The organism is Rhizobium redzepovicii (assembly GCF_019793435.1).
In the GTDB taxonomy this organism is placed as follows: domain Bacteria; phylum Pseudomonadota; class Alphaproteobacteria; order Rhizobiales; family Rhizobiaceae; genus Rhizobium; species Rhizobium redzepovicii.
In genome coordinates, this window is sequence record NZ_JAILYH010000016.1 from 56,341 (window position 1) to 169,863 (window position 113,523).

106 protein-coding genes and 1 pseudogene (2 of these 107 cut by a window edge) are annotated in these 113,523 nt (G+C 61.7%); 46 read left to right on the plus strand and 61 right to left on the minus strand.

Features of this window, described 5'->3' with window-relative positions; translation table 11 throughout:
• From K6N12_RS24085 to K6N12_RS24105, 5 genes are all read left to right on the plus strand, one after another.
• A protein-coding gene (locus K6N12_RS24085; RefSeq protein WP_097629085.1) for a heme/hemin ABC transporter substrate-binding protein crosses the window boundary here: on the plus strand, positions 1–552 show its 3' portion. The gene continues 378 nt to the left of window position 1, outside the view; 552 of the gene's 930 nt are visible here — the last part of the coding sequence; its start codon lies off the left edge, out of view; its stop codon occupies positions 550–552.
• Between the two features lie 2 nt (positions 553–554).
• The gene (locus tag K6N12_RS24090) at positions 555–1,667 is read left to right on the plus strand and encodes a FecCD family ABC transporter permease (protein ID WP_097629086.1); all 1,113 of its coding nucleotides are present in this window, start codon (positions 555–557) and stop codon (positions 1,665–1,667) included.
• Between the two features lie 20 nt (positions 1,668–1,687).
• On the plus strand, positions 1,688–2,482 hold the full coding sequence (locus tag K6N12_RS24095; protein ID WP_097629087.1) for a heme ABC transporter ATP-binding protein: 795 nt from the start codon (positions 1,688–1,690) through the stop codon (positions 2,480–2,482).
• Between the two features lie 149 nt (positions 2,483–2,631).
• Positions 2,632–2,976 (plus strand): DUF883 family protein, encoded by a 345-nt coding sequence (locus K6N12_RS24100; RefSeq protein ID WP_003590628.1) that lies wholly within the window; start codon positions 2,632–2,634, stop codon positions 2,974–2,976.
• A 9-nt stretch (positions 2,977–2,985) separates the two neighbouring features.
• Positions 2,986–3,384 carry a hypothetical protein gene (locus tag K6N12_RS24105; RefSeq protein WP_097629088.1) on the plus strand — a complete coding sequence of 133 codons (399 nt, stop codon included), beginning with the start codon at positions 2,986–2,988 and terminating at the stop codon, positions 3,382–3,384.
• A 608-nt stretch (positions 3,385–3,992) separates the two neighbouring features.
• Here the strand turns inward: K6N12_RS24105 and K6N12_RS24110 are convergent.
• Complete coding sequence (locus K6N12_RS24110) at positions 3,993–4,550, minus strand: RNA polymerase sigma factor (protein ID WP_003565924.1); 558 nt, start codon at positions 4,548–4,550, stop codon at positions 3,993–3,995.
• 10 nt (positions 4,551–4,560) lie between these two features.
• Positions 4,561–4,767 carry a NepR family anti-sigma factor gene (locus K6N12_RS24115; RefSeq protein ID WP_097629193.1) on the minus strand — a complete coding sequence of 69 codons (207 nt, stop codon included), beginning with the start codon at positions 4,765–4,767 and terminating at the stop codon, positions 4,561–4,563.
• Between K6N12_RS24115 and K6N12_RS24120 the strand changes: the two genes are divergently transcribed.
• From K6N12_RS24120 to K6N12_RS34195, 6 genes are all read left to right on the plus strand, one after another.
• Positions 4,754–4,996 (plus strand): hypothetical protein, encoded by a 243-nt coding sequence (locus K6N12_RS24120; protein ID WP_131711332.1) that lies wholly within the window; start codon positions 4,754–4,756, stop codon positions 4,994–4,996. The genes K6N12_RS24115 and K6N12_RS24120 overlap by 14 nt on opposite strands.
• Positions 4,997–5,020: 24 nt before the next feature.
• Entirely contained in the window at positions 5,021–5,815 is a 795-nt protein-coding gene (locus K6N12_RS24125) for a response regulator (protein WP_003581798.1), read from the plus strand.
• Between the two features lie 191 nt (positions 5,816–6,006).
• On the plus strand, positions 6,007–7,002 hold the full coding sequence (locus K6N12_RS24130; protein ID WP_179867179.1) for a sensor histidine kinase: 996 nt from the start codon (positions 6,007–6,009) through the stop codon (positions 7,000–7,002).
• Positions 7,003–7,522: 520 nt separating this feature from the next.
• The gene (locus K6N12_RS24135) at positions 7,523–8,884 is read left to right on the plus strand and encodes an NAD(P)-dependent oxidoreductase (protein ID WP_097629089.1); all 1,362 of its coding nucleotides are present in this window, start codon (positions 7,523–7,525) and stop codon (positions 8,882–8,884) included.
• 15 nt (positions 8,885–8,899) lie between these two features.
• Positions 8,900–10,213, plus strand: coding sequence for an NAD-dependent dihydropyrimidine dehydrogenase subunit PreA (gene preA / locus K6N12_RS24140; protein ID WP_097629090.1), 1,314 nt, complete (start codon positions 8,900–8,902; stop codon positions 10,211–10,213).
• 233 nt (positions 10,214–10,446) lie between these two features.
• Positions 10,447–10,533 (plus strand): SEC-C metal-binding domain-containing protein, encoded by an 87-nt coding sequence (locus tag K6N12_RS34195; RefSeq protein ID WP_245426883.1) that lies wholly within the window; start codon positions 10,447–10,449, stop codon positions 10,531–10,533.
• 127 nt (positions 10,534–10,660) lie between these two features.
• Here K6N12_RS34195 and ftrA read toward each other — a convergent pair whose 3' ends face one another.
• Positions 10,661–11,662 carry a transcriptional regulator FtrA gene (gene ftrA, locus K6N12_RS24150; RefSeq protein WP_097629091.1) on the minus strand — a complete coding sequence of 334 codons (1,002 nt, stop codon included), beginning with the start codon at positions 11,660–11,662 and terminating at the stop codon, positions 10,661–10,663.
• A gap of 71 nt (positions 11,663–11,733) precedes the next feature.
• On the opposite strand from ftrA, the gene K6N12_RS24155 reads away from it, so the two are divergent.
• Complete coding sequence (locus K6N12_RS24155) at positions 11,734–12,144, plus strand: rhodanese-like domain-containing protein (protein ID WP_097629092.1); 411 nt, start codon at positions 11,734–11,736, stop codon at positions 12,142–12,144.
• A gap of 35 nt (positions 12,145–12,179) precedes the next feature.
• Here the strand turns inward: K6N12_RS24155 and K6N12_RS24160 are convergent, their stop codons facing one another.
• Positions 12,180–13,202: a zinc-dependent alcohol dehydrogenase family protein gene (locus K6N12_RS24160; RefSeq protein ID WP_097629093.1), complete on the minus strand. Its 1,023-nt coding sequence runs from the start codon at positions 13,200–13,202 to the stop codon at positions 12,180–12,182.
• Between the two features lie 103 nt (positions 13,203–13,305).
• Here K6N12_RS24160 and K6N12_RS24165 point away from each other — a divergent pair, with 103 nt between their 5' ends.
• From K6N12_RS24165 to K6N12_RS24175, 3 genes are all read left to right on the plus strand, one after another.
• On the plus strand, positions 13,306–14,205 hold the full coding sequence (locus K6N12_RS24165) for a LysR family transcriptional regulator (RefSeq protein ID WP_097629094.1): 900 nt from the start codon (positions 13,306–13,308) through the stop codon (positions 14,203–14,205).
• A gap of 176 nt (positions 14,206–14,381) precedes the next feature.
• Positions 14,382–14,918 carry a biliverdin-producing heme oxygenase gene (locus K6N12_RS24170; RefSeq protein WP_097629095.1) on the plus strand — a complete coding sequence of 179 codons (537 nt, stop codon included), beginning with the start codon at positions 14,382–14,384 and terminating at the stop codon, positions 14,916–14,918.
• Positions 14,915–17,485: an HWE histidine kinase domain-containing protein gene (locus K6N12_RS24175; RefSeq protein ID WP_097629096.1), complete on the plus strand. Its 2,571-nt coding sequence runs from the start codon at positions 14,915–14,917 to the stop codon at positions 17,483–17,485. The genes K6N12_RS24170 and K6N12_RS24175 overlap by 4 nt, the downstream gene beginning before the upstream one ends.
• Positions 17,486–17,488: 3 nt before the next feature.
• On the opposite strand, the gene K6N12_RS24180 is transcribed toward K6N12_RS24175, so the two are convergent.
• Positions 17,489–18,166, minus strand: a complete 678-nt coding sequence (locus tag K6N12_RS24180) for a TetR family transcriptional regulator C-terminal domain-containing protein (RefSeq protein ID WP_003590606.1) — start codon at positions 18,164–18,166, stop codon at positions 17,489–17,491.
• Between the two features lie 274 nt (positions 18,167–18,440).
• Here K6N12_RS24180 and K6N12_RS24185 point away from each other — a divergent pair, with 274 nt between their 5' ends.
• From K6N12_RS24185 to hydA, 3 genes are read left to right on the plus strand one after another with little or no spacing between them, the layout of a single operon-like run.
• Complete coding sequence (locus K6N12_RS24185) at positions 18,441–19,694, plus strand: Zn-dependent hydrolase (RefSeq protein WP_097629097.1); 1,254 nt, start codon at positions 18,441–18,443, stop codon at positions 19,692–19,694.
• The gene (locus tag K6N12_RS24190; RefSeq protein ID WP_097629098.1) at positions 19,694–20,272 is read left to right on the plus strand and encodes an endonuclease domain-containing protein; all 579 of its coding nucleotides are present in this window, start codon (positions 19,694–19,696) and stop codon (positions 20,270–20,272) included. Before K6N12_RS24185 ends, K6N12_RS24190 begins: the two co-directional genes overlap by 1 nt.
• Positions 20,273–20,281: 9 nt before the next feature.
• Positions 20,282–21,736, plus strand: coding sequence for a dihydropyrimidinase (gene hydA, locus K6N12_RS24195; RefSeq protein ID WP_097629099.1), 1,455 nt, complete (start codon positions 20,282–20,284; stop codon positions 21,734–21,736).
• Between the two features lie 58 nt (positions 21,737–21,794).
• On the opposite strand, the gene K6N12_RS24200 is transcribed toward hydA, so the two are convergent.
• The gene (locus K6N12_RS24200; RefSeq protein ID WP_012558715.1) at positions 21,795–22,208 is read right to left on the minus strand and encodes a cupin domain-containing protein; all 414 of its coding nucleotides are present in this window, start codon (positions 22,206–22,208) and stop codon (positions 21,795–21,797) included.
• Positions 22,209–22,302: 94 nt separating this feature from the next.
• On the opposite strand from K6N12_RS24200, the gene K6N12_RS24205 reads away from it, so the two are divergent.
• From K6N12_RS24205 to K6N12_RS24230, 6 genes are all read left to right on the plus strand, one after another.
• Positions 22,303–23,088, plus strand: coding sequence for an ABC transporter ATP-binding protein (locus tag K6N12_RS24205; protein WP_097629100.1), 786 nt, complete (start codon positions 22,303–22,305; stop codon positions 23,086–23,088).
• 231 nt (positions 23,089–23,319) lie between these two features.
• Positions 23,320–24,249, plus strand: coding sequence for an ABC transporter permease (locus K6N12_RS24210; RefSeq protein WP_097629102.1), 930 nt, complete (start codon positions 23,320–23,322; stop codon positions 24,247–24,249).
• Complete coding sequence (locus tag K6N12_RS24215) at positions 24,246–25,373, plus strand: ABC transporter permease (protein ID WP_097629103.1); 1,128 nt, start codon at positions 24,246–24,248, stop codon at positions 25,371–25,373. The genes K6N12_RS24210 and K6N12_RS24215 overlap by 4 nt, the downstream gene beginning before the upstream one ends.
• Positions 25,374–25,432: 59 nt before the next feature.
• On the plus strand, positions 25,433–26,404 hold the full coding sequence (locus K6N12_RS24220) for an ABC transporter substrate-binding protein (protein WP_097629104.1): 972 nt from the start codon (positions 25,433–25,435) through the stop codon (positions 26,402–26,404).
• Positions 26,405–26,794: 390 nt separating this feature from the next.
• Complete coding sequence (locus K6N12_RS24225; protein WP_097629105.1) at positions 26,795–27,985, plus strand: efflux RND transporter periplasmic adaptor subunit; 1,191 nt, start codon at positions 26,795–26,797, stop codon at positions 27,983–27,985.
• Positions 27,986–27,997: 12 nt separating this feature from the next.
• Positions 27,998–31,318, plus strand: a complete 3,321-nt coding sequence (locus K6N12_RS24230; RefSeq protein WP_097629106.1) for an efflux RND transporter permease subunit — start codon at positions 27,998–28,000, stop codon at positions 31,316–31,318.
• A 105-nt stretch (positions 31,319–31,423) separates the two neighbouring features.
• On the opposite strand, the gene ureG is transcribed toward K6N12_RS24230, so the two are convergent.
• The 19 genes from ureG to K6N12_RS24325 form a co-directional block, all read right to left on the minus strand.
• Positions 31,424–32,035, minus strand: a complete 612-nt coding sequence (ureG, locus tag K6N12_RS24235; protein ID WP_097629107.1) for an urease accessory protein UreG — start codon at positions 32,033–32,035, stop codon at positions 31,424–31,426.
• Between the two features lie 88 nt (positions 32,036–32,123).
• Entirely contained in the window at positions 32,124–32,795 is a 672-nt protein-coding gene (locus tag K6N12_RS24240; protein ID WP_097629108.1) for an urease accessory protein UreF, read from the minus strand.
• Between the two features lie 6 nt (positions 32,796–32,801).
• Positions 32,802–33,383, minus strand: coding sequence for an urease accessory protein UreE (locus tag K6N12_RS24245; RefSeq protein WP_097629109.1), 582 nt, complete (start codon positions 33,381–33,383; stop codon positions 32,802–32,804).
• 84 nt (positions 33,384–33,467) lie between these two features.
• A complete protein-coding gene (locus tag K6N12_RS24250; protein WP_097629110.1) occupies positions 33,468–34,331 on the minus strand; it encodes a GGDEF domain-containing protein in 864 nt (287 codons plus the stop codon).
• Between the two features lie 331 nt (positions 34,332–34,662).
• Positions 34,663–35,334, minus strand: coding sequence for a TIGR02117 family protein (locus K6N12_RS24255; RefSeq protein ID WP_097629195.1), 672 nt, complete (start codon positions 35,332–35,334; stop codon positions 34,663–34,665).
• A 33-nt stretch (positions 35,335–35,367) separates the two neighbouring features.
• Complete coding sequence (gene ureC, locus K6N12_RS24260) at positions 35,368–37,080, minus strand: urease subunit alpha (RefSeq protein WP_097629111.1); 1,713 nt, start codon at positions 37,078–37,080, stop codon at positions 35,368–35,370.
• 3 nt (positions 37,081–37,083) lie between these two features.
• Positions 37,084–37,722: a Urease operon accessory protein gene (locus K6N12_RS24265; RefSeq protein ID WP_097629112.1), complete on the minus strand. Its 639-nt coding sequence runs from the start codon at positions 37,720–37,722 to the stop codon at positions 37,084–37,086.
• 1 nt (position 37,723) lies between these two features.
• The gene (locus K6N12_RS24270; protein ID WP_097629113.1) at positions 37,724–38,131 is read right to left on the minus strand and encodes a lysozyme inhibitor LprI family protein; all 408 of its coding nucleotides are present in this window, start codon (positions 38,129–38,131) and stop codon (positions 37,724–37,726) included.
• A gap of 12 nt (positions 38,132–38,143) precedes the next feature.
• Positions 38,144–38,449 carry an urease subunit beta gene (locus K6N12_RS24275; protein ID WP_097629114.1) on the minus strand — a complete coding sequence of 102 codons (306 nt, stop codon included), beginning with the start codon at positions 38,447–38,449 and terminating at the stop codon, positions 38,144–38,146.
• Positions 38,450–38,458: 9 nt separating this feature from the next.
• Complete coding sequence (locus tag K6N12_RS24280) at positions 38,459–38,710, minus strand: DUF1272 domain-containing protein (RefSeq protein ID WP_097629115.1); 252 nt, start codon at positions 38,708–38,710, stop codon at positions 38,459–38,461.
• A gap of 10 nt (positions 38,711–38,720) precedes the next feature.
• Complete coding sequence (locus tag K6N12_RS24285) at positions 38,721–39,023, minus strand: urease subunit gamma (protein ID WP_003561955.1); 303 nt, start codon at positions 39,021–39,023, stop codon at positions 38,721–38,723.
• Positions 39,024–39,043: 20 nt separating this feature from the next.
• A complete protein-coding gene (locus K6N12_RS24290; protein ID WP_097629116.1) occupies positions 39,044–39,865 on the minus strand; it encodes an urease accessory protein UreD in 822 nt (273 codons plus the stop codon).
• 148 nt (positions 39,866–40,013) lie between these two features.
• Positions 40,014–40,709, minus strand: a complete 696-nt coding sequence (urtE, locus tag K6N12_RS24295) for an urea ABC transporter ATP-binding subunit UrtE (protein WP_097629196.1) — start codon at positions 40,707–40,709, stop codon at positions 40,014–40,016.
• Between the two features lie 18 nt (positions 40,710–40,727).
• Positions 40,728–41,246 (minus strand): hypothetical protein, encoded by a 519-nt coding sequence (locus tag K6N12_RS24300; protein WP_097629197.1) that lies wholly within the window; start codon positions 41,244–41,246, stop codon positions 40,728–40,730.
• A gap of 76 nt (positions 41,247–41,322) precedes the next feature.
• A complete protein-coding gene (urtD, locus tag K6N12_RS24305) occupies positions 41,323–42,078 on the minus strand; it encodes an urea ABC transporter ATP-binding protein UrtD (protein ID WP_097629198.1) in 756 nt (251 codons plus the stop codon).
• Positions 42,079–42,083: 5 nt separating this feature from the next.
• The gene (urtC, locus tag K6N12_RS24310) at positions 42,084–43,247 is read right to left on the minus strand and encodes an urea ABC transporter permease subunit UrtC (protein WP_097629117.1); all 1,164 of its coding nucleotides are present in this window, start codon (positions 43,245–43,247) and stop codon (positions 42,084–42,086) included.
• Positions 43,244–44,896: an urea ABC transporter permease subunit UrtB gene (urtB, locus tag K6N12_RS24315; protein WP_222148985.1), complete on the minus strand. Its 1,653-nt coding sequence runs from the start codon at positions 44,894–44,896 to the stop codon at positions 43,244–43,246. The genes urtC and urtB overlap by 4 nt, the downstream gene beginning before the upstream one ends.
• 114 nt (positions 44,897–45,010) lie before the next feature.
• Positions 45,011–46,303: an urea ABC transporter substrate-binding protein gene (gene urtA, locus K6N12_RS24320; protein WP_054182904.1), complete on the minus strand. Its 1,293-nt coding sequence runs from the start codon at positions 46,301–46,303 to the stop codon at positions 45,011–45,013.
• A 189-nt stretch (positions 46,304–46,492) separates the two neighbouring features.
• Positions 46,493–48,397, minus strand: a complete 1,905-nt coding sequence (locus K6N12_RS24325; RefSeq protein WP_097629120.1) for a phosphatase PAP2 family protein — start codon at positions 48,395–48,397, stop codon at positions 46,493–46,495.
• A gap of 177 nt (positions 48,398–48,574) precedes the next feature.
• On the opposite strand from K6N12_RS24325, the gene K6N12_RS24330 reads away from it, so the two are divergent.
• Positions 48,575–51,961, plus strand: a complete 3,387-nt coding sequence (locus K6N12_RS24330; protein WP_097629121.1) for a hybrid sensor histidine kinase/response regulator — start codon at positions 48,575–48,577, stop codon at positions 51,959–51,961.
• The gene (locus tag K6N12_RS24335; RefSeq protein ID WP_097629122.1) at positions 51,954–52,871 is read left to right on the plus strand and encodes a response regulator transcription factor; all 918 of its coding nucleotides are present in this window, start codon (positions 51,954–51,956) and stop codon (positions 52,869–52,871) included. Before K6N12_RS24330 ends, K6N12_RS24335 begins: the two co-directional genes overlap by 8 nt.
• A gap of 115 nt (positions 52,872–52,986) precedes the next feature.
• Here K6N12_RS24335 and K6N12_RS24340 read toward each other — a convergent pair whose 3' ends face one another.
• From K6N12_RS24340 to K6N12_RS24365, 6 genes are all read right to left on the minus strand, one after another.
• Positions 52,987–54,108 (minus strand): branched-chain amino acid ABC transporter substrate-binding protein, encoded by a 1,122-nt coding sequence (locus K6N12_RS24340; RefSeq protein WP_097629123.1) that lies wholly within the window; start codon positions 54,106–54,108, stop codon positions 52,987–52,989.
• A gap of 120 nt (positions 54,109–54,228) precedes the next feature.
• Complete coding sequence (locus K6N12_RS24345) at positions 54,229–54,582, minus strand: DUF6867 family protein (protein WP_097629124.1); 354 nt, start codon at positions 54,580–54,582, stop codon at positions 54,229–54,231.
• Positions 54,583–54,599: 17 nt separating this feature from the next.
• Entirely contained in the window at positions 54,600–55,343 is a 744-nt protein-coding gene (locus tag K6N12_RS24350; RefSeq protein WP_179867178.1) for an ABC transporter ATP-binding protein, read from the minus strand.
• Positions 55,343–56,218 carry an ABC transporter ATP-binding protein gene (locus tag K6N12_RS24355; RefSeq protein ID WP_003581862.1) on the minus strand — a complete coding sequence of 292 codons (876 nt, stop codon included), beginning with the start codon at positions 56,216–56,218 and terminating at the stop codon, positions 55,343–55,345. Before K6N12_RS24355 ends, K6N12_RS24350 begins: the two co-directional genes overlap by 1 nt.
• Positions 56,218–57,609, minus strand: coding sequence for a high-affinity branched-chain amino acid ABC transporter permease LivM (gene livM, locus K6N12_RS24360; RefSeq protein WP_097629125.1), 1,392 nt, complete (start codon positions 57,607–57,609; stop codon positions 56,218–56,220). Before livM ends, K6N12_RS24355 begins: the two co-directional genes overlap by 1 nt.
• Positions 57,610–57,613: 4 nt before the next feature.
• Complete coding sequence (locus K6N12_RS24365; protein WP_049731672.1) at positions 57,614–58,516, minus strand: branched-chain amino acid ABC transporter permease; 903 nt, start codon at positions 58,514–58,516, stop codon at positions 57,614–57,616.
• Positions 58,517–59,053: 537 nt separating this feature from the next.
• On the opposite strand from K6N12_RS24365, the gene cysQ reads away from it, so the two are divergent.
• Together cysQ and K6N12_RS24375 are read left to right on the plus strand one after the other, a co-directional pair.
• Positions 59,054–59,851: a 3'(2'),5'-bisphosphate nucleotidase CysQ gene (gene cysQ / locus K6N12_RS24370; protein ID WP_097629127.1), complete on the plus strand. Its 798-nt coding sequence runs from the start codon at positions 59,054–59,056 to the stop codon at positions 59,849–59,851.
• 530 nt (positions 59,852–60,381) lie between these two features.
• Positions 60,382–61,107, plus strand: coding sequence for a sugar transferase (locus K6N12_RS24375; protein ID WP_003590533.1), 726 nt, complete (start codon positions 60,382–60,384; stop codon positions 61,105–61,107).
• Positions 61,108–61,111: 4 nt separating this feature from the next.
• On the opposite strand, the pseudogene K6N12_RS35015 reads toward K6N12_RS24375, so the two are convergent.
• Together K6N12_RS35015 and K6N12_RS24380 are read right to left on the minus strand one after the other, a co-directional pair.
• Positions 61,112–61,301: pseudogene (locus K6N12_RS35015) on the minus strand (hypothetical protein); the annotation flags it as partial.
• Between the two features lie 267 nt (positions 61,302–61,568).
• Entirely contained in the window at positions 61,569–61,757 is a 189-nt protein-coding gene (locus K6N12_RS24380; RefSeq protein ID WP_131711333.1) for a hypothetical protein, read from the minus strand.
• Positions 61,758–62,165: 408 nt separating this feature from the next.
• On the opposite strand from K6N12_RS24380, the gene sciP reads away from it, so the two are divergent.
• Entirely contained in the window at positions 62,166–62,441 is a 276-nt protein-coding gene (sciP, locus tag K6N12_RS24385; protein ID WP_007533628.1) for a CtrA inhibitor SciP, read from the plus strand.
• Between the two features lie 20 nt (positions 62,442–62,461).
• Here the strand turns inward: sciP and K6N12_RS24390 are convergent, their stop codons facing one another.
• Positions 62,462–62,929 carry a paraquat-inducible protein A gene (locus K6N12_RS24390; protein WP_097629128.1) on the minus strand — a complete coding sequence of 156 codons (468 nt, stop codon included), beginning with the start codon at positions 62,927–62,929 and terminating at the stop codon, positions 62,462–62,464.
• Between the two features lie 140 nt (positions 62,930–63,069).
• Here K6N12_RS24390 and K6N12_RS24395 point away from each other — a divergent pair, with 140 nt between their 5' ends.
• Positions 63,070–63,348 carry a GNAT family N-acetyltransferase gene (locus tag K6N12_RS24395; RefSeq protein WP_097629129.1) on the plus strand — a complete coding sequence of 93 codons (279 nt, stop codon included), beginning with the start codon at positions 63,070–63,072 and terminating at the stop codon, positions 63,346–63,348.
• A gap of 152 nt (positions 63,349–63,500) precedes the next feature.
• Here K6N12_RS24395 and K6N12_RS24400 read toward each other — a convergent pair whose 3' ends face one another.
• Positions 63,501–63,851 (minus strand): hypothetical protein, encoded by a 351-nt coding sequence (locus K6N12_RS24400; RefSeq protein WP_003566024.1) that lies wholly within the window; start codon positions 63,849–63,851, stop codon positions 63,501–63,503.
• A gap of 435 nt (positions 63,852–64,286) precedes the next feature.
• Here K6N12_RS24400 and ctrA point away from each other — a divergent pair, with 435 nt between their 5' ends.
• Positions 64,287–64,988, plus strand: coding sequence for a response regulator transcription factor CtrA (gene ctrA, locus K6N12_RS24405; protein WP_003542362.1), 702 nt, complete (start codon positions 64,287–64,289; stop codon positions 64,986–64,988).
• A 208-nt stretch (positions 64,989–65,196) separates the two neighbouring features.
• Here the strand turns inward: ctrA and K6N12_RS24410 are convergent, their stop codons facing one another.
• Both K6N12_RS24410 and chpT read right to left on the minus strand, forming a co-directional pair.
• A complete protein-coding gene (locus tag K6N12_RS24410; protein WP_097629130.1) occupies positions 65,197–65,559 on the minus strand; it encodes a response regulator in 363 nt (120 codons plus the stop codon).
• A gap of 120 nt (positions 65,560–65,679) precedes the next feature.
• Positions 65,680–66,330, minus strand: coding sequence for a histidine phosphotransferase ChpT (gene chpT / locus K6N12_RS24415; RefSeq protein ID WP_097629200.1), 651 nt, complete (start codon positions 66,328–66,330; stop codon positions 65,680–65,682).
• A gap of 195 nt (positions 66,331–66,525) precedes the next feature.
• Here chpT and K6N12_RS24420 point away from each other — a divergent pair, with 195 nt between their 5' ends.
• Both K6N12_RS24420 and K6N12_RS24425 read left to right on the plus strand, forming a co-directional pair.
• Positions 66,526–67,113 (plus strand): DUF1134 domain-containing protein, encoded by a 588-nt coding sequence (locus tag K6N12_RS24420; RefSeq protein ID WP_131711334.1) that lies wholly within the window; start codon positions 66,526–66,528, stop codon positions 67,111–67,113.
• 117 nt (positions 67,114–67,230) lie between these two features.
• Positions 67,231–68,391: a coiled-coil domain-containing protein gene (locus K6N12_RS24425; protein WP_097629132.1), complete on the plus strand. Its 1,161-nt coding sequence runs from the start codon at positions 67,231–67,233 to the stop codon at positions 68,389–68,391.
• 104 nt (positions 68,392–68,495) lie between these two features.
• Here K6N12_RS24425 and K6N12_RS24430 read toward each other — a convergent pair whose 3' ends face one another.
• Positions 68,496–69,320, minus strand: coding sequence for a TrmH family RNA methyltransferase (locus K6N12_RS24430; protein WP_097629133.1), 825 nt, complete (start codon positions 69,318–69,320; stop codon positions 68,496–68,498).
• 7 nt (positions 69,321–69,327) lie between these two features.
• Complete coding sequence (locus K6N12_RS24435) at positions 69,328–69,714, minus strand: hypothetical protein (protein ID WP_097629134.1); 387 nt, start codon at positions 69,712–69,714, stop codon at positions 69,328–69,330.
• Between the two features lie 43 nt (positions 69,715–69,757).
• On the opposite strand from K6N12_RS24435, the gene K6N12_RS24440 reads away from it, so the two are divergent.
• Entirely contained in the window at positions 69,758–70,783 is a 1,026-nt protein-coding gene (locus K6N12_RS24440; protein ID WP_097629135.1) for an RluA family pseudouridine synthase, read from the plus strand.
• A gap of 181 nt (positions 70,784–70,964) precedes the next feature.
• On the plus strand, positions 70,965–71,873 hold the full coding sequence (gene rpoH, locus K6N12_RS24445; RefSeq protein WP_003566040.1) for an RNA polymerase sigma factor RpoH: 909 nt from the start codon (positions 70,965–70,967) through the stop codon (positions 71,871–71,873).
• A gap of 115 nt (positions 71,874–71,988) precedes the next feature.
• On the opposite strand, the gene K6N12_RS24450 is transcribed toward rpoH, so the two are convergent.
• Together K6N12_RS24450 and K6N12_RS24455 are read right to left on the minus strand one after the other, a co-directional pair.
• Positions 71,989–74,514 carry a hypothetical protein gene (locus K6N12_RS24450; RefSeq protein ID WP_097629136.1) on the minus strand — a complete coding sequence of 842 codons (2,526 nt, stop codon included), beginning with the start codon at positions 74,512–74,514 and terminating at the stop codon, positions 71,989–71,991.
• 60 nt (positions 74,515–74,574) lie between these two features.
• A complete protein-coding gene (locus K6N12_RS24455) occupies positions 74,575–75,873 on the minus strand; it encodes an adenylosuccinate synthase (RefSeq protein WP_003590514.1) in 1,299 nt (432 codons plus the stop codon).
• A gap of 191 nt (positions 75,874–76,064) precedes the next feature.
• Here K6N12_RS24455 and K6N12_RS24460 point away from each other — a divergent pair, with 191 nt between their 5' ends.
• A complete protein-coding gene (locus K6N12_RS24460; protein ID WP_097629137.1) occupies positions 76,065–76,982 on the plus strand; it encodes a DMT family transporter in 918 nt (305 codons plus the stop codon).
• Between the two features lie 350 nt (positions 76,983–77,332).
• Here K6N12_RS24460 and K6N12_RS24465 read toward each other — a convergent pair whose 3' ends face one another.
• The 7 genes from K6N12_RS24465 to K6N12_RS24495 all read right to left on the minus strand — a co-directional run bounded on the left by K6N12_RS24465 (position 77,333) and on the right by K6N12_RS24495 (position 88,608).
• A complete protein-coding gene (locus K6N12_RS24465; RefSeq protein ID WP_097629138.1) occupies positions 77,333–78,181 on the minus strand; it encodes a GNAT family N-acetyltransferase in 849 nt (282 codons plus the stop codon).
• 265 nt (positions 78,182–78,446) lie between these two features.
• Positions 78,447–80,273, minus strand: a complete 1,827-nt coding sequence (locus K6N12_RS24470) for a putative bifunctional diguanylate cyclase/phosphodiesterase (RefSeq protein ID WP_097629139.1) — start codon at positions 80,271–80,273, stop codon at positions 78,447–78,449.
• Positions 80,274–80,404: 131 nt separating this feature from the next.
• Positions 80,405–82,189, minus strand: a complete 1,785-nt coding sequence (locus K6N12_RS24475; RefSeq protein ID WP_097629140.1) for an IlvD/Edd family dehydratase — start codon at positions 82,187–82,189, stop codon at positions 80,405–80,407.
• A complete protein-coding gene (locus K6N12_RS24480) occupies positions 82,186–83,097 on the minus strand; it encodes an NAD(P)-dependent oxidoreductase (protein ID WP_097629141.1) in 912 nt (303 codons plus the stop codon). Before K6N12_RS24480 ends, K6N12_RS24475 begins: the two co-directional genes overlap by 4 nt.
• A 143-nt stretch (positions 83,098–83,240) precedes the next feature.
• Complete coding sequence (locus tag K6N12_RS24485) at positions 83,241–86,441, minus strand: efflux RND transporter permease subunit (RefSeq protein WP_097629142.1); 3,201 nt, start codon at positions 86,439–86,441, stop codon at positions 83,241–83,243.
• Positions 86,442–86,555: 114 nt separating this feature from the next.
• The gene (locus tag K6N12_RS24490; RefSeq protein WP_012558749.1) at positions 86,556–87,746 is read right to left on the minus strand and encodes an efflux RND transporter periplasmic adaptor subunit; all 1,191 of its coding nucleotides are present in this window, start codon (positions 87,744–87,746) and stop codon (positions 86,556–86,558) included.
• A 46-nt stretch (positions 87,747–87,792) separates the two neighbouring features.
• Positions 87,793–88,608: an alpha/beta hydrolase fold domain-containing protein gene (locus K6N12_RS24495; RefSeq protein WP_097629143.1), complete on the minus strand. Its 816-nt coding sequence runs from the start codon at positions 88,606–88,608 to the stop codon at positions 87,793–87,795.
• A 163-nt stretch (positions 88,609–88,771) separates the two neighbouring features.
• Between K6N12_RS24495 and K6N12_RS24500 the strand changes: the two genes are divergently transcribed.
• A complete protein-coding gene (locus K6N12_RS24500; RefSeq protein WP_097629144.1) occupies positions 88,772–89,683 on the plus strand; it encodes a LysR family transcriptional regulator in 912 nt (303 codons plus the stop codon).
• 265 nt (positions 89,684–89,948) lie between these two features.
• Here the strand turns inward: K6N12_RS24500 and K6N12_RS24505 are convergent, their stop codons facing one another.
• Both K6N12_RS24505 and K6N12_RS24510 read right to left on the minus strand, forming a co-directional pair.
• Positions 89,949–90,851, minus strand: a complete 903-nt coding sequence (locus K6N12_RS24505; protein WP_097629145.1) for an SDR family oxidoreductase — start codon at positions 90,849–90,851, stop codon at positions 89,949–89,951.
• Positions 90,852–90,935: 84 nt separating this feature from the next.
• Positions 90,936–91,679, minus strand: coding sequence for an SDR family oxidoreductase (locus K6N12_RS24510; RefSeq protein WP_018243332.1), 744 nt, complete (start codon positions 91,677–91,679; stop codon positions 90,936–90,938).
• A 119-nt stretch (positions 91,680–91,798) separates the two neighbouring features.
• Here K6N12_RS24510 and K6N12_RS24515 point away from each other — a divergent pair, with 119 nt between their 5' ends.
• From K6N12_RS24515 to K6N12_RS24525, 3 genes are read left to right on the plus strand one after another with little or no spacing between them, the layout of a single operon-like run.
• Positions 91,799–92,707 carry a LysR family transcriptional regulator gene (locus K6N12_RS24515; protein WP_097629146.1) on the plus strand — a complete coding sequence of 303 codons (909 nt, stop codon included), beginning with the start codon at positions 91,799–91,801 and terminating at the stop codon, positions 92,705–92,707.
• Between the two features lie 39 nt (positions 92,708–92,746).
• Positions 92,747–93,061, plus strand: coding sequence for a hypothetical protein (locus K6N12_RS24520; RefSeq protein WP_097629147.1), 315 nt, complete (start codon positions 92,747–92,749; stop codon positions 93,059–93,061).
• A 53-nt stretch (positions 93,062–93,114) separates the two neighbouring features.
• Positions 93,115–93,732, plus strand: coding sequence for a DNA-3-methyladenine glycosylase (locus tag K6N12_RS24525; RefSeq protein ID WP_097629148.1), 618 nt, complete (start codon positions 93,115–93,117; stop codon positions 93,730–93,732).
• A 60-nt stretch (positions 93,733–93,792) separates the two neighbouring features.
• Here K6N12_RS24525 and K6N12_RS24530 read toward each other — a convergent pair whose 3' ends face one another.
• The 3 genes from K6N12_RS24530 to K6N12_RS24540 are packed head-to-tail and all read right to left on the minus strand — an operon-like array spanning position 93,793 to position 97,007.
• Positions 93,793–95,334 carry a DHA2 family efflux MFS transporter permease subunit gene (locus tag K6N12_RS24530; protein ID WP_097629149.1) on the minus strand — a complete coding sequence of 514 codons (1,542 nt, stop codon included), beginning with the start codon at positions 95,332–95,334 and terminating at the stop codon, positions 93,793–93,795.
• A complete protein-coding gene (locus K6N12_RS24535; RefSeq protein ID WP_097629150.1) occupies positions 95,327–96,550 on the minus strand; it encodes an HlyD family secretion protein in 1,224 nt (407 codons plus the stop codon). The genes K6N12_RS24530 and K6N12_RS24535 overlap by 8 nt, the downstream gene beginning before the upstream one ends.
• The gene (locus tag K6N12_RS24540) at positions 96,543–97,007 is read right to left on the minus strand and encodes a MarR family winged helix-turn-helix transcriptional regulator (RefSeq protein ID WP_003590495.1); all 465 of its coding nucleotides are present in this window, start codon (positions 97,005–97,007) and stop codon (positions 96,543–96,545) included. The genes K6N12_RS24535 and K6N12_RS24540 overlap by 8 nt, the downstream gene beginning before the upstream one ends.
• 244 nt (positions 97,008–97,251) lie before the next feature.
• Between K6N12_RS24540 and K6N12_RS24545 the strand changes: the two genes are divergently transcribed.
• The 3 genes from K6N12_RS24545 (at position 97,252) to K6N12_RS24555 (ending at position 103,417) form a co-directional block, all read left to right on the plus strand.
• Complete coding sequence (locus K6N12_RS24545; RefSeq protein ID WP_097629151.1) at positions 97,252–98,796, plus strand: cation:proton antiporter; 1,545 nt, start codon at positions 97,252–97,254, stop codon at positions 98,794–98,796.
• Positions 98,797–99,056: 260 nt separating this feature from the next.
• On the plus strand, positions 99,057–100,235 hold the full coding sequence (locus tag K6N12_RS24550; RefSeq protein ID WP_097629152.1) for an efflux RND transporter periplasmic adaptor subunit: 1,179 nt from the start codon (positions 99,057–99,059) through the stop codon (positions 100,233–100,235).
• Positions 100,232–103,417, plus strand: a complete 3,186-nt coding sequence (locus K6N12_RS24555; RefSeq protein ID WP_097629153.1) for an efflux RND transporter permease subunit — start codon at positions 100,232–100,234, stop codon at positions 103,415–103,417. Before K6N12_RS24550 ends, K6N12_RS24555 begins: the two co-directional genes overlap by 4 nt.
• A 32-nt stretch (positions 103,418–103,449) precedes the next feature.
• Here the strand turns inward: K6N12_RS24555 and K6N12_RS24560 are convergent, their stop codons facing one another.
• Complete coding sequence (locus K6N12_RS24560; protein WP_172643269.1) at positions 103,450–104,226, minus strand: metallophosphoesterase family protein; 777 nt, start codon at positions 104,224–104,226, stop codon at positions 103,450–103,452.
• Between the two features lie 261 nt (positions 104,227–104,487).
• On the opposite strand from K6N12_RS24560, the gene K6N12_RS24565 reads away from it, so the two are divergent.
• Positions 104,488–105,615 (plus strand): monooxygenase, encoded by a 1,128-nt coding sequence (locus K6N12_RS24565; RefSeq protein ID WP_097629154.1) that lies wholly within the window; start codon positions 104,488–104,490, stop codon positions 105,613–105,615.
• A 68-nt stretch (positions 105,616–105,683) separates the two neighbouring features.
• Here K6N12_RS24565 and K6N12_RS24570 read toward each other — a convergent pair whose 3' ends face one another.
• Positions 105,684–106,148 carry an RrF2 family transcriptional regulator gene (locus K6N12_RS24570; RefSeq protein WP_003590486.1) on the minus strand — a complete coding sequence of 155 codons (465 nt, stop codon included), beginning with the start codon at positions 106,146–106,148 and terminating at the stop codon, positions 105,684–105,686.
• Between the two features lie 201 nt (positions 106,149–106,349).
• The gene (locus K6N12_RS24575; RefSeq protein WP_097629155.1) at positions 106,350–107,138 is read right to left on the minus strand and encodes an SDR family NAD(P)-dependent oxidoreductase; all 789 of its coding nucleotides are present in this window, start codon (positions 107,136–107,138) and stop codon (positions 106,350–106,352) included.
• Between the two features lie 143 nt (positions 107,139–107,281).
• Between K6N12_RS24575 and K6N12_RS24580 the strand changes: the two genes are divergently transcribed.
• Positions 107,282–108,052, plus strand: coding sequence for a TIM barrel protein (locus K6N12_RS24580; RefSeq protein WP_097629156.1), 771 nt, complete (start codon positions 107,282–107,284; stop codon positions 108,050–108,052).
• Here the strand turns inward: K6N12_RS24580 and K6N12_RS24585 are convergent.
• Positions 108,049–108,585: a carboxymuconolactone decarboxylase family protein gene (locus K6N12_RS24585; protein WP_097629157.1), complete on the minus strand. Its 537-nt coding sequence runs from the start codon at positions 108,583–108,585 to the stop codon at positions 108,049–108,051. The genes K6N12_RS24580 and K6N12_RS24585 overlap by 4 nt on opposite strands.
• Positions 108,586–108,675: 90 nt before the next feature.
• Between K6N12_RS24585 and K6N12_RS24590 the strand changes: the two genes are divergently transcribed.
• Positions 108,676–109,149 carry a cupin domain-containing protein gene (locus K6N12_RS24590; protein WP_097629158.1) on the plus strand — a complete coding sequence of 158 codons (474 nt, stop codon included), beginning with the start codon at positions 108,676–108,678 and terminating at the stop codon, positions 109,147–109,149.
• A 16-nt stretch (positions 109,150–109,165) separates the two neighbouring features.
• On the opposite strand, the gene K6N12_RS24595 is transcribed toward K6N12_RS24590, so the two are convergent.
• The 4 genes from K6N12_RS24595 to K6N12_RS24610 form a co-directional block, all read right to left on the minus strand.
• Complete coding sequence (locus K6N12_RS24595; RefSeq protein ID WP_097629159.1) at positions 109,166–110,275, minus strand: sn-glycerol-3-phosphate import ATP-binding protein UgpC; 1,110 nt, start codon at positions 110,273–110,275, stop codon at positions 109,166–109,168.
• A gap of 12 nt (positions 110,276–110,287) precedes the next feature.
• Positions 110,288–111,202 (minus strand): ABC transporter permease subunit, encoded by a 915-nt coding sequence (locus K6N12_RS24600; protein WP_097629160.1) that lies wholly within the window; start codon positions 111,200–111,202, stop codon positions 110,288–110,290.
• A 10-nt stretch (positions 111,203–111,212) separates the two neighbouring features.
• The gene (locus tag K6N12_RS24605) at positions 111,213–112,097 is read right to left on the minus strand and encodes a carbohydrate ABC transporter permease (protein ID WP_012485023.1); all 885 of its coding nucleotides are present in this window, start codon (positions 112,095–112,097) and stop codon (positions 111,213–111,215) included.
• Positions 112,098–112,225: 128 nt separating this feature from the next.
• Positions 112,226–113,523, minus strand: the 3' portion of a protein-coding gene (locus K6N12_RS24610; protein ID WP_097629161.1) for an extracellular solute-binding protein. 58 nt of this gene lie beyond the right edge of the window; 1,298 of the gene's 1,356 nt are visible here — the last part of the coding sequence; its start codon lies beyond the right edge, outside the window — the gene reads right to left on this strand; it ends in the stop codon at positions 112,226–112,228.

Sequence of the window (113,523 nt, forward strand, 5' to 3'; positions counted from 1 at the left end):
CTGAAAAATGCCAGCGTGCCCTTCGAGACCGTGCCGAGCCCTTTTACCCGCGATGGCATCATCGCCAAGATCGATCGCGTCGGCGCGCTGCTTAACGTGCCCGAAAAGGCGAAGACGCTTGAGGAAAATGTAGCGGCTGATCTCGATGCGGCGATCACTGAGGCCGAAAAGCGCCCGGAGGCCGAACGCAAGCGCGTTCTCTTCATCCTCAGCGCCCAGAACGGCCGGATCATGGCATCGGGCACCGGCACGGCGGCCGATGGCATCGTCAAGCTCGCCGGCGCCATCAACGCCATCGGCGCATTCCCAGGTTACAAGCCGCTGACGGACGAAGCGATCATCGAAGCCAAGCCCGACATCATCCTGATGATGAACCGCGGCGATGGCGCCGGCACCACGAACGAGGACTTGCTGGCTCAGCCGGCGATCGCGTTGACGCCGGCTGGCGAGAAGAAGGCGATCATCCGCATGGACGGCATCTACCTGCTCGGCTTCGGCCCGCGCACCGCAGCCGCCGCGCGTGAGCTCAACGCGGCGATCTACGGGGGCTGATCATGGCGCTGCCGCAAGCCATGATGGAACAAAGGCGACCACTGCCGATGGCGGAGGTCAGCGCAAACCGGCAGGCGGGCGACAGAACGAGGCTCTCCTCTTTGGTCATCGTGTTGCTCGTTATCGGCTCGGTCTTCTCGATGCTGTTTTCGGTAACGACGGGCGCCTCGGATGCCTCGATCCTCGACGTTGTCGGCAACATGGCCGGTTCCGAGGCAGCACTGAGCACACGTGACCGGATCATCATCTTCGACATCCGTCTGCCAAGAGCGATCCTCGGCTTCCTGATCGGCGCCTCGCTGGCCGTTTCCGGCACGGTGATGCAGGGGCTGTTCCGCAATCCGCTAGCCGATCCCGGCCTCGTCGGCGTCTCTTCAGGCGCAAGCCTCGGTGCGGTCACCATGATCGTGCTCGGCGGCAGCCTTGCAGCGCCGCTTCAGGCACTTCTCGGCATCTATGCCCTGCCGGCGGCCGCCTTTGGCGGCGGTCTCTTCACGACGCTGCTGCTCTACAGGATCGCTACACGTCACGGCCAGACCTCGGTGGCGACGATGCTGCTGGCCGGCATCGCGCTCGGCGCGCTCACGCTCGCCCTCACCGGCCTGCTGATCTACCTGGCCAACGACCAGCAGCTGCGCGACCTGACATTCTGGAGCATGGGATCGCTGGCCGGCGCCACATGGACGAAGATCGCCGCCGCCGTGCCGATCATCCTGTTGTCTTTCACCGCCCTGCCCTTCATGGCTCGCGGCCTCAATGCCATCACGCTCGGCGAGGCCGCCGCCTTTCATATGGGCGTGCCGGTGCAGCGGCTGAAGAATGTCGCTGTCGTCGGCGTCGCCGCAGCGACCGGTGCGTCCGTCGCCGCCAGCGGCGGCATCGGTTTCGTCGGCATCGTCGTGCCGCATATCCTGCGTATGGCGATCGGCCCGGACCATCGTTTCCTGCTGCCGGCCGCAGCTCTGCTCGGTGGCTCTCTGCTGATTTTCGCCGATGTCCTGGCGCGCACCTTGGTCGCCCCGGCCGAGCTGCCGATCGGCATCATCACCGCGGCAGTCGGCGGGCCGTTCTTCCTGTGGATTCTGCTGAGGCAGCGTTCGCGCCTTGCCCTGTGAGCGCTGTCGTGAGTGACGAGATGATCGAAGTGTCCGGCCTCTCCGTGCGCCTTTCCGGCAAGACCATCATCAGCGACGTCACTTTTACGGCCAAGGCCGGCGAGCTGACGGCGATCGCCGGGCCGAACGGGTCCGGCAAGACGACGACGATGAAAGCCATATCGGGCGAGCTTACCTATGGTGGCTCGGTGCGCATCGGCGGCGACGAGGTGAAGGAGCTGAAACCCTGGCAGCTTGCCGCCATTCGCGGTGTGCTGCCGCAGGCAAGCACCATCTCCTTTCCCTTCACCGTGCGCGAGATCGTCCGCATGGGCCTCACATCGGGCATCAACCTCAATCCCGACAAGGCCGAGCAGACGGCAGCCGCCGCACTTGCATCAGTCGACTTGACCGGCTTCGAAGGCCGTTTTTATCAAGAACTATCCGGCGGCGAGCAGCAGCGCGTTCAGCTTGCCCGCGTGCTCTGCCAGATCGCCGAGCCTGTCGTCGACGGCAAACCTTGCTGGCTGCTGCTCGACGAGCCGGTCTCAAGTCTCGACATCAGCCACCAGCTAACGATCATGACGCTTGCCCGCAATTTCTGCGAACGCGGCGGCGGCGTCATCGCCGTCATGCATGATCTCAACCTGACAGCGCTCTTCGCCGACCGCATCGTGCTGATGAAATCCGGCCGCCTCGCCGTTGCCGGCGGCATCGGTGACGTTTTGAGGGACGAGAACATGCTCTCGGTATTTGGCTGCGCGCTACGAATCAACCAGGTGCCGGCCGACGGCACGCCCTTCATACTCGCCCACAGCGCCGTTTCCCAGCGCTGACCGCCCGCGCGGCGGAACTTTTGCCCGCCCGGGACGTTTTTCGGCAGTGATTTGGGTCAATGCCGCGCGATATCTTTCATGCAACGGACGGTGGTGACCCCAGTGCGAAATAGGCGGGCTTGCGCGCGCCCCAGCCAATGGAGACAGCCATGAGCTATTCTATCTTCCAGTCCGGCCGCAGCCGCCGCAACGGCACCTTTCACAATCTGGAATCCGGCATCGAGGAGCAGGTCGAGGCGCTGCGCGACGAACTCGCGGAACTGACGCGCCTGGTCGGCAAGAATTCACGTCACCAGAGCGAGAAAATCCGCAGCCAGGCTGGCGCCGGTTATGAGGAACTGCTCAGCCGCAGCGAGGATCTCTTACGCGAATTGCAGCACGGCTATGAGCGCGGCACGACCGAAATGCGCGACACCGTGCGCAAACATCCGCTGGCAACCCTCGGTGCGGCAGCCGCTTTCGGCCTCGCCATCGCCTTCCTAGCCCGCCGCTGAGGAAGCGCAATGCTGTCGATCCTCAGTCTCGTGACGGGCGCAAGCGTGCACCGAACCGTTGCACGCGCCAAGCGCAATAGCATCATCGTCGCGCTCGCCGCGCTTTTTCTCCTCACCGCCTATGCGCTGGCTGTGACCGCCGGCGCCATCTGGCTCGCCGGCATCTACGGCGCGTTAGGCGCGGTTCTCTTTCTCGCCGCCTGCGCACTGCTGATCGCCATCATTGCGCTAGTGGTGATGGCGGTTATCAATACCCGGGAAAAGCGTCGCGCCCGCGAGCGCCGCGCCGCACTGGAATCGATGGCAGCAGTCGGCCTCGGCCTAATCCGCGCCCAGCCGCTCCTGACCGCCGGCGTACTGGCGGCCATCGTCGCGGCCAATCTGGTGGGGACGAAGCGGGAGGATTGACGGCTGGGACAAGGCGTCCACCCTGACCCCTTTGCCAAAACCAGGGAGAAGACCACTCAATTGGTATGGGATGGATGCTTTAACGGTTCATCCCATCTCTCCAGCCTTCAGTTTCCTGCTGTCCGGAGCGGCGCGCGAAGTCCACTCATGCGTCGGCCGTTGAGCATCAAGCCGGAGGAGTCTGGGGCAGGCCAGAGCCGGATAGCTGCTCTACACTCCGATTGCCAGCCCCTCGGGAGAGTTTTATCTCGAGTGGGTATTGGCTATGCCACGTTGTATGCGGTTTAACAGTTCGTGGAGAACTGCTCATGAACGCCGGTACTCCTCCTCGTGCGCCAGTGAAAAAATAGGCAAGGACGGTCAGCCCATCCTCCCTCATTCCTGTGCTCGTAACAGGGATCCAGCCACGGAGCGTCCGCGCCGTGAATGAATTGATCACCGAAAAAAGTCTTTCGCGCCCAAGGACTTGGGCGCGCTGGATTCCTGTGACGAGCACAGGAATTAGTTGGAGAGGGAGTGCCCTGATGGCGTCGGCCAAGCAGATGCTCGTTCTGCTCGGCAACCGACAACGCCAGAAAAGCCGGAGCCTAACAGGGCAACCGGCTTGCTCAAAACGCAAACGCCTTCGACGTCAGCGGTGCAGAGGTAGCATCCGGGCCGAAATCGGCTTCGCCTGAAATCTGCAGCAATTCCTGCAGCCGCTGGCGGGCGCGGTTGACGCGGCTCTTGATGGTGCCGACGGCGCAGCCGCAGATTTCGGCCGCTTCCTCGTAGGAAAAACCCGAGGCACCGACGAGGATGATCGCCTCGCGCTGATCCGGCGGCAGCTGGTCGAGCGCCTTCTTGAAGTCCTGCAGATCGAGGGCGCCGTATTGCGAGGGGTGCATCGCCATGGATTCCGTGAACAGCCCGTCGCTGTCTTGGATCTCGCGGCCGCTCTTGCGCATCTGGCTATAGAGTTCGTTACGCAGGATCGTGAAGAGCCAAGCCTTCATATTGGTGCCCATCTCGAAATGATCCTGCTTGGCCCAGGCCTTCATGATGGTGTCCTGGACGAGATCATCGGCACGATCATGCCGCCCGATCAGCGAAATGGCGAAGGCGCGGAGACTTGGGAGGGCCGCCAGCAGTTCCCGCTTGAAGCTGGGTTGCGCTTTATCTTCCATGCGCATGATCCTATTCGGCCATCTTGGCAGAAGCCATCATTTCGGCATGGTCAAGCTTTTCGAGAAGGTCGAGGAAACGATCGGGAATCGCCTCCTCCTGCGCGGAGGCATAGAGCGACCGTAGCCTGACGCCGATCTGATTGTTCGGGTCCAGGATATCGCTTGCCCGCAGCTCCAGCTTGCGCTGATCGGCTGCATCTTTCTTGCGTGTCGTCATCAATTCGTCTTCTCGCCGGTTGTCTGTTGGGGCGCGCACGGGGCTGATCGCGATTTCAACCATCGACACCGAGCCTTCGCTTGTCGATGTCGCTGGCATATTTTGCTGGATGGGTCAAAACGCTACGCCCTTTCTTCGTCGGCTTGATAATGCGGCGCGACAAAAAAAGTTCCTGCCGTTCCGGAACTTTTTTATCAAGGCGGCGTTAATCGGTCATTGGAGCCAATGACCGGCCTGCATACGGGAGCCCTTAATGACACTTTCCACTCGAATTGCGCCGCACCTGCCTTATCTGCGCCGCTATTCCCGCGCCCTTACCGGCACTCAGACTTCGGGCGACGCTTATGTCGCCGCCGTCCTCGAAGCTATCATCGCCGATCTCACCATTTTCCCGGATACGGCGAATGACCGGGTGGCACTCTACAAACTGTTTACACAATTGTTTGGTTCCACCGCCGTCCAGATTCCAGAGCCGACTTCGCCCTATGCCTGGGAACAGCGCGCCACCCTGAACCTATCCAAGGTTTCGCCGGGCGCCAGACAGGCCTTCCTGCTTGCCTCCGTGGAGAATTTCCGCGTCGCCGAGATCGGCGAAATCCTGGAACTCGACGAACAGGACGTCATGCGTCTGCTCGACATGGCCTCGCAGGAGATTTCCCGTCAGGTCGCGACCGACATCATGATCATCGAGGACGAACCGCTGATCGCCATGGATATCGAGCAAATGGTCGAAAGCCTCGGCCATCGCGTCACCGGCATTGCCCGCACCCATGCCGAGGCAGTGGCGCTCTACAACAAGACCAAACCGAGCATGGTGCTGGCCGACATCCAACTGGCCGACGGCAGCTCCGGCATCGACGCCGTCAACGACATTCTCAAGACCTCGAGCGTGCCGGTGATCTTCATTACCGCCTTCCCGGAAAGGCTTCTGACCGGCGAGCGCCCGGAACCGACTTTCCTTGTTACCAAGCCGTTCAACCCAGACATGGTCAAGGCGTTGATCAGCCAAGCTCTTTTCTTCAACGAATCGACCAGAGTGGCCGCCTGAGACGCAATTTTCCGGCCTTCGGAACCAAATCGCCAAAGCAGACGTTCCGGTGCTACCGGGACGCTCCGCTGCTTTAACGGTTTTTGCAGCGCTTTGTTCTAAAGTTGACGGGCGGCGTCTCTATGGGCGCTTCCTTCAGCAACGTTCAAGATGTCACAAGGAAAGGCGGCCGAGTGAGTACGACTGAACCATTGTCCGGCATGCCTTTTACCTTCGAGGGCAAAGCCGCAATGATGGAGCGCGCGCTCGGCAGCGCCGGGATTTCAATCCTCTGCCAGGATGCCCGGCTGGCAATCTTCTATGCCGAAAATCTGCCGCCTCATTTCGCTGCACTTTTCACGCCCGGCGACGGTGATGCTGCCCTGTTCGGCGACGCGCACGGCCGGTATCTGACGGCGCTGAAATACAAGGTGCTGGAAACCGGTATGCCCAACAATGCCGAGGTCGAAATCGACGTCGACGGCGAAATGCGCACCTATGAGTTGAAGATCCAGCGCACCGGCAAACGCGGCACCCATGGACTTCTGTCGGTGATGGCGGAAGTCACCGAAAGCCGGCATCGTGAAAAAGTCCTGAAATCGCTGTTGCGCGAACTTTCGCACCGCTCCAAGAACCTTCTCGCCATCATCCAGGGCATCGCCACGCAGACGGCGCGCAACACGCTCTCCCTCGACAGCTTCCTGCTCAAATTCCGCGGACGGCTGCAATCGCTGTCCAACTCGCAGGATCTGATCACCGATTCAAGCTGGCGCGGTGCCTATCTCTTCGAACTAGCCGAAAAGCAATTCGCTCCCTACTGGCCGGAAACGGCCGGCTCCATGCCGATCTACGGCATCAATGCCCATCTGACACCGAATGCCGCCGTGCATCTCGGGCTCGCCCTCCACGAACTCATCGTTAACTCCGCCTCCTATGGCGCGATATCCGGTGGCGCCGCCTCGATCACCTTGAATTGCCGCGACGCCATGATCGGCGACAGGAAGGCGATTGAAGTCACCTGGGCCGAGGTGCTGCAGAACCAGGCGGAAGTCCACGAATTCAGCGACAACAGCTTCGGCCGCACCGTGCTCGAGCGTGTCGTGCCCTCGTCGGTCAACGGCAAGGCGGAGCTCAATCTCGTTCCCGGCCGCATCGAATATCGTCTGACTATTCCGGAAACCGAATTCGAAATCTTCAAGCGCGTGTGAAAGCCTGACGCCTAAAGCGCGTCGCGTCAAATTTGATCATGCGACGCGCTTTAGCTCTTTGTTTTTACGCATCTCGTTGCCGCAAAACCGCTGCACACTTTTGCGCGACATGCTCCAGGAAACGGGACTGCCGAACGGAAAAACAGCCGGTGCGAGGGCGGCGCACCGGCTGTCTTCACTCACCGGGAGGGGACCGTGAGTACGTCCGGATAGTGGGTTGGGGGCGCGCATGTTGGGTCGATGCGATCACCATCCGGATATCGCAATAACGACGACCTCCGACATTGGTTCCCTCCACCGACAAAAATATTCGACTTTTTTGAATCTTTTTTCGGATGTGCTTCTGCCGCCGCCCGCGCAATCATTTTACCGATAGGCACGTGCATAAATTAAGGCGATAAAACAGATACTTGCCTCGATGCGTCGAAGGCAAGTCCGTCAAAATTTTACCGTTTGATAAATTTTTAAACCTGAGTTACGCTTCCCTCACAGGCCGTTTACCAATAATGAGGGAACTTCAATGGAACGACTGGAAACTGGGATTCATGCCGGCCGGCTTTCGCCCGCCGAGTATGAGGCTAATTTTTCCGATCTTCATCCGCGCCTCGACAATCACGAGGCGCTGGTCGCCGCCGACCGCTGTTATTTCTGTTATGACGCGCCGTGCATGACGGCCTGTCCCACCTCGATCGACATTCCGCTGTTCATCCGCCAGATTTCGACCGGCAATCCGATCGGCTCGGCCAAGACGATCTTCGACCAGAACATCCTCGGCGGCATGTGCGCCCGCGTCTGTCCCACCGAAGAGCTGTGCGAACAGGCCTGTGTGCGCAACACGGCCGAAGAACGCCCTGTCGAGATCGGCCGCCTGCAGCGTTATGCGACCGATACCGCCATGCAGGCCGGCAGGCAGTTCTACGCCAGGGCCGAAGCATCAGGCAAGACGATCGCCGTCGTCGGCGCCGGACCGGCCGGCCTTGCCGCCGCCCATCGACTGGCCGTGAAAGGCCATTCCGTCGTCATCTATGATGCCAGGGAAAAATCCGGCGGCCTCAATGAATACGGCATCGCCACCTATAAGACGGTCGACGATTTCGCCCAGGCGGAAGTCGACTATGTGCTTTCGATCGGCGGCATCGAGGTTCGCCACGGCGCCCTTCTCGGCCGCGATTTTTCGCTTGCCGATCTGCAGGCGCAATATGACGCCGTCTTCCTCGGCATCGGCCTTGCCGGCGTTAATGCGCTGCGCATCGACGGCGAGAACCTCGCCGGCGTCGACGACGCCGTCGATTTCATCGCCGCACTGCGCCAAGCCGAAGACAAGAGCCAGATCGCCATCGGTCGCCGTGTCGTCGTCCTCGGCGGCGGCATGACGGCGATCGACGCTGCCGTCCAGGCCAAGCTGCTCGGCGCCGAGGAGGTGACGATCTGTTACCGCCGTGGCAAGGAGCACATGAACGCGTCGGAATATGAGCAGGATCTGGCAAGCTCCAAGGGTGTCATCATCCGCCACTGGCTGGCGCCGAAATCGATCCTTTCGCAGGACGGCAAGGTCGCCGCCATCGAGGTGGAATATACCAGGATCCTCGAAGGTCGCCTCATCGGCACCGGCGAAACCGGCGTGATCGCCGCCGACCAGATCTTCAAGGCGATCGGCCAGAGCTTTGATGCCTCCGGCCTCGGTTCGCTGCGCATGGAATCCGGCCGCATCGCCGTCGATGCCGAAGGCCACACCTCGCTCGACGGTGTCTGGGCCGGCGGCGACTGCGTCTTCGGCGGCGACGATCTCACGGTTTCCGCCGTCGCTCACGGCCGCGACGCGGCTGAATCCATCCATCGCACCCTCACCGCAGCAGCCGCTCCGGCTGTCGCGGTTGCCTGAAGGGGAGAATGAAAAATGGCTGATCTCCGCAATAATTTCGTCGGCATCAAGTCGCCTAACCCGTTCTGGCTGGCCTCCGCGCCGCCGACCGACAAGGCTTATAACGTCGAGCGCGCCTTCAAGGCCGGCTGGGGCGGTGTGGTCTGGAAGACGCTCGGCGAGGAAGGCCCGCCCGTCGTCAACGTCAACGGCCCGCGCTACGGCGCGATCTGGGGCGCCGACCGCCGCCTGCTGGGCCTCAACAATATCGAGCTCATCACCGACCGCGACCTCTACACCAATCTCAGGGAAATGAAACAGGTCAAGATGAACTGGCCTGATCGGGCGCTGATCGCCTCGATCATGGTGCCCTGCGAGGAACAGGCCTGGAAATCGATCCTGCCGCTCGTCGAAGAGACCGGCGCCGACGGCGTCGAACTCAATTTCGGCTGTCCGCACGGCATGTCGGAGCGCGGCATGGGCTCCGCCGTCGGCCAGGTGCCGGAATATATCGAGATGGTCGTGCGCTGGTGCAAGCAGTACACCCGCATGCCCATCATCACCAAGCTGACGCCGAATATCACCGATGTCCGCCGCCCCGCCCGCGCCGCCAAGGCCGGCGGCACCGATGCCGTCTCGCTGATCAACACGATCAATTCGATCGTCTCGGTCGATCTCGACAACTTCGCCCCAAACCCGACAGTAGGCGGCAAGGGCAGCCATGGCGGCTATTGCGGCCCGGCGGTCAAGCCGATCGCGCTGAACATGGTGGCCGAGATCGCCCGCGATCCCGAAACCTACGGCCTGCCGATCTCCGGCATCGGCGGCATCACCACCTGGCGGGACGCCGCCGAATTCCTCGTTCTCGGCGCCGGCAACGTCCAGGTCTGCACCGCGGCGATGACCTACGGTTTCAAGATCGTGCAGGAGATGATTTCCGGTCTTTCCGACTGGATGGACGAAAAAGGCCATCGCAGCCTCGACGATATCACCGGCCGCGCCGTACCTAACGTCACCGACTGGCAGTATCTGAACCTCAACTATATCGCCAAGGCGAAGATCGACCAGGACGCCTGCATCAAATGCGGCCGCTGCCACATCGCCTGCGAGGACACCTCCCACCAGGCGATCACCAACGTCGTCAACGGCCTGCGCCATTTCGAAGTGATCGAGGAGGAATGCGTCGGCTGCAATCTCTGCGTCAACGTCTGTCCGGTCGAGAACTGCATCACCATGGAGCCGCTTGCCGCCGGCACCCTCGACAAACGCACCGGCCGTACTGTCGACCCGAACTACGCCAACTGGACGACACACCCGAACAACCCGATGGCCCGCCAGGCGGCGGAGTGATCGGTCTGACACGCCGCGGAGAAAACCACTCCGCGGCGTTGCCCGGAGCCGGTAATAGAGTTAGGGGGTTCATGCTGCACGATCGCAGCGTGTAACCGCAGAGGAGGCAGCCATGGCTCGCAAACACCTCACCGACTTCAGCTTTTGAGGTCACGTCGAAACGACGTAAATCCTTCCCGTCCGAAGCCCGGGTCAAGACCGGCTCGCAGATCATTCATGGCGACGTTGAACTGATCGAAAAACTCGGCCGCAACGATCCCTGCCCCTGCGGTTCCAGGAGGCGGCTTCAAGAACTGCTGCCTACGATCCGGCCGCTTTGACGGCATCGAAAGGGATCACTATTTTTAGAGACCGCGATTGAACGTGGACGGCGCCCTCCATCGAAGGGCGCCGTCTATTGCCGCGTTCAGGTCGCGAAGTGAGACAGAAATGCAAGCGTGAGGTGGGTCAAAGACCGAACGACCGCCTGTAAGCGCTCGGGCTCGTCCCGAGCCGCTTGCGAAAATGATGCCGCATCGTCGCCAGCGTGCCGAAGCCGCTTGATATCGCGATGTCGTCGAGCGACACCGCAAGCTCTTTCTCGAGAAGGTCACGGGCATGGCGCAGCCGCTCCTTCAGCAGCCATTCGCCGACACTGAGACCCGTCGTCGCCTCGAACCGGCGCTGGAAGGTGCGCATGCTCATGCCCGCTCTTTTCGCAAGCAGGCTGATCGGCTGCTCCTTAGAAAGATTTCCACGCATCCATTCGATCAGCGGTCCCAAGCGAATGCCCTCACGCTCTTCAGGAACCGGCGCGCTGATGAACTGCGCCTGTCCGCCTTCGCGGTGCGGCGGCACGACAAGGCGGCGGGCGACGCTGTTTGCCGCCTCCGCGCCGAAATCGCCACGCACCACATGCAGGCAGAGATCAATGCCGGCAGCACTGCCCGCGGCCGTCAGCAGGCTGCCTTCATCGATGTAGAGAACGCCGGCATCGAGCGCAATATCGGGATAACGCGCGGCGATCGGAGCGACGTAGCGCCAATGCGTCGTCGCTTTGCGGTTGGCAAGCAGTCCGCATCCGGCCAGAACCGCAATGCCGGAGCAGAGCGACATGATGCGCGCGCCGCGCTGATGCGCTGCCCTCAGCGCTGCGGCGAGCGGCTCGGGCACCGGCGCATCTATCGCCCGCCAGCCTGGCACGACGATCAGATCCGCCTCATCAAGCACCTCCAGGCCATTGTTGACCCCGACCGTCAGCCCTCCTGCAGCGCGAAGCGGCCCGGGCTCGATGCCGCAGACAAGAAAACGATACCAGCCTTCGCCCATCTCCGGGCGCGGCAGGCCGAAGACCTCGTAGGCGATGCCGAATTCGAAGGTGCAGAGCCCGTCATAGGCAAGGGCTGCGACCAACGGTCCTGTCGTCTGCTGTGGTGAAAAGTTTGGCATGATCTTTACGCTGTCGGTCATGATGGCCAATTTCGCAAAGCTCTAGCATCGGCGATACCAGGCGGCAACTCCAACATGGAAAGGAAAGACCGATGCCAAGCCCCGTCGCCGAAATCCCTGCCGCCGAGCCTGATCTCGCAGCATCCCACTATGCCGCCAAGCTCGCCTTCGAAACCGATTGCTCGGATGTCCACGCCGCCTTTGCCGGCGCCAAAGTCGATTTCATTCTCCTCGACGTGCGCTCGCCGGCACTGTTTGCGCAGTCCCACCTGCCGGGAGCGGTCAACCTGCCGCACGGCAAGATGACCGCGCACCGCATGTCGGAATGGGCAAAGGACACCCTCTTCGTCGTCTATTGCGCCGGTCCCCATTGCAACGGCGCCGACAAGGCCGCTTTCCGCCTCGCCAGGTTGGGCCTCAAGGCCAAGCTGATGATCGGCGGCATGACCGGCTGGGCCGACGAGGGTTTCGCCTTCGAAAGCCAAGCCGTTGCCGCCGAATAGAAAACCGCTCCCCTCTGAGGGAAGGGAGCGCATTCTCAGAACTCGATGACGACCTTGCCGAACGGGCCGCGATAGAGATGATCGAGCGCCTGCGGCAATTCCTCGAAAGAATAGCGCCTGTCGATCGCGGGCTTCAGCCCGGTCTGATCGACAGCCCGCACCATATCCTCCAGCGCCCGGCGATGGCCGACGGTAATTCCCTGCACGACAGGCGCTTTGAGAAGCAATGGCGCCACGGGAGCCGACACTTCGAAACCTTCGAACACGCCGATCACCGAAATGCGGCCGTTGACCGCCACAGCCTTCAGCGCCTGGCCGAGATGCGGCCCGCCTACGATTTCGAGCACATGGTCGGCGCCATAATCGCCGGTCAGTTGATAGAGCTGCTCCACCCAGTTGCCCTCGTGCCGGTTGATCAGATGATCGGCGCCGAGGGCCGATGCACGTTCGAGCTTTTCGCCGCTGCCTGATGTGATGAAGACTTCGGCGCCATGCGCCTTGGCAATCTGCAGACCGAAGAGCGCTACACCGCCGGTCCCTTGGACCACCACCTTGTCGCCAGCCTTGAGCTTGCCGCATTCGACGAGCGCAAACCAAGCCGTCAGTCCAGCGCACGGCAATGTGCTTGCTTCGGCCGCATCGAGCGTTTTCGGTGCAAGCGAAAACCATTCCTCGGAAAGCACCGTGTGCTCGGAAAGTACACCAGGATAAAAGCCCCCGCGCGTCTGGTAAGGCGGGTTGCGGGCAGTACCAGGCCCGCGTCCGTCGATCCAATCCGGGGAAAAGGTGGAGATCACCCGATCGCCGGGTTTGAAGCGGGTGACCTCAGGCCCGACGGCATCGACCACGCCTGCCATGTCCGAGGCCGGCACGAAGGGGAATTGCAATGGCAGACCCATGCCGCTCTCAAGCACCAGCCTGTCGCGGAAATTGAGGGAGACGGCCTGCGTGCGCACCCGGATCATCGCGCCTGACACCTCGGGAATTCTACCCTCGCCGATCTTCAGATTGGCCAGCGGGCCGATGGCATCGGTCTGCCATTGTCTTGTCTTCTGCATTTTTATGCTCCTTCTCGATGGGCGGAGCAGCAGATATATCGTTGAATATTCCTCTCTAGTTGCGATATTAAATCGTCAGAATGGTGCCGTTTGGGAAACAAAGATGGAGCAGTTGAAGGGAATTTCGATTTTTGTCGAGACTGTCGAGGCTGGCGGTTTCTCTGCCGCCGCCGACCGGCTCCATCTCACCCGCTCGGCGGTCAGCAAGACGATTGCAAGGCTGGAAGAACGGCTCGGCGTCCGGCTCTTCAACCGCACGACCCGTGCCCAGAACCTGACTGACGAAGGCCGATTCTTCTACGAGCGCTGTCTGAGAGCGGTCGAGGAAATCCGCATCGGCGAGGCCCAGCTTGAATCGGGCAAGCGCGAAGTCCGCGGCCGTCTGCGCGTATCGATGCCGATGCTGTTTGGCCGCCATTGCGCCGCCCCGATCCTGGCCCGCCTGCTCGAAGACCATCCGGATCTCGAACTTGACCTCTCCTTCAGCGATCGCGTCGTCGATCTTCTGGAAGACGGTTTCGACCTCGCCGTTCGCAACGGCCCGCTGAAAGACAATCCCGACCTGATGGCGCGGGCGATCGCCCGACAGCCCATGACCGTCTGCGCTTCGCCCGCTTATCTGGAAAAATACGGGGTGCCGCAAACATTGGACGATATCGCCCATCACCAGGGCATCGTCTATCGCCGGGGTGATAACGACAAAGCTTGGACCTTTCCAGCTGTCGCGGGGCCTGCACGCGAAATTCTGCCGAAATCGCGACTGCGGCTCGACGATCTCGCCTCGATAGCCGACGCCGCTGTCGCAGGCCGAGGGCTTGCCTGGCTGACTTGCTGGCTGGTGCGCGACAGGGTCTTGTCGGGCGAACTTGTGCGGGTTCTGACCGATAGGCCGCCAAGCATCTTCGACGCCTATGCCGTCTGGCCGAGATCGCCCGTCATGCTGCCGAAGGTGCGCCTAGCCATCGATATGCTGGCGGCCGATCTACCGCGCCTGATGGGCTGACGTCCGGCTGCGCCTTTTCAACATTCGAAGGAGGCGAACAACGAGCTGCGAAGAAGAGGGGAAGCCCATGTTTTTCTATGGGTTTGTCTGGAAATACAGCGATGCTGCAATATATCGCCAATTTGCCATCCGGCATGAACGGCATCCTATGCCATATTCCTTAGAACACGGTCCGCATGTCACTTCGCAGCGTACTCCGCGCACAAACAGCAGATTGCCACGCCGAGGTAGACAGGCTTTTCGGCACGTTCGATCTCTCCCATAGACAGCAATACAGGACATTCCTTCGCGCCCATGCCCGGATCGTGCCGGCCACCGAAGATGCCCTTGAGGATGCGGGGATCATCGGCCTGCTGCCCGACTGGCCGGAACGACGGCGCACGCAGCTGCTGTTGGCCGATATCCGGAAACTCGGCGATCCGTTGCCCCCGCTCCTTCCGCCGCCGGCATTGCACGGCGAGGCAGCGCTCTGGGGCGCCCTCTACGTGCTCGAAGGCTCCAAGCTCGGGGGCGCCCTGCTTGCCAAATCCGTGCCCGACCACCTGCCCGGCAGCTACCTCACACCGCAAGGTCCGAAGGGCGCCACGAGGATCTTCATGGATCGTCTCGATGCCAGCGGCATAGACGATCCCGCGGCCGCCATTTCCGCTGCCCGCGATGTTTTCGGCCTCTTTTTCAAAGCCGGGCAACTCGAACTGGAATCCGTCCCATGAGCGGCACGTTTGAACCGGTCGACCTCACCAACTGCGACCGCGAGCCGATCCATCAGCTCGGCGCGGTTCAGCCCTTCGGCTTTCTGCTGGCGATATCCTCGGACTGGATTGTCACGCGCGCCTCGGCAAATCTGGCGGAGTTCCTCGGAATTACCCAGGCCGACGCGCTCGGTCGTCCTGTCACCTCGCTGATCACGCCAGAGTCGCTCCACACAATCCGCAACAAGCTGACCACGCTGCGCGGTTCCGACGTCGTCGAGCGCATTTTCGGGATCGCCCTGACATCCGCTCATGACAGGTTCGATCTTGCCGTGCACATGAGTGACAGCGGGGTCATCATCGAAGGCGAGCGCTGTCAGGAAGACAGGCACGACGCCCCCTCCCTTTCCATGCGCAGCATGATGTCCCGTCTCGACCACACGGAAACGATGGAGGCTTTCTTTCGCGACGGGGCAAGACAGGCGCGCGCCCTGACCGGCTTCGATCGGGTCATGGTCTATCGCTTCGACGACAGCGGCTCCGGCGAAGTCGTGGCCGAAGCCGCCCGGGCCGGCATCGGTTCGTTCCTCGGACTGCACTATCCGGCATCCGACATTCCGGTGCAGGCGCGGGCGCTCTATCTGCGCAACCTGTTCCGCATCATTGCCGATGTCGACGCCGCTCCGGTCCCGATCCTGCCGCAACTCAACGAGAACGGACAGCCGCTCGATCTCTCTATGTCGGTATTGCGTTCGGTCTCGCCGATCCACATCGAATATTTGAAAAACATGGGCGTCGGCGCCTCGCTCTCCATATCGATCGTCGTTGACGGTAGGCTCTGGGGCCTGTTTGCCTGCCATCATTACGGTCCGCGCCTGCCCTCGGCCCAAAGCCGCTCGACCGCCGAACTGTTCGGCCAGATGTTTGCGTCGCGACTTGAAAGCCGCGAACGGCGGCTGGCGCTTGACTATGAGACCAAGGCACGCCGGATCGCCGACCGGCTTCTTACCTCCGTGGCCGACAATGCCAGCTTGCTCGACGATCCGGCCTGGCTGATCGAAGCGCTTGCCGACGCCATTCCTGCCGACGGCATCGGCGTCTGGATCAACGGCCGGCTGGCGCTTGCCGGCATCGGGCCGAATGAGAAAAGCTTCGCGGCCCTTGTCCGCCATCTCAACCGCAATGCCGCCGGCCGCATCTATTCCGTCGACAGGCTCGCCGAAACCTATCCAGATCTCGACCTCGACGAAGCGGTGGCAGGCATGCTCGCCATCCCGATCTCGCGCTCGCCGCGCGACTATGTCGTGCTTTTCCGCCAGGAGCTGGTGCGCACCGTCCGCTGGGGCGGCGACCCGCATAAGCCGGTGGAGTATGGTCCCAATGGCCCGCGCCTGACGCCGCGCAAGAGTTTCGAAGCCTGGTCGGAACTGGTGCGCGGCCGCTCCCTGCCTTTCACGGAGGCCGAGCGCCGGGTCGCCGAAACGATCCGCATCACGCTGATCGAAGTGGTGTTGCGCCTCACCGACGAGGCCAGCATGGCGCGCCAAGCCGCCAACGAGCGCCAGGAACTGCTGATCGCCGAACTGAACCATCGTGTCCGCAACATACTGAGCCTCATTACCGGCATCATTCGGCAATCGCAGGCGACGTCGGTCAGCGTTGGCGATTACATCCGCCAGATCGAGGGCCGCGTCCAGTCGCTCGCCCGCGCTCATGACCAGATCACCCGCGATCATTGGGCGCCGGCTTCGCTGCGGCAATTGCTGCTGGCCGAAACGGCCGCCTATCTCGGCAAGAACGCCCAACGTATTCAGTTGAGCGGAACGGACGTGCTGCTGGAACCGCAGGCCTTCTCCACTGCAGCCCTTGTTTTCCATGAACTGATGACCAACAGCGCCAAATATGGCAGCCTTTCCGGCACCGGCAGCGGCACCGTCCAACTCGGTTGGCACCGCGACGACGAAGGCAATCTGCACATTACCTGGCGGGAAAAGAACGGTCCGCCGGTCGTCGAACCCAAACGCCACGGTTTCGGTTCGACGATCATCCGCCGCTCGATTCCCTATGACCTCGGCGGCAAGGCGGAAGTTCGCTACAACAGAAATGGGGTCGAAGCAGATTTCTCTATTCCGGCCCGATATGTTGTCACAGCGACGAGCGAACGGTCAGATCCGGCTGCGACCGGCGCGGCCGATCATAAGACGATTGCCGGCGATCATCGACCGCTCTCCGGCCTGAACGTCCTGCTGGTGGAAAACAACCTGATCATTGCCATGGATGGAGAGGACATCCTGCGCCGCCTCGGCGCCGACGTGGCAACGGCGCCCAGTGTCGCCGAGGCGATGGAGATCCTGGCCGGCCAGTCCTTTGACCTGGCGCTTCTCGACGTCAATCTCGGCGATGAGACGAGTTTCGGAATAGCCGACCGACTGGCAGCTGAAGGCGTGCCCTTCGCTTTTGCCACAGGCTATGGGGAAGGCATTGCCCAGGCAAACAGCCACTCGGACGCGCCCGTGCTGCAGAAGCCCTATACGATGGACGGTGTGACAGACACCCTCGCCCGTCTGCCGCTTCTGAAAAAGCAATAAACGTCAACTCTCGGAGCGATCCGGGCGGAGCCCGCCGATGAAGAGCTGTTCCAGAAACCGCGCAGCATCCTCGAAGCGCCCCTCTCCGGAATGCTCCTGTCCGAGCACGGCACGCACCTGGACGTCGAAATCCGCGTAATGCTGCGTCGTCGACCAGATGGAGAAGATCAGGTGGTAGGGATCACATTTGGCGATCTTGCCTGATTTCGTCCAGGCGCGGATGACCTCCGCCTTCTCGTCGACCAGTTCCTTCAGCGGCCCCTTCAGCTCGTCCTCGATATGCGGAGCGCCCTGCAGCACCTCATTGGCGAAGAGCCGGCTTTCACGCGGAAAATCGCGGGCCATCTCCAGCTTGCGTCTGATATAGCTGCGGATTTCCTCTTCCGGATTGCCTTCGGCGTCGAAGGCGCGCAGCGGCTCCAGCCAGGTGTAGAGCACGCGATCGATCAGCGCCCGGTGCATCGCTTCCTTGGTGCGAAAATAATAGAGCAGGTTGGGTTTCGACATGCCGGCCACTTCGGCGATCTGGTCAATGGTCGAGCCGCGAAAGCCGCTTGCCGAAAACACGTCGAGCGCCGCCTCCAGGATCTGCTCTTCCTTCTCCTCCTGAATTCGCGTCCGCCTCAGGGTTTTCGCTGCTCTCGGTATGGTCACAGGCTGTCGTTTCCCCTTGAAATTCAACTTCTTCGCTCAAGTTTTAGCAGGAGGAACCCCTGCCGCTTTCTTGAGCAACTGCCCGTATTTTTATCGGCAATTTTCGTGATTTTCGTCTTGAGCCCGGCGGTGGAAGTTGTAATGTTTACCAATCGGTCAAATTATCCGCCAGATGAAAAACAAAGGCAACTGGCGATTTTCCGGCGCTCGACAAAACCAATAAGAGGCGTTGGAATAGACCACGGGAACAGGCGGGCATGCCACTTCACATGGCTGCCGCAAACAGGTGAGGGCTTGAAGAATGGTGGCAGCACCAGGCGAGAACATGCGCGTCAATGGCGACCGTCTCTGGGACAGTCTCATGGACATGGCGAAGATCGGCCCCGGCATTGCCGGCGGCAACAATCGTCAGACGCTGACGGATTCGGATGCCGAGGGCCGAAGCCTTTTCAAGACATGGTGCGACGACGCGGGCCTCGCCATGGGCATCGACCAGATGGGCACGATGTTCGCTACCCGCCCCGGCACTGATCCCGATGCCCTGCCCGTCTATGTCGGTTCGCATCTCGACACCCAGCCGACCGGCGGCAAATATGACGGCGTGCTCGGCGTGCTGGCTGCCCTCGAAGTCGTGCGCACCATGAACGATCTCGGCATCAAGACCAAACATCCCATTGTCGTCACCAACTGGACGAACGAGGAAGGCGCGCGTTTTGCCCCTGCCATGCTGGCCTCAGGCGTCTTCGCAGGCGTGCACAGCCTGGACTTTGCCTATAATCGCAAGGATCCCGAGGGCAATCTCTTCGGCGACGAACTGAAACGCATCGGCTGGCTCGGTGACGAAGAGGTCGGTGCCCGCAAGATGCACGCCTATTTCGAATATCACATCGAGCAAGGCCCGATCCTTGAGGCCGAAGACAAGCAGATAGGCGTCGTCACTCACTGTCAGGGCCTGTGGTGGCTGGAATTCACGCTAACCGGCAAGGAAGCCCATACCGGCTCGACGCCGATGAACATGCGCGTCAATGCCGGTCTTGCCATGTCGCGCATCCTGGAAATGGTTCAAGGCGTGGCGATGGGCGAGCAGCCGGGCGCCGTCGGCGGTGTCGGCCAGATGTTCTTTTCGCCGAACTCCCGCAACGTGCTGCCCGGCAAGGTCGTCTTCACCGTCGACATCCGCTCGCCCGACAAGGCCAAGCTCGACCGCATGCGGGCAAAGATCGAGGCCGAAGCGCCTGGCATCTGCGATGCGCTGGGTGTCGGCTGTTCCGTCGAGGCGATCGGCCATTTCGCGCCTGTTACCTTCGACGAAAAGCTCGTCACCGCAGTTCGCTCCGCCGCCGAACGCCTCGGCTACACCCACATGAACCTCATCTCCGGCGCCGGCCACGACGCCTGCTGGGCCGCCAAGGTCGCGCCTGCGACCATGGTCATGTGCCCCTGCGTCGGCGGCCTCTCGCACAATGAAGCGGAAGAGATTTCCAAGGAATGGGCGACGGCGGGCGCCGACGTGCTGTTCCATGCGGTCGTGGAGACGGCGGAGATCGTGGTGTGATGTCTAACGTCGCGCCCGGAGCCCCCTCATCCGCCCTTCGGGCACCTTCTCCCCGAGGGGAGAAGGGGGAAGCCGCAACGTCAGCCGCTCCCCTCTCCCCAGCGGGGAGACGGTGGCCCGAAGGGTCGGATGAGGGGGCTCCGGGCGCGACTAGAATTATCAAACAGGATATCCGTAAACATCGCCCAGCGAATACCGGACAAGCCCGCCAGCTTCGCCGCAACGAAACCGAAGAGGAATACCACCTCTGGGGTGACTTACGCGCACGACGCCTGAACCGCTACAAATTCGCGCGACAAGTTCCGGTCGGCCCCTTCATCGTCGATTTCCTCTGTCGCGAAGAGCGGATGATTGTAGAAGTCGATGGCTTCCAGGATGCCGAGAGCGCGACCGATCAACGCCGAACGGAATGGCTCAATACCAATGGTTATTCCGTGCTGCGCTTCTGGAATCAGGAAATCTCGCGTGAGCGGCGCTGGGTCCTGGAAACAATCCTGGCAGCACTGCAGGGCCGACTCGAACTCAGCTCCGAATTGCCGAACTTCTATTTCGCCAGCCGCTTCACAGATCAAGGATAGGGAACGATCATGACAACAGTCATCAAAAACGGCACCATCGTCACGGCCGACCTCACCTACAAGGCTGACGTCAAGATCGACGGTGGCAAGATCGTCGAGATCGGTCCGAACCTCTCGGGCGACGAGACGCTCGACGCCTCCGGCTGTTATGTCATGCCGGGTGGCATCGATCCGCACACCCATCTCGAAATGCCCTTCATGGGCACCTATTCCTCCGACGATTTCGAGAGCGGTACGCGCGCGGCGCTTTCCGGCGGCACGACCATGGTGGTCGATTTCGCCCTACCCGCTCCCGGCCAGTCGCTGCTGGAAGCGCTGACCATGTGGGACAACAAGTCGACGCGGGCCAATTGCGATTATTCCTTCCACATGGCGGTCACCTGGTGGAGCGAGCAGGTCTTCAAGGAGATGGAGACCATCGTCCGCGACAAGGGCATCAACACCTTCAAGCACTTCATGGCTTACAAGGGCGCGCTGATGGTCGACGACGACGAGATGTTCGCCTCGTTCCAGCGCTGCGCCGAACTCGGGGCGCTGCCGCTGGTGCATGCCGAAAACGGCGACGTCGTCGCCTCGATGTCGGCAAAGCTGCTTGCCGAGGGCAACAACGGCCCCGAAGCGCATGCCTATTCCCGCCCCGCCGAGGTGGAGGGCGAGGCCACCAACCGCGCCATCATGATCGCCGACATGGCCGGCTGCCCGGTCTATATCGTCCATACCTCCTGCGAGCAGGCGCATGAAGCGATCCGCCGTGCTCGCGCCAAGGGCATGCGTGTCTACGGCGAACCGCTGATCCAGCACCTGACGCTCGACGAGAGCGAATATTCCAATCCAGACTGGGACCACGCCGCCCGCCGCGTCATGTCGCCGCCCTTCCGCAACAAGCAGCACCAGGACTCACTCTGGGCCGGGCTTGCCTCCGGCTCGCTGCAGGTGGTCGCCACCGATCACTGCGCCTTCACCACGGCGCAGAAGCGTTTCGGCGTCGGTGATTTCACCAAGATCCCGAACGGCACTGGTGGCCTTGAAGACCGCATGCCGATGCTTTGGACCCGCGGCGTCAACACCGGCCGGCTGACGATGAACGAGTTCGTCGCCGTCACCTCGACCAACATCGCCAAGATCCTCAACATCTACCCGAAGAAAGGCGCGATCCTCGTCGGCGCCGATGCCGATATCGTCGTCTGGGATCCGAAGCGATCGAAGACCATCTCGTCCAAGAGCCAGCAGTCGGCGATCGACTACAACGTCTTCGAAGGCAAGGAAGTGACCGGCCTGCCGCGCTACACGCTGACGCGCGGCGTCGTCGCGATCGAGGAAAGCACCATCAAGACCCAGGAGGGCCATGGTGAATTCGTCCGGCGCGAACCGGTGACGGCCGTCAGCAAGGCACTCTCCACCTGGAAGGAGATCACCGCCCCCCGCAAGGTGACGCGCAGCGGCATTCCTGCGACCGGCGTGTGACGATGCTCCATGACCAAACCGCCATCAACCGGAGAACGGCGCCTTCATGTCGATGACCTCATGCCGGCACCAGCGCATCCAACTCCGGCAGCAGCACGACGCTTTCCTGCTCGTTCGGATCGGTGCGGGCGATGATCGCCGTGCACGGCGTGCTGCTGAGGTTTGCCGGCATATGCGGCACGCCGGCCGGGATGTAGAAGAGTTCGCCGGCATGGACGATAACGTGCTGCTCGAGCCGGTCTCCGTACCAGGTATGAGCCTCGCCGGAGAGCATGTAGATCGCCGTCTCATGCGCCTCGTGCAGATGCGCCTTGGCGCGCACGCCGGGCGGGATCGTCAGCAGGTGCATGCAGATGCCCTTGGCGCCCACCGTCTCGGCCGCGATCCCTTGGAAATAGCTGAGCCCCTGCTTGCCGTCATAGGCATGGTTGGGCCGAACGATGTGGCAGGTGGGTTTTGATGTCGCGTCCATTCTCTTCCTCCATAAAATGTGCCGCCGGCATGGCCTGCGGCGATGGTAACATGCAAACCGCCTCCCCGCGGCGAAAACAAGAACGGTCGCATTGATGCAAGCACCCTCCGTCGTATCCGCCAAGGATCTCTGTCTCACCTACCAGGCGAATGACGGCCCGGTGCGGGCTCTCAGCGATGTCAATCTCGATGTCCGCAAGGGCGATTTCGTCTCTTTCATCGGCCCCTCCGGCTGCGGCAAGACCACCTTCCTGCGTGTCATCGCCGATCTCGAAAAGAGCACTTCGGGCGAGATTTCGATCAACGGCATGACGCCGGAAGAAGCCCGCAAGGCCCGCGCCTACGGCTACGTCTTCCAGGCACCGGCGCTCTATCCCTGGCGCACCATCGAAAACAATATCGCCCTGCCGTTGGAGATCATGGGTTATTCCGGCGCCGACCGGACGAGGCGCATCGCTGAGGCGCTCGATCTTGTCAGCCTCACCGGCTTCGAGAAGAAATTTCCCTGGCAGCTTTCCGGCGGCATGCAGCAACGCGCCTCGATCGCCCGCGCGCTGGCCTTCGACGCCGACCTGTTGCTGATGGACGAGCCCTTCGGCGCGCTCGACGAGATCGTCCGCGACCATCTCAACGAAGAGCTCCTGAAACTCTGGGCCCGCACCAACAAGACCATCTGTTTCGTCACCCATTCCATCCCCGAGGCGGTCTACCTCTCGACCAAGATTGTGGTGATGTCGCCGCGCCCCGGCCGCGTGACCGACGTAATCGACTCGACGCTGCCGGCCGAGCGCCCGCTCGATATCCGTGACACCCCGGAATTCCTGGAGATCGCCCATCGTGTCCGCGAAGGGTTGAGGACGGGGCATAGCCATGAGGTTTAGGCGGTTGAGTTCGAGGCTTACCCTCCTCTGCCCTGCCGGGCATCTCCCTCACAAAGGGGGAGATCGGCAAGAGGATAGCACGTCGGTCGTCACTGATTCCACGCTGGATCAGGGGCCCTTCGTTGTTTGGAGAAGCCGTTTCCGCATATCGATCTCCCCCCTTGTGGGGGAGATGCCCGGCAGGGCAGAGGGAGGTGGCTACGCATTCGACCTCAAATGGGGGCAGTCGCTATGACACCCGACACCCTCAAAAACAAGATTGTCCCCGTCACCACCATCCTGCTTGCTCTTATCGCCATCTGGTATGTCGCAGCCGTTCTCATGAATGCGCCGTTCCAGCGCGATATGGACAGCCGCACCGGCGCCACACCGACGACGCTCGAATTCATCGGCAAGACGCTGGCGCAGCCGAAGCCGATCTTGCCGGCGCCGCATCAGGTGGCGCAGAACGTTTATGAGAACACCGTCCTGCGCAGCCTTTCGAGCAATCGCAGCCTCGTCTATCACAGCTGGGTGACGCTCTCCTCCACCCTGCTCGGCTTCGGCTTCGGCATGCTGCTCGGCATTCTTCTTGCGGTGCTGATCGTGCACAACCGCGCCATGGACCGCTCGCTGATGCCCTGGCTGGTGGCGAGCCAAACCATCCCGATCCTCGCCATCGCGCCGATGATCGTCATCATCTCCTACAATGTGCTGACCGGTGACAATGCGCTTGCGCATCTGTTAAACCTCGATTCCGACGCCTCCCGCCTCGTCTCCAAGGCGCTGATTTCCACCTACCTTTCATTCTTTCCCGTCGCCGTCGGCATGGTGAAGGGCTTGCGGTCACCTGAGATCATGCATCTCGACCTGATGCGCACCTATTATGCGAGCCCGATGCAGACCTTCTGGAAGTTGCGGGTTCCGGCCTCGATCCCCTTCCTCTTCACCTCGATGAAGGTCGCGATCGCCGCCAGCCTCGTTGGCGCCATCGTCGGCGAACTGCCGACAGGTGCGGTTGCCGGCATCGGCTCGAAGCTGCTGGCCGGCTCTTATTACAGCCAGACCATCGATATCTGGGCGGCTCTCGTCGCCGGGTCGCTGCTGGCAGGCATCCTGGTTGCGATCGTCGGCCTTGCGGCGAAGATCGTCGACCGTGCCATGGGCGGGAGGCCGGCATGAGACATCTGACCTTCTCTTGGCAGGGCGTGACCGCCCTCCTCTTCTGCATGGCAGCGCTTGTCACCCTGCCGCTTTTGGCCGAAGGCGCGGCGCAGCCCTTCACCGACGGCACGGCAAGCCTTGTCTTCACCATCGTCATGGCGGCTGCCCTGCTGTCCTTTGCACCGCAGCCGCCGGCCTATCGCGCCACCGTGCTGTTCATCGGCGCGCATGGCGCCGCCTGGATGCTGCTTTCCGCTCTCTCCGGCAATGAGGGCATGGCAACGCGGGCTTATTTCCTGCTGTTGTTTTCCTGCTGGCTGCTTGCCTGGCGATGCGTAACCGAGCTGTCGAAACTGCAGCCCGTCACTGCTTTGGGCAAATCGGCGCTCCAGTTGCTGATCCCGGCGATCTTCGGCGCCTGGATCCTCATCCTCTGGGAAGCCGCGACGCGCGGCGCCGGCATTCCCTTCATCATCCTGCCGCCGCCGAGCGCCATCGGCGCCCGTATCATGGCCTCTCTGCCGATCCTCGGTGCTGATGTCAGGCAGACGATCTTCAAGGCGGTGCTGATCGGTTATATCGTCGGCTGCCTCAGCGGCTTTGCCGTCGCGGTGCTGGCCGACCGCATCACCTTCCTGCGCCGTGGCCTGCTGCCGATCGGCAACATGGTGTCGGCCCTGCCGATCATCGGCGTGGCCCCGGTCATGGTCATGTGGTTCGGCTTCGACTGGCCGTCGAAAGCAGCCGTCGTCATCATCATGACTTTCTTCCCGATGCTGGTGAATACCGTCGCCGGCCTTGCCGCCTCCGGCAGCATGGAGCGCGACCTGATGCGCACTTATGCCTCGAGCGACTGGCAGACGCTGCTCAAGCTCAAGCTTCCGGCCGCCATGCCCTTCATTTTCAACGCACTGAAGATCAACTCGACGCTGGCGCTGATTGGTGCCATCGTTGCCGAATTCTTCGGAACGCCGATCGTCGGCATGGGCTTTCGCATCTCCACAGAGATCGGCCGCATGAATGTCGACATGGTTTGGGCGGAAATCGCTATCGCGGCGCTGGCCGGATCGATCTTTTATGGCATCATCGCCCTGACCGAACGGGCGGTGACGTTCTGGCATCCGTCTATCCGTGGTGGCTAGGCGCGCCCGGGCTTCGCAAATGGGGTACGGGCATAACTTCAGAGGGTAAGGATAAGAAAATGAAAAAGTTGATGGTTGCAATGATGGCGAGCGCGATGACGCTTGCCGCTGCCCAGGCGATGGCCGCCGACAAGGTGGTGCTGCAGCTGAAATGGGTCACGCAGAGCCAGTTCGGCGGTTATTACGTTGCCAAGGACAAGGGCTTCTACAAGGAAGAAGGCCTCGACGTCGATATCAAGCCGGGCGGCCCCGATATCGCCCCTGAGCAGGTGATCGCCGGCGGCGGCGCCGATGTCATCGTCGATTGGATGGGCGGCGCCCTGGTTGCCCGCGAAAAGGGCGTTCCGCTCGTCAACATCGCCCAGCCCTACCAGAAATCGGGCCTGGAGATGATTTGCCGCAAGGATGGCCCGGTCAAGACCGAAGCCGACTTCAAGGGCCACACGCTCGGCGTCTGGTTCTTCGGTAACGAATATCCTTTCTTCGCCTGGATGAACAAGCTGGGTCTGTCGACGGAAGGCGGCGCGAACGGCGTCACCGTGCTGAAGCAGAGCTTCGACGTGCAGCCGCTCGTCCAGAAGCAGGCTGACTGCATCTCTGTGATGACCTACAATGAATACTGGCAGGCGATCGATGCCGGCTTCAAGCCGGAGGAACTGACGGTCTTCAACTATACCGAGATGGGCAACGACCTGTTGGAAGACGGCCTCTATGCGATGGAAGACAAGCTGAAGGACCCGGCCTTCAAGGAGAAGATGGTCAAGTTCGTCCGCGCCTCAATGAAGGGCTGGAAATATGCGACCGAAAATCCGGACGAAGCCGCCGAGATCGTCATGGACAATGGCGGTCAGGACGACAATCACCAGAAGCGGATGATGGGCGAAGTCGCCAAGCTGGTCGGTGACGGCTCAGGCAAGCTGGACGAAGCGCTCTATGCCCGCACCACAAAGGCGCTGCTCGACCAGAAGATCATCAACAAGGAGCCCTCCGGCGCCTGGACGCACGACATTACCGACGCCGCAGCCAAGTAATCGCGGCAAACAATGCGAAAACGAAACGCGCGGGAGATCTCCGCGCGTTTCTTTTATCCACCTGATAAAAAACACCTTGCAACTGTCGCATTTGTCGGGCGTCAAACGTCATAGGGGAACAGGATCAATCATCGTCATGTTCACATAACCCTCCGGTGATTGATTCAGGTTTCGATGGTAATTATTATCGGCTCATGGGGAATTGTTTTCTGCCGGGCTTGCATATCGAGCAAATCGATACCAATTAAAAGCCGATTTGCCGGCGAGGGACGAAGACGGCAATGATGTGCGGATACCCCTGAGAATGCAGGAAAGGCAGTGGCCTGGTCGCGAGCTGAGTGGCAGACGCGCGAGTTCGGCTAAGCTTGTTACAAGATTGGACGAAGACGCATGGCACGCAAGCCGATTGAAATTCTAGGCGCCGCTACCTTTTTTGCAGCAGCTCTCGCTGCATCCACGGCATTTTCGCAGGAAAAGCCGGTCGAAAAACCGCAGCAGAATCTGCCGGCGATCGTCGTCACCAAGGCTGTGAATCGCACGCTCGTCGACCGTGTCATCGGCACGGGAACGATCAAGCCCGTCGAGGAAGTTTATATTCAACCGCAGGTCGAAGGCCTGTCGATCCGTACGTTGAAAGCCGATGTCGGCGACAAGGTTGAGGCGGAAAGCACGTTGGCGACGCTCAACGACGACGCGCTGGTGCTGGAGAAGAGCCAGATGATGGCGACGAAAGCCAAGGGTGAGGCAAGCCTCGCCCAGCTGCGCGCCCAGCTCATCGAGGCGCAGGCCAATGCCGAACAAGCAAGGCAGCAGCAGGCCCGCGCCCAGGAAATGGTCAAGAAGGGTACGGTTTCCACCGCTCAGGTCGAGCAGGCCGATGCGACGGCCGCCGCCGCCAATGCCCGCGTCGTCTCCGCCGAACAGGCGATCGAGGTTGCCGAGGCCGATCTCAAGGTCTTCGACAGCCAGATCGCCGATGCGGATCTGAAGCTGGCGCGCACCGATGTGAAGACGCCGGTGGCCGGCACGGTCTCGGCGAAGAACGCCAAGGTCGGCGCCATTGCCGCCGGCAACGGCGACCCGCTGTTCACCCTCATCCGCGACGGCGATGTCGAGCTTGTCGCAGAGGTCGCCGAAAGCGACATCGTCAGGGTCGTGGCCGGCCAGAAGGCAGCGATTTCGCTTTCCGGCAGCCGCGAGAAGCTATCTGGCGCCGTGCGCCTGGTATCGCCGACCGTCGATCCCACCACCCGCCTCGGTCTCGTCCACATCTCGATCGACGACGACAGCAAGGCGCGCTCCGGCATGTATGGCAGCGCCGAGGTCATCGTTCGCGAGACGGAGGGCGTATCGCTTCCGCTGACCGCCGTGCTCACCGGCAACGAAGGCTCGTCGGCCCGCAAGGTCGAGGATGGCGTGGTGAAATTCGCCAAGGTCGAGACCGGCATCCAGGACGGTGCCTATGTCGAGATCGTCGATGGATTGAAGAGCGGCGACGAGGTCGTGGCCAAGGCGGGCGCTTACGTCCGTGACGGCGACCACATCACGCCGGTGCGTGAACAGCCCCCGGCTTCCAACTAAAGAGACCATCCGATGAATTTTTCAGCCTGGTCCATTCGAAACCCGATCGCGCCGCTGCTGGCCTTCTGCCTGTTGATATTCATCGGCATGCAGTCCTTCAATAAGCTGCCGATCACGCGCTTCCCGAACATCGACGTTCCGCTTGTTTCGATCAGCGTCACGCAGAGCGGCGCTTCGCCGGCCGAACTCGAAATGCAGGTGACGAAGGAGATCGAAGACGCAATCGCCTCCATCACCGGCATCGACGAAATCCAGTCGACGGTGACCGACGGCAGCTCGCAGACCAACGTCATGTTCCGCATGGAAGTGCCGACGGAACAGGCCGTGCAGGACGTCAAGGATGCGATCGACCGCATTCGCAGCGATCTGCCGGCGACCGCCGAGGCACCGATCGTCACCAAGGTCGATGTCGAGGGCCAGGCGATCCAGACCTTCGCAGTGTCCTCTCCCGACATGTCACTGGAAGAACTCTCCTGGTTCGTCGACGATACTGTCAAGCGTGCGTTGCAGGGTCAGGCCGGCATCGGCCGCGTCGACCGTTACGGCGGCGCCGAGCGCGAAGTGCGCATCGAACTCACCCCCGGCAAGCTCGATGCACACGGCATCACCGCCGCCAGCGTCAACCAACAGCTGCGCGGCACCAACGTCGATCTCGGCTCCGGCCGCGGCCAGGTGGCCGGCAGCGAACAGGCAATCCGCGTTCTCGGCGACGCCCGCAACGTCGCCGAACTTGCCGATACGACCATTGCGCTGCCGAACGGCCGTTTCGTCAAGCTGTCCGATCTCGGCGTCATCAAGGACACCTACGAGGAGCCGAAATCCTTCTCGCGCTTCAACGATACGCCTGTTGTCACCTTCGGCGTCTTCCGCTCGAAGGGCGCCAGCGAAGTCAGCGTCGCCGAAACCGTCGCGCAGAGCCTCGACAAGGTCCGCAGCGAAAACCCGAACGTGAAGATCGAACTGATCGACGATTCGGTTTATTTCACCTACGGCAACTACGAAGCCGCCATCCACACGCTGCTCGAAGGCGCGCTGCTTGCGGTCATCGTCGTTCTGCTGTTCCTCCGGAACTGGCGCGCGACGCTGATTTCGGCCATCGCCCTGCCGCTGTCGGCGATCCCGACCTTCTGGGTCATGGACATGATGGGCTTCTCGCTGAACCTCGTCAGCTTCCTCGCCCTGACGCTGGCGACAGGTATTCTGGTGGACGACGCGATCGTCGAAATCGAGAACATTGCCCGCCATATCAAGATGGGCAAGACGCCCTACCGGGCGGCGATCGAGGCGGCCGATGAAATCGGCCTTGCCGTCATCGCCACCACCTTCACCATCATCGCCGTCTTCGTGCCGGTTTCATTCATGCCGGGCATTCCCGGCCAATACTTCATCCAGTTCGGCCTGACCGTCGCCTTCTCCGTCTTCTTCTCGCTGATGGTCGCACGCCTCATCACCCCGATGATGGCCGCCTATCTGATGCGTGCAGAAGATGGCGTCGACGACCATCATGACAATGACAGCCTGCTGATGCGTGGATACACCCGACTCATCCGCGGCACGACGGGGCGCTGGTACACGCGTTATGCGACCTTGCTTGTCGCGTTTGGCTTCCTGATCGGCTCGGTTTTGCTGCTGATGCAGGTTCCGGGCAGCTTCCTGCCGCCCGAAGACGCTTCACGAATCGTTCTCTCCGTCGAATTACCGCCCAATGCAAGGCTTGACGACACCGAGAAGACGACGGATGCGATCTATGACAGGGTCAAGGATATCAACGGCGTCGAAAGCGTCTTCGTCCTCGGCGGCGCATCTCCGAAGGGCGACCTCGAACTGCGTCGTGCAACCATCACGCTGGCACTCCATAAGCTCGACCAATCGCTGATCAAGAAGATGGTCAACGACGGGCTCGGCCACATCCCCCTCATCGGCCCGATGCTGCCGAAAGTGGAAGTCCACGGCCGCGAGCGTCCGCAATGGAATATTGAAAAGGAAGTCTTCGCCAAGCTGCGCGACATTCCCGACGTTCATATCCTGAAGCTTAACGACCGCGGCGAACGCGACCTCTCCTTCAACTTCCTTTCCAAGAACGAGAAGGACCTGAACGACGCCGTCGGCATCCTGGAATCCAAGCTCCGCGCCGATCCGCTGCTTGCCAATGTCAGCGCCGACGGCGCCCTGCCTCGTCCGGAACTGCAGGTATATCCACGCAAGGACGAAGCCGCACGCCTCGGCATCACGCCGCAGCAGATTTCCGAGACGATCCGTGTCGCCACCATCGGCGATGTCGATGCCGCCCTTGCCAAGATCTCGCTCGACGATCGCCAGATCCCGATTCGGGTGCAGGCGGCAGTTGACATGCGCCGCGATCTCTCAGCCATCCGCGCATTGAAGATCCAGACCGCCAGCGGCGGCACCGTTCCGCTCGCGAGCGTCGCCAATATCGACTACTCCGAGGGCGTAAGCTCGATCAAGCGCAACAACCGTTACCGCGTCGTCTCAATCGGCTCCGATCTGCCGCAGGGTGTAGCCCTCGACACGGCTTCGGCCCGTTTCCGCGAGATCGTCAAATCAGCCAACATCCCGGCCTCCGTGCACCTTGCCGAAAGCGGCGACACCAAGGTGCAGACCGAGATGCAGCAGAGCTTCGTCAACGCCATGTTGATGGGTCTGTTGCTGGTGTTGACGGTGCTGATCCTGCTTTTCAAGGACGTGATCCAGCCCTTCACCATCCTGTTCTCGCTGCCGCTTGCCATCGGCGGCGTCGCGGCGGCTCTGATCATCACCAGCAATCCGCTGTCGATGCCCGTCATGATCGGCATTCTGATGTTGATGGGTGTCGTCACCAAGAACGCCATCCTGCTCGTCGATTTTGCGATCGAGATGCGCCATCAGGGCATGGCTCGTGTCGAGGCCATGGTCGAAGCCGGCCGCAAGCGCGCCCGGCCGATCATCATGACCTCGATCGCCATGTCGGCGGGCATGCTGCCTTCGGCGCTCGGTGTCGGCGAAGGCGGCTCGTTCCGCGCGCCGATGGCAATCGCGGTGATCGGCGGCATCATCGTCTCGACGGTGCTCTCGCTGGTCGTCGTGCCTTCCTTCTTCCTGATCATGGACGATCTGTCCCGCCTGCTCGGTTGGATGTTCGGACGCTTGGTCGGCCGGAAAGACGAGGAGGAGCTGCCGCTGTCGCGCGAGGATCTCACCCGTGTTACCCGCGAAAACCGCGAAGACATCGACTCGCTGGAGGAGCGGCTGACCGCGATCGAAAAGCCGGAAAGCAAGCGCAAGAGCGCCAACGACACCAACGTGCTCCGCTTGCCGCCTTTCGCAGCAGAATGAGCAAAACTCAGAACATGAACGGGCCGGGAGTGATCTCCCGGCCCGTTTCATTTTGCCGTTCGCGCCGCCATCCGCAGCGTCGGTCGACAGCGGCAGGTCTTCTCGTCAGAGCCCGCCCTGCTCCCTGATAAAACTGACGATCGAGCTAACGCCGTCACCGCGTTTCATGTCGGAGAAGACGAAGGGGCGGCTTGCGCGCATGCGCGTCGCATCCCGGTCCATTACCTCGAGATCGGCACCGACATAGGGCGCCAGATCCTTCTTATTGATGACGAGAAGGTCCGACCGGGTGATGCCGGGCCCGCCCTTGCGCGGGATTTCCTCGCCCTGGCAGACGGAGATGACATAGATGGTGATATCGGCAAGATCGGGCGAAAAGGTCGCCGCCAGATTGTCGCCGCCGGATTCGATGAAGACCACGTCGAGATCCGGGATCCGCTGGTTGAGGCCGGCGATCGCCTGAAGATTAATCGTCGCATCCTCGCGAATGGCGGTGTGCGGGCAGCCGCCGGTCTCGACGCCGACGATCCGGTCCGAAGGCAGTGCCTGCATGCGCACCAGCGCCTCGGCATCCTCGGTCGTGTAGATGTCGTTGGTAACAACGGCGACGGAATAGTCGTCGCGCATCGCCTTGCAGAGCTTTTCGGTCAGCGCCGTCTTGCCCGAACCGACCGGTCCGCCGATGCCGACCCGCAGAGGTCCGTTTCTTGATTTCATATGCCTTACTCCAATCGAACCCGATGATAGCGACGCCGAGGCCACACGCCACCGTCAAATGACGCAGATGCTCGGATAATTTACGCCATCACGAACGGAACAGCCGCGTCGCCTGCGTCTCATGCCGCAGGCCGGCAATATCGGCCTGCACCGTCGCCGAGCCGAGATCGTCGAGCGACGAGACCGCTGCCCGCCGCGCGACCTCGGTGATGCTCTCTTCAAGACCGGCGAGCACGGCAACACCGTCCTTCTGACCGGTGACGCCGAGGCGGATGCCTGAGGAAACCGCCTGCGAGGCATAGGCATGCAGGAAGACGGCGAGCGCCTTCTCAGCCCCGATGCCGTGCGCGCCGGTGACAGCCCCGACCGCGACGGGATAGGCCGCCTTGTCAGGCAGCCTTTCGAACACACCATCCGGCCAGGCGCGTGCCGCCGCCAGGAAGGCCTCGCCGAGCAGCATAGTTTCCTGATGGCGCTCGCGCGATCCGGCCAGCGCCTCCGCGAGCGCAGCGATCTCGGCAAGGCGCTCTGGCTCTTCCTGCCACCTGTGGCTTTCGGCCAAAAGTACCGCATCGTTCCAAACCGAGCCATGGCCGATCAGCGTGCCGATCCAGGCCGCCAGCGAGGCGGCATCGGTGACCAGCCCGTCGGCCACCGCCCGCTCCAGCCCGCCCGAATAGGCAAAGCTGCCGACCGGAAAGGCCGGCGAAAGCCATGCCGTCAGGCGCAACAATGCCTGCAGCTCACAATCTCCAGTCATCGAGCCTCAGTCGTGTTTATGGTCGTGATGATGCCCGTGATCGTGGTCATGGTCGTGATCACATCCCGGCCCATGCACATGCTCGTGGCCGTGATCATCTTTGTGCTCATGCCCGTGGTCATGAGCCGCATGACCTTGATCGCGCGAATGCGCGTCATGGGAATGATAGGCGCCGCGCGCCGGCTGGAAGGGTTCGTCGATGTCGAGGACGGTAGCGCCGAGCCCCTGCAGCATGCTGCGGATGACGTGGTCGCGCAGGATGACGATACGGCCTTCCTCGATCTGCGCCGCGAGATGGCGGTTGCCGAGATGCCAGGCAAGCTCGACCAGATGTGTGCGATCGCGGCCGCGAATTTCGAAGAGCTTCTCATCGGCCGCGAGAATCTCGATCAGTTCACCGTCGTCGCGCACCAGCAGGTCGCCATTGGCGAAAAGCACCGGGGCCTTGAGATCGAGCATGACCATCTCGCCATTTTCCAGATGCAGCAGCTTGCGGCGCAGATGGCGCAGATCGTGCGGCAGCTTGACCTGGGCGATCGGATGGGAGGACGGGGTTCCGGCGGGAAGATAGGAGGTAACGCGCTGCATGATATGTCCGTTTTGCTGAGGCGACCATGCAAAATAGCCTTTCCAGATGCAAGCACCAATGGCCTTTGTGCCCGCTTCGGGCTTTTATATTCCGTAAGCCTGCATCACGTTGTCGCTCTCGGTTCCCCTGCCCTTGGCCTCGAGGCCACTATCGGCGAGCCCGTGCCAGGCATGATGCAGGCCTTCCCGCTCGTGTACGACGCGATTGCGCCCGAGCGCCTTGGCGAGATAGAGCGCGCGGTCTGCCGACGCATAGACCGCCTGCTTGTTGCGGCCGGCGGCGAGATCGGCAACACCGCCGGAAACGGTAATACGGATATCGTGCCCTTCGGCCGCGATGGCGCCGCTTGCGATCCGGGCCCGGACACCTTCGATGCGTTCCATCCGCGCCTCCAGCGGCTTGCCGGAGATGATGATGCCGAACTCCTCCCCGCCCAATCTTGCGACGACGGACATTTCATCGAAGGCGGATATGAGTATGGCCGAGACCGCGGTGATGACGGCATCGCCGCAGCCATGGCCGAAGCGATCGTTGATCGCCTTGAAGCGGTCGACATCGAAAATAACAAGCGAGGCGTCGCCTTCGGTGTACTCGAGCGCCTCTGTGAAAGCGCGCCGGTTCAAAAGTCCCGAAAGCGTGTCCGTTCGGCTGAGCTTTTCGAACTCCGCCCGCGACAGCGTCAGTTCGTGCAGGGCAAAACCGGCGGCCAGCGACAGCATGCCGGAAACCGTCCCGCCGACAAGCCAGGAAAAAATGACGCCGAAGCCGATCGCGTTCGAAAGCGTCACCGGCAGCAGCCCGAGAAAATCGAGCGGCGGGATCGTCACTGCCATGATGATGCCGGAGAGAAGGACTGTCAGAAAGCTCATCTTCAATGCAAAGACATAGACGTTCCCGCGATATTGGAAATTGCCGAAATCGGCCTGCAGCGACATCCAGTTTCTCATGAGAATCGACCTTCCTGCCCGGCGTTTCAAGGCATTGATAGGAGCCAAATTGCTGCGGGTGTCTTAATCGACTCGTTAAAATTCGAACGGTTTCGGACCTTTCGGTGGACAGATTTTTTCTAGCAGGAGATGCAGCCCTCCAATCCCTGAATCGGACAGGGCGACGAGACAGTTAGCCGTTTGATTTAAAACAGCTTTATTAACCAGGAAGATGGGGCTGTTCCAGAATGGCCTAACTGAGGAAAATACCGGCTTTTCCACCGATTTTTACAACCGATCGGAGAGTATGATACACAATTCACTTTAAAGAGGGGATCGCCTGGCGATTGGCTCAATTGTAGACACCGAGAGACAATCGCAATGATTGTGGAAGCGGATTCCATAAGCCGGTCCTAAGTCCCGCCGAGCGGAGCGCGGCAGCCGTCCACGTGTTGCAGCCGAAGAGCGCGTTGAAATATCCGTTGGCCTCGAAGAACCGGTCGATCTCGCCGTAACCCGCATCCGGAATGCCCGCCACCACGCCCCCATTTCGAACGAAGCTGTCCGCGATGAAATTCCGCAGCCGCGCCATTTGATCGTCGCCGATATCGAACGCCGCAACGGCCGGCTGCGGCTCAGCGATGCGACCGGCAAGATCGACATGCAACACCGAACGGTCGATCGTCAGCGCCCCCAGCACCGGCAGCGGCTTCAGCTCCGACCAGCTCGGGGTTTCCAGATAGAAGGCGCGGCCGCCCCAGCCGACGATGAGCCACTCCGCATCCGGATGGCCGAGCGGAAAACCGGTCTCGGCGAGAAAGGAAAAGGCAGCTCGCGTCTCCTCGTCGAGCGGAATGGCAATATCAGTATGGATCGGTCCGGACAGCAGCAGAATCCGATGCGTCGCCGCCGCAGACGACGCCTCGACGGTGGCAATCAGCGGCCGGGGAACGAAGGTCCCGCAGGCCGCCAGAAACACAAGCAGAAACACGGCCCGCAACAGCCAGCGGATGCCTGTTATCATCGGCGCCATCCGTCGCACAGAGGGCCGTGTGGCCTAAAACAGGAAATAGCGCTGCGCCATCGGCAACACCGTCGCCGGCTCACATGTGAGCAACTCGCCGTTCGCCCTGACCTCGTAGGTCTCCGGATCGACTTCGATTTCCGGCGTCAGGTCGTTGTGGATCATCGACGCCTTGGAGATGCCGCCGCGCGTATTCTTCACCGCGACAAGTTGCTTGGCGACGCCGAGCCGGCCCTTCAGGCCAGCATCGACTGAGGCCTGACTGACGAAAGTGACGGAGGAATTGGTGAGGCTCCGGCCGTAGGAGGCGAACATCGGCCGGTAATGCACCGGCTGCGGCGTCGGGATCGAGGCATTCGGATCGCCCATCAATGCTGCCGCGATCGAGCCGCCGAGCAGCACCATGTCGGGCTTCACGCCGAAGAAGGCCGGATTCCACAGCACAAGGTCGGCGCGCTTGCCGACTTCGACAGAGCCGATCTCGTGGCTGAGCCCATGGGCAATCGCAGGGTTGATCGTATATTTGGCGATATAGCGGCGGACGCGGAAATTGTCGTTATTGCCCTTTTCCTCCTTCAGCCGGCCGCGCTGGCGCTTCATCTTGTCGGCAGTCTGCCAGGTGCGGATCGCCACCTCGCCGACGCGGCCCATGGCCTGGCTGTCGGACGAAATGATCGAAAAGGCGCCGATATCATGCAATATGTCTTCGGCAGCGATCGTCTCCTTGCGGATGCGGCTTTCGGCGAAAGCGATATCCTCGGGGATCGACGGCGACAGGTGATGGCAGACCATCAGCATGTCGAGATGCTCGGCGATGGTGTTGACCGTATAGGGCCGCGTCGGATTGGTGGACGACGGGATGACGTTCGGCTGGCCGCAGATCTTGATGATGTCGGGCGCGTGCCCACCGCCCGCCCCTTCCGTGTGAAAGGCATGAATGGTGCGGCCCTTGATGGCGCCGATCGTATCCTCGACGAAGCCGCTTTCGTTCAGCGTATCGGTGTGGATCATCACCTGCACGTCATATTCGTCGGCGACCGACAGGCAGCAGTCGATGGCGCCTGGAGTCGTGCCCCAGTCCTCATGCAGCTTCAGCGAGGTGGCGCCGGCCAGCACCATCTCGGTCAGCGCCCCTGGCAGCGAGGCATTGCCCTTGCCGGCAAAGGCAAGGTTCATCGGGAAGGCGTCGGCCGCTTCGATCATCCGGGCGAGATGCCAGGGACCGGGCGTGCAGGTGGTGGCGAGCGTGCCGTGCGCCGGTCCCGTGCCACCGCCGAGCATGCAGGTCATGCCCGACATCAGCGCTTCCTCGATCTGCTGCGGCGCGATGAAGTGGATATGGCTGTCCATGCCGCCAGCGGTGACGATCTTGCCTTCGGCGGCGATCGCCTCCGTGCCCGGGCCGACGATGATATTGACGCCGGGCTGCATATCGGGATTGCCCGCCTTGCCGATGGCGACGATGCGCCCGTCCTTCAGCCCGATATCGGCCTTGTAGATGCCGGAGTGATCGACGATCACCGCATTGGTGATGACGGTATCGACCGCACCGTCCGCTCGCGTCACCTGACTCTGGCCCATGCCGTCGCGGATCACCTTGCCGCCGCCGAACTTCACCTCTTCGCCATAGGTGGTGAAATCCTTTTCGATCTCGATGAAGAGTTCCGTATCGGCAAGGCGCACTTTGTCGCCGGTGGTCGGTCCGAACATGCCGGCATAGGCGGCGCGCGAGATCTTGTAGGGCATCCATCAGGCTCCGTAGGAGGAAGAGACAAGCGTTTTTCCGCCGAGCCGCTTGAGGCGGCCCAGGGCAATATAACTATCGACGAGCTGTCGTTCGGCCGCAAACGGGTGCCACTCCCAGCCGACGTGACCGAAGCCGGCCAACATCACCTCGGCTTCGGGAAATTTGCTCAGCACTTCGGCAATAACGATCATGCCGCTGCTCGGCACGACATAGGGTGCCGGCGCGAAAGCCGAGAGCGCCGCATCGACCACCTCGTGGATCGATTTGTCGATGACGACGTGCGTCTTGCCAGTCTCTGTGCAGAAGGCGCCGAATGCCTCCGTATAGTCGTCGCAGAAATCGTCGAGATCAGGATGCGAGACGGCAAGCGGCGCCCGCATCGCGGCGAATTTTTCCGGGTCGCGCACGCTCCAGACTTCGCGGGCCGAAACCACGCCGGGATGGGTGCGCCATTGTAGGGAACCGAGCATCGCCTTTGCGGGCCGGCCGGTATTGCACACCGCGACGGCGTCCGTCCTGCTACCGCCGGTCCCATAGGAACGGCAATCGTTAAAGCGGACGACGAAATCAGCGGCATCGATCACGCCTGCTTCCGCCTCCGCGACCTCGCCATTGCCGACGATTACGATTTTCCTGATCACCTTAGTTGCTCATCGTGTCTTCGAGCTCTTTCAGCTCTTTCGTGCGTTTGTCGGTGATGTTGGCGAGGCACCCGGCGACCAGCATCGGCTCCATCGTGCCGCCGCGGGCCTGGAAACCGAAGGCGTCGCACTCGGCGTCTCGATAATCGATCCAGGCGCGCTGCGCCTTGACCAGCGCCTGCTCCGCGCCCTTCATGTCGCCGTCGAGATCCTTGTCGACCGCCGCCAAGGCGGCGCGGGTCTTCTTGTATTGCACATTCAAAGCCTTGTCAGCGGTCTCGTGGCGCGCCGCCTCGCAAGAGGTCATATCGGATTGCGTCTGGGGATTCTGGCAATCGACATCCTGAGCGGAAACGCTACCAGCCATCAGCAGCATCGCCGCCCCGATGAGGCAGATGTTCAAACGCATGCATCCCTCCCGTTAGAGCTTGCCCATCACCAGCTGACGGAAGCCATAGACCTCGCGCTTGCCGGAAAGCGGGATCAGCGTCACCGAGCGCGTCTGTCCCGGCTCGAAGCGCACCGCCGTTCCCGCCGGAATATCCAGTCGCTTGCCATGCGCCGCCGCCCGATCGAAGGAGAGTCCGGCATTGGTCTCGGCGAAATGATAGTGGCTGCCGACCTGCACCGGCCGATCACCGGTGTTGGAAACCTCCATCGTCACCGTCGGTGCGCCGGCATTCAGTTCGATGTCGCCGCTTGCGGCAATGATCTCACCCGGTATCATCTTATCTCCTTAAGCAGCCCTGGGCGCGCAGCCCTCGGCCTTCAGCACACGCTTCGTCGACGCCGGATGTTTGGCGAGCCTATCAGCCGGCCGGATGGGTCTGGCGACGAGATTGCCGCCGCAGTTGGGGCAGACGCCCTTCAGCACGCGATCAACGCAATCGGCGCAGAAGGTGCATTCATAGGTGCAGATCCGTGCCTCCGCGCTCTCCGGCGGCAAATCCTTGTCGCAGCATTCGCAATTGGGCCTGAGCTCGAGCATATCGGTCTCCCTACCGGATCGGTTCGTGTACGGTAACGAGCTTGGTTCCGTCCGGAAAGGTCGCCTCCACCTGCACGTCATGGATCATCTCGGCAATCCCCTCCATTACCTGATCACGGCCGATCACATGAGCGCCGGCCTCCATCAGCTCAGCGACCGGACGACCGTCACGGGCGCCTTCGACGACGAAGTCGCTGATCAGCGCAATCGCTTCCGGGTAGTTCAGCTTGACGCCGCGCTCCAGCCGCCGCCGGGCCACCATCGCTGCCATCGATATCAGCAGCTTGTCTTTTTCTCTCGGAGTGAGGTTCATCTTCTACCTGCTTATTGAACTCATAGATTCCAGACTTTCGGCACGGGCGCACCATTGCGCAAGGCGGAAATGACCGGGATCAGGATTTTTCTCAGCGAAAAGCCGTCGGCTGCCGCAAGACGGACGACGAGCTTGCCGTCCCAGGCGCTCGCACCGCCCATCGCGCCTTCGACGAGCGGCCGCACCTTGCCGAGATAGGCTTCCGCAAGCGGCCCGGCATAAAGCAGCGTCGCAAAAGCCACCTGTCCGCCGAGCACCGCCTGACGCGCCGCCAGAGCGGCTACCCCTTCGGAAAGCCTCAGTTCTTCCGCATGGATCAGCCGACCCGAGCGGCGGATGCGCCAGCGGTCCCGGAAAAGCCCGGTCGTCACCGTCTCGCCCATCGCCTTGCGGCCGAGCAGTATGGCCTCGACGGCCAAAAATTCTGCGCTCTTGTCGAGATCGACATCCAGCCGGCGAAAAAGTGCGGAACGATCAAAGAGGATCGTTTCCTGCGGCAGCCAGTCGACGCGGGCCTGGGCTCCGACATTGATATTGGTCGTCACCTCGGCTGTGCCGGCCGATGCCTTGTAGATCTTCTCGCAGGCCTGAGTGGTGACGTCGATGCGCGTGTCCGCTCCGGCCTCAACGCTCCAATCCATCCGATCGCCGCCGGTCAGTCCACCAGCGGTGTTAATGATGACGGCTTCCATCGAGGCATCGAAGGTATCGGGCAGGCGGATCTTCGCCGCGCCCTCCTGATAGAGCTCACGCAGACGCGTGCGGCCGTCGAGCAGCTTTGCCGCCAGATGCCCGCGTCCTTCCGCTCTTTGCGGTCGCGTGCCTGCCGCCGCAATCATCATAACGTCCCTTTCGGTCGCGCCACCGGTTCGTTCGATTGCGCAGGTGACGGAAAGCAAGCAATTCCCATGCCGTCCTAGGATACCCGCAACGGACCCGGCAAATTTGAAAGGCGCTGCGCCACCTGCCGAAAAATGCAGCAGTTGCCGATCAGACGGTCAGATGACGGCGGGCCTCCGGCGTATCCAGTGTTTCGGCGAGGCCTTGATGGACGATCTCGCCGCGGTCCATGATGTAGACGTAATCGGCAAGCTCCCGGCAGAAGTCGAGATATTGTTCGACGAGCAGGATCGCCATGCCGGTGGAATCGCGGAGATAACGGATCGCCCGGCCGATATCCTTGATGATCGACGGCTGAATGCCCTCGGTCGGCTCGTCGAGCACGAGAATCCGAGGCCGCGTCACCATAGCGCGGCCGATCGCCAGCTGCTGCTGCTGGCCGCCGGAAAGATCGCCGCCGCGGCGCGACAGCATCGACTTCAGCACCGGGAAGAGGCTGAAGATGTCATCGGGGATATTCCGGTCGCGACGGCCGAGCGGGGCGAAGCCGGTTTCGAGATTTTCCTTGACCGTCAGCAGCGGGAAAATCTCCCGCCCCTGCGGCACATAGCCGATGCCCTGCTTGGCGCGGGCAAAGGGCGGCAGGCCGTTCAGCCTGGTATCGTTGAAGGTGACGGTGCCGGCCGACAGCGGATGCTGGCCGGTCACGGCGCGCAGAAGCGAACTCTTGCCGACGCCGTTGCGCCCCAGCACGCAGGTGATCTTGCCCATCTCCGCCTTGATGGAGATGCCGCGCAGTGCCTGCGCCGCGCCATAATGCAGATTCGCGTTGTCGACTGTCAGCATCCGTTCACCCATTCCCCATCAGTTCATCAGCGTCCGCCTCAGCATCTGCAGGGCGTACTCCTGTTCCTTCGTTTTCTCGCCGCCGGCAACGGCCACGTCCTCGGCAATGCCGATCAACTGCTGACGCTCTTGCATATCGAGCGCCTTCATCCAGAGATCCCGGAACCGGCGGATCGGGTCTTCGGGGCTGGTGACGTTCTTGGACGCCCAATCGGCGAAAACCAGCACCTCCTCCATATCGCCCGGCCGAATGATGCCTTTCATGCGGCTGCGGACCACATCCTTCGCAGCGTCGAGATACATCGGCTTCTCCTTGGCGAGGCAGAAGAAGAAGGCCACTGCCGCAATCGCCGGATCGGCGATCGAGGCCAGCGGCGCTGCCTCCGCCTGCTTGCGCAATTTTCCACGCTTATAGGCGCCCCGCATCCGCTCGACGGAATCGATGATCTCGCTTCCCGCCTCACGCACCATCTTAAAACGCCAATACCAGATGACCGCGCCGCTGACCGCCGCGACCAGAATACCGAGAAAAGCCATGATGAAACCCCACAAAAAACCCCGCCCGTTTTAGAGCGTTTTCTTTTGTCAGGTTCAAGCCTCTAAGTTGCATGGATCACCGGCCCAAATAGTTCTCGATCACCTTCGGATCCGAGCTGACGAAATCGATCGATCCCTCAGCCAGCACCGAGCCTTCCGCAAGGCACGTCACCTTGACGCCGAGGTCGCGGATGAAGCCCATGTCGTGCTCGACGACGACCACCGAGCGGGTCCGGGCGATGTCCTTGAGCAGGATTGCCGTTTCCGCCGTTTCGGCATCTGTCATGCCAGCAACCGGTTCGTCGACCAGCAGCAGCTTCGGCTCCTGCGCCAACAGCATGCCGATCTCCAGCCATTGCTTCTGCCCATGCGAGAGGTTGGCGGCGAATTCGTCGCGCCGATGCGTCAGCCGCACCGTTTCGAGGATCTCTTCGATGCGTGCTTTGTCCTCGCCCGAAAGGCGATAGAACAGCGTCGAGAACACGCCGCGGCGGCGGTTCAGCGCCAGTTCCAGATTGTCCCATACCGTGTGGCTTTCGAAGACCGTCGGCTTCTGGAATTTGCGGCCGATGCCGAGCTCGGCAATATCCGCCTCGTCCTTTTTGGTGAGGTCGATCGTGCCGTTGAAAAACACCTCGCCCACATCGGGCCTGGTCTTGCCGGTGATGATATCCATCATCGTCGTCTTGCCGGCCCCGTTCGGGCCGATGATGGCGCGCAGTTCACCGGGCTCGATGACGATCGACAGCGAATTCAGCGCCTTGAAGCCGTCGAAGGAAACCGAGACGCCGTTGAGGTAAAGCACGCTGTTGGGTTTGACGTCGGGGATCATGGCGCTCACTCCGCGGCCTGGATTTTCGGTTCGATGACGTCTTCCTGCGCCACCGGTGGGGCAGCCTTGGAGACGGCTTTCCGCCTGCCGAGATATTGAGCGATCGTGCCGACGACACCTTTCGGCAGAAACAGCGTGACGGCGACGAAAAGACCACCGAGCGCAAACAGCCAGAACTCCGGGAAGAGGCCGGTGAAGATCGTCTTGCCGCCGTTGACGAGGATCGCGCCGATGATCGGTCCGATCAGCGTCGCCCGCCCGCCGACCGCCGTCCAGATGACCACTTCGATCGAGTTGGCGGGGGCGAATTCGCCGGGATTGATGATGCCGACCTGTGGCACATAGAGCGCGCCGGCAATGCCCGCCATCATCGCCGAGACGACGAAAGTGAAGAGCTTGAAGTGTTCGACGCGGTAACCGAGGAAGCGCGTGCGGCTTTCGGCATCGCGCACCCCGACCAGCACCTTGCCGAACTTCGAGCGCACGATCGCTGAGGCAAGCAGCAGCGACAGCGCCAGCAAGACCGCGGTTGCCGCAAAGAGGGCTGCACGCGTGCCGTCAGCCTGGACGTTGAAGCCGATAATATCCTTGAAATCGGTCAGGCCGTTATTGCCGCCGAAGCCCATGTCGTTGCGGAAAAAAGCCAGCAGCAGCGCGTAGGTCATCGCCTGGGTGATGATCGAGAGATAGACGCCATTGACGCGTGAGCGGAAGGCGAACCAGCCGAAGACAAAGGCGAGCAGGCCGGGCACGACGAGCACCATCAGCGCCGCAAACCAGAAATGGTTGAAGCCGTACCAGAACCAGGGCAGATCCTTCCAATTCAGGAACACCATGAAATCGGGCAGGATGGGGTCGCCGTAGCTGCCGCGCGTGCCGATCTGGCGCATCAGATACATGCCCATCGCATAACCGCCAAGCGCAAAGAAGGCGCCGTGGCCGAGCGAGAGAATGCCGCAGAAGCCCCAGACGAGATCGAGCGCCAGCGCCAGCAGCGCATAGGTCAGATACTTGCCGAACAGCGACATGATGTAGGTCGGCACATGCAGCGGATTGGTCGGCCCGGTCATCAGGTTGAGGACCGGCACGAGAGCGGCGACCAGAAGCAGCAGCGCGATGGCAATGACGATCTTGCGATCCAGTGACCGGAGAAGGAAGGCCGTTATCATGCTTCCACCGCCCTTCCTTTGAGTGCGAAGAGCCCGCGCGGACGCTTCTGGATGAAAAGAATGATGAGGACGAGCACCAGGATCTTGCCGAGCACGGCACCGGCGAAGGGCTCGAGGAACTTGTTGACGACGCCGAGCGAGAGCGCGCCGACGAGCGTGCCCCAGAGATTGCCGACACCGCCGAAGACGACGACCATGAAGCTGTCGATGATGTAGGATTGGCCGAGGTTCGGAGAGACGTTGTCGATCTGGCTGAGCGCCACGCCGGCGATACCGGCGATGCCCGAACCGAGAGCGAAGGTGAAGGCATCGACCCAGCCGGTGCGGATGCCCATCGAGGACGCCATGCGGCGGTTCTGCGTGACGGCGCGCATCTGCAGTCCGAAGGCTGACCGCTTGAGCAGCAGGAGCAGCGTCACGAAGACAACCATCGAAAAGACGATGATCCACAGTCGATTCCAGGTGATCGAGAGCCCGCCGAGATCGAAGACGCCGGACATCCAGGTTGGATTGCGGACCTCGCGGTTGGTCGGGCCGAAGATGCTGCGCACGGCCTGCTGCAGGATCAGCGACACGCCCCATGTGGCGAGCAGCGTTTCGAGCGGGCGGCCGTAGAGATAGCGGATGACGGCGCGCTCGATGACCAGGCCGACGAAGCCGGTAAAGACGAAGGCGGCGGGCACGGCAAAGGCAAGTGAATAATCCGCCACGCCCGGGAAGGCCGAGGTGATGTATTCCTGCACGACATAGGTCGTATAGGCCCCGATCATCACCATCTCGCCATGTGCCATGTTGATGACGCCCATGACGCCGAAGGTGATGGCAAGGCCGATCGCCGCAAGCAGCAGCACCGAGCCGAGCGACAAGCCGTACCAGACGTTCTGGGCGACATCCCACAACGCCAGGCTGCGATTGATGGTGCTGATATTGGCCTGGATCGCCGGCTTCAAATCGTCAGGCGCGGTTTCGAGCGTGGTCGTGAGGATGGTCAGCGCATCACGATTGCCGCGAGCCGCGATCGTATCGATCGCAGCCTTCTTGTCTTCGACGCTCGCATCGGTCTTCAGCAGCAGCACTGCGCGCGCCGCTTCCATCGTACTCTTGATCTCGGCGTCCTTTTCAGCCGCAAGCGCCGCGTTCAGCAGGTCGAGATTGGCGGGATCGGCATCTTTCAGCAGGCCCTGTGCCGCGGCGAGCCGCGCCGAGCGGTCCGGGCTCATCAGCGTCAGCTGGCTGGTGGCGGCGCCGATGACGCCGCGAAGCGCATTGTTGATCTTGACCTTGATCATCATGTCAGGGTCGACATCGGCAGCGGCTTCGCCGGTGATTGGATCGGAATAGGTCGGTTCGTCATCGGTGCCGCCCTGGAGGAGCACCGGGCCGCCGTCGGAATTGACGTAGAGAAGGCCCTCGCTCAACTGCTCCAGGATCTGACCGACATGCGGGTCCTTGGAGGCGACCAGCGTCTTGATGGCCGCTTCGCGCTCCGGAAAATCGCCGACGCCGAGCGCATCGATGAGCACGTGGATATCGTCCTCGGCGCGAACTTCGCTCGATGTTGGCAGGCCGGGAACCGCGAGGCCGATAAATGTCAGGCCCGAGAATGTCAGGCAGAGCGTGATGAGGAAAATCTTTATGGCGCGATACATCGGCTTTCTCGCCCTTGATAGTGTTGGCCTCGCGGCACAATCGCTGGGACGGAGCTTCCGCCCGGTGTTGAACCGGACGGAAGTCTTCAGGCAATCATCTGATCGGGGTCGTACTCAGGAACCCTTGCCGCCGCACTTGCCGGTGGCAACGTTGAAGTTGCCGCAGGACATCGGCTTGCGCCAATCGGAGATCAGGTCCTTGGAGTCGGGCAGGTAATCCGACCATTCGTCGCCAACAACGGCGGGGGTCTGCTGGACGATTTCGAACTGGCCGTTGGCCTGGATTTCACCGATCAGCACCGGCTTGGTGATGTGGTGGTTCGGCATGACGGTCGCATAACCACCCGAGAGGTTCGGAACGCTGACACCGATGATGGAGTCGAGAACCTTGTCGGTATCGGTCGTGCCGGCAGCCTGGACGGCCTTCACCCATGCGTTGAAGCCGATATAGGCAGCCTCCATCGGATCGTTCGTCACGCGCTTGTCGTTCTTGGTGTAAGCGTGCCAGTCCTTGATGAACTTCTTGTTGGCCGGGCTTTCCACAGACTCGAAATAGTTCCAGGCAGCGAGATGGCCGACGAGCGGCTTGGTGTCGAGACCGGCAAGCTCTTCTTCGCCGACGGAGAAGGCGACGACGGGAATGTCGGTTGCCTTGATACCCTTGTTGCCCAGTTCCTTGTAGAACGGAACGTTGGCGTCGCCGTTGATCGTCGAGACGACGGCGGTCTTCTTGCCGGCCGAACCGAATTCCTTGATCTTGGAAACTTCGGTCTGCCAGTCGGAAAAACCGAACGGCGTGTAGTTGGTCATGATGTCTTCTTTCGGAATACCCTTCGAAATCAGGTATGCCTCGAGAATCTTGTTGGTCGTGCGCGGATAAACGTAGTCGGTCCCTTCAAGAACGAAGCGCTTGACGCCTTCTTTTTCCATCAGGTAGTCGACGGCCGGAATGGCCTGCTGGTTCGGAGCAGCACCGGTGTAGAAGATGTTGCGCGAGGATTCTTCGCCCTCATACTGCACGGGGTAGAAGAGCAGCGAATTCAGCTCTTCGAAAACCGGCAGAACGGACTTGCGCGACGAGGACGTCCAGCAACCGAAGACAGCGGCAACCTTGTCCTTCTGGATCAGTTCGCGGGCTTTTTCGGCAAACAGCGGCCAGTCGGAAGCCGGATCGACAACAACCGCCTCGAGCTTCTTGCCAAGAAGGCCGCCCTTTTTGTTCTGCTCGTCGATGAGCATCAACATGGCGTCTTTCAGGGTGGTTTCGGAAATCGCCATGGTGCCGGAAAGCGAATGCAGCACGCCGACTTTAATCGTGTCGTCGGCGGCAAGTGCGCCCTGGAAGGCGGCCGATGCCGCCATGACGGCACCGAGCGCAGCGCCGGTGATCGTGGATCTGAGATTCATCTGGTTGAGCCCCTCTTCTTGTTCCGCAACAGGCCGGAAACGGAATTTAACTGTTGCCGAGGGGACTATCGGGTGCTGCATCACAAAAACACATACGCAAAATGACGTAGGTGCAGGGGGCAAACGAGCAGGCCGGAAAGCCAAGAGCATCCCCGCAGTTGGGAATGCCCTCTCGGTTCGCAAAGAAAATTATCCTTCGATCGTCAGTGTGACTGAGGTCGGACCGTAAGAGAGGCTCGCCTTATGGCCGGAGATGGTGAGCTTGCCGAAGGTGCCGGAAAGGGTGCCGGCCTTCAGGATCTCGATCTTCGTTCCGGTCGCCGGGACAAAACCATCGGCAAGCGTCACGTCGAGATCGCCGGCCAGCGCTGCTTTGCCCTCGATCGCCAGCGTGCCGGCGCCGTTTGCACCGAGCGCCAGTTTCGCCGTCGCATTGGCTGACTGCTGATAGTCCCCGCTTACGGCCAACGGCTTGTCGGCCGCCACGACGAGCGAACCGCCATCGACCATCAGTCCGCCGGAGCCGAAAGCCGAGGACGACCCGGCCACCAGCGCGCCCTCTTCGAGCACGGTGCCGCCGGCATAGCTGTTGGCGCCGGATAGTCCGAGAATGCCGCTGCCGCGCTTCACCAGCTTGCCCTTGCCGCCGATGTCGTTGCGCCAGCTATCGATCGCACTGAAGCCGCCCTTTGCAGCATCCATCGTCACGGTCACATCTTGATCGAAGGCGCCGTAACCGTCGGCGGCGGCAAACAGGTTGAGGCGGCCATAACCTTCCGCGTCGTCGAGGAGCGGATAGCCGGAGGCGATCTCCGTCGTCTTCAACACGTCGCGGCGCTGCTCGCCATCGAGATAGGGCAGACGCGTTTCGAGAAGCGCTTCGGCACCCTCCGGCACGCCGGGCGGCTGATCGGTCGGATGGATCGTCGGCAGGCCGTAGCTCAGGCGCTGCAGCACATAGGCGCGATTGGCGTCATGATCGGCAAAACGGTCTGCGGCGGTCGGCGCCGCATGCGCAGCAACTTCGAGCGCACCCGCGTCGGCAACGCCCGATTTGGCGATGAGCCAGGACTGTGTCTGGGCATAAGCATCGCTCTTCAACCCGGCATTGTCGGCCTTGTTCAGATTGTAGACGACCGTCGCGGTGCCAAGCATGCGGCCGCCCATCACGTCGAGAGGGGAATGCATGCCGGCAAGGATGCGATCCTCACCCAGCTCGCTGGCGCGCGTGATCATTTCCTGGAAGCGTTGCGGCGCGAGATAGGCCATGGCGAGCGCATCCCGCCAGGCTTCCGCCGTATGTCCGCTTGGGAAGCCGCCGTCCTCGACCGGCTTGCCGCTCTTGGCAGGCTCAAGCGTCGGGACGACCGAAACGTCCTGGCTCCAGCGGTAGGGACGGCCATATTTGAAGTAGCGCTTGGCGGGCTCCGTCGAGCCGTCACCGCTGGCGGCGTTGATGAAGTCGATTGCGAGGCCCATGTCCGGATTGGCATCGGTCTTGTTTTCGGTGTCCGGCTTGCTGCCGGCGCCGCGATTGTTGCCCTTGTCGTCATATTTGACGGTCGTCGCATCGGCGGCCACCGCGGTGATCGTGGTGGTCTGCTTGGAGCCGGCCTTCCAGGCGTCGGTCAGCGGACCAAGGCCATCGACGATGCTGGCATTCTTGCCCCGCCGGTCGTCGAGATAGGCGGCCACGGCCTGATCGGCCGTCCGCGCCTTGGTCACCTTGACGACATAGGCGATGTTCGCATCATGGACGAGTTTGTTGATGACCTGACCATCGGTCTTGCTGAGCGGAATGCCATCCCAATCCGTCTTGGCAACCGCCGGGCAATTGTCCTTGGCCGGCGCTTCGACGCCCGCATCAACGAAAGGCGTGCGCGGCGTCCAGACTTCGAGGAAACCGGAGAGAAGGTGAACGGCGGCATTGGTGTCCACCGTCGAGAAGCAGGCGTCACCGCGCTTGTTGGTGTTTCCGGTCTCGGCATAAGGCGCGTCTACCGCCGTGGCCTGCTCTGCGACGGCGAGCGACGGCACGATCGAAACGAGGCAGACGAGGGCGGTGCTCAGGCGGAAAAAGCTTGAAACAAACATAGGTGATACCTGAAATGGTTGAAGGAACGGCGGGAGAGTTAGAGGCTTGGTGTGACAGACCGGCTTCAAAAATATGGCGGTTCCGTGAATCTGCCAGTGCTCCGCCCTTGCCTTTCTCACCCATCCCGCCAAAACTGTTTCGAGACGATAGGCCAACCGGAATGCCGGAAGGAAGACATGGCAGCCCGCCAACGCATCATTCCGGTAAGACGCGAATATAATCGCTGGGTCGCCAACCAGACGCTGGAAGATTATGCGCTGCGCTTCACCGCAAAAAGCGCCCGTCATTTCTCCTCGCAGCGCATCGCCCAGACGGCGATCGGCGCGATCTCGTTCCTGGCGCTGGAAGCGATCGGCGGCGCCATCACCCTCTCCTACGGCACCACCAACGCCTTCTATGCCATCATCGTCGCTTCGATCGCCATGCTGGCGATCGGCCTGCCGATCAGCCGATACGCCATCCGCCATGGCGTCGACATCGATCTTCTGACGCGCGGCGCCGGCTTCGGCTACATCGGCTCGACCATCACCTCGCTGATCTATGCGAGCTTCACCTTCATGCTGTTTGCGATCGAGGCCTCGATTATGTCCGGGGCGCTGGAACTCACCCTCGGCATCCCACTCTGGATCGGCTACATCCTCAGCGCCGTCATGGTGATCCCGCTGGTGACGCACGGCGTGCGGCTGATCAGCAAGTTCCAGTTGATGACACAACCCTTCTGGATCGTGCTGAACATTCTGCCCTTCATCTTCATCGCCTTCATGGACTGGCAGAAATTCGATCTCTGGCGCGCCTTTGCCGGCATCCATCATGCCTCAGGGCCGCCCGGCACCGTCGCCGATTTCGATCTGGTGGAGTTCGGCGCCGCCTCCGCCGTCATCCTCGCCCTGATGTCACAGATCGGCGAACAGGCCGACTTCCTGCGCTTCCTGCCGCCGGAGCCGCGGCGCAAGTGGCGCCATCGCCTCGCTGTCTTTCTCGCCGGCCCCGGCTGGGTCGTCATCGGCGCGCCGAAGCTGCTTGCGGGATCGTTCCTGGTCGTGCTGACCCTGGCCTCGGGCGTGCCAGTCGATCGCGCCGCCGACCCGGCGCAGATGTATCTGACCGCTTTCGGCTACATGGTCCCCTGGCAGAATGCCGCGCTGTTGCTAATGGCCGCCTTCGTCGTCGTCTCGCAGCTGAAGATCAACGTGATGAATGCCTATGCCGGCTCGCTCGCCTGGTCGAACTTTTTCTCGCGGCTGACCCACAGCCATCCCGGCCGCGTCATCTGGCTGGTCTTCAACGTCGCGATTGCCCTGCTTTTGATGGAACTTGGCATCTACCGGCTGCTGGAGGAGACGCTCGGCATTTTCTCGATCATCGCCATGGCCTGGCTCTGCACGATCTCCGCCGATCTCTTCATCAACAAGCCGCTTGGCCTCGCGCCGCCCGGCATCGAGTTCAAACGCGCCCATCTCTACGACATCAACCCGGTCGGGCTCGGCGCCATGACGCTGTCGGCGACAGTATCGCTGATTGCCCATTTCGGCGCCTTCGGCGCGACGGCCGCCTCGCTCGCTCCCTATATCACCCTCGTCATCGCGCTCATCGCCTCTCCCGCGCTCGCCTGGGCGACGAAAGGCAGGTTCTACCTCGCCCGCAAGCCGCGCCACAGCTGGAAGAACCTGACGAGCATCACCTGCTCCGTCTGCGAGCATCCTTTCGAGCCGGAGGATATGGCCTGGTGCCCGGCCTATGCCGCGCCGATCTGTTCGCTCTGCTGCTCGCTCGACAGCCGCTGCCACGACATGTGCAAGCCTGCCGCCCGTCTCAACGCCCAGGTCGGCACCGTCGCCAAGGCGCTGCTGCCGGAAACCGTGCTTGGCAAGCTGACGACGCGCCTCGGCCGCTACGGCATCGCCGTCGTGCTGGCCTTGACCGCCATCGGCGCGATCCTGGCGATGATCGCTCATCAGGTCGCCGCCGCCTCGCCCGAGACGGCTGAGGTCGTCAACCGCACCATCCTGATCGTCTTCTTCGTCTTCTCGGTGATTTCAGGCGTCGTCTGCTGGTTCTATGTGCTCGCCCATGACAGCCGCGTCGTCGCCGAGGAGGAATCCTCGCGCCAAAACACGCTGCTGCTCAAGGAGATCGCCGCCCACAAGAAGACCGATACCGCCTTGCAGAGCGCCAAGGAGACAGCCGAGGCGGCCAACCGCGCCAAGAGCCGCTATGTCGTCGGGTTGAGCCACGAACTGCGCACGCCGTTGAACGCCGTGCTCGGCTATGCCCAGATCCTCGAGCGCGACGAAACCATCCCGGCGCCGCGCCAATCCTCGATCAAGGTCATCCGCCGCAGTGCCGAGCATCTCTCCGGCCTGATCGACGGGCTGCTCGATATTTCCAAGATCGAGGCGGGCCGGCTGCAGGTCTATTCCAACGAGATCAACATCCAGGATTTCCTCGACCAGATCGTCGACATGTTCCGCCCGCAGGCGCAGGCAAAAGGGCTTGCCTTCATCCACGACCGCGCGCCGGCCTTGCCGCAATTTGTCCGCACCGACGAAAAGCGGTTGCGCCAGATCCTCGTCAACCTGCTCTCCAATGCCATCAAATTTACCGACGAAGGCAGCGTCACCTTCGATGTCGCCTATCGCAACCAGGTTGCGACCTTCACCGTCACCGATACCGGCCGCGGCATCGCTGAAAAGGATCTGACGCGCATCTACGAACCCTTCCAGCGCGGCGAGGCCGAAAGCGTGCGGCCGATGCCGGGCCTCGGCCTCGGCCTCACCATCACCCGGCTTCTAACCAACACGCTCGGCGGCGAGATTGCGGTCTCGAGCATCAAGGACGAGGGCTCGACGTTCCGCGTCCGCCTCATGCTGTCGGCGGTCATGCGCGCCGTGGCCGCCGCGCCCCAGGAAAAGCGCATCGCCGGATATGATGGCCCGCGCCGCACGGTGGTTGTCGTCGACGATAACGAGGATCATCGCGAGATGATGCGCGAAATCCTGGCGCCTCTCGATTTCATCGTTCTGACGGCGGCGGGCGGCGCCGAATGCCTGACGCTGATCGAAGGCATCATGCCTGATCTTTTCCTCGTCGATATCCTGATGCCCGGCATGAACGGCTGGCAGCTCGTCTCGCGTCTGCGCGAGGCCGGCCAGACGGCACCGATGCTGATGCTTTCGGCCAATATCGGTGATGCCGCCGTGCTCAGCGACAGCGACGACAGCCACAATGATGCGATCGGCAAACCGGTCGACATCCGCCAGCTGCGCGACAAGCTGGCATTGCATCTTGGCCTGAAATGGGTCTATGCCGACGCAGCAGCAGCCGTTCCTGTTAAGACCGAAGCGCCGATGCTGAGCCCGGGTGCCGCCCATGTGCAGGAATTGCTGCGGCTCGGCGAAATCGGCTATATCAGAGGCATCGAGGCCAAGCTTTCGGATCTTGCCAAGGTGGAAGAAAATCAGCCATTCACCGAGAAACTCTACGCCTATGTCGCCGTCTTCGATCTCGCCGGCTTCATGACCTTCCTGCATGACTTCGACGAAAAGGTGGAACCCATTGGCTGAGCCGGCCCTGCCCCGCGACATCGTTCTGCTCGTCGACGACTCGCCCGAAGCGCTCGGCTTCCTGACCGACGCGCTCGAACAATCTGGCTTCTCCGTGCTGATCGCCACATCGGGCGCGGCGGCACTTGGCATCGTCGAGCGCATCACGCCCGATCTCATCCTGCTCGACGCCGTCATGCCCGCCATGGATGGCTTCGAGACCTGCCGCAGGCTGAAGGCGAATGCGGCGGTGGCGCAGGTGCCCGTCATTTTCATGACCGGCCTGACCGAGACCGAGCATGTCGTGCACGCGCTGGAATCCGGTGGTGTAGACTATCTTGCCAAGCCGATCAATATCGACGAGTTGCGCGCCCGCATCCGTGTGCATCTGCGCAATGCCCGCTCGGCGCAGAGCGCCCGGGTTGCACTCGACGCCGCCGGCCGCCATCTGCTGGCGGTCAAGGGCGACGGGGCAATCCATTGGTCGACGCCGCAGGCAACACGGCTGGTCAATGCCGCCATGGGCAGCGACGAGGGCATGGAAATCGTCGTCCGCCATATAGCCGGCTGGATGCGCGACCGCGCGGCCGCAGTGCGCGACGGCATCATCTCGATCGCCCATGCCGGCCAGGCGGCGCTGCAGCTTGCTTTTCTCGGCGCGATCGGCCCGGACGAATATCTTTTCCGCCTCACCGCCGCCAATCAGCGCAGCGACGACGAGATGCTGCGCCAGCGCTTCTCGCTCACCCAGCGCGAATCCGAAGTGCTGCTCTGGATCGCCAAGGGCAAGGCCAACCGCGACATCGGCGAAATATTGGGACTGTCGGCACGCACCGTCAACAAACACCTCGAACAGATCTACGTGAAACTCGGCGTCGAGAACCGGGCGTCAGCTGCGGTAAAAGCCACACACGTGCTGCACGAGATCTGAGCAAAGTCGGGCGGCACAGCGCCCTCGCCGCGGCAGCCCGAGATTGAAACCTCCGCAAAACAAAGAAGCCCGGTCGAAACCGGGCTTCAATCTCATGCAAAAAGGGAAGGCAAGCTTACATGCCCTGCGGCACGTAGGTGTACTTGCCGTCTGCGCCCTTCTTCCATTCGTACATGATGTACCCAGGAATCTTCGGGTCACCCTTTTCGTCGAACGAAATGTCGCCGAGAACCGTCGTGAACGGACCCTTTTCCTTCATGGCCGTGGCAACGGCTTCAGGATCGACCGAACCGGCAGCCTTGGCGGCACCGGCGATCGCCTGCATCGCAGCGTAGGAATAGAGCGTGTAGGCTTCCGGGTTGAAACCGGCAGCCTTGAACTTTTCGACGAGTTCCTTGTTGGCCGGGTTCAGTGTCGGATCAGGACCGAAGGTGTTCAGCGTACCGGCAACGGCGTCGCCAGCGATCGAGGCCAGTTCGTTCGAAACGATACCGTCGCCCGAAACCAGCGTTGCCTTCAGGCCCTGATCTGCGGCCTGACGAATGATAAGACCGGCTTCGGTGTGCAGACCGCCCCAATAGATGATCGAGACGCCGGCTTCCTTCATCTTGGCGATGAGGGCCGAGAAGTCCTTATCGCCGACGTTGATGCCTTCATACATGACTTCCGTCACACCGGCGGCATTCATCGCCTTCTTGGTTTCATCGGCAAGACCCTGACCGTAAGGTGTCTTGTCGTGAACGACCGCGATCTTGGCGTCCTTGAAGTGATCGGCAAGATACTTGCCGGCGATGGCGCCCTGCTGGTCGTCACGGCCGCAGGTACGGAAAGTGTTCCAGAGACCGCGTTCCGTAAACTTAGGGTTCGTAGCGGCCGGGGTGATTTCGAGGATGCCGTTTTCGGCATAGACTTCCGAAGCCGGGATCGAAACGCCCGAGTTGAAGTGGCCGATGACGAACTTGACACCGTCGGCAACGAATTTATTGGCGACCGAAATGCCCTGCTTCGGGTCGGAGACGTCGTCGCCGAGCTCGAGCTTGATCTGCTCGCCATTGATGCCGCCAGCAGCGTTGATATCGGCGGCCGCCTGCTCGGCGCCCTTCTGGAGCTGAGCACCGAACGCAGCGTTCGGGCCGGTCAGCGGACCAGCGACAGCGATGAGAACGTCGGCCCATGCGTTGCCGCTGAAGGCGACCATCGCCGTCAGAGCCACCGCCGACAGAAGAGACTTCTTCATATTGTTACTCCCAATTTTTGGGCGGGTTCCGGTCCAAGGCCCAGCGCACTACCCACCATTGACTGCGCCAGGAAAGCTGTTCCACTCTGAAGGCAATTCATGCCTAGTTTCAACGGACTGTCAATGTTTGTCCTTCCACGAAAACGCGGAAGTTTTTTCGTACAGCCAGTAATAGTTGTTGACCATCTGATTGGTGCGGCGAAAGCGGAAGCCGGCGGTCGAGAAGACCAGCAGCGTCACGAAATCGATGCCGTAGAAGAGAGCGCTGAGCATCGGCCCATCGAACAGGGCGTGGTGCAGGAACTGCATCGCCCAGGCGAGCAGGAAAGTGTAGACGACAGTCAGCGGGTAGTTGTTCCAGCCTTCGGCAACCGCCTTGCCGGCGCGCCAGGCCGTCCAGAAGCCGATCAGCACGACGATCGCGCGGATGATCAACCGGGCACCGGTATCGCTTTCGAAGAAAAGTCCCTGCATGTCAAACTCCCTTCGAGCTAGTGTCTTCCGCCTTCGAGATAGGCGGCACGGACTTCAGGATTGGCGAGCAGCTCCTTGCCGGAGCCGCTCATCGTCACCTTGCCGTTCACCATCACGTAAGCGCGGTGCGAAAGCCTCAGCGCAGCAAATGCGTTCTGCTCGACGAGGAAAACGGTGAGACCTTCCTGTTCATTAAGCTTGCGGATCGCCTCGAAGATGCCCTTGACGATCAGCGGCGCAAGACCAAGAGATGGTTCGTCGAGAAGCAGCAGCTTCGGGCGCGCCATCAGCGCGCGGCCGATCGACAGCATCTGCTGCTCGCCGCCCGAAAGCGTGCCGCCGCGCTGGGCGTGGCGTTCTTTCAGGCGCGGGAAGAGCGTGAAGATCTTCTCGACGTCCTCGGCGAAGTATTTGAGATTATCGAGGCCTGCGCCCATCTGAAGATTTTCCAGAACCGTCATCCGCGGGAAGATGCGGCGTCCCTCAGGCGACTGCGCGATGCGCAGGCGGGCGATTTCGTGGGTCGGCATGTGTGTGATGTCGCGACCCTCGAAGACGACCGAGCCGGTACGGGCCTGCGGGCTGCCGCAGATCGTCATCATCAGCGTCGACTTGCCGGCGCCGTTGGCACCGATCAGGCTGACGATCTCGCCCTTGTTGACGTGGACATCGATGCCGGCCAGCGCACGGATATTGCCATAATAGGTTTCGACGCCATTCACCTGAAGGAGCGGTTGACCCGTCATTACTTCATCGCCCATCAATTTGCGCCTCCTTCGAGCTGCTCGACGGTTGCGATCACCTCTTCCACTTCTTCATCTTCGACACCGAGATAGGCCGCGATGACCTTCGGATCGTTCTTCACGTGATCCGGTGTGCCATCGGAAATCTTCTGGCCGTATTCGAGGACGACGACGTGGTCGGAGATTTCCATGACCACCGACATGTCATGCTCGATGAGCAAGATAGATGTTCCGGTTTCGGCACGGATGCTCTGCAGCAGCGCATTGAGGGTTGCCGATTCCCGCGGATTCAGGCCGGCGGCTGGTTCGTCCAGGCAAAGCAGCTCGGGGCCAGTGCACATGGCACGGGCAATCTCGAGACGCCGCTGGGCTCCGTAGGGCAGATCACCTGCCGGATCGTCGGCCCGGTCGATCAAATCGGCCTTCTCCAGCCAATGGCGCGCAAGCTCGATCGATGCGGCCGCCTCCCGCTTGTAGGGACCGATGCCAATGAGGCCGAGGATCGTATAACCCGACGCCTTCATCAGCTTGTTGTGCTGGGCGACGAGCAAGTTTTCGAGAACCGTCAGGCCGGAGAACAGCCGGATGTTCTGGAAGGTGCGCGCCACCTTGGCTTCTTTGGTGATGCGAAAGTCCGGCAGACGCTCCAGCAGATACTGCTTGCCGCTCTTCTGGTTAAGCGTGATCATCCCCATCGTCGGCTTGTAAAAGCCGGTGATGCAGTTGAAGACCGTGGTCTTGCCGGCACCGTTCGGGCCGATCAGCGCAGTGATATCGCCGCGCTTGGCTTCGAAGGAGAAGTCGTTGATGGCCATCAGGCCGCCGAACTTCATCGACAGGTGTTCGACCTTGAGAAGCGTGTCGCTCGACATGGTGTTGGTGACGGGGCTCATCAACCATGGCCCTCCTTGATGAAGCTTCCGGAAATTGCCTTGCGCGCCTTGAGGAAGGCGGTCGGTTCACGCGAACCGACGAAACCGCGCGGCTTGAACAGCATAACCACGACCATGGCGAGGCCGAAGATCAGCATACGATACAATTCCGGCGTGAAGGTCGGCCCGAAAACTACTTTCAGGAAGTCCATTTCGCGCAGCAACTCGGTGCCGCCGACCATGACGATTGCGGCGATCGCAATCCCGGTCAGAGAACCCATGCCGCCGAGGACCACGATGGCGAGGATCACAGCCGATTCCAAGAACACGAAAGATTCCGGCGAAACGAAACCCTGACGGGCAGCAAAGAAGGAGCCGGCGAAACCGGCAAACATCGCTCCCGTCGCAAAGGCCGTGAGCTTGGTCGTCACCGTATTGATGCCGAGCGAGCGGCAGGCGATCTCGTCTTCGCGCAGCGCTTCCCAGGCGCGCCCAATCGGCATGCGGCGCAGCTGGATGGTCACGTAGGCGGTCAGCATGCAGAGCGCCAGGATGAGGTAAAAAAGGAAGATCTTGTAGTAAGCCGAGGACATCGACAGGTGAAAGAGCTTGGCGAAGCCGCCGGCCGTCGCGTCGAAGGGAATGCCGAACAGCGTCACCTTGGGAATGCTCGAGATACCGAAAGTCCCCTTGGTGACATCCGTCCAGTTGATAAGCACGAGGCGGATGATTTCGCCGAATGCGAGCGTCACGATGGCGAGGTAGTCGCCGCGCAGGCGCAGCACCGGAAAGCCGAGAATAACGCCCCAAAGTGCGGCGAAAATGCCGGAGAGCGGGAGGAGAACCCAGAAGGACAGGCCGAAATGGCTCGAAAGCAGCGCATAGGAATAGGCGCCGACCGCATAGAAAGCGACATAACCGAGATCGAGAAGACCGGCGAGGCCGACGACGATGTTCAGCCCCCAGGCAAGCATCACATAGATCAAGATCTGGATGCCGAAATTGTCGACATATGTCAGCGACCCCTGCGGACCTTTGATCGCTACCACCACCATGGGATAAAGCAGCAGCGCGATCAGCGCGATCTTCAGGAAATGACGGTGGAAGAAGCTCTTCTCGGTTGAGATGGCGAGTTCGCCCTGTCTCGCCTTTGCCAGCTTGCGGCTGTCGAGATGTGGCCGCAGGAAAACCACCGTGGCGAAGCGCCCGATCGCGGCGACAGCGACGAAGACCGCAAGCAGCCCCCAGCGCTGGACGATGATCAACTCATTATTGATGTTCTGGTCGGTCTTGAGGCCGACATAGAGAACGAACATGCCGAACGAAAGGACGGCGGCGAAAAGGGCTTCGGTAAGGCCTTTACGGACAAGTCCGGCATCGGGCTTGCCTGCAGAATTTTCAATGTTTGCCATGACGTTATACCTTCTCGACTTCCGGCCGTCCAAGAATGCCCGTCGGCTTGAAGATCAGCACGAAAGCGAGGATGGCGAAGGTCGCGACATCCTTGTACGCGATGGTGAAATAAGCCGACCACAGCGATTCGATCAGACCGATCATCAGCCCGCCGAGAACGGCACCCGGCAATGAGCCGATGCCGCCGAGAACGGCTGCGGTAAAAGCCTTCACACCCGGCGTGAAGCCGTCGGCGAACGAAGCGACGCCATAATACATCAGATACATCGTGCCGGCGACGGCAGCCAGCGCCGCACCCATGACGAAGGTGATGGAAATCGTCTGGTCGACATTGACGCCGAGCAGCGCCGCCATCTTGCGGTCCTGCTCCGTGGCGCGCTGGGCACGGCCGAGTGCGGTACGATTGACGATGTACCAAAAGACGGCGAGCAGCACGACCGTGATCACGATGATGACGATCTGCTTCAGCGACACCGAGATGTTGCCGAACTGATAGACCGAGCTGATCATCGGCGGGATCGGCTTGTTGCGCGGACCCTGCGTCACCTGGATGAAATTGGACAGTACGATCGACATGCCGATCGCCGTGATCAGCGGCGCCAGGCGGAAGGAACCGCGCAGCGGGCGGTATGCGATCCGCTCGATCGTCCAATTCCACAAACTCGTCATCAGCATCGCCACGACAAGCATCGCCAGCAGCAGAATTGCCACCGGGAGACCTGCAAAGATGGATGTGAGGACGAGAAAGACGATAAGAGCGGCGAAACCACCGAGCATGAAGATATCGCCATGGGCGAAATTGATCATGCCGATAATGCCGTAAACCATCGTATAGCCAATAGCCACAAGGCCATAGATGGATCCGAGCGTCAGCCCATTGAAGAGCTGCTGGACGAAATACTCCATATGTCGTTTTCCCCTGGATGCGAACCACACGGGCTGCATCTCTTTTTGGTTCTTCGGTTCCCCGTTTCAGAGAACCTCATAGGCCGAATGCATACCGGTTTCGGTGGAAATGTGAAGACAAAAAGGATTTACTCCGACAAATTCTTGTCCGAACAGGCCTAAATGGCGCATTTTGAACCAAAATCCACAGAAAATCGGCAAAGAAAGGCCTATTTTTGATCAGAAACCGCCACTGAGTTAACGATTCGGAGATTTGGTCGGCGATTTCCCTTGTCCGCTTGGCGCGTAAGCTATTCCATAGAATTGGAAGATGGCGCAAATTCACACCCGAACTCCACCAATTTTGCGAATACCATTTCACATCAAGATACTCCTTCTTCGTCTGACAAGGCTAAAAACTTATGGTAGCTTCATGACACTGCGTTAGGGGATGCAGAGCGCGACGGGAAACACCATATCGAGGATCTGGTGACAGGGATGGTTTGCGGACGAGCGACAGTGGGGTGCTCGGCCCGCGCGGCGAACGGCAAAAGGACAATGCTGAGGACATTTGAAAGGGCGGCGCTCGAAGCCGGCAAGGCCATTATCACGGTCCTGCGCGAAGGCTTCCCGGTCGCCATGAAAGCGGATGCAAGTCCGGTCACGGTCGCCGACGAGGAGGCCGAACGCATCATCCTCGCTCATCTCGACAGAGATTATCCCGAAATACCGGTCGTGGCGGAAGAATCGGTCGCCGCCGGAAAAGTGCCCGACATCGCCGGCCGCGGCTTCTTCCTGGTCGATCCTCTCGACGGCACGCGCGAATTCGTCGACGGACGACAGGAATTCACCGTCAACATCGCTTATATAGAGAACGGCGTCCCGGTGGCCGGCATCGTCTACGCCCCGGCACTCGGGCTTGCCTTCTTGGGCGAACGCGGCCATGCCGAAAGGCTCGTAGTCACCGACGATTTCACCGTCGGCGCCCGCAGTGCAATTACCGTGCGCGAACAGCCGGAGGACAGGCTGGCGCTTGCCAGTCTCCGTCACAACAGTCCCGAGACCGGAAGCTTCCTCGCTCACCACGCCATCTCAAAATGCACCAATATCGGCTCCTCGCTGAAATTCTGCCTGCTGGCCGAAGGCAAGGCCGACGTCTATCCGCGCTTCACCCGCACGATGGAATGGGACACGGCGGCCGGCGATGCGGTATTGCGCGCTGCTGGCGGCTCCACGGTGACGCTCGACGGAGCGCCACTGACCTACGGCAAGACGGGCGCTGCAGCCGATTTCGACTTCGCCAATCCGAACTTCATCTCCTGGGGCGGCACGAAACGCGTCCTCGAACCGGTGTAACTACCCGCCGCATCGCCGAACTCGCCTCTATCCACGCGGCCGGGCCTCGGCGGCCAGCACTAAGAGTGATTCGCAAACGGCCGGTGATTCTCGATTTGAACCCCGTTTTTCCATTTTCCCGCGCCGGATCGTTACCCATCTCGCCTTGATTTTGTCATATTGTGACACAGTTTGGGAACGATCGAGCATCCCAGCCAGAAAAATTTGGTGTCGGAACTCGTTAACATACCGCCGGACGATGGTCGGTCGCGTGCCGAAACAACACGTCGCACCACCCCCGGAAGCCCTCGCCAAAGGCCTAAAAACCTTGACGAAATTCCAATTATTAACGAAATATCATGAGGTTGCCTCAACTTAACGCAGATGCGAAAGATTTATTGCGATGCGATATTTCTCTGGACAGCATTACACAATTGTCGCATTTTTCCGTTTTAGTAGGGTTACCAAGACCTGAGTGCAGCCCTGGTGACAGGGTAAACCATTGATCGCCTATTGCCGCCGCACCCCTCGAAGACAACAGAGTACGATCCTTGAGCATCACGGAACTAAACAACAGCATTTCGACTGAGTCCTTCCGGCCGAGCCGCCGCCAGCAGCCGAGCCTGAAGATCCAGACTCCCGTTATCCATAGCGACGCGTCCCAGGCGTCGTGGGTGGATCTTGCCCTGAAGCGGGCGTTCGACATCGTTTCGTCGTTGAGCGCCCTCCTCGTCCTTGCGCCTTTCCTTCTGTTCGTCGCCTTGCTGATCAAGCTCGACAGCCCGGGACCCGTGCTCTTCAAGCAGACCCGCTGGGGCAAGAACTGCAAGACCATCAAGGTCTACAAGTTCCGCTCGATGCGCACGGATCTCTGCGATGTCTCGGGTGTTGCCCAGACGGTGAAGAACGACCCGCGCATCACCCGCGTCGGTGCCATCCTGCGCCGCACGAATGTCGATGAGCTGCCGCAGCTGCTGAACGTGCTGATGGGCCACATGTCCGTCGTCGGTCCACGCTGCCATGCGATCGGCATGCGCGCCGGCGGCATGCTCTACGAAGAGCTCGTCCCGGAATACCACCAGCGCCACGCCATGCGCCCCGGCATGACAGGTCTTGCCCAGATGCGCGGCCTGCGCGGCCCGACCGATCGTCCGGCTAAGGCACGTGCCCGCATTGTGAGCGATCTCTACTACGTCGGAAATTTTTCGATCGGGATGGATATTCGCATCATTGCCGGCACCGTCGTGTCGGAACTGACCCGCGGAAAAGGCTTCTAAGCTTTTAAGAAAGGGGCCGGCAGCGAGAGCCGCCGGCACCCGACCGCTCCGGTGACCGCCTCCTGCGGCTGACCGAATCGAGCTTGCGCATCGCGCACTTCAAATAACCCGACCCCATATGCGACGAGAATTCGAGAATGATCGCAATCTCGTCGCTGCTTTGCCGGCGACCAGCGCAGGCATACGATTTCGCGCCAGGCGCGCCATCGCCTGCGGCCATGCCGGCATGAAACATCCGTCCGAAAGCGAAGATGTATTGTTTCAGGTCAGCGCTGTGTGGGCGCGAAGGCGAAAATATTGTTCGAGGCGTACATCTGAACACGGATTGAAGGTGCTTTTTTGGCGCCGCCGCCCGCCTCACTGAAAATCGGCCTCGATCGTCCGCCTTCTCGCGCTCACATCTGCCTCAAGACAAGAAAATCGCCGGCCCGGTGAAAAAACCGATTAAGCTTTCCGGCCAGTCAGCTGGTTTCCGTGAAAGCCGTGCGACAGCCTCTTGGGAAAGCTGAGCCCAGATAAAAATCGAAGCCCGCAAATCTCGCGATCTTGCCAAACCGCTCCCTGCCGCCGTTTGGCGAGATCCCATCGCGACCTGACTGCGAAGACAAAAAACCCAGCATGCTCAGCGCAATCACCGCGCGCATGCTCATCCATTTTCATCCTCACGCCACGGGTCTGCTTCAGTCTGGCCTCGCCGTCGGTAGTAAGAGGCCCTGTGCCGGGGCATCGACAGAGATGGCTTTTGCTCTCGCATGCCAAGCACACCAAGCATCAAAAGCGCGCGCTGGACTGAACCAGCGGGAAGAACAGAGACGATGTCTCACGTTCATTCCTATGCCCCGCGCGACAAAACTTATCACGGGAAATCAGTCATATTTATTCGGCAAGCCCCCATTCACGCCGCCCCAAGTTGACGGAGCGGAAGATGGCCATCCCGTATCGGCCGGGGGGCCCAGGGCATCTAAATTTGTTATCAAAGTCTTACGATGAGCTTAGGCAATTTTTAAATGTGGCAGGCTAGAGTGGCGTCCGTGGTCTTGCGTTGTGTAGAGAGTCCAATGACCGAAATGATACGTCCCCGAGTAAAATATGTCATCGGCCCCGATGGCAGCCCCCTGACGATCGCGGATCTTCCGCCGCCCAATACGCGGCGCTGGGTGATCCGTCGGAAGGCAGAGGTTGTCGCGGCTGTTCGCGGTGGCCTGTTGAGCTTGGAAGAGGCTTGCGAGCGTTATACGCTCACCGTCGAAGAGTTTCTCTCCTGGCAATCGTCGATCAACAGCCACGGTCTCGCCGGCCTGCGCACCACGCGCATCCAGCAATATCGCCACTGATCGTACGCCATCATCGAGATTTATTTCGGGCCGGACGCATTTCCCATCAGGGAATGAAGAAGGCCCGAAATCATTGACGAGGCTGCGTAGCACCAAAGGCCCGGCTGCGTGAAGGCATCCGCCAACCCCGTTGTCTTCGCCGCCGCAATGACGATCGCCACCAGCAGCACGTCCATCATTGACCACTTGGACAGATGCGGCACGACGCGACGATAAAACAGGCTGCCGGCCCCGCCGCCGGCACCTGCCGCTTCCGCGGAGATCCCGACCATCTTCAGTAGCGGAAGCACGATCGAGACCAATGCGACGATCGCCGCCAGCAGCCTATCCCCGCCCTGCCAGAGCGAGACGACGATTTCGATGAGCGACGGGGTCTGATCGAAGAAATACAGCGTCTCGAAACGGACCAGCGGCAGGATGAGGCCGAGCGCCAGGAGGAATGGCGCGGCCACGAGCAGGACGGGGCGGATCATCGAAAGCGCCCTCATAGGCCCGAACCTCGCGCCGACCCGACATTTTTCATGAACACTCCGTCTCCTCCAGCCATGGCCTTGCCGGCTTGGCACGATCGCGTCGCCGTGTCACCGTCGCCGACGACAATATCCCCATCCCTCAGCGAGGAAAGACAATGGACATTCGAAACGAGGAAGGCGCATCCGGCGGCCGTTATGCGGCCGAGGTCGAGGGGCACGAGGCGGCGATGACCTATTCGCGCACCTCGGCGAAACTCGTCATCGTCGATCACACCGCCGTTCCCGATGCGCTACGCGGCAAGGGCGTCGGCCAGGCATTGGCGCTGCACGCAGTGGAGGCGGCCCGGGCCGGCGGCTGGAAGATCATCCCGCTCTGCCCATTCTTCAAGGCACAGGCGCAACGCCATCCGGAATGGCACGATGTCGTGAATTGATCTTTGCGGCTCAGACGGCTGCGATTTCCGGGTGGGTGATAGAGTGTAAAACGGCGAAACACCAAAAGCCATGTATGACGGACAGCGCGCCCGTCATACATGGCTTCTCAGTGGCGATCCCAGGGCGCCGCAGCCGGCGCCCGCCGTTTTTTTTACGCCCTTGCGCGGGCGCTGGTGTCACGTTCTTCCAGCGCCGTCGCCCTTGCATATTCCGCCTGCATCTCTTCGAGCGCCATTTCCAGCGACTCTTCCTGCATCTTCAGTTCCTTGATCGAAACCTGCAGGTTGTCGGCCCGCTGACGCGCGGCCTTGGCGAAGGTCGGATACGCAAAGTGATTCGGATCTGAGATTCCGGACTTCTTTTCCTCGACGACGATCTGGCTCTCCAGATCCTTCGTCATCCGTTCGAATTCGGACATCATCATCTGCAACTGCTGCAATTGACGTCGTTTTTCGTTCACCTGAAACTCTTTCAGGCGAACGAGACTCTCTCGCGACTTCATACGCATTACTCCCGTGATGCGAGACCCCGGCTCAACTTGAAACCGCCCTGCGCGCCGCTTTGACACGGTTTGCTAAAAAATTTCCTGCGATATTAACAAATACCTACCGCTGGTAACCTTTCGTTTACGGGCATCGTTAATGATAGGCCCGATGATTTAAGGGTCGGTAAATGCCGCGGCATTAAGTTCGAACCTTTTCATTGGCGAGTCGGATGAATCACTTAGCGCATTTTCCTAATGTTGAAGATGAAGAGCGCCATTTGAGATTCCTATTGGAAAACAGAGAAATGGAAAAAATATTTAATAAATTCGATACTCCTTGCCAGAGTGAATTAGAATTTGTTAACCATTTCGTGGCAGCTTCCAAATCACGTAGCGCGTTCGGTATCGTGTAGGGGGCCAGACCACCTTTCGGCGGCGGTAAAGGGGATAATTATGCGGGTACTACTCATCGAGGATGATAGCGCGACGGCGCAGAGCATCGAGTTGATGCTGAAATCAGAAAGTTTTAATGTCTACACCACCGATCTCGGTGAAGAAGGCGTCGATCTGGGCAAGCTGTATGATTATGATATCATCCTGCTGGATCTGAACCTGCCCGACATGTCCGGATATGAAGTGCTTCGCACGCTCCGGCTGTCCAAGGTCAAGACACCGATCCTCATTCTGTCGGGCATGGCCGGTATCGAAGACAAGGTTCGCGGCCTCGGCTTCGGCGCTGACGACTACATGACCAAGCCGTTCCACAAGGACGAGCTCGTTGCCCGCATCCACGCCATCGTCCGCCGCTCCAAGGGCCATGCCCAGTCAGTCATCATGACCGGCGAACTCATCGTCAACCTCGACGCCAAGACTGTCGAAGTCGGTGGCCAGCGCGTCCACCTGACGGGCAAGGAATACCAGATGCTGGAGCTGCTTTCGCTCCGCAAGGGCACCACCCTCACCAAGGAAATGTTCCTCAACCACCTTTACGGCGGCATGGACGAGCCGGAACTGAAGATTATCGACGTCTTCATCTGCAAGCTCCGCAAGAAGCTCGCCAACGCTGCTGGCGGCGCCAACTACATCGAGACCGTCTGGGGCCGCGGCTACGTTCTGCGCGAGCCGGATGGTGCCGAATACGCCGAAACCGCCTGATATTTCCGATCCCCCTTATCGGATAACGAAATCCCGCCCTTCCGGCGGGATTTTTCGTTTCTGCCTGGCAACGAGAAGAGGCCTTAATAAAAGAGATGTGAGGCTGGATAAGCGGTCGAACCTTCTCCGTTGCGATCAAGAAAACGGAGTGCGGGCGGCCGAACGTGCTTACGCGTTCGGCGAGGCTGCATGGAAAGGCGACCTGGCGTCAGGCAGCGATCGCGCGGTTTCCGAAAACGGCGGTCAGGATCTTGCGGTCGAACGGCTTCAGCAAGAAGTCGGTGGCGCCGGCCCGTTTGCCCGCCATCAGCTTCTTCAGATCCGCCTCGACGACGCAGTAATAGATCTTGACGTCTTTGCCGCCGTCCATGGCGCGGATGGCGGCGATGAGGTCGAGGGCGCCCTCCATGCCGGAATCGACGATCAAATATTCCGGCAGCTCCGTCTGGCAGCGCTGCAGCGCCTCGCCGGCGTTGGAGGCCTCGCTGACGAGAAAATCGAGTTCGGAGAGAATGCGCTTGCCGACCTTGCGGACGATATCCGAATTATCGGTGATCATGAACCTTTGCATGGGCGCTCCTTTGCCCCTCGCATTCGTCGCAGCAAGAGGCCTCTTACAACCCTGGAGAATAGGTCCATCAGGCTAACGAATCGTTACCGGACGGGCTAAGACACCCGTCCAATCTCGAAATCAGGCCGCCGCCGCGGCCACCGCCGTGAACACCAGTTCTTCGGCACTGGCGCTGTGATCAAGCGTCATTCCGCACTCCTGCGCCAGAAGCACAGTGTAATAGGGCTGGATCGAATGGGCGTCGATCGCTTCCTCGATCGTGCCGGTCGAGATCTCGACGAATTTCGGAGGCAGGCGCATCAGCTTGCCTTTGGCCGTGAGCTTGAACCTGGCATCGAACTCGGGATTCTCAAGCGTTACCTCGAGCACGCCGCCGCGCGGAATTGCCGAATAGGCAACGAGAAACAGGTTGAGCAGCAGCTTGACGCGATTCTTGGCGACGATGGCGCGCGGCCCGTTCCAGATGACCTCGGTTTTCTTCTCGGCGATGGCGAAATCCTTGGCCGCACGCTCGGCCTCGCCGGTATCGATCGAAGCGCCGACAGAACCCGAGGCACCAAAGGCGAGACGCGCGAATTTCAGACGGACGGAAGCGTTGAGCGCGCTGGTGCGGATCAGGTCCATCGCATCGGCGTCGGCACCCCCCTCATCCAGCAGCTCCAGCCCGTTATTGATCGCACCGACCGGTGAGATGACATCGTGGCAAACGCGGCTGCAAAGAAGCGCGGCCAGATCCGGGCCGGACAAGGTGAGATTGGGGTTCTTGGACATCATCGTCTCCTGAGGGGCGGCAAGTTCATCGCGCCCGGGAATATGCTTCATCAAAATTGCGCGAAGTTTGCGATCGTACTCGGTGCCATAATGACACCATATTTGGTAAACCGATTGTTAAGATCATCGGCGCAAAATGCACCAATCGCCGCGAGCGGTTGCCCGCTCCCAGCCAAACGACGAACGGATGACACCATGCGCCCTCGATTTCCGCACCGATTCATCGGCTTCTGCAGGTTGCTTTCGGCCCTCGTCTTTTCCTCGCTGATGGTCGTCGGGCCTGCCTCCGCCCAGGACAACGGCCAGTACACGATGCAGGAAATCGTCGATGCCGGCCACTCCTTCTTCGGCTCCGCCAGCGGCGGACTTGCCAAAGTCGTCGAGAGTGCCTTCCAGAAATACGGCCTGCCGAATGGCTACATCCTCGGACAGGAAGGCGGCGGCGCGTTCATCGCCGGCCTTACCTACGGCGAAGGCCAGCTGAACACCAAGAACGCCGGCGAACATAATCTCTACTGGCAGGGCCCCTCGCTCGGCCTCGATTACGGTGGCCAAGGCTCACGCGTGATGATGCTGGTCTACGACCTGCCCTCGGTAAACGGCATCTATGCCCGCTTCGGCGGCGTCAGCGGCTCGGCCTATGTTATCGCCGGCTTCGGCATGACCCTTCTCAAGAACAACGACGTGCTGGTCGTGCCGATCCGCACCGGCGTCGGCGCCCGCTTGGGTGTCAATGTCGGCTATCTCAAGATCACTCAGGCGCCGACCTGGAACCCCTTCTGAGACCGCAAAGCCGCCTGAAAGCGCCGCCGTTCGCATCGGCGGCCTTGCCCATATGCGTCATGCGTGCTTAATCATCGCGGCTGACCTCTTATCAACCTTCGAATCGATGGCCGCGCCGTGATCGAATACGCTCTCTTGTTCGGATTGGGCTTCCTGACCGCGGCCTTCCTGGTCTTTCTGGTCTCGCCCGCCGTTCACCGCCGTATCGTCTGGTATACAGAGAACCGCCTGAAGGCGACCATGCCGCTCAGCCCGCAGGAGGTTCGCGCCCAGAAGGATATGGTGCGCGCGCTCTATGCGGCCGAAAACGCCCGCACCACCCAGGACCTGCTGCGTGAGCGCGAGAAATCCCTGTCGCTCCAGCTTCGCCACGACGCGCTCGCCGTCGATGCCGGCAGGCTTGCCGCCGAGATCGGCGAATTGCAGGCCCAGATCGGCGAGATGCATGTCGAGGCCGCCGAGCAGCGCTCGCGTCTGCGCAAGGATGAGAATTATATTAGTCAGTTGAAGACCAATCTGCATATTGCCGAACAGTCCGCGGCCAACAAGGAGAGCGAACTGGCAACGATGCGGACGCGGCTGAGCAAGCTCGGTGAACAGACCGATGGGCTGAGGATCGATCTGGCCGCACGCGAAACCGAGGCGGAGAGCCTGAAATCCCGCGTCAACGCGCTACGCGACGAACGAGATACGTTGCGCCAGGACGTCAACCTGCTGCAGAAGCGCGCCAAGGATGCCGAACAGAAACTGACGCAACAGCAGCACATGGTGATCCGCCTGGAGGACAAGGCCGCGCGCGACAGCGCTTCCGCCGCCGAAAAGGAAGCCCTGGTCGCTCGCCGCCAGCAGGAGATCGCCAAGGTGAAGGAACAGTTGAAGGCCGCCAATGCCGAGATCCGCAAGGTCAATCGCGTGCTGCGCGACGCCGGCCTTGCCGGGATGGCCGCGGAGCTGCCGGCGGAATCGACGGCCGAAGACCCGGCAACATCCACGCCCGACACCGCCGTCGTCACGGCTGAGATCGGCGAAGATGTCCGCAAGCGCAGCGCCGCCCTTGCCGAACGCCTGCAGAATGCAAAGACGGTGACCGGACGCGATGGGGAGATCCGCGAGGAAATCGCCTCAATCGCCGCCAACATGGTGGCCCTGACCGCACTCAAGGAGGGGCCCTCCTCGCCGATCCGCACTCTTTTGCCGAATGCGGCGGAAAAGACCCCGAGTGATCGCGTCAGCCTTGCCGACAGGGCGGCCGCCATCATCGCCGATCCCCAGCGCTAACGCATACCGCCCGGAAGCGTGCCGCGGTTCCGGGATAACGACATGCATCAAAACAAAGGACCGAAGCGCCCCCGCACTTATGCGACGCGCTTTAGGATCACAATTCAGATCCGATCCATCGCCGACGCCATCGAAAACAGCGCAATGCCGGTTGCCGTCGCGGCGTTGAGACTGTCGAGATCCTCCGACTGCGGGATGCGGGCGCTCTGGAAGCGCGCCAGCAGCGCCTCCGGCAACCCCTCCCCCTCGGTGCCGATGACAAGCGCCATGCGTGCCGAGGCAGGAATAGCGCGGATATCGGTCTTGCCGTGCGGGGAAAGCGTCCAGATGGCAAAGCCGCGATCGGCAAGCGAGAGCAGCACATCCATCGCCTTGCCGCCGCGCCGGTGCGGAACGCTCAGCACCGAACCGACGGAGACACGCAGCGCCTTGCGGTAGAGCGGATCACAGCAGGTTTCGTCGAGCAGCACCGCATCCGCCCGGAAGGCGGCTGCATTGCGGAACATCGAACCGGCATTGTCATGATTGGAAATGCCGCAGCCGACGAGCACCAGCGCCCGTTCCGGCAGCGCCTCGAGAAGGGCCGCCTCTCCGCGATCTTCCCGCCGGCCGAGCGCCAGAACGCCGCGATGCAGATGGAATCCGACGACGCCGTCAAGCACATCGGCCTCGGCGACATAGACCGGCACATCGGCCGGCAGCCGCTCGAGGATGGGCATAACGCCGTCGACGCGGTTGCGCAGCAGCAGGATCTTCTCGGCGAAAAAGCCGCGGTCTTGCGCATGCGCCTCAGCGAGCATGCGCAGCACGACGGTGCCTTCGGCGATGAAGCGGTTTTCCCGGCCCGTCAGATCGCGCTCGCGAATATTGCGGAATTCGGCGATGCGCGGATCGTCGGCGCTGTCGATGGCGATCGGGACGGCGGCCATGCCGGCCTCAATTGCCCGCGACGCTGACGTCGGCGACGGTGCGGCCGGTCCTGAGGTCGAAGACCAGCGCCTTGCTCTTGCCCTCGGCCGTTTCGCCGTAAAACAGGATCTGCCCCGCCGAAAACGAGGTGGACTGTACCTTGAAGCCGAGCGGTAGGGAAACTGTCGCCGCAAGCGGCGCATCCGAAGGCACGCCGGCGGCGGAAACGGTCGCCGCCGTCTCCTTGGGTTCGCTGTGCATCGTCTTATAGACAACCGCGCCGAAGACCGCCATAAGGCTCACGAACATGATGGCGCCGGAAACGATCTGCAGGCGGACCATCTTGCGCCGGACACTTTCCATTGCCGGATCAAGGGGCTTCTCTTCCTGGTCGTCTGGCTCGATTGCTGTCATCTGTGCGTCCCGTTCTAAAAAAATACGTCGGAGAAGAAGCGTCTTGAGCGACCCCTTTAAACAAGCAGCCGGCAATAGAAAAGTCCTGACCGCCGATGAAACGGCCGAAGGCCGGCTCGACGCCTGGCTGACGGCACAGGTCGGCGAGGAATTTTCGCGCAGCCGCATCAAGACGCTGATCAAGGACGGCCAGGTTTCTCTGCGCGGCGAACCCGTCACCGATCCGCAGCGCAAGGTGCGCAACGGCGATAGTTTCGAGATCACCCTGCCCGAGCCGGAAGACCCGACGCCGCAGGGTGAGGATATCCCGCTCGATATTCTCCATGAGGATGAAGACCTCATCGTCATCTCCAAGCCTTCCGGTCTCGTCGTCCATCCCGGCTCCGGCAACTGGACGGGGACGCTGGTCAACGCGCTGATCCATCACTGCGGCGATACGCTCTCTGGCATTGGCGGCGTGCGCCGCCCGGGCATCGTCCACCGGCTCGACAAGGACACGACAGGGGTCATGGTGGTCGCCAAGAACGACATTGCCCATCGCCACCTCTCGCTCCAGTTTGCCGATCATGGCCGCACCATGCCGCTGGAGCGGGCCTATCAGGCGGTCGTCTGGGGCCGTCCTCGCTCACTGACGGGCACGGTCGATGCGCCGCTCGGCCGCGCTACCGGCGATCGCACACGCCGCGCGGTCAAGCGGCCCGACAGTCATGACGCCGACGAGGCGATCACGCATTATGAGGTGATCGAGCGCTTCCAGGAGAACCCGGACGCGACCGCGCTTGCTTCGCTGGTCGAGTGCCACCTCGAAACCGGCCGCACCCACCAGATCCGTGTGCATATGGCCCATATCGGCCATCCGCTGCTCGGCGACACGGTTTACGGCGCCGGCTTCAAGACCAAGGCCAACCGCCTGCCCGAAGAAATCCGCAAGGTCGTCAACAGTTTCAACCGCCAGGCGCTGCATGCTTTCATGCTGCAGTTCGAGCATCCCCGCACCGGCGAAATCATGCATTTCGAAGTGCCGCTGCCGGATGATATGGTGGAACTGGTCGAGGCATTGCGGGGATAGGGGCTCGTCTCCGCCCCCTCTCACAGCTGCGTGAGCGGCACCTTGAACCGCTGTTTTGCCACACTTATCTGTATATTGACTTAGTGCGGGCTCGCAGCAGAGCCGCACGTCCCGGTTTGCCATTTTTAACGCGAGGGCGCGTTTCCAACGGGAACCGGAATTCACTTTAGGAGGGTGCACTATGGCCCGAAATACCTTGCCGTCCATTACCGCCGGCGAAGCCGGTCTCAATCGTTACCTCGACGAAATCCGTAAGTTTCCGATGCTCGAGCCGCAGCAGGAATACATGCTCGCCAAGCGTTATGCCGAGCATGGCGATCGTGACGCCGCCCACAAGCTCGTCACCAGCCATCTTCGCCTTGTCGCAAAGATCGCGATGGGTTATCGCGGCTATGGGCTGCCGATCGGCGAAGTCGTTTCCGAGGGTAATGTCGGCCTGATGCAGGCCGTCAAGAAGTTCGATGCCGAGCGCGGCTTCCGCCTTGCCACCTACGCCATGTGGTGGATCAAGGCCTCGATCCAGGAATATATTCTGCGTTCGTGGTCGCTCGTGAAGATGGGCACGACCGCCAACCAGAAGCGCCTGTTCTTCAACCTGCGCCGGCTGAAAGGCCGCATCCAGGCGATCGATGACGGCGACCTGAAGCCGGAGCACGTCTCCGAAATCGCCACCAAGCTGAAGGTCTCGGAGGAGGAGGTCATTTCGATGAACCGCCGCCTGTCCGGCGACGCCTCGCTGAACGCGCCGATCAAGGCGGCCGAAGGCGACAGCGGCCAATGGCAGGATTGGCTGGTGGACGACCATGACAGCCAGGAAGACGTGCTGATCGAACAGGACGAACTCGACACCCGCCGGCGCATGCTGGCGAAAGCGATGAGCGTGCTGAACGAGCGCGAACGCCGTATCTTCGAGGCTCGCCGCCTCGCCGAGGATCCGGTGACGCTGGAAGACCTGTCGACAGAATTCGACATCAGCCGCGAACGCGTCCGTCAGATCGAGGTCCGCGCTTTCGAGAAGGTGCAGGACGCTGTCCGCAAGGAAGCCCAGGAACGCGCCAAGGCCGTCCGCGTCGTCGAAGCAACAGCATAAACCTGGCTTATGAGAAATTGAAAAGGCGGGTCCTTGCGGCCCGCCTTTCTGATTCTCTGCTGTTCGCAACCTCGGCACCCCGTCAAAGGTCGAGAGTTCGAATTACGGCCAGTCGTCACTGGCTCGTCGACACGTCCCCGAGCGCGGTCCATTCCTTGATGGCGGTATTGAAGGCATCCGTTCCCGTATTGCCCTTTTCCATCGTCAGCAGCGCGCGGCGGCCGTTGCGGTAGGTGACGGGGATATCGATCCAACTGCGGGTCGACATCAGGTCGAGATTGGCCTTGCGCGCATCGGGATAGTCGTTGAGCGCGATCATGTGGAAATCGTCGGTGATTTTGGCCGGAACCGCGATCAGCGCGTCGCCGCGGTCCTGCTCGGTGCGCTTCATCGAAATGCGCTGAACGCTGTCGATGCTGCCGCCTTCGAAATTCGGCGGCAGCGAGAAGACGATCTCGACGAGATGGCTTGCCGGCAGCGACGGATCGGAATTGCGTTTGAAGGTGACGAGAGCAGAGAGATTGCGCTCCGGCACGGTGACGTTGCCCTGCACCGTCGCCTCCTGCCGGCCGCCTTGGCCTGCTTCGTGCTGCACGCTCCAGACCACCGATCCTTCGATCGCCGTCGGCGAGCTTTGGCCGATGCGCTCCTCATAGAGGAACATCTTTTGCGACGAGCCGACGAGAGCGGTTTGCTGCGGCGATGCTGTCGGGCCGTTCGGCGTCGGCGTTTCGGCCGGTGCGACATCGCCCTGCGCGGTCGCCGCCGGCGGCGTGTCCGCTGCCGCGACATTCTGTTCGGCGACCGATTTTCCTTCCGCGGTCGGCGTTCCCGGCACCGTCGCCGGTCCGCTGTCGACCTCGGTCCCATCGGTCAGCAGCCGCTGGGTGAATTTCGAATTGGCCGCGGCGCCGTCATTGTTCATTGACGCCACCTGCGGGTTCTGGTTCGGCGGAGCCGGCGCCGCTGGCGTATTCTGCGCTCCCGGTGTGGTCGGCTGGGCCGGCGTCGCTGCGTTCGGCTCGGCAGGCGTTGCGGAGCCGGCAGGCGGCGTCGCCGCCTCGTTCCTGGTCGCCTGCGACGGTGCCGAACTGACGAGCCCGTCGACCATCGCCACCAGCGCCTCTCTGTTCATCCAGCCGGCATAGGCGCCGCCGCCGATCAAGAGAAGCGCGAAGATGAGGGTGATGACGGTGCCGATGCCGAAGCGTCGACGCTTCGGCTCCATCCGGAAATTCTTGCCCTGCAGCTTGGAAGCGACCATCTGGTCGATATCCATCGCCGGATTGGTGTCATCGTCGTCGGCCGCGACAGAGCCGCGGCGGTCGTAGCCGCGTAGCGCCTTCGCCTCGCGCCAGTCCTCGCTCGGCGCGCCGCCTGCGGGGGCCGGCTTGCCGTTATGCACTTCCGCGAAGATATCGACATCGTCGAAATGCGAGGCGACCGGCGCCGCCTTTTTGTTGTTGTCTCCCTCGATCGGCGGCAGATCATCGAAGACTGCGGTCTCCCAGGAGAAACTTTCCTTGGCCGCCGGCATGACGGCCGCAGGTGCGACTTTTTCGAGGCTCGATATCACCTCCTCGAAGGCGCGCGCCGAGGTATCCGGGGTGGTCGGCGCCGTCTGCGAATACTGCCGGAGCTCCTCTTCCGTCCATTCGGTCTCCGCATCCTTCGGCGCCGGAGCCGGAGTCTCGGCGGCGGGCTCGGTCCAGACTGGATCGAAATGCGCTGCGGCATCAGCCTGCAGCGGCTCCTCGCGGCTATGCTCAACGAATTCCTCCGGACGATCGAACTCAGCGACGACCGGCTCTACCAGCCGATGGGCAGCATGGTCCAGGCCGCGCGCGACGCGTTGCGACGAGTCGATAGGCTCGTAGGCCTTCTCGGCAGCCGGCTCCTCGCTTTCCACCGTCGCCGGTTCGGCCGCGAGTTCTTCTGCCTCTGCGGGAGGCTGCTCGTCGGGATGATATTCGCCGGCTTCCTCGTGGCGATGGTCGGCAGGCGGTCCCCAGCGCTCATCATCTGCAGGCCAAGCCTCGGCAGCGATGTCGCGTCGCTCACCGGAATGCCATTCCTCGGCCGGCCCTTCCTCTTCATGCGAGGGATGCCAGTATGTTTCGGCAGGAGCCGGTGTCTCTGCCTGCGCGGGAGCAGTGGCCTCGGCCGCAACGGACGTGGGGAGGCTGGGTGCTTCTTCGGAGAGAGGCTCCTCGTCCGCGAACTCTTCCTGGGGCTCCCGCGGCGCGGCAGCTTCTACGTGATCCGGCTCGGCGGCGGCCTCAACCGCCTGCGGTTCCGCAGAGGCTTCGTCGACCGGCTCTTCGACGGTCGTCTCCGGTGCAGGCGCCGGTTCGCCTTCGTCGTGGACCGCTTGTTCTTCGGCGAATTCCGGCGCGACGGCGGCGGCAACCGGCTCATCGAGCGGCAGCGCCTCGGCGTGTTCGCCTTCCACTTCGCGGATGGCGGCCTCGAGCTTTTCGAGCTGGCGTTGCAGCATGGCTTCCGGCGGACGCGGCTTCATGTTCTCGAGCTGCCGCTGCACTGCGCCGCGGGCACGTTCGTAGACCTTCACCCGCATCTCTGGGGTATTTTCAGCCAGGCCGTCGACGGCCCGCCGAATAACTGCAATAAAATCCGCCATCAGTACTTTCTCAAGAAGTCCGGCACCCTACCGAACCATCCTCCATAGTGACCCGTGAGCTTAGTCCTCAAACGGATCGGTCACAAGTATCGTGTCATCCCGCTCCGGGCTGGTGGAAAGGAGCGCGACCGGCGCGCCGATCAGCTCTTCGACCTGGCGAACATATTTGATCGCCTGTGCCGGCAGGTCCGCCCAACTGCGGGCACCGACGGTCGATTCCTTCCACCCTTCCAGCGTGATATAGACCGGTTCGACCCTAGCTTGCGCTCCCTGGCTTGCGGGAAGATGATCAATCTGTTCACCGTCGAGCATGTAACCGACGCAAATCTTCAATTCCTCAAGGCCGTCGAGCACGTCGAGCTTGGTGAGCGCGATGCCCGTGATGCCGTTGGTGGCAATCGACTGGCGCACGAGGGCGGCGTCGAACCAGCCACAGCGCCGCTTGCGCCCGGTTACCACGCCGAACTCATGGCCTTTTTCGCCAAGGAACTCACCGATGGCATCCTTCAGCTCCGTCGGGAACGGGCCTTCGCCGACGCGCGTCGTATAGGCTTTGGTGATGCCGAGGATATAGCCGAGCGAGCCCGGCCCCATGCCGGAACCGGCGGCGGCCTGGCCGGCCACGGTGTTCGATGAGGTCACGAAAGGATAGGTGCCGTGGTCGATGTCGAGCAGGCTGCCCTGCGCGCCTTCGAAGAGGATGCGGGAGCCCTTGCGGCGCTCCTTGTCGAGGAAGAGCCAGACGGTGTCACGGAACGGCAGCACCCGATCGGCGATCGAGGTCAGTTCGTCCATGATCGTCTGGTGGCTGACTTCGGCGACACCGAGGCCGCGGCGAAGCGCATTGTGGTGCGTGAGAATACGGTCGACCTTGCCGGCAAGGCTGTCGAGATCGGCAAGATCCATCACCCGGATGGCGCGGCGGCCGACCTTGTCTTCATAGGCAGGGCCGATGCCGCGGCGTGTCGTGCCGATCTTGGTGCCGCTGTTCGAGGCCGCATCCTCGCGCATCGCGTCCAGCTCGCGGTGCAGCGACAGAATGAGCGTCGCATTGTCGGCGATACGCAGATTGTCCGGCGTCACCGTCACGCCCTGGGCTTCCAGCCGGCCGATCTCGGCGATCAGCGCATGCGGATCGACGACCACGCCGTTGCCGATCACCGCCATTTTGCCCGGGCGCACGACGCCGGAGGGCAGCAGCGACAGCTTGTAGCTGGTGCCGTCGATGACGAGCGTATGGCCGGCATTATGTCCGCCCTGATAGCGCACAACGATATCCGCGCGCTCCGAAAGCCAGTCGACAATCTTGCCCTTGCCTTCGTCACCCCATTGCGAACCGACCACGACTACGTTCGTCATCCAACTCTTCCTGTTACCGGCGGAAAACCGCGCACCTGCTCAAACCCGCGCATCTATAAAGCTTTGTTTTTGGGAAAGCGACCCTGTTGTCACAGGTGATTGGGCTTTTTACGTGACAAATCAGCAGCCGGCAGGCTATTGCCCGTCACAAAACGCCGCTCGGCGGTCGCGGAAAGACGGGAAAAGCGCTCTTGCAAGCCACGGCCTACATCTGCCTCGTTATCGCCACCCTCTGCTGGGGCGGCAACTCCGTCGCCGGCAAGCTCGCAGTCGGCCATATCAGCCCGATGATGCTGACCTTTCTGCGCTGGTTCATCGCCGTGGCCCTGATCGCCTTGATTTCGGTGCCGCAGCTCAAAAGAGACTGGCCGGTGGCCCGGAAGAACCTGCCGCTGCTCTTCTTCTACGGCGTCATCGGCTACACGCTTTTCAACGCCATGCTTTATTCGGCCGTGCAATATACGACGGCGATCAATGTCGCCATCGAGCAGGCCGGCATCCCGATGCTGATCTTCCTGTTGAATTTCATGTTCTTCCGCACCGGCATCTCGCTGGCGCAATGTCTCGGCTTCGGCATGACGCTGATCGGCGTCGCACTGACCGCCGCTCACGGCGACCTAGCAACACTGCTGCAACTAAGCCTCAACCGCGGCGACGGGCTGATGCTGATCGCCATTGCCGCCTATTCGGTCTACACCATCTTCCTGCGCTGGAAGCCGCCCGTCGACTGGCGTACGCTGATGGCGTTCCCCGCGCTCGGCGCCATGCTGACCTCGGCGCCGCTGCTCCTTTGGGAAGCCGGGCGGGGTGCCGCGCTGTGGCCGGATCAGGCCGGCTGGGTCATCACGTTCTACACGGCGACCTTCCCGTCGCTGCTGGCGCAGATCCTCTATATCAAGGGTGTCGAGGCGATCGGCGCCAATCGCGCCGGCCTGTTCATCAATCTCGTGCCGGTATTCGGAACTTTGCTTTCCGTCGCCCTGATCGGCGAGGCGCTGCAGTCCTTCCACATTGTCGCGCTGGCACTGACCTTAGGCGGCATCGCGATCGCCGAAAAAGGCCGGCCGAAAGCTTCGGCTCCGACCGTTCCAGCCTCACCTGTGGATTAGAGCCTTTCCTGGTTAGATTGAAGCATTCTGTTGGCGCAAACGGAGTCGGATGGTCGACCGGCTGGTGCGCGTCGTAGCCCAGCTCTACGGCCAAGCCGGCCGGTCGATCAGCCGCCCGTTTCAGCCAACCCTCCCGCAGATTTGCCAGGCAAATCTGCAAGACTTGGGAATCGCCGGACGCACTTATCGCTTCGCCACGGCGAAGCGGTGCGGCCGGTGGGCCGGGCATCTCTCCGCCAGGATCAGAGGCGATCGGCTCGAGCGTACCAACGGGCATGCCCTTCGCCAATCGCCTCTGCCCTGACGAAAACCGGCTCCGGCCGAATGCTTCAATCTAACCAGGAAAGGCTCTAACCAAGCTCCAGCGTCGTCACGCCGAAGACGTGCTTCAGCGGGGTGGCCGGCGCCGGGCCGCGATACATGCGCGTCGTCTCGAACACCGGTCGAAGGCCGAGGCCCTCGGCGAGTGCCACCGCCTCGTGGTTCTCCGTGGGGATATCGATGAAGAGAGCAGCCCCTTTCGCTTCGGGGATCAATTCGGCAAGCAGCGCTGCGGCGCTGTCGGCATCGTTGGCAAAGAGCGGCCCGATCTTGTAACCCTCGTAGCAGCGGCGGATCGTGCCGTAACCGCGGATCTTGCCGCTCTTGCGCACCACAGCCGAGCGGCGGCCCTTGCGAGCGGTGCACCAGGCGGCAAGGAAGGCATCCCGCGGCTGCGGAAAGATCGCCGAATCAAAACGCTGCAGGCCTTCGAGGCGCGAATCCATGACCGGGTGCGCGGCAAGCGCCGAGACAGGCAAGGTGGTGGCGACGCCGCCGTAGCGAATGGTGGAATAGGCGGGTTCGAAGCCGGCCTTGCGGTAGTTGTCCTGTTGTGCTGCGACGCCGTCGAGGCCGATCGTGCGGTCCCCCGCGCTTGATATGCCCGTCTCCCAGATCGCCTTGCCGTAACCCTTGCCCCGGAAATCGGGATGGACGATGTAGAGGCCCAGAAAGGCGAAACTCTCACCGTATTTGACGACCGAGATCGAGCCGACGGGGACTTCACCGACTGCGCCGACGAAAAATCCCGACGGATCGGCCTCAAGAAATGCAAGCGAATCGTCGAGGCCCGGGTTCCAGCCCTCCTGACGCGCCCATTCGAGCACGAGTTCCAGTTCGCCGGGCCGCATGGAACGAACGGCAAATTCCGAATTCATGCGACTTTCCCAGATTGAATGTCCCGCAAGTCCATCCCGGCAACGGCAAAGCAATTGTCAGGTCCCCAGTTCCCCGATTGCAGCTGCGAATGATGGAAAGTCGCGCTCATGATCTTGACCACGCGTATAATCATTTTTCGATGCAATGCAGAAAGCTTGGTTTCCGCATTAGCATGAAACAATGCCGATGCAAGCTCAAGAAAATTACTTGCGCCAATTATCTCTCCACGACCGCGAAAGCCTGCCGGCGGTCCCCACCGACGGATCACCGGGCCGTTCCGCCGACCGCCGCCTTCTGCTTTTCGATCCCGTTCGCCATAGGTGAGAAAAGACGAGCCGTCTCGGCCGCCGGTGCGGGATAACCAAACGCGTAACCCTGCAGGCCATCGCAGCCAAGCTGCGCCAGCACGACGGCATGCGCTTCGGTCTCGATGCCCTCGGCGATCACCTCGACGTCGAGCGCCTTGGCGATTTCCACGATCGAACCCACCACGCGCCGCTGCTCGGCGGAGCTGACGACTTCGGCGATGAGCTGCCGGTCGATCTTCAGCCGCTTTGGCCGCAGCTTGACGAGACCGATGAGCGAGGCATGGCCGGATCCGAAATCATCGATCTCGATGTCGATACCCATTTGTTTGATATCGCCGATATGATCCAGCAGTTTTTCGTCGCTGTCGTCGAGAAAAATCGTCTCGACCAGTTCGAAGACGATCACGTCGGGCGGAATGTCGAGTTTCCTCAGCTTGCCGAGCAACGTCGGATCGGCAAGGCGCGACGCCGAGATGTTGACGGCGATGCGCGGAACCGCAAATCCCTGCAACAGCCAGAACAGCCGGTCTTCAAGAACGTTTTTCAGGATCGCCGCATCGATCTCCGCCGCAAGCCCATGCTCGTCGGCGATCTTTAGGAATATCCCCGGGGCGAGCACGCCCTTCTCCGGGTGTTTCCAGCGCGCCAGGGCCTCGAAGCCAATGACTTCCCGCGTCCGGGCATCGAGCTGCACCTGATAATAGGGAACGATCTCGCCGCGCTCCAACCCGAGCTTCAGCTCTTCGGCGAGGCGACGCTTGGCGCGCAGATCTTCCTGCAATTGCCGCGTGAAGAATTCGACGCGATTGCGCCCGAGCTTCTTGGCCTGGTAGAGCGCCAGATCGGATTCGGCAAGCAGGTTGCGCGCCCGCCGATCGCCGCTCCAGGAAACGCCGATCGAGGCGCCGGATTGCAGCATCTCCTGACCGAAGCGGATCTTCTTCCGCAGCCGGCGCTGAAGGTCGTCGGTAATCAGCTTCAATTCGGCGAGATCGCTGAAATTAACCAGCACAATGACGAATTCGTCGCCGCCGACGCGGGCGACCATGCCATTTGCGGGAATGGCGGCGGTGATGCGAAGGGCTGCGGCCCTCAGAACCGCGTCGCCTGCGGCATGACCGTGACTGTCGTTGATCTGCTTGAACTGGTCGAGGTCGAGATGCAGGACGCCAAGCGTCGTGATGCTCCTGTCGGCCGGCAGCTCGGCGAGCCGCTTGTCGAGAAGGCGCCGGTTCGGCAAGCCGGTGAGATAGTCGTGATCGGCGACATGCTCAATGCGCGCATTGCTTTCCTCGAGCGCCAGCGCCCTCGCCTCGGCCACCATCTTCTGGCCGGCGAGTTCAGCGTTGAGCAGGACGTCGGCGGTGACATCCCATTCGGCGCCGATGAAGGAGGGCAGCCCCTCCGCATCCACGTAGAAATGTGCGCGTGACCGCAGATGGCGGATTTCGCCGCTCGGCAGCACGATCCGAAATTGCGAATTATAGGCGCCTCGGGTGGCGATCGCCTGGTCGAAGTCGTATTCGGCTTGCTCGCGGTCGTCGGGATGGATCGCATTCGACCATAACCATGCCGGCACTTCCCGGCATGTCTCGCCGGTCTCGTAGAGACGGTGCATCTGCGCATCCCACAAGATCTCGCTCGTTGCGATGCTGTGCTCCCAGACACCGATCCGGGATGCATCGAGAGCGAGTTCGAGCCGGCGCAGAAGATCCTGAAACTCTTGTTCGGATCGCGTGGGTCTATTTTCTGGCAACGCGGTCTCAGCCTTAGAAGCTTCCATAATCGCAATATGGTCTCAGGCCGGCATTAATGAAGCCTTGTTGCGATGATCGAACTAGTCACTAGGTGAACTGTCCGTTACGATTTTCCCTTTTTGGATCAAAGGACTTGCAGTCCGTAACACAGTCAAGATCAGTGGTTGTGCCGTGGCGGGTTTTTGGCAATCCCGCGGAATTCCGCCGCCCCTTCCAGAACCGCGCCGTCTGACAGTTGCGTGACCGAGCGCCGGTAGATCTGCTGCCACGGCGTCGCATCCGGGGGCACCGGCGGAATACCGTCGCCCTTGCGCCGTTCGATCTCGGTCTCGTCGACCAGCATGTCGCAACGCCCATGGTTGAAGTCGATGCGAATGATATCGCCGCTGCGAAGCCAGGCAAGGCCGCCGCCGGCCGCACTCTCCGGCGAGGCGTTGAGGATTGAGGGGCTGTCGGCCGTGCCCGACTGGCGGCCGTCCCCGATCGTCGGCAGGCTGCTGATGCCGCGCTTCAGAAGATGGTCGGGCGGCTGCATGTTGACGACCTCTGCCGAACCCGGCCAGCCGAGCGGCCCGGCGCCGCGGATGACCAGAATGGTATTCTCGTCGATGTCGAGATCGGGATCGTTGATGCGCTTGTGATAATCTTCCGACCCGTCGAAAACGACCGCCTTGCCTTCGAAGACGCCCTCCCGCCCGGGCTCCTGAAGGTAGCGCCGGCGAAAATCCTCAGAGACCACGCTCATCTTCATGATGGCGAAATCGAAGAGATTGCCCTTGAGAACGAGGAAGCCGGCCCGCTCCTTCAGCGGCTCGCCGAATGGCCGGATAACCTCGCGGTCGCTGGCTTCCTTACCCTGCAAGTTCTCGGCCATCGTCCTGCCCGTCACCGTATCACAGTCGCCATCCAGTTTTCCGGCCTGCAGCAATTCCCACATGATCGCCGGCGTACCACCGGCGCGGTGGTAACGTTCGCCGAGATAGGCGCCGGCCGGCTGGACGTTCGCCAGCAGCGGGATGTCGAAGCCGTGCACCTGCCAATCATCGGGATGAAGCTCGACGCCGGCATGCTTGGCCATCGCCGCCAGATGCGGCTGCGCATTGGTCGAACCGCCGATCGCCGAATTGGTACGGATGGCATTGAGGAAGGCCGCGCGCGTCAAGATATCCGACGGCTTCAGATCCTCGAAGACGATCTCGACGGCGCGCCGCCCGGTGCGGTAGGCCATCTGCCCGCGCTCGCGGTAGGCAGCCGGAATGGCGCCGCATCCGGTCAGCGACAGGCCGAGCGCCTCGGCAAGGGCGTTCATCGTCGAAGCCGTGCCCATCGTGTTGCAGTGGCCGACGGAGGGGGCAGAATCGAGCGCCGCCTGCAGGAATTCCTCCCGGTCGATCTCACCTGCCGCATATTTCCGCCGCATCCGCCAGATCACCGTGCCGGAACCGGCCAGCTCTCCCTCGTGCCAGCCGTCGAGCATCGGCCCGCCGGAGAGCACGATCGCCGGAATATCGACCGTCGACGCCGCCATGATCGCGGACGGCGTGGTCTTGTCGCAGCCGGTCGTCAGCACGACGCCGTCGAGCGGATAGCCATAGAGGATTTCAACGAGGCCGAGATAGGCGAGATTGCGGTCAAGTGCCGCCGTCGGGCGCTTGCAGTTCTCGAAGATCGGATGTGTCGGAAATTCGATCGGAATGCCCCCGGCATCGCGAATGCCGTCACGGACGCGCTTGGCAAGTTCGACATGCACCCTGTTGCACGGCGTAAGATCGCTGCCGCTTTGGGCAATCCCGATGATCGGCTTGCCGGAGCGCAGCTCTTCCGGCGTGATCCCGTAATTCATGAAACGCTCCAGATAGAGCGCCGCCATGTCGATATGATCTGGATTGTCGAACCAATCCTGCGAACGCAGGCGCCGCTTCGGAGACTGGCTGTCGGTCACCTCTTGCCTCCGGGCAGAGCATTCTTCTCTTCGAGGTGCAGGAGCAGGCCGCTATGATCCTTTTCGCCATTGCCGTTTGCGACGAATTCGCCGAATTCGGCGTGTACCGCCGCAGTCAGGGGCAGCGTCAGCGACAGGGCATTGGCCGTCTCCATGGCGGCGTTCAGATCCTTCAGCTGGTTGCTGGACGAACCGCCTGGAGTAAACTGCCGATCGACCATGCGTTTCCCGTGGAGGTCAAGGATACGGCTCTCGGCAAAGCCGCCGCGAATGGCGTCGCGGAAGGCCGCCGGCGAGCCGCCGCCGGCGGCAATCAGCATCATCGCTTCGGCGACGGCGCCGATCGTCACCGCGACGATCTGCTGGTTGGCGAGCTTGGCAAGCTGGCCCGCCCCGCTTGGACCGACGCGGGTAACGCGCCCCATCGGCGCAAAGATATCTGCAAGTGCGTCGATCACACCTTTCTCGCCGCCCGCCATGATGGCGAGCGTACCGGCGTCGGCCCCGACGACGCCGCCGGAAACCGGCGCATCGACATGAGCGATGCCGCGCTCAGCAAGCCTGGCAGCATGGTCGCGGGCAAAATGCGGGGCGATCGAACTCATATCGATAACGGTGGCCGCTGAGGTCATCGCATCGGCCGCTCCGCGGTCGAACAGCACGTCCTTCACCGCTTCGGCATTGGTCAGCATGGTGATGACGACGTCGGCGCCCGAAACAGCATCCGCGGGTGTCTCTGCACAGATCGCGCCGTCTCCCGCCAGAGCCTCGGCTTTGCTGCGATCGCGATTCCAGACGGTGACGGCAAAACCCGCGCCCAGCAGCCGGCGAGCCATCGGCGCGCCCATCAGCCCGGTGCCGAGAAAGGCGATCCGCCTGCCGTCATGACCTCTGCTCGAACCTGTCATTCAGTCCTCCCAACTGTTGTTCGTCTTTGATAACCCCCTCACCCATCGTTGCAACCGTTTTGATGACGCATCGGCTCGAAAACGATACGGGCGAGAACCGAAGTTCCCGCCCGATTTACTCGACAAAGGAAGGTTGAATTCCGTTATTCCGCCGCGAGCCGGATGACCTCCGCCTCTTCGTCCTTGTGTTCGTCCGGCTTGTGTTGGACGAGCGGACGGTTGCCCGTCAGCCGGCGCAGCAGCACGTAGAAGACAGGCGTCATGAAGATGCCGAAGAAAGTCACGCCGATCATGCCCGAGAACACCGCGACACCCATGGCCGCGCGCATCTCCGCGCCGGCGCCTGTGGAGACGACGAGCGGCACAACACCCATGATGAAGGCGAGCGAGGTCATCAGGATCGGGCGAAGACGAAGGCGGCTGGCCTCGATCGCGGCCTCCCGCGGCGTCCTGCCCTCGAACTCCAGTTCGCGGGCGAATTCCACGATCAGGATCGCGTTCTTCGCCGATAGTCCGACAAGCACCACAAGACCGATCTGGGTGAAGATGTTGTTATCTCCACCGGTGAGCCAGACGCCTGTGAGCGCAGCCAGCACACCCATCGGCACGATCATGATGATCGCAAGCGGCAGCGTCAGACTTTCATACTGGGCGGCCAGCACCAGGAAGACGAGCAACAGTGCTAGCGGGAAGACGACGACGCTCGAATTACCGGCAAGGATCTGCTGATAGGTCAGATCCGTCCATTCGAAGTCGATGCCTGCCGGCAGGGTCTCGTGAAGGATCTTTTCGATCGCCGCCTGTGCCTGGCCGGACGAGAAGCCCGGCGCCGGACCGCCGTTGATATCGGCAGCGAGGAAGCCGTTGTAGCGGTTCGCACGCTCGGGACCGGTGCTCGGCTCTACCTTCAGCAGGGCCGAAAGCGGGATCATCTGACCCGATGCCGAACGGACTTTCAGCTGGCCGATATCTTCCGGCTGGGCGCGGAATTTCGCATCGGCCTGCACCCGGACGCTGTAGGTGCGGCCGAAGGCGTTGAAGTCGTTCACATAGAGCGAACCGAGATAGATCTGCAGCGTCTGGAAGACGTCGGTGACGGAAACCCCGAGCTGCTCGGCCTTGGCGCGGTCGAGATCGGCATAGAGCTGCGGCACGTTGATCTGGAAGCTGGAGAACAGCTCGGCAAGCTCAGGCGTCTGATAGGCCTTGGCAAGCACCGCCTTGGTTGCCTCGTCCAGCGCCTGATTGCCCAAGCCGGCGCGGTCCTCGATCTGCAGCTTGAATCCGCCCGTCGTGCCGAGGCCGTTGACCGGCGGGGGCGGGAACATGGCGATGAAGGCATCCTGGATGGCTGCGAATTTCTGGTTCAGCGCCATGGCGATGGCCCCGCCCGAAAGATCCGGCGTCTTGCGCTCCTCGAAGTCCTTCAGCGTCACGAAGACGATGCCGGCATTCGACGAGTTGGTGAAGCCGTTAATCGACAGACCAGGGAAGGCGATCGCATTGGCAACGCCCGGCTGGGCGAGCGCAATATCGGTCATGCGCTTGATTACATCTTCCGTGCGGTCGAGGCTTGCGGCATCCGGCAGTTGGGCGAAGCCGATCAGGTACTGCTTGTCCTGAGACGGCACGAAGCCGCCGGGGACCGTGCTGAACAGACTGTAGGTCGCACCGACCAGCGCCAGATAGATCACCATGACAATGCTCTTACGCGACAGCAATCCGCCGACGCCCTTGCCGTAGGCATTCGAGCCGGCGCCGAAGACCCGGTTGAAGCCGCGGAAGAACCAGCCAAAGATGGCATCCATGAACCGCGTCAGCCAGTCTTTCGGCTGATGATGACCCTTCAGCAGAAGGGCTGCCAGCGCCGGCGACAGGGTGAGCGAGTTGAAGGCCGAGATGACGGTCGAGATCGCGATCGTCAGTGCGAACTGGCGATAGAACTGACCGGACAGGCCGGAGATGAAGGCGAGCGGCACGAAGACCGCGACGAGGACCAGCGCGATCGCGACGATCGGACCGGAGACTTCCTTCATCGCCTTGTAGGTGGCCGCCCGCGGCGACAGCCCCTGTTCGATATTGCGCTCGACGTTCTCGACCACGACGATCGCGTCGTCGACGACGATACCGATCGCCAGCACCAGCCCGAACAGGCTGAGCGCGTTGATCGAGAAGCCGAAGACGTACATCACCGCGAAGGTGCCGATGATCGATACCGGAACCGCGATCAGCGGAATGATCGAGGCGCGCCACGTCTGCAGGAACAGGATGACGACGAGAACAACGAGCGCGATGGCTTCGAGCAGCGTGTCGATGACCTTCTCGATCGAGGCACGCACGAATTTCGTCGTATCGTAGACGATCTCGTATTTGACGCCCTCGGGCATGGCGAGCTGCAGCTGATCCATAGTGGCGTGCACATTGTCGGCGATTTCGATCGCATTCGAACCGGGCGCTTGAAGCACGGCAACGGCGACGGCCGGCTTGCCGTCGAGCAGCGAGCGCAGCGTATAGTCTGCGGCGCCGAGCTCGATGCGGGCAACGTCGCGAAGGCGGGTAATCTCGCCACTGGCGCCCGTCTTGACGATGATATTGCCGAACTCCTCAGGCGTGCGCAGGCGGCCCTGGGCATTGACGTTGAGCTGCAGATCTACACCCGGCTGGCTCGGCGATGCGCCGATGATGCCGGCCGCGGCCTGGACGTTCTGGGAACTGATGGCGTTGCTGATGTCGCTGGCGGCGAGATCATGCTCAGCAGCCTTCTGGGGGTCGATCCAGACACGCATCGAATAGTCGCCGGCGCCAAAGACCTGCACCTGACCGACGCCGGCGATGCGGGCAAGCCGATCCTTGATATTCAGCGTCGCATAGTTGCGGAGATAGGTAATGTCGTGATTGTCGCCGTCGGAGACGAGGTTGACGACCATGATGAAGTTAGGCGAACTCTTGACCGTCGTGATCCCGAGCGAGCGGACTTCCGCCGGCAGCCGTGGTTCGGCCTGAGAAACGCGGTTCTGCACCAGCTGCTGCGCCTTGTCGGGGTCGGTGCCGAGCTTGAAGGTGACGGTCACGTTGAGCACGCCGTCCGACGTCGCCTGGCTGGACATGTAGAGCATGCCCTCGACACCGTTGATCTGCTCTTCGAGCGGTGTGGCCACCGTTTCGGCGATGACCGAGGGGTTGGCGCCGGGATAGGTGGCGCGCACAACGATCGACGGCGGCACGACCTCCGGATATTCGGAAATCGGCAGCGCCCTGAGGCCGATCAGGCCGGCAACCACGATGAGGACCGAAAGAACGCCGGCAAAGACCGGTCGGTCGACAAAGAATCTGGAGATGTTCATATCAAAGCCCTCTCCGGGGTGAACATGGATGCAACGTCCCTCTCCGGCGGTTGGAGCCGCCGGCGGGTCATTTATTTCGGGTATTGGCCCTCCCCCGCGAGGGAGAGCGAAGACTTATTGAGCGGTCGCGACCTTCTCTTCCATCTGCGGTATGACGACCGCGCCCGGACGAATGCGCTGCAGACCGTTGACGACGATCTTTTCGCCGGCGTTCAGGCCGCTTTCGACTACCCGCTGGCCGTCGGAAAGCGTGCCGAGCTGGACCTGCCGGTAGGCAACCTTGTTTTCGGCATCGACGACGAAGACGAATTTCTTGTCCTGGTCGGTGCCGACGGCGCGGTCGCTGATGACGATCTTGTTCTCGGCCTTCGGCTGGCCCATGCGCACCCGCACGAACTGGCCGGGGATGAGGCGACCGCCCGGATTGTCGAAGACGGCGCGTACGCCGATCGTGCCGCTTGCCGCATCGACCTCATTGTCGATCAGCTGCAGCTTGCCTTTGATCGGCGTCCCGCTGTCGGCCAGCGTGCCGACCTCGACCGGGATCTGCTCGACCGGCGGCAGGGCGCTATCGGTCTGCGGAAGCTCGGCAAGCGCGCGTGTCACCATTTCTTCGCTGGCGTTGAAGCTCGCATAGATCGGATCGACCGACACCAGCGTCGTCAGCGCCGGCGAGGCCGAGCCGGCGGCAACCAGGTTACCGGCGGTCACCTCGATCTTGCCAATGCGGCCGGAAACCGGTGCCCGCACCTCGGTATAATCGAGATCGAGCTGGGCCGACTGCAATGCGGCCTGCGCCGAACGCAGCCCCGCCTGCGCCTCGGCCAGCGTGCTGTGGCGCTGATCGAGATCGCTCTGGGAGATGGTGCGGTTGTCGGAAAGCCTGCGGCCGCGATCGAGCTCGGTCTGCGCCAGGCTGACTTTGGCTTCGGCCGAAGCAACCTGGCCCTCAGCCTGCGCCACGTTCGCCTGATAGGGAGCCGGGTCGATGGTGAAGAGCAGGTCGCCCTGCTTGACCAGGGCTCCTTCCCGGAAGGCCACGGACAGGATGGCGCCGGCGACGCGGGAACGAACCTGGACACGGTCGACCGCTTCGAGACGGCCGGAGAAACTCTCCCAGGCCGTTACGTCGCGCGCCGCGACGACGGCAACCGTCACCGGCACGGCAGGCGGCTGCGCCGGAGCGGAAGCAGCCGTGGCGGTTGTGCTCATCGGCAATTCGAAAAACAATGCGGCGCCTGAAACGGACGCAACAAGGCCCATGCCGGCGCCCACCAGGGCCCAGCGCTTACTTCTGGACGTCATCAGTACTCTCCTTGCGGCCCAAAGCCGCTGAAATATCAGATCATCTTCAATGCAATTGCGGTTGGTCGCTTACGTCCTGAAGGAAGCTTCCGAAATGACGGCTGACGTGTTCCTGCCAGTCGGGCACTCCTTCGGATTTCCCACCATAAAGCGAGGGCCAGCCCGTCCCGGCGGGAAGGACATGCTGGCGCACACCGACGCCGGCCTTTTTCAGGCGGGCACCGTAACCAAGTGTTTCGTCGTGCAGAGGGTCGTCCTCGGCGGTAAAGATCAGTGCCGGCGCGACGCCTGAAAGACGCGAACAGAGGCAAGGCGCCGCATAAGGGTGGCAGCCACCACCGCTCAAGTAATGGCTCCAGCCCTCCGTCCAGCGCTGGCGCATGCCGATCGCCTCGGCCTTGCGGATCGAGGAGGTGCCCATGAAGGGATCGAGCAGCGGCGAAATCAGCACCTGGCCGTCGAGCGCATCCGGCATCTGGTCTCGCGCCTTCAGCGCCACGCCGGCGGCGACATTGCCGCCCGCCTCTTCGCCGGCGACGAAGAGCAGCGACTTACGGTCGCCGAGACCGGCGGCGCGCTTGTTGGCGAGATAGCTGAGAACGGAGAAGGAAACTTCCAGCGCCTTCGGGAAGAGATTGCCGGACAGACTGCTATAATCGACGGCAGCGACGATGGCGCCGGCCTTCGCGAGGCTAATTGCCACCGGCCGGTCGACATTCGTCTCGCTGTCGAGAAAAGCGCCGCCATGGAGGTAAAGCACGATGGGCGGACCCTTGCCGTAATCGGCGCCCTGGTAGATGCGTGCGGAAACGGGGCCGATGGCCACCTTATCCAGCATCATATCTTTCCATGCCACCGTCATGTTCCGGTCTCTTTTGCGTCGGCCACAAGCAGGCAACGCCTGCCGCTTGCATTTTGTACAAAAAAGATATTGTTATTCCATTCAGGGAATAAGAAGCGATATCGCGATTACACTGTTCCAGATCTCGAACAATGGTGCAACGCAAACTGCGGATTTCAAACCGATGGATCAGCTCTCGGCAATGCGCGTCTTCATCCGCGTGGTGGAGACGGGCAATTTCACCCGCGCCGCCGACATGCTCGCCATGCCCAAGGCGACGGTCACCAATCTCATCCAGGGCCTGGAGGCGCATCTGCGCACCAAGCTTTTGAATCGCACGACTCGCCGGGTGATGGTGACCACGGACGGCGCGCTTTATTACGAACGCGCCGCCCAGATCATTTCGGAATTGGAGGAACTCGACGGTAGCCTCTCCAATTCGCAAAGCCTGCCGAGCGGGCGGCTGCGCGTCGAAATGGCCGGTGCTTTCGCCGATTGGATCGTCGTTCCCGCACTCTGCGATTTTTATCAGCGCTATCCCGATATCCGCATCGACCTCGGCGTCGGCGACCGCACCGTCGATTATCTTGCGGAAAATGTCGACTGCGCGCTGCGGGCCGGCACGCCGACCGACCAGTCGCTGATCGCCCGACGTGTCTCCGAAGTCGAGATGATCACCTGTGCTTCGCCGACCTACATCCAGAAGTTCGGCATGCCCGAGCGGCCGGAGGATCTGGAGGCCGATCATTACTCGGTCAACTATTTCCGCGCCCAGAACAACCGAACACTGCCTTTCGAATTTCGTCGGCACAACGAGGTGATCGAGACCAGTCCGCGTTACATCGCCTCGGTCAACGACAGCCGTACCTATCTGACAGCTGCGCTGACGGGTCTCGGCATCGCGCAGGTGCCGATCTTCATGGCGCGTGAGCCAATGGCAAGGGGCGAACTCGTCCGCGTGCTGCCGGATTGGCGTCGCGATCCGCTACCGCTTTACGTCGTCTACCCCCCGAACCGCCATCTCAGCAACAAGGTTCGCGTCTTCGTCGACTGGCTGGTGAAGCTTCTGGTCGAGGCGAAATTGAACGACGTCTGAGCGTTAAGACAAATACGGCCCGGAAGGCAGGGGAAACCTTCGACGGGCCGCAATGTACAACTTTGAACATCAAGCCTGTCGCACCATAGCAAGGGCGCAGCAGGCTTTGGAGGCCGGAAGAGAGCGGCAGGGAATTCCACTCTCTCGCGATAAAACAGATATACGCACTCCCCGCACGATTGTAAGGAAAAATTCCGCAATCACGTTCACAGAATTGCGATAACGGGTTGGCTCCCATGTTCCCGCGCCAGCGGCGGGCGGGATTTCAATTCCTGGCAGCCGGCTTCAGCAGGTCCCCGAGGCCGATGCGGCGGAACAATTCCGCCCGGACACGGTCGGCGATGCCGTTGACGATCTCCGCGCCGTCCTCGGATGGATCGATATGGACGCGGAACGGCCTCGTACCGAACGGCTTGCCGACGACATCGACGATGGCGACGGCTACCGTGCCGGCATCGGCGTCAGCAGGTTCGAGTGCTGCCAGGCCCTGCAGCGCCTGTTCCGGCACACCCTTGTAGGGTCCTTCATTATATTCGGCGGCGCGGGCGGTATCATCCGGCGAACCGGAATGGGCGAAGTGGTTGGTGCCCCTGGTGAAGGCGCCGGGCACGATGATCGAGGTCTCGATGCCCCAGCGGGTAAGCTCGCTGGCATAGGAGACGGCAAGTGAATCCATCGCCGCTTTGGCGGCGAAATAGGGCGAGAGGTAGGGAGGCGTGCCGCCGCGGCTGCTCGACGACGATACCCAGACCAGCAGGCCTGTACCCTGCTTGCGCAGATAGGGGAGTGCCGCGCGGTTGACGCGCTGGGTGGAAAGCACGTTGATGTCGAAGAGTTCGGCGAACTGTTCCGGCGTGAAGGCTTCGGCCGGGCCGAAGGACATATGGCCGGCATTGTGGATGATGACATCGAGGCGGCCCTCATCGGCGATAATCCGGGCGATACCGGATACAACCGAGGCGTCGGAGGCGACATCGAGTTCGACCGAGCGCAGATCGACGTTATTGTCCCTGGCGAATTCAGCCGCGTCGGCGACGGCCGGAGCGTTGCGGCCTTCCGTTGCGCGCATGCCGGCATAGACGGTATGGCCGGCCTTGGCGAGGGCGCGGGCGGTAAGAGCGCCGAAACCGCTGGAAGCGCCGGTGATGATAATGACTTGCTTGCTCATGATCCTATTCCTTCTGGGATTGGGGTTTGGTTGAAGTGGAAGCTTGAGATTGGCGGCGGCATCGAGACAGCCGCCAGCCCTTCATCAGATCACGCCGCCATTGGCGCGCAGCGTCTGGCCGTTGATCCAGCCGCCATCCGGACCGGCAAGAAAGGCAACCGCAGCGGCGATGTCTTCAGGTGTGCCGAGGCGTTCCAGCGGGTTCATCTTCGCCATGCGGGCGATCAGTTCGTCCGACTTGCCGTTGAGGAAGAGGTCGGTGGCCACAGGGCCAGGTGCGATGGCGTTGACCGTGATGTTGCGGCCCCGCATCTCCTTGGCCATGATCGCCGTCAATGTTTCCACGGCAGCCTTGGTGGCAGCGTAAACGCCATAGGTTTCGAGCTTCAGGCCGACGACCGACGTCGAGAAGTTAACGACCCGGCCGCCGTCACGCAGCCGCTTGGCGGCTTCTCGCAGCGTATTGAAGGTGCCCTTCAGATTGACGCCGATCTGCCGATCGAAATTGGCGTCATCGGCCTCGGCAAGCGAAGAGAGCATCATGATGCCGGCATTGTTGATAAGCACATCGACGCCGCCGAAAGCGGCTTCCGCGGCATCGAACATGCGGCGGACGGCTTCGGCGTCGCTGACATCGGCTTTCGCCGTCAGCGCCTTGCCGCCGGCCTGCTCGATCTCCTGGACCAATTCCTCGGCCGGAGCGGCATTGCCGGAATAGTTGATGACGACGGTGAAACCGTCCTTGGCGAGGCGTCGGGCGACTGCCGCTCCAATGCCGCGGGAAGCACCGGTGACCAGTGCCACCTTGCCGTTTTCTTTGGAAGCCATTGTCCTTCTCCTTCATCATGCGCCGCAGCGCGTTTTCAATGAGGAGAAGATGCACCTGTTCATTCTGCGGATAATCAGGCATTATCCGGCATCACTATCCGGGAATTACGAACAACTAGATGGACAGATTTGATGCCATGCGCGTGTTTTGCCGCGTCGTGGAACGCCGCAGCTTCACGCTTGCCGCCGAAGACACCGGCCTGCCGCGCTCGACCGTCACCGATGCGATAAAGCAGCTCGAAGCCCGCCTCGGCGTGCGTCTGCTCCAGCGCACGACACGCCATGTCAGCCCGACGCTCGACGGCGAAGCCTATTACCAGCGCTGCCTGTCGATCCTTGCCGATATCGAAGATGCCGAAGGCGCTTTCGCCGGCGCCAAGCCGAAGGGCCTGCTGCGCGTCGATGTGCACGGCACGCTCGCCCGGCATTTCGTGCTGCCGAGCCTGCCGTCTTTTCTAGAGACCTATCCCGAGATCGAATTCTACATGAGCGAGGGCGACCGGCTGGTCGATCTGGTGCGCGAAGGCATCGATTGCGTGCTGCGCGTCGGCACGCCGCAAGACAGCGACATGGTCGCCCGGCGCGTTGCCCTGCTCGATGAGGTGACACTCGCCTCTCCTGAATATATCGCCACCCATGGCCCGCCGCAGCACCCTGACCGGCTTGACGGCCATCGCATGGTTGGCTTCCGCTCCAGCAGCACCGGCAGTCTGTTGCCGCTCGAATTCATCGTCGACGGCACGGTGCGTGACATCTCCATTCCCGCCACCGTCGCGGTCAATGCCGCCGAAAGCTATATTTCAGCGGCGAGGATGGGCCTCGGCATGATCCAGATTCCGCGCTATCACGCCGAAAAGGACCTTGCCGCGGGCACGCTGGTCCGCGTGCTGCAGGATTTTCCGCTGACCCCCACGCCGGTTTCCCTGCTCTACCCCCGCAACCGCCAGCTTTCGCCGCGCGTGCGCGTCTTCATCGACTGGCTGGTAAAGGTCTTCGCTCGACAAAATTCCGAAAACGCGCTTCACTAAAATGCGCCTTGCTAATATGAGCGCCCGCGGAGAACGGCCATGGCACTCAACGATATCACCGTCTACCAGACGGAAGACGGCTTCGTCGTCGAATTCGGCGGCGAAGGCGAAGACAGCATTGCCGTGACGCTGCGCAGCACGCCTGAGCTGACGTCGGAAAACGCCGTCCTGCGTGCCAAGGCCCTGCTTGCCGCAGCGATCGAACCTGCCCATGGCGACGGCGCGCGCAGCAAGGACCCCGCTTTGCTCGAGGAAGAGCTGGAGGAGGGCCTGGAAGACTCCTTCCCAGCGAGCGACCCGGTCTCGGTCACATCATCCTCGATCCCGATGCGCGATCCGAGCGCCGGCCGCTGACCCCTGTCGCGCAAACAGATGAAACGGTTTTGGGATGACGATAGGCGCGTTGAATGTTATCTGCGTCTGATATGACCGATGGTGGAACGATATCAGGTGGGATCGGCACCGGCACGCTCACCGGCGAAAGCCTCAGGAAGTTTTTCGAGCGCGATGCGATCACCGTCTCTCGCGACCTGCTCGGCTGCCATCTGACCGTGGACGGCGTCGGCGGACGCATCACCGAGACCGAAGCTTATTTCCCCGATGACGAGGCTTCGCACAGCTTCCGCGGCCCGACCAAGCGCAACCTCGCCATGTACGGCAAGCCGGGCAACGTCTATATCTACCGCATCTACGGCATGTACTGGTGCCTGAATTTCGTCTGCCATCCGGGCTCGGCTGCACTCATCCGCGCCCTGGAGCCAGAAACGGGAATTCCTGTGATGATCGAGCGGCGCGGCACCGATATGCTGACGTCGCTCTGCAGTGGTCCCGGCAAGCTCTGCCAGGCACTCGGCATCGATATCGAGATCAATGACAGGCTGCTCGATCGCCCGCCCTATGCGATCACGCCGTCCGCACCGGTGCCGATCGTCTCGGGAAAACGCATCGGCATCACCAAAAATGCCGAAGCACTATGGCGCTTCGGCATTCAGGGATCGCGTTATCTCAGCAAGCCGTTCCGCTAGAGCATGATGCCGAAAAGCGTGACGCAGTTTTCCGTCCAGAAGTGCGGCAACGCCTGGAGTTCATTCCATCACGGCGCTGTGGTCGACGGCAGGTGCTGCCTTCGGTTTGCGTAGCAATAGCACCAGCGGGATGACTGCAAGCGACATCAGCATCAGCAGCTTGAAATCGTCCATATAGGCAATGATCGTCGCTTGCAGGGTGATGACCTCGTTGAGCGAGGCGCGGCCGGCCGCAGTCACCGGGCTGAGCCCCTGCGCAGCCACCGCATTGAAAGCGTGATTGAACGGCGTCACATAGGCCGCGATCGATTCATGATTGCTCTGCGTGTTCTCGACGATCAGCGCCGAGACGATCGAGATGCCGACCGCCGAGCCGATGTTTCGCGACAAGTTGTAGAGACCGGTGCCGTCGCCGCGCATATGGGGGGGCAGCGTGGAAAAAGCGATCGTAGTCAGCGGCACGAACAGAAAGCCGAGACCGGCGCCCTGGATGAAGCCGACCGAGACGATCGTCCATTGCGAGACGTCGGGTGTCCAGCCGGTCATGTCATACATCGCCCATGCGGTGAGCCCGAGGCCCAGCGCCAGCAAGGCGCGCGTATCGACCTTGCCGACCAGCCGCCCGACGATGAACATGCAGAGCATGGTGCCGAGCCCGCGCGGCCCCATGACGATGCCGGCGGTAATGACGGGATAGCCCATCAGCGTCTGCAGATAGGGCGTCATCAGCGCCAGCGAGGCGAGATAGGTAATACCGATCACGAAGATGAAGACCATGCTGATCGAAAAATTTTGGTCGAGGAACAGCTTCGGATTGACGAAGGGTTTCTCCGCCGTCAGCGTATGCACCAGAAGCAGATAGAAGGCGGCGGCGCAGATGATCGCTTCCAGCATGATCTCACCGGAGGAGAACCAGTCGAGTTGCTCACCGCGGTCGAGGAAGAGCTGCAGCGAGGCGATGAACAGGCTCATCATCCCGAAACCGAACCAGTCCAGCTTGGCGAGCACATCCCTCTTCGTCTCCGAAACGAAGACGACGATACCGGCAAAGGCAAGCGCGCCGATAGGCACGTTGATGTAGAACACCCAGCGCCAGCTGATATTGTCGGTCAGCCAGCCACCGATGACGGGCCCGAGGACCGGTCCGACCATGACCGAGACGCCGAAGAGGGCCATGGCCGAGCCGCGCTCCTCGACCGTATAGATATCGAGGAGGATGCCCTGGGAAAGCGGCACCAGCGATGCGCCGAACAGCCCTTGCAGCAGGCGGAAGGCGACGATCTGATTGAGCGATTGCGCCAGGCCGCAGAGAACGGAGGCCGCCACGAAGCCGGCGATGGCAACGAGCAGCACGCGCTTGCGGCCGAACTTGGCGGCGAGGAAGCCCGACGGCGGCGTCATGATTGCCGCCGCGACGATATAGGAAGTCAGCACCCAGTTGATCTGGTCGGCAGAGGCCGACACGCTGCCCTGGATATAGGGCAGCGCGACGTTGGCGATCGTCGTGTCCAGCGCCTGCATGATGACGGCGAGAATGACGCAGGCCGTGATCGCACCGCGATTGGCAACCGGGCTCGCCGGAGAAGCAGAAGCGTTACTCATCATCCTTGCCCTGAGGCCGACCCAGAAGCTTGTTGACGAAGTCGGGCAGGCCGCGGGCATGGCCGGTCTCGACATCGACCACCGTGCTCATGCCGACGCGCAGCGGCGGCTTGCCTTCGCTGTCCTCGATGCTGACGCGCATCGGAATGCGCTGGACGACCTTCACCCAGTTGCCCGTAGTGTTTTGCGCCGGCAGCAGCGAGAAGCTGGAGCCGGAGGCCGGGCTGATGCTCTCGACCTTGCCCTTCCACATCACGCCCGGGTAGGTGTCGACATAGATTTCGGCCGTCTGGCCTGATTTGACATAGGTGAGCTCGGTTTCCTTCGGGCTGGCGGCGATCCAAAGGTGATCGGTGGCGACAAGCGAGAAGGCCTGCTGCGAAGCCTGCAGGTAGGAGCCGACCTGCAGCGCGTTGACATTGGTGACGATACCGTCGAACGGCGCCTTGACGACGCTGTGGTCGAGTTCGCGCTGGGCGTTGTCGACATTCGACTTGGCCTGCAAGTAGAGCGGGTTCTCCTCGATCGGCTGGTCGGCCGAGCCGCCGAGCTGGGCAAGCGTGGTTGCAGCTTCCGCCTTGGCGACGGCAACCTTCTGCTGCGCGGCTTCGAGATTGTGCTTGGCCTCGTCATAGGCCGACTGCGTCGCGCTGCCATTGTTGACGAGGTTCTGCTGCCGGTCGAACTGATCCTGGTAATAGGGCAGGTCGGCTTGCGCCTGCGTGATCTCGGCCAGCGACTGCTGATAGCTGGCCTTGAGGTTCATGATCTGGTTGCGCTGCACGCCGAGCTGCGCCTTGGCGCCATCGAGCGCGATCTTGAAGGAATCGGCCCTGAGGCTGAAGAGCACCTGCCCTGCCTTGACCGCCTCGTTCTCATGCACGTCGATCTTTTCGACGATGCCTGAGACATCGGTGGTGAGCCCGACCATATCGGCCTGGAGATAGGCGTTGTCGGTCGACATCACCTGGCCGCCATTGACGTAATAATAGCCGCCGACGACGAGCGCGACCGGCAGCAGGGCGAACAGGATCGGCCGCGTGAGACTGCGCCGGCGGCGGACCTTGTTGCCGCCAGGCGCAGCCACGGCAGCAGCCGGCGCTGAATTGGATGGAGGCGCTTCGGCTACCGTTTCCTGCTGTTTGGCTTGGTTTTCTTCGACAGGTGTCTTGGCATTGGCGTCGGCAACGACGCGGAGGGGGGATTGATCAGCCATCGTTCGTCTCATTCTCGTCGACCGGGCTCCGGCATGCCTGAACCAGGTTCGTCTTCATTACGGATAGGATGTGGAAAAGCTGCTCGCGCTGCTCGGCCGTAATGCTTTGCAACGCTTCTGCGCGGGTGGTGTCGCCAAGCTCGCGCATTTCGGCGAGCAGCGGGTGCGCCTCGTCGCGCATGTAGAGCAGCCAGATCCGCCGATCGGTCGGGTGCTGGCGGCGCTCGATCAGCCCACGTTCGGCGAGCTTGTCGAGGATGCGCACCAGCGTGATCGGCTCGACCTCGAGGATTTCGGCAAGGCCGCCTTGATGGATGCCTTCGTTATTCGAGAGATAGGCAAGCGTCTGCCATTGCGACCGGGTCAGCCCAAGGCACTTCGCACGTTGCTCGAACCGCTTGCGCAGCAGCCGTGCGACGTCGTGGAGAAGGAAGCCGAGGGTCGGAGTAGCGCTCATGAAGACCTGCGATCATTAATTTATAAGCATACTTATAATATCGGTAGATATATTGAGCATGCCGAGCGCGCAAGGGCACGGTCGCAGGATTTCGCAAGCGCAGCCAAAATGCCGCAGCTGCGACCGGAAGGCTCGCAATTCGCCACTCTTGTCCGTGCAAGACTTCCGTCCAGTGGCGGCAGCCCGGCTTCAGCCCTAGTTTCGGGCAGACATCGCCTCCGCCGGAGGTGCGCAGGAGGGTTCGATGGCGTTCTTCGAAAGCATGCTGACGCTGTTGCTGGTGGCGATCGTCTTCCTGCAATTCTCCAGGAAATTCCGCATCCCTTATCCAACCATGCTGGCGATCGCCGGCATCATCGTCGCCGCCGTCCCCTGGGCACCCGAGGTCGCGATCGATCCTCAGCTGGCGCTGGCGCTGCTGATCGCGCCGGTGCTTTTCGACGCCGCCTATGACCTGCCGCCGCGAACGTTGCGACGCAACTGGCTGCCGCTCTTCTCGCTCGCCGCCATCGCCGTGGTCCTGACAACCGCTGCCGTTGCCACCGTCAGCGTGACCATGGCCGGCCTGCCGCTCGCCGCAGCCGTCGCACTCGGCGCTATCGTCGCACCACCGGATGCGGCGGCGGCGACCGCCATGCTCGACCGTTTCGACCTGCCGCGCCAGACCTATGTGATCCTGAAAGGCGAGAGCCTTCTCAACGATGCCGTCGCGCTCCTGATCTTCAGCGCCGCGGTGGCGGCCGCCGCAAGCCCCGCCTTCTTCACCGGCGCCCTGGCGGAGCTGGCGCTCGCCGTGCCAGGCGGCCTCATCCTCGGTTATCTCCTTGGCCGTCTGTACATGGTGATCGGGTTGAAGCTCGCCGGCACGCTCGGCGGCACCCTGCTCGAATTCGTCGCCACCTTCGGCACCTGGATCATCGCCGAGCGGCTGCACCTTTCGGCGATTCTCGCCATCGTCGTCTATGCGATGGTGATCGCCCGCTACATGCCCGAGCGCCAGACCGCCCGCCACCGCATTCATTCCTATTCGGTCTGGGAAGCCGCGGTCTTCCTGCTCAACGTGCTCGCCTTCCTGCTGATGGGCCTGCAGGTCCGCCAGATCGTCCTCGACCTCGATCCCGGCCGGCTGAATTTCGCAATCACCCTGGCCGCCGCGGTCTTCGTCACTGTCATCGGCGTGCGCCTGGCCTGGGTGCTCCTCTATAACCGCGTGATCACCTTCCTCGCCGAGCGCGGCTACACCAGACAGGCCGTTCCCACCTTTGCGACCAGCCTGCTTGCCGGCTGGTGCGGCATGCGCGGCCTCGTGACGCTGGCGACTGCACTCGCGCTGCCGATCGACTTCCCCGATCGCGACATCATTCTGCTCAGTGCGCTGGCCGTCGTTCTCGGCACCCTCATCGTCCAGGGCCTGACGCTCGGACCGCTGATCAGCGTCCTGAAATTCGAGCCGGACACCTCGCTCGACCGCAACCTCACCAGAGCCCGGGTCGCGTTGATCGATGCGGCACTGGCCGAACTTGCCGGCGGCGAGGGTAAATCCACGCGCATCCTGCGCGACGTCTACACCTCCGAGCGCGAGATCACCGCCGACGGGAAACATCCACGCGAAGTCAGCAGCCTCGATAAGCAGCGCCGCAGCGTCATTGCCGCCAAACGCCGCAAACTGGCAGCGATGCGCCGCGCCGACGAGATCGACGACGATGTCTTTCACATGCTGGAACAGGAGCTCGACTGGGCCGAACTCGCCGTCCTGCCGCCCGGCCGCGACGAGATCGTCGAGAGCTGACGCCATCCATGAAGTTTTGATGGATTTCGCAATCCCGGCCAATTGGCATTTGCTATTTTTCGCCGCTGCCGTTTATATCCGGTTCCACAAGTTACGATTTTTCCGATGTGCATTGCGTGCCGGCCTTCCCTCCTATGGATTGAACGCCGGGGGAAATCGCGGGGGCCACGCCTTCGTTCAAAGCAGCAAAACATGAAATAACATCACCTTATCTTAGGTTCGGCGGCAGTCTATCGGCCGTCGCGATTGGAGGGACCGGTATGACTTACGTGCTTCGACGGATATTGATGCTCGGCTGCATCACCACGTTCATGCCCCTGGCCGCCATGGCACAGGGCGCACCGTCCGCCCCTCCTCCCGTCACCGTTGCCAAGCCGGTCGTTCGCGATGTCGTCGACAGCGACGAGTTCATTGGCCGCTTCGAGCCGGTCGACGAAGTCTCCGTTCGCTCGCGTGTCGGTGGATACTTGCAGGAAATCCATTTCCAGGACGGCGCATTGGTCAAGCAGGGTGACCTGCTGTTCGTCATCGACCAGAGGCCGTTCGTCACCGCGCTTAGCCAGGCGAAGGCGACGCTCGAAGCGTCGCAATCCGCTCTGGTCTTTGCCGATGCGCAGTTTAAGCGCGCACAATCGCTCACCGCGAGCGGCAGCCAGGCGGCGCAGACGCTGGACGATCGCCGCCGTGAGTTCGATTCGGCCGAGGCCAATGTCCGCGGTGCGCAGGCCGCCGCCGATCGCGCTTCTCTCGACATGGAATATACCGAGATCAAAGCGCCGCTCAGCGGCCGCATCGACCGCCGGCTGATCTCGGCCGGCAACCTTGTGCAGACTGACCAGACCGTGCTGACCACCATCGTATCGCTCGACCCGATCGATTTCTATTTCGACGTCGATGAGCGCCGCCTGCTGAATTTCGCCGACACGGCGCGCAAAATGGGTAAGGAACTTCAGCAGGGCGGCGGCGGATTGGATGTATCCGTCACCATCTCGGATCCTTCTGCCAAGCCATTCAAGGGGAAACTCGACTTCGCTGAGAACCGGGTCGACAATGAGAGCGGCACCATTCGTCTGCGCGCCCGCTTCCCCAACCCCGATCTCGTCCTTCAGCCCGGACTCTTCGGCCGCATTCAGGTTGAAGCCTCCAACACATACCAGGCCATTCTCGTCCCGGACGAAGCAATCGGCTCGGACCAGAATGAACGCGTCGTCTATGTGGTTGACGCGCAAGGAAAGGTTTCGACCAAGCCCGTGAGGCCCGGCCCGCGGCTCTACGGCTATCGTGTGATCCGCGAGGGCCTCGACGGCACCGAGACGATCATCGTCAACGGCCTGATGCGCGCCCGCCCGGGATCGACGATCACGCCTCAGATGACCAAACTGCCGCAGGAGCGCCAGGACACCCCGCCTGAAGCCGCCAATGCGGAGAACGGACAATGAGATTTGCGCACTTCTTCGTCGACCGGCCGATCTTTGCGGCCGTCATCTCGATTCTCTTTCTCGTCGTCGGCGGCATCGCATATACGCAATTGCCGGTCTCCCAATATCCGGAGATCGCGCCACCGACCATCGTCGTGCGCACCTCCTATCCCGGCGCCGATCCGCAGACGATCGCCGACACCGTTTCGACCCCACTCGAACAGCAGATCAACGGCGTCGAAGACATGCTTTACATGTCGTCCTATTCCAGCGCCGACGGCGCCATGTCGCTGACGATCACCTTCAAGCTCGGCACCGATCTCGATAAGGTCCAGGTGCTTGTCCAGAACCGTGTTTCGATCGCGCTGCCTCGCCTTCCGGAAGAGGTGCAGCGGCTCGGCGTCACCACCGACAAGAGTTCTCCGGACCTGATGATGGTGGTGCACTTGCTGTCGCCGTCGCACCGCTATGACCAGCTTTACGTCTCGAACTACGCCCGCAACCGCATCCGCGACGTCCTCGTTCGCCTTGACGGCGTCGGCGACGTGCAGCTCTTCGGCGAGCGCCAGTATTCGATGCGCATCTGGCTCGATCCGGAAAAGCTCTCGGCCTACGGCATGACCTCGGACGACGTCGTCTCCGCCTTGCGGGACCAGAACGTCCAGGTCTCCGGCGGCAAGATCGGCGCGCCGCCTGTCACCGGCAAGAACGCCTTCGAATATACGGTGCGAACGGACGGACGCTTCTCCGACGTCCGCGAGTTCCGCTACGTCATCGTCAAATCGACGGGCGCCGGCCGGCTCGTGCAGTTGCAGGATGTCGCCCGTATCGAACTCGGCGCCCAGGACTACGTCACCAACAGCTACCTCAACAACGACCCGGCGGTCGCCCTTGGCATTTTCGCCCGGCCGGGAACCAATGCACTGGATACGGCCCATCAGGTCCAGACATTGATGAAGGATATCTCCCAGAATTTCCCCGAGGGGCTGGAATATCGCATCGTCTACGACACGACCGAATTCATCTCGGATTCGATTAGCGAGGTCTATAGAACCATCGCCGAGGCCGCCATCCTGGTGGCGATCGTCGTTCTCGTCTTTCTGCAATCCTGGCGAACCGCGATCATACCGATCGTCGCCATTCCGGTCTCGCTGATCGGCACCTTCGCCATCCTGCTGGCGTTCGGCTTCTCGCTCAACATGCTCACTCTGTTCGGGCTGGTACTGGCGATCGGTATCGTCGTCGACGATGCGATCGTGGTCGTGGAAAATGTCGAGCGCAATCTGGCGCGCGGCATGACACCGAAGCAAGCTTCCCATGTGACGATGGACGAAGTCGGAACCGCCGTCATCGCCATCTCGCTGGTGCTGATCGCGGTGTTCGTGCCGACAGCCTTCATTCCCGGCATATCGGGCCAGTTCTACAGGCAGTTCGCCGTGACGATCTCGGTCACCACCGCGATATCGGCGTTGAATTCGCTGACACTGTCGCCCGCCCTCGCCGGCATATTGCTGAAAACCCACGACCACGAAACCCGGCGCGCGAATATCGCCGCACGGTTTGGCAGAGGTCTCGCGGACGGTTTCAATCGCGGCTTCGACAGGATGAGTTCCGGCTATTCATGGATCGTCCGGCATCTGGTCCGTAGTTGGGTCGGATTGACAGCCGCGATGATTGCCTTCGTCTGCCTGCTCGGAGCAACCTGGTACATGGGCACGCGCGTTCCCGCGGGCTTCATCCCGACCATGGACCAGGGTTACGCGATCGTCGTCATACAGCTTCCAGACGGCGCCTCGCTGGCGCGTACCGACGCCGTCGTCAAACAGGTGGGTGATATCGCCCGGACCGTGCCGGGTGTCGGCAACGCCGTGCAATTTGCCGGCTTCAGCGGGGCAACGTTCACCAATGCCTCGAATTCGGGCGTCGTCTTCGTGCCGTTCAAATCCTTTGCCGAACGTGAGGAAGGCGGAGAAAACGCCAACAAGATCATCGGCGAGCTTTACGGCAAACTGCAAAGCATCCAGGAAGCCTTCATCATTGCCATCCCGCCGCCGTCCGTGCGTGGCGTCGGCAACTCCGGCGGCTTCAAGATGCAGATTTCCGATCTTGAAAACGCCGACATGACGCGCGTGCTCGGCCTCGCCCGCCAGATGATGGGTGCCGCGGCCACCACCGAGGGGCTGACCGGCGTCTTTACGACATTCTCCGATGCAAGCCCGCAATACTTCCTGGCGATCGACCGTGACAAGGCACGCTTTCTGAATGTGCCGATCCCCAATATCTTCAACGCGCTTTCCATCAATCTGGGCGTCGCTTACGTCAATGATTTCAATGCGTTCGGCCGCGTCTACCAGGTTCGCGCGCAGGCCGACCGGCAATATCGCATGGACAGGGAAGACATCCTCGCCCTGAAGGTTCGATCGGCGACCGGCGCGCTGGTTCCGCTTGGAACGTTAATGGATATCCAGGATGCCAGCGGCCCGGCACTTGTCCAACGCTACAACATGTACGTCTCGGTGCCGCTTCAGGGCAATCCGACGCCTGGCACATCGACGGGCGACGCCATCGCAAAGATGGAAGCGCTGGCAGCGAAGATCCTGCCGCAGGGGACAACCTTCGAATGGACGGAACTCGCCTATCAGGAAACCCATACCGGCAACACCGCCGTCTACATCTTCGCCCTCTCAGTCGTCTTCGTCTTCCTGGCGCTGGCGGCACAATATGAAAGCTGGGTTCTGCCGCTCGCGATCATTCTCATCGTGCCGCTTGCGGTGCTCGCGGCGCTGATCGGGGTCTCGCTGAGGGGAATGGACAACAACGTCCTGACCCAGATCGGCCTGATCGTGCTGATCGGTCTTGCGGCCAAGAACGCCATTCTGATTGTCGAGTTTGCCAGGCAGGCGGAAGACGAGGGCAAGTCGCCAGTGGAAGCGGCCATCGAGGCCAGCCATCTTCGCCTGCGCCCGATCCTGATGACGGCATTCGCCTTCATCTTCGGCGTTCTACCGCTTGCCATCGCGACCGGCCCCGGCGCGGAAATGCGCCAGTCGCTCGGCACCGCCGTCTTTTCGGGAATGCTTGGCGTGACGATCTTCGGCCTGTTCCTGACGCCGGTCTTCTACGTCGTGCTGCGCGGCTGGCGCCGCAAGCAGCCGGCGGAAAAAACGGTGGAGGCCGTCCCGGTTGAAAGCGAAACGGTCTGATCCGCTCCGGCGGGAGGCCGAGAAGGCGGAAGTCAGGTGGAAAACAGATGCACCTGACCCTGCCACAGGCGGGCGACGGTCAGCTTGCCGCTGCGGTAGGCGCGCGTATCGAGATTGAGCCGTCTCGGCCGTATGTCGGGCTCGTCGTTCGGCGTGTGACCGTGAACGACGAGCTTCGGCAACGGCACCCGGCTTTCGAGAAACCGCTGTCGGATCATGACCAGATCCTCGTCCGTCTGCTCGTCGAGCGGCAGCTTCGGATTGATGCCGGCATGCACGAAAATCACATTTGGAGTCTCCAGCATCACAGGCATCGCCCGCATGAAATCGATATGCGTGCGCGGCAGCGACTGGCGCAGGAAGGAATCGAGCTTTGCGCCTGAAGGAAAGACCAGCGGCAGATGCTCCGGATCGAGGCCGTAGGATTTCAGCGACTCCGCCGAACCCATCCGCATCCACTCGTCATAGGAAATCCAGCCGTCGATATAGTCGAGCATGGCGATTTCATGATTGCCGGCAAGGCAGATACGGTCGAAATCATCCGGCGGCGGCGCCATGAGATGGGTGATGACCTGGGCCGATGCCGGTCCGCGGTCGATATAGTCGCCAAGCGTCACGATCAGTTTACGCCCCGGCAGCCGCGCGGCATCGCGCAGGATCGCCGCCTCGGCTTTCGCAAGCAGATCGAACCGCCCATGAATGTCGCCGATCGCATAGGTTGGGATCGCGGCAATATCCAGCGTCAGACGTGGTCTCGACTGGCGTGCCATTTTCGAAACCTCGCCGTTGCGAGCAAGAGTATCGCTCATCATGTTTCTCAATCAAGGAAGCCCCACTTGCCGGTAAGTAGAGGCGAAAACAAGGCAATCAAGCTGGTAAGAAAATTCAAAGCCTTGGAGTTTTGTAGAAAAACCGGCCTTATCATTCGAGGGCCGATCCCTCACTCCTGTATGCCTGCCATCGGCCCGACGATTGGAGCGATTTTCGGAAGGCACGAGGCGCCGAGTCAAACTGTTGCAGCGTTCTTCGCCATCCGAAAAGACGCAGAGCGCCGTAGGAAAGAGTGACCGATGGGAACGGTATCGCAGTTTCAGGATAGAAAAAGGCCTCCCGCGCATCGCATCGAAAGTGAAGAGGAGGCGATATCCACCGCCCGCGGCCTTGCTGCCGCATTCCGGCACCAGGCGAGCGAACGCGACATCAACCGCGTACTGCCCTTTGCCGAACTCGACGCGCTGTCGGCATCGGGACTGACGGCGATCACTGTTCCGCCCGACCATCAAGGGCTCGACGTATCGAACGCGCTGCTCGCCGAAATCGTCGCAATCATTGCCGAGGGCGATGCCTCGATCGGCGAGGCGCTGGAAAACCATTTCTGTGTGCTGGAAACGCTGCGCACCCAGGCGACCGAGGATCTGCAGGCATCGCTGTTTGCCCGCGTGTTGCTCGGGGACCGCTTTGCAGGCGCCACCTTTATCGAAGGAACCGAGCTTACGGCCGAAGGCCCAGGTTACCGCCTGAGCGGGCGAACGCGACAGGCGTCCGGTATTTTGTTCGCCGACTGGATCGCCGCTGTCGCCGCCGCTCCACCCAGCCGTCCAGTCACCCTTTACCTGGCAGGCGACGACGAAGGCTTGCAGGTGGTCGACGATTGGGATGGCTTCGGCCAGCGCACCAATGGATCGGCTACGGCCATCGTCGGCACGCTTTACGTCAGTGCCGATGCGATTGCGCCGCCCCCCTCCTCCGACGTTTCGACCGGTGTCTCGCTCAGCCTGCTGCTCAAGGCAAGTGTCAGCCTCGGCATCGCCCGGGCCGCCTGGAGCGACCTGATGACAGCAATTGGCGATCCCGGCACGACGGTCCTTCCCCGCATCGGCGAACGCGCCATCCGCATCGAAGCGACGGCGGCAGCCTTAGAACGGGCTGGCCGTAAACTCGACATTGCACAGGTCAATCCCGTCGAGGCCGCGATGGCGGACGCGCATTTCTCCGCCTCGGCGGCCGCGATCCTCGCCGGGGAAACGTCACTCGACACCGCAAACGCGCTGTTCGAACTGGCAGGGGAAACATCGGCCGGCATCGGGCTCAATCTCGACCGGCATTGGCGCAATGCCCGCATTTACGCTCTATCGCTGCCACGGGACAGGCTGGTGCGTGCTGCAGGCGAATATCGGTCGAAGCCCGGCGACGTCTAAAGCTCTTTGTCTTGATGCATGTCGTTATCCCGGAACCGCTACACACTTCCGAGCGACATGCATTCAATTCAGCTGGCGGCGGAGATCGGCAATTCTTCCTTGGGGCCGTCGATGCGGCCGCCGGCGGCGACGAATTGCTCGAGGCTCATATTGTCGAGAATGGCGGCGATCGCGTCACGAACATCGGTCATCGAGCGCCGCACCTGACAGGTTTCCGGATCGGCGCAGTCGTCGCAGGCCTCGTAAGCCGTACGGCTGGCACAGCGGATCGGCGCCAGCGGCCCGTCGAGCGTGCGGATGACATGGCCGATGCGGATTTCGGAGGCCGGCCGCGACAGGGAATACCCGCCGCCCGGCCCCTTCTTCGAGCGCAGAATGCCGACATTGCGCAGTTCGAGCAGGATCGTATCGAGAAACTTCTTCGGGATATTATTACGGGCGGCGATGTCATTGATGAAGGCGGTCTCGCCGGGCGCCAGCCGCGCCAGGTCGACCAGCGCCTTCAGCCCATATTTTCCCTTTTTCGTCAGCATCGTCATTGCCCTGTAGAAAACGCAGTATTCACCCCTGCCAATAGCAGGCAAATAGCGTCAAAAGCGTGAACATACAACAAAATAGCTATTATTTATAGCTTATATCGGCAACGTCACAGGCCGCCCGGCAGTCTTGGAACCGACCGAGCAATGCCGCTACCGCTAAGTTCAAAGTGTTACAGCGCTGCGCTGTCGTCTCGCTCAGATCGTCTTCAGCATACCGCCATCGACAAAATAGGTCGAGCCGACGCAATAACTCGCCCGCTCCGAACTCAGAAAGACGAAGACGTTTGCCAGTTCCTCCGGCGTGCCGAAGCGTTTCGAGGCGGCATGCTCGTTGGCGACGCTCTGCAGGTAGCCCTCCCAGTTGCCGCCGGTTTCGGCGGTCAACTGCTTGGCGGTCTTGATCCAGTCGGGGGTGAGGATCAGGCCGGCATTGACGCAGTTGACGCGGATATTGTCCGGGATGAGTTCGGTCGAAAGCGTCTTCGAAAACATCATCAGCGCCGACTTGCTGACATTGTAGATCGGCTCGTACCAGAGCGGCTGGACGGCGCAGATCGAGGCATTGTGCAGGATCACGCCGCCGCCGCGCCTCTTCATCTGAGGGGCGATGCCGCGCGCAAGCCGCACCGCGGCCATCACATGCAGGTCCCAATAGCTCTGCCACTTCTCATCGGGCGCCTCCATCACCGTCTCGTTCGATCCGGTGCCGGCATTGTTGATGAGGATATCGGCGCCGCCTCTTTCCGCCGCCGCCGCAATGATCGCCTTCGTTCCGTCGACTGTCGCCAGATCGGCGGCAACAGCGACGGCGCTGACGCCGTACTTCTCGGCGATACGGGCGGCCTCCGCCTCGAGCCGTTCGCCGCCGCGGGCCGCCAGCACGAGATTGGACCCCTCAGCCGCCAGCCCCTCGGCGATCGCCAAGCCGATCCCGACAGACGCGCCTGTTATAACGGCGGTCTTTCCCTTCAGTCCCAGATCCATATTTTCCTCCGCGCAAGCGACTGGCGGTTCCGGCCTGATGTGCCAAATGTTCCGCCAATGAAACCTCGCGTCAAGCACTGAGATGCCTCTTGCGGAGGGCACCGATCTGTCGCAGCCTGCATCCCCACATGCGAGGAGTTTTCATGCGACGTTATTCAGCCTGCATAGAGTGGCTGTTTGCCGAAGAAGGCGACAGCTTTCCCGATCGCATCCGCCGCGCCCATGCCGGCGGCCTGACGGCCATCGAATTCTGGCGCTGGACCGACAAGGATCTGGACGCGATCGAGGCGGTTCTGAGGGAAACCGGCCTTGCCGTCACCAGCCTCGTCGCCGAGCCGATGATCGCGCTGACCGACGCCGGCAACCGGCAGGCATGGCTGAAAGGCCTTACCGAATCCGTCACGGCCGCAAAGCGTCTCGGCGCGCCGGTGCTGATTGCCCAGGCCGGCAACGATCTTCCGGGCGTGAGCCGCAAGGAGCAGCGCCGGGCGCTCACCGAAACGCTGAAGGCCGGCGCCGATATTCTTGCAGGCGGCGGTGTGCGCCTCGGCGTCGAGCCGCTCAACATCCGCATCGATCATGTCGGCTATTTCCTCGATTCGACCCGCGAAGGTCTCGACATCATCGATGACATCGCCCGCCCCGAGATCGGCATCGTCTACGACATCTACCATTCCGCGGTGATGGACGAACGCACCGAAGAGGTGCTGGACGGCCGTCTCGACCGTGTCTTCCACGTCCATGTCGCCGATCATCCCGGCCGCAACGAACCTGGCTCCGGCGGCATCGACCTAGCCCATCGCCTCGGCTGGATCTTCGCCAACGGCTATGACGGCGCCGTCGGCCTGGAATACCGGCCGACCAGACCCGGCGCCGACGCAGTCATGGCCGCGATCGCCTCGCTCGACGGTTAGGTCGGGTTTGCGCCTTCGGCAAAGGCTTCAAGCTCGGGGTCGAAATCGACCTCGACGACATTGTTAAAGACGGCAGTGGCCAGCATGATGCCGGCAAAGGCGACGAGATCGACCAGCACCTTGGTGTCGTAGCGCTGTTTCAGCTTCGCCCAGAGTTCGGTCGGGACCGCATTGGAATCGGCGACGATCGCCTTGCCGAAAGCGTCGAGCAAAGCTTCCTCCTCGGACAGTTTGAGCGCGTCGGGATTGAAAGCCTTGTTGATCAGCGCCCGGCGAAAGAAGGTGACGGCGATCTTCGATTTCGCCGCCTTCGAAATCGCATGCGAAAAGATCCAGATCGCCCGGTCGCTGATGATGGGGTCGAGCTCGGCCCGCAGCGTGAACCATTCGGCGTAGATGCGATGGGCGGCCGGCGAATGCAGCAGCGTCCGCTTCATATTGGTCATGCGTCCGCGCAGCCTGACTTCCTCGTCATGCGCCGCCCGAACCTCTTGTGAAGCGGTGTCGTAATCGATCTGCGGGAGGTGGCTCATTGGGTCCTCTTTCTGACGCACAAAGATAAATCCGCTTGGCCGCCGTGCCGCGCCCACTTAAGTTCCTCATATCGAAGGTGGAGGCAAGGCATGAGCGACGATCACGAGCATCACCACATCGACTGGCGGGAGCATGGCGTCAAGGTCATTCCCGGCAATTCGCTCGATCCGAACACCGCCCAGACGCCGGGGATGAACCGTGCGACGGCAATCAACAACGCCCGCGCCGGCGCCGAGAAGATCTGGGCCGGCACCGTGACGATCCACGCCAATGCCAAGACCGGCGCTCATCATCACGGCGATCTCGAAAGCATCATTTATGTGGTCAAGGGCAAGGCCCGCATGCGCTGGGGCGAGCACCTGGAATATACCGCCGAGGCCGGTCCCGGCGATTTCATCTATGTCCCGCCCTATGTGCCGCACCAGGAGATCAACGCCAGCCGCGACGAGACGCTGGAATGCGTGCTCGTCCGCTCAGGCCAGGAACCCATCGTCGTCAATCTCGATATCGAGCCGGTGGAAAAGCCTGAAGACGTGCCCTGGATCGACCCGATCCATCGCTGATGTATGCCGACATCCGTCAGGCGTGAACCGCATTCGCCCCACTCATGGCCGAGTTTTCGATGATCCGGCCGGTATCGGCGGCATAAAGATGGATCGCATTGTGGTCGATCGCGATGCCGATCGGATCGCCCGACTTCACGGTCACGGCCTCGGTCAGCGCCACAGCGAAGGGCAGCCCGTCGAAATCGGCGTGAACGACGCGGCTCGCGCCGAGCTCCTCGATGAAGTCGGCCGTTGCCACTAAGGCGCCGGGCGCATCCGGGGCCACCAGACGGGCAGCCTCGGCGCGCATGCCGAGCACGACGCGTTTGCCTTTCAGCGCTGCGGCGCGTTCGCGCGGCAGCGCGATCTTGCGGCTCTGGTCATAGACGAAGACGCCTTCATCGTTGATCGTGCCTTCGAGCAGGTTCATCGCCGGCGTGCCGACGAAGCCGGCGACGAAGCGCGAGACCGGATGATGATAGACTTCCTCAGGCGTGCCGACCTGCTCCACCCTGCCGCCATTCATCACCACCAGCCGGTCGGCCAGTGTCATCGCCTCGGTCTGGTCATGCGTGACGAAGATCGAGGTGGCGCCGAGGCGGCGGTGCAGGCGGCGGATTTCAGCGCGCATGGCGATGCGCAGCTTGGCGTCGAGGTTCGACAGCGGCTCGTCGAAGAGGAACACCTTCGGTTCGCGGATCATCGCTCGCCCCATGGCGACGCGCTGGCGCTGGCCGCCGGAAAGGGCGGCCGGCCGGCGGTCGAGGAAGGGTTCGAGGCTGAGCGCTTTGGCGACCTCGGCGACGCGGCGGCTGCGTTCGGCCTTCGCCACACCGGCCACCTTCAGGGCATAACCGATATTCTCGGCGACGGTCATATGCGGATAGAGCGCATAGTTCTGGAACACCATGGCGCAGCCGCGCTCGCGCGGCTCCAACTGGTTGACGACCCGGCCGTCGATGGCGATTTCACCGCCGCTGATTTCCTCGAGGCCGGCGATCATGCGCAGCAGCGTGGACTTGCCGCAGCCGGACGGGCCGAGGATGACGATGAATTCGCCGGACTGGATCTCCAGGTCGACGCCGTGAACGACGGGAGTCTTGCCGTAGCTCTTCTTCACATCACGGATTGAGATCGGTGCCACAGGACTGCTCCTTCATTTCTCGGTAGAAATAAGGCCGCGCACGAACCAACGCTGCATCAGAATGACGAGCACCAGCGGAGGCGACATGATGATAAGTGTACCTGCCATGGCGACGTTCCAGTCGGGCAGGCCGAATTCGGATGGGATGAGGGTCTTGAGCTGCGTCACCGCGATGCCGAAACTCGGGTCGGTAGTAATCAACAACGGCCAGAGATACTGGTTCCAGGCCCAGACGAACATGATGGTAAACAGTGCGATCATGTTTGGTCGCGACAGCGGCAGCAGAATGTCCCAGAAAAACCGGACCGGACCCGAGCCGTCCATCTTCGAGGCCTCGGCAAGCTCGTCCGGAACGGTCAGATAGAACTGGCGGTAAAGGAAGGTGCCGGTCGCGGTTGCGACGAGCGGCGCCACCAGGCCGGTATAGGAATTCAGCAGACCCCATTCGAGCTTAATCTGGATGCCGGACACCCAGGCGACCAGCGCGGTAATTCCGGTGATATCGAGAATCGTCTGGAAAGGCTGCAGCGCGTTGGCCGCGATCGAATAGGTCGGCACGATGCGGACTTCCAGCGGCAGCATCAGGGTGATGAAGATGATCCAGAAGATCAGATGCCGACCGCGGAAACGGAAGTAGACGATCGAGAAGGCGGCCATGGCGGAAAGGATAACCTTGCCGGCACCAACCGCAGCCGCGAAGATGATGCTGTGAATCAGCTTGTTGCCGAGATCGGCGCGGATCCAGGCGGCCTGAGCATTTTCCCAGAAATGCGAGCTCGGGGTCAGCGGTAGCGGCACTCGGTTGACCGTCTCCAGATCGAGCGTCGATGCGATAATGACGATGACGAAAGGCAGAAGCGCGATCACCATGCCGAGTGCCAGAAGTGTATAGCAGATGAAGTTGAATATCGGCGTGCGTTCGATCATGTCCGCGACCTCACTTGTAGTGCACGCGCCGCTCAATGAAGCGGAACTGGAAGATGGTGAGCAGGACGACGAGCGCCATCAGGATGATCGACTGGGCGGCGGCGCCCGAATAATCGAGCCCCCTGAACCCGTCGAAATAGATCTTGTAGACCATGAGTTCGGTCGCACGTGCCGGCCCGCCCTGCGTCATGACGTCGACGATGCCGAAGGAATCCTGGAAACTTTCGGTGATGTTGATGACGAGCAGGAAGAACAATGTCGGCGTCAGCAGCGGCAGCTGGAGATCCCACATCCGGCGCAGCGGCCCGGACCCGTCCATGGCCGCAGCCTCGATCAGCGAGCGCGGAATGCCCTGAAGCGCCGAAAGGAAGAAGATGAAATTATAGCCGATATATTTCCAGGAAAAGGCGATGATGACGGCGATCATCGCGTCCTTGCCGTCGAGTGCCGGGTTCCAGAGACCGGGCCAGACATGATTGATGACCGACAGGAGGCCGGCCTCCGGCGCCAGGATGAAGCGGAAGGCGAGACCGAGAGCGGGAGCGGCAATCGCATAAGGCCAGATGAAGACCGACCGGTAGATCTTGTGGCCGCGCAGCTCGCGATCCGTCAAAAGCGCCAGGATGAGCGCCATCCCCATGGCGATCGCCGTCGAGCTGAAGCCGAAGATCATGCTGCGGGTGATCGACTCCCAATAGATGGGGTCGCTGAGCAACTGCTTGAAATTGTCGAAACCGACCCAGGCGTTGCCGCCGCCCCATGGCTGCTCGAGCGTGAACGCCCAATAGAGCGCTTGCGCACTCGGCCAATAGAAGAAGACGAAGATCAGTAGCAGCATCGGAAAGGCGAAGAGCAGTCCGATCGTCGTCGAGGAGAAAGTGACGCGCTTTTCCATGAGTGGTCGTTTTCGCCATGATTTCGTTTAAAGCGGGCAGCAGCTTTGCATCCGCGACCGATGAAGAGAACTTGCGAAGACGCACCCGGCGCGCGCAAGGCGGGCCGGGTGCGTCTGATATCAGCCGATCAGGGGAGCTGAACGTTCTTATAGGTCTGCTGGAAGCGGCGCAGCAGCTGGTTGCCGCGTTCGGCAGCGCCGTCGAGCGAAGCCTGGACGTCGGCATTGTTGACGAAGATCGCCTGCAGGCCGTTGGCGATTTCGGTGCGGACCTGCAACAGGCCGCCGAGACGGATGCCGTGCGGCGCCGTGTCGTCGGCAGGCGATGCCGTCAGGCTCTGAATCGCCAGCTCACGGCCGGCATAAGGAGCCTTGTCGTAGAAGCCCTGCTTCTTGAGATATTCGAAGCCGGAGTTACGAACCGGGATATAGCCGGTGACCGTCGACCAGGTCAGGGCTTCTTCCGGCTTTGCGATGAAGTTGAAGAAGGCAGCGGCAGCCTTGTATTCGGCGTCGGTGTGACCCTTCAGAACCCAGAGCGACGCGCCGCCGACATAGGAGCTGTGGCGGGTTGCAGTGCCGTAGGTCGGGAGCATGGCAACGCCCCAGTTCATGCCCTGCTTGGCGGTGCGGCCGATATTGCCGTGGTCGCCGACCGAGGTCAGGATGACCTGGCAATCGCCGGCGGCGAAGGCTTCGACGAAGGTCTGGCCGACGGCCTTGTTCTTGATGAAAGCCAGCTTGTTGTCATACCAGGACTTGAGGTCCTTGATGTAGCTCACGAGCAGCGGGTTCTTGTTGTAGGTCAGTTCGGCGTCGAGGCCTTCAAAGCCGTTCTTCTTCGTCGCGATCGCTTCGCCGTTAACGGCTTCGAACTGCTCGACATATTGCCAGACTTCGTTGTTGGAGATGTCGAAGGCGAGCGGGCAAGCATAGCCTGCATCCTTCAGAGCCTTGAAATCTTCGCCGGCTTCCTGCCAGGTGGCCGGAGCATGGTCCTTGCCGATCTTGGCGAAGGCATCCTTGTTCCAGTAGAGCAATGCGGTCGAGGAGTTGAAGGGGAAGGAGTACATCTCGCCCTTGGACGTCGCGTAATAGTTAGCAATGCCGGAGAAGTAATCTTTCCAGTCGACGGTGTAGCCCATGTCCGTCATCAGCTGGTTGGCCGGGTAGTAGGCGCCGGAAAGCATGATGTCGAGCGTGCCGGCGTCGGAGACCTGAGCGATGGTCGGCTGCTTGCCGGCGCGGAAGGCGGCAATGGTGTTCTGCAGCGACGCGTCGTAGCTGCCCTGGCTGGTGCAGGCGACTTCGTAATCGGCCTGCGACTGGTTGAAGCGATCGCACTGTTCCTGGACACGCTTTGCGATGTCACCGGAATTGCCGAACCAGAAGTCAATCTTGGTCTTATCGGCGGCGGCAGCGGGAC

Excerpts from the sequence above, each read along its gene's own strand:
- K6N12_RS24470 (WP_097629139.1), bottom strand. The coding sequence starts at position 80,273 with ATGGAAGCTTCTAAGGCTGAGACCGCGTTGCCAGAAAATAGACCCACG.
- ureG (WP_097629107.1), bottom strand. The coding sequence starts at position 32,035 with ATGAAATCAAGAAACGGACCTCTGCGGGTCGGCATCGGCGGACCGGTC.
- K6N12_RS24465 (WP_097629138.1), bottom strand. The coding sequence starts at position 78,181 with ATGAATTCGGAATTTGCCGTTCGTTCCATGCGGCCCGGCGAACTGGAA.
- K6N12_RS24520 (WP_097629147.1), top strand. The coding sequence starts at position 92,747 with ATGGCACTCAACGATATCACCGTCTACCAGACGGAAGACGGCTTCGTC.
- K6N12_RS24345 (WP_097629124.1), bottom strand. The coding sequence starts at position 54,582 with ATGCAGGGACTTTTCTTCGAAAGCGATACCGGTGCCCGGTTGATCATC.
- K6N12_RS24125 (WP_003581798.1), top strand. The coding sequence starts at position 5,021 with ATGACACTTTCCACTCGAATTGCGCCGCACCTGCCTTATCTGCGCCGC.
- K6N12_RS24215 (WP_097629103.1), top strand. The coding sequence starts at position 24,246 with ATGAGACATCTGACCTTCTCTTGGCAGGGCGTGACCGCCCTCCTCTTC.
- K6N12_RS24160 (WP_097629093.1), bottom strand. The coding sequence starts at position 13,202 with ATGCAGAAGACAAGACAATGGCAGACCGATGCCATCGGCCCGCTGGCC.
- K6N12_RS24600 (WP_097629160.1), bottom strand. The coding sequence starts at position 111,202 with ATGATCGAACGCACGCCGATATTCAACTTCATCTGCTATACACTTCTG.
- K6N12_RS24285 (WP_003561955.1), bottom strand. The coding sequence starts at position 39,023 with ATGAACCTCACTCCGAGAGAAAAAGACAAGCTGCTGATATCGATGGCA.
- K6N12_RS24355 (WP_003581862.1), bottom strand. The coding sequence starts at position 56,218 with ATGAGCCCCGTCACCAACACCATGTCGAGCGACACGCTTCTCAAGGTC.
- K6N12_RS24590 (WP_097629158.1), top strand. The coding sequence starts at position 108,676 with ATGAGCGACGATCACGAGCATCACCACATCGACTGGCGGGAGCATGGC.
- K6N12_RS24570 (WP_003590486.1), bottom strand. The coding sequence starts at position 106,148 with ATGCTGACGAAAAAGGGAAAATATGGGCTGAAGGCGCTGGTCGACCTG.
- K6N12_RS24580 (WP_097629156.1), top strand. The coding sequence starts at position 107,282 with ATGCGACGTTATTCAGCCTGCATAGAGTGGCTGTTTGCCGAAGAAGGC.
- K6N12_RS24105 (WP_097629088.1), top strand. The coding sequence starts at position 2,986 with ATGCTGTCGATCCTCAGTCTCGTGACGGGCGCAAGCGTGCACCGAACC.
- K6N12_RS24290 (WP_097629116.1), bottom strand. The coding sequence starts at position 39,865 with ATGATGATTGCGGCGGCAGGCACGCGACCGCAAAGAGCGGAAGGACGC.
- K6N12_RS24090 (WP_097629086.1), top strand. The coding sequence starts at position 555 with ATGGCGCTGCCGCAAGCCATGATGGAACAAAGGCGACCACTGCCGATG.
- K6N12_RS24435 (WP_097629134.1), bottom strand. The coding sequence starts at position 69,714 with ATGACAGCAATCGAGCCAGACGACCAGGAAGAGAAGCCCCTTGATCCG.
- K6N12_RS24480 (WP_097629141.1), bottom strand. The coding sequence starts at position 83,097 with ATGACAGGTTCGAGCAGAGGTCATGACGGCAGGCGGATCGCCTTTCTC.
- K6N12_RS24220 (WP_097629104.1), top strand. The coding sequence starts at position 25,433 with ATGAAAAAGTTGATGGTTGCAATGATGGCGAGCGCGATGACGCTTGCC.
- K6N12_RS24585 (WP_097629157.1), bottom strand. The coding sequence starts at position 108,585 with ATGAGCCACCTCCCGCAGATCGATTACGACACCGCTTCACAAGAGGTT.
- K6N12_RS24565 (WP_097629154.1), top strand. The coding sequence starts at position 104,488 with ATGGGAACGGTATCGCAGTTTCAGGATAGAAAAAGGCCTCCCGCGCAT.
- hydA (WP_097629099.1), top strand. The coding sequence starts at position 20,282 with ATGACAACAGTCATCAAAAACGGCACCATCGTCACGGCCGACCTCACC.
- K6N12_RS24245 (WP_097629109.1), bottom strand. The coding sequence starts at position 33,383 with ATGCAGCGCGTTACCTCCTATCTTCCCGCCGGAACCCCGTCCTCCCAT.
- chpT (WP_097629200.1), bottom strand. The coding sequence starts at position 66,330 with ATGTCCAAGAACCCCAATCTCACCTTGTCCGGCCCGGATCTGGCCGCG.
- K6N12_RS24450 (WP_097629136.1), bottom strand. The coding sequence starts at position 74,514 with ATGGCGGATTTTATTGCAGTTATTCGGCGGGCCGTCGACGGCCTGGCT.
- K6N12_RS24280 (WP_097629115.1), bottom strand. The coding sequence starts at position 38,710 with ATGCTCGAGCTCAGGCCCAATTGCGAATGCTGCGACAAGGATTTGCCG.
- K6N12_RS24250 (WP_097629110.1), bottom strand. The coding sequence starts at position 34,331 with ATGAGAAACTGGATGTCGCTGCAGGCCGATTTCGGCAATTTCCAATAT.
- K6N12_RS24205 (WP_097629100.1), top strand. The coding sequence starts at position 22,303 with ATGCAAGCACCCTCCGTCGTATCCGCCAAGGATCTCTGTCTCACCTAC.
- K6N12_RS24540 (WP_003590495.1), bottom strand. The coding sequence starts at position 97,007 with ATGAGCGCTACTCCGACCCTCGGCTTCCTTCTCCACGACGTCGCACGG.
- rpoH (WP_003566040.1), top strand. The coding sequence starts at position 70,965 with ATGGCCCGAAATACCTTGCCGTCCATTACCGCCGGCGAAGCCGGTCTC.
- K6N12_RS24365 (WP_049731672.1), bottom strand. The coding sequence starts at position 58,516 with ATGGAGTATTTCGTCCAGCAGCTCTTCAATGGGCTGACGCTCGGATCC.
- K6N12_RS24575 (WP_097629155.1), bottom strand. The coding sequence starts at position 107,138 with ATGGATCTGGGACTGAAGGGAAAGACCGCCGTTATAACAGGCGCGTCT.
- urtD (WP_097629198.1), bottom strand. The coding sequence starts at position 42,078 with ATGATCCCCGACGTCAAACCCAACAGCGTGCTTTACCTCAACGGCGTC.
- K6N12_RS24300 (WP_097629197.1), bottom strand. The coding sequence starts at position 41,246 with ATGGCTTTTCTCGGTATTCTGGTCGCGGCGGTCAGCGGCGCGGTCATC.
- K6N12_RS24535 (WP_097629150.1), bottom strand. The coding sequence starts at position 96,550 with ATGGCTGATCAATCCCCCCTCCGCGTCGTTGCCGACGCCAATGCCAAG.
- K6N12_RS24505 (WP_097629145.1), bottom strand. The coding sequence starts at position 90,851 with ATGAGCAAGCAAGTCATTATCATCACCGGCGCTTCCAGCGGTTTCGGC.
- K6N12_RS24555 (WP_097629153.1), top strand. The coding sequence starts at position 100,232 with ATGAGATTTGCGCACTTCTTCGTCGACCGGCCGATCTTTGCGGCCGTC.
- K6N12_RS24210 (WP_097629102.1), top strand. The coding sequence starts at position 23,320 with ATGACACCCGACACCCTCAAAAACAAGATTGTCCCCGTCACCACCATC.
- K6N12_RS24525 (WP_097629148.1), top strand. The coding sequence starts at position 93,115 with ATGTTATCTGCGTCTGATATGACCGATGGTGGAACGATATCAGGTGGG.
- K6N12_RS24100 (WP_003590628.1), top strand. The coding sequence starts at position 2,632 with ATGAGCTATTCTATCTTCCAGTCCGGCCGCAGCCGCCGCAACGGCACC.
- K6N12_RS24430 (WP_097629133.1), bottom strand. The coding sequence starts at position 69,320 with ATGGCCGCCGTCCCGATCGCCATCGACAGCGCCGACGATCCGCGCATC.
- K6N12_RS24410 (WP_097629130.1), bottom strand. The coding sequence starts at position 65,559 with ATGCAAAGGTTCATGATCACCGATAATTCGGATATCGTCCGCAAGGTC.
- K6N12_RS24185 (WP_097629097.1), top strand. The coding sequence starts at position 18,441 with ATGGTGGCAGCACCAGGCGAGAACATGCGCGTCAATGGCGACCGTCTC.
- preA (WP_097629090.1), top strand. The coding sequence starts at position 8,900 with ATGGCTGATCTCCGCAATAATTTCGTCGGCATCAAGTCGCCTAACCCG.
- K6N12_RS24530 (WP_097629149.1), bottom strand. The coding sequence starts at position 95,334 with ATGAGTAACGCTTCTGCTTCTCCGGCGAGCCCGGTTGCCAATCGCGGT.
- K6N12_RS24175 (WP_097629096.1), top strand. The coding sequence starts at position 14,915 with ATGAGCGGCACGTTTGAACCGGTCGACCTCACCAACTGCGACCGCGAG.
- K6N12_RS24225 (WP_097629105.1), top strand. The coding sequence starts at position 26,795 with ATGGCACGCAAGCCGATTGAAATTCTAGGCGCCGCTACCTTTTTTGCA.
- K6N12_RS24270 (WP_097629113.1), bottom strand. The coding sequence starts at position 38,131 with ATGCGTTTGAACATCTGCCTCATCGGGGCGGCGATGCTGCTGATGGCT.
- K6N12_RS24170 (WP_097629095.1), top strand. The coding sequence starts at position 14,382 with ATGTCACTTCGCAGCGTACTCCGCGCACAAACAGCAGATTGCCACGCC.
- urtA (WP_054182904.1), bottom strand. The coding sequence starts at position 46,303 with ATGAATCTCAGATCCACGATCACCGGCGCTGCGCTCGGTGCCGTCATG.
- K6N12_RS24510 (WP_018243332.1), bottom strand. The coding sequence starts at position 91,679 with ATGGCTTCCAAAGAAAACGGCAAGGTGGCACTGGTCACCGGTGCTTCC.
- ctrA (WP_003542362.1), top strand. The coding sequence starts at position 64,287 with ATGCGGGTACTACTCATCGAGGATGATAGCGCGACGGCGCAGAGCATC.
- K6N12_RS24340 (WP_097629123.1), bottom strand. The coding sequence starts at position 54,108 with ATGAAGAAGTCTCTTCTGTCGGCGGTGGCTCTGACGGCGATGGTCGCC.
- K6N12_RS24165 (WP_097629094.1), top strand. The coding sequence starts at position 13,306 with ATGGAGCAGTTGAAGGGAATTTCGATTTTTGTCGAGACTGTCGAGGCT.
- K6N12_RS24325 (WP_097629120.1), bottom strand. The coding sequence starts at position 48,397 with ATGTTTGTTTCAAGCTTTTTCCGCCTGAGCACCGCCCTCGTCTGCCTC.
- K6N12_RS24095 (WP_097629087.1), top strand. The coding sequence starts at position 1,688 with ATGATCGAAGTGTCCGGCCTCTCCGTGCGCCTTTCCGGCAAGACCATC.
- K6N12_RS24455 (WP_003590514.1), bottom strand. The coding sequence starts at position 75,873 with ATGACGAACGTAGTCGTGGTCGGTTCGCAATGGGGTGACGAAGGCAAG.
- ureC (WP_097629111.1), bottom strand. The coding sequence starts at position 37,080 with ATGCCCTACAAGATCTCGCGCGCCGCCTATGCCGGCATGTTCGGACCG.
- K6N12_RS24380 (WP_131711333.1), bottom strand. The coding sequence starts at position 61,757 with ATGAGCATGCGCGCGGTGATTGCGCTGAGCATGCTGGGTTTTTTGTCT.
- K6N12_RS24550 (WP_097629152.1), top strand. The coding sequence starts at position 99,057 with ATGACTTACGTGCTTCGACGGATATTGATGCTCGGCTGCATCACCACG.
- K6N12_RS24420 (WP_131711334.1), top strand. The coding sequence starts at position 66,526 with ATGCGCCCTCGATTTCCGCACCGATTCATCGGCTTCTGCAGGTTGCTT.
- K6N12_RS24395 (WP_097629129.1), top strand. The coding sequence starts at position 63,070 with ATGGACATTCGAAACGAGGAAGGCGCATCCGGCGGCCGTTATGCGGCC.
- K6N12_RS24255 (WP_097629195.1), bottom strand. The coding sequence starts at position 35,334 with ATGATAACAGGCATCCGCTGGCTGTTGCGGGCCGTGTTTCTGCTTGTG.
- K6N12_RS24400 (WP_003566024.1), bottom strand. The coding sequence starts at position 63,851 with ATGAAGTCGCGAGAGAGTCTCGTTCGCCTGAAAGAGTTTCAGGTGAAC.
- livM (WP_097629125.1), bottom strand. The coding sequence starts at position 57,609 with ATGGCAAACATTGAAAATTCTGCAGGCAAGCCCGATGCCGGACTTGTC.
- K6N12_RS24155 (WP_097629092.1), top strand. The coding sequence starts at position 11,734 with ATGCCAAGCCCCGTCGCCGAAATCCCTGCCGCCGAGCCTGATCTCGCA.
- K6N12_RS24390 (WP_097629128.1), bottom strand. The coding sequence starts at position 62,929 with ATGAGGGCGCTTTCGATGATCCGCCCCGTCCTGCTCGTGGCCGCGCCA.
- ftrA (WP_097629091.1), bottom strand. The coding sequence starts at position 11,662 with ATGACCGACAGCGTAAAGATCATGCCAAACTTTTCACCACAGCAGACG.
- K6N12_RS24190 (WP_097629098.1), top strand. The coding sequence starts at position 19,694 with ATGTCTAACGTCGCGCCCGGAGCCCCCTCATCCGCCCTTCGGGCACCT.
- sciP (WP_007533628.1), top strand. The coding sequence starts at position 62,166 with ATGACCGAAATGATACGTCCCCGAGTAAAATATGTCATCGGCCCCGAT.
- K6N12_RS24135 (WP_097629089.1), top strand. The coding sequence starts at position 7,523 with ATGGAACGACTGGAAACTGGGATTCATGCCGGCCGGCTTTCGCCCGCC.
- K6N12_RS24240 (WP_097629108.1), bottom strand. The coding sequence starts at position 32,795 with ATGACTGGAGATTGTGAGCTGCAGGCATTGTTGCGCCTGACGGCATGG.
- K6N12_RS24500 (WP_097629144.1), top strand. The coding sequence starts at position 88,772 with ATGGATCAGCTCTCGGCAATGCGCGTCTTCATCCGCGTGGTGGAGACG.
- K6N12_RS24560 (WP_172643269.1), bottom strand. The coding sequence starts at position 104,226 with ATGAGCGATACTCTTGCTCGCAACGGCGAGGTTTCGAAAATGGCACGC.
- K6N12_RS24200 (WP_012558715.1), bottom strand. The coding sequence starts at position 22,208 with ATGGACGCGACATCAAAACCCACCTGCCACATCGTTCGGCCCAACCAT.
- K6N12_RS24115 (WP_097629193.1), bottom strand. The coding sequence starts at position 4,767 with ATGACGACACGCAAGAAAGATGCAGCCGATCAGCGCAAGCTGGAGCTG.
- urtE (WP_097629196.1), bottom strand. The coding sequence starts at position 40,709 with ATGCTGACAGTCGACAACGCGAATCTGCATTATGGCGCGGCGCAGGCA.
- K6N12_RS24605 (WP_012485023.1), bottom strand. The coding sequence starts at position 112,097 with ATGGAAAAGCGCGTCACTTTCTCCTCGACGACGATCGGACTGCTCTTC.
- K6N12_RS24350 (WP_179867178.1), bottom strand. The coding sequence starts at position 55,343 with ATGGGCGATGAAGTAATGACGGGTCAACCGCTCCTTCAGGTGAATGGC.
- K6N12_RS24330 (WP_097629121.1), top strand. The coding sequence starts at position 48,575 with ATGGCAGCCCGCCAACGCATCATTCCGGTAAGACGCGAATATAATCGC.
- K6N12_RS24515 (WP_097629146.1), top strand. The coding sequence starts at position 91,799 with ATGGACAGATTTGATGCCATGCGCGTGTTTTGCCGCGTCGTGGAACGC.
- urtC (WP_097629117.1), bottom strand. The coding sequence starts at position 43,247 with ATGATAACGGCCTTCCTTCTCCGGTCACTGGATCGCAAGATCGTCATT.
- K6N12_RS24230 (WP_097629106.1), top strand. The coding sequence starts at position 27,998 with ATGAATTTTTCAGCCTGGTCCATTCGAAACCCGATCGCGCCGCTGCTG.
- urtB (WP_222148985.1), bottom strand. The coding sequence starts at position 44,896 with ATGTATCGCGCCATAAAGATTTTCCTCATCACGCTCTGCCTGACATTC.
- K6N12_RS24545 (WP_097629151.1), top strand. The coding sequence starts at position 97,252 with ATGGCGTTCTTCGAAAGCATGCTGACGCTGTTGCTGGTGGCGATCGTC.
- cysQ (WP_097629127.1), top strand. The coding sequence starts at position 59,054 with ATGCTGAGGACATTTGAAAGGGCGGCGCTCGAAGCCGGCAAGGCCATT.
- K6N12_RS24485 (WP_097629142.1), bottom strand. The coding sequence starts at position 86,441 with ATGAACATCTCCAGATTCTTTGTCGACCGACCGGTCTTTGCCGGCGTT.
- K6N12_RS24110 (WP_003565924.1), bottom strand. The coding sequence starts at position 4,550 with ATGGAAGATAAAGCGCAACCCAGCTTCAAGCGGGAACTGCTGGCGGCC.
- K6N12_RS24275 (WP_097629114.1), bottom strand. The coding sequence starts at position 38,449 with ATGATACCGGGTGAGATCATTGCCGCAAGCGGCGACATCGAACTGAAT.
- K6N12_RS24490 (WP_012558749.1), bottom strand. The coding sequence starts at position 87,746 with ATGACGTCCAGAAGTAAGCGCTGGGCCCTGGTGGGCGCCGGCATGGGC.
- K6N12_RS24495 (WP_097629143.1), bottom strand. The coding sequence starts at position 88,608 with ATGACGGTGGCATGGAAAGATATGATGCTGGATAAGGTGGCCATCGGC.